The organism is Alistipes sp. AF48-12 (assembly GCF_003477565.1).
Taxonomy (GTDB): Bacteria; Bacteroidota; Bacteroidia; order Bacteroidales; family Rikenellaceae; genus Alistipes_A; species Alistipes_A hominis.
The window spans coordinates 1-115,343 of record NZ_QUDJ01000010.1; the positions used below are offsets into that span (position 1 = coordinate 1).

The 115,343-nt window shown below is 55.8% G+C and carries 89 protein-coding genes, 1 tRNA gene and 8 pseudogenes (1 of these 98 running past the window's edge); 55 read left to right on the forward strand and 43 right to left on the reverse strand.

Annotation, left to right across the window (positions count from 1 at the left end; all coding sequences use genetic code 11):
* Nucleotides 1-48 precede the first annotated feature (48 nt).
* A complete protein-coding gene (locus DW082_RS07465) occupies nucleotides 49-738 on the reverse strand; it encodes a zinc metallopeptidase (protein WP_101573601.1) in 690 nt (229 codons plus the stop codon).
* Nucleotides 739-829: 91 nt separating this feature from the next.
* Nucleotides 830-1,609, reverse strand: coding sequence for an SDR family NAD(P)-dependent oxidoreductase (locus DW082_RS07470; RefSeq protein ID WP_118458070.1), 780 nt, complete (start codon nucleotides 1,607-1,609; stop codon nucleotides 830-832).
* 133 nt (nucleotides 1,610-1,742) lie between these two features.
* Here DW082_RS07470 and DW082_RS07475 point away from each other — a divergent pair, with 133 nt between their 5' ends.
* From DW082_RS07475 to DW082_RS07495, 5 genes are all read left to right on the forward strand, one after another.
* Nucleotides 1,743-2,993 carry an FtsX-like permease family protein gene (locus DW082_RS07475; protein WP_101573605.1) on the forward strand — a complete coding sequence of 417 codons (1,251 nt, stop codon included), beginning with the start codon at nucleotides 1,743-1,745 and terminating at the stop codon, nucleotides 2,991-2,993.
* Nucleotides 2,994-3,002: 9 nt separating this feature from the next.
* On the forward strand, nucleotides 3,003-3,734 hold the full coding sequence (gene ubiE / locus DW082_RS07480; protein WP_101573607.1) for a bifunctional demethylmenaquinone methyltransferase/2-methoxy-6-polyprenyl-1,4-benzoquinol methylase UbiE: 732 nt from the start codon (nucleotides 3,003-3,005) through the stop codon (nucleotides 3,732-3,734).
* 14 nt (nucleotides 3,735-3,748) lie between these two features.
* Complete coding sequence (locus DW082_RS07485; protein WP_118458072.1) at nucleotides 3,749-4,243, forward strand: hypothetical protein; 495 nt, start codon at nucleotides 3,749-3,751, stop codon at nucleotides 4,241-4,243.
* Nucleotides 4,240-4,743: a hypothetical protein gene (locus tag DW082_RS07490; protein ID WP_118458074.1), complete on the forward strand. Its 504-nt coding sequence runs from the start codon at nucleotides 4,240-4,242 to the stop codon at nucleotides 4,741-4,743. The genes DW082_RS07485 and DW082_RS07490 overlap by 4 nt, the downstream gene beginning before the upstream one ends.
* A gap of 201 nt (nucleotides 4,744-4,944) precedes the next feature.
* Entirely contained in the window at nucleotides 4,945-5,145 is a 201-nt protein-coding gene (locus DW082_RS07495; protein WP_101573681.1) for a hypothetical protein, read from the forward strand.
* 166 nt (nucleotides 5,146-5,311) lie between these two features.
* On the opposite strand, the gene DW082_RS07500 is transcribed toward DW082_RS07495, so the two are convergent.
* A complete protein-coding gene (locus DW082_RS07500; RefSeq protein WP_055202994.1) occupies nucleotides 5,312-6,493 on the reverse strand; it encodes an AIR synthase related protein in 1,182 nt (393 codons plus the stop codon).
* Between the two features lie 94 nt (nucleotides 6,494-6,587).
* Between DW082_RS07500 and DW082_RS07505 the strand changes: the two genes are divergently transcribed.
* The 5 genes from DW082_RS07505 (at nucleotide 6,588) to recJ (ending at nucleotide 13,446) form a co-directional block, all read left to right on the forward strand.
* Nucleotides 6,588-8,144: a hypothetical protein gene (locus DW082_RS07505; RefSeq protein ID WP_055202992.1), complete on the forward strand. Its 1,557-nt coding sequence runs from the start codon at nucleotides 6,588-6,590 to the stop codon at nucleotides 8,142-8,144.
* Between the two features lie 312 nt (nucleotides 8,145-8,456).
* The gene (gene gdhA / locus DW082_RS07510) at nucleotides 8,457-9,812 is read left to right on the forward strand and encodes an NADP-specific glutamate dehydrogenase (protein WP_055202990.1); all 1,356 of its coding nucleotides are present in this window, start codon (nucleotides 8,457-8,459) and stop codon (nucleotides 9,810-9,812) included.
* Between the two features lie 208 nt (nucleotides 9,813-10,020).
* Nucleotides 10,021-10,905, forward strand: a complete 885-nt coding sequence (gene lipA, locus DW082_RS07515) for a lipoyl synthase (protein WP_118458076.1) — start codon at nucleotides 10,021-10,023, stop codon at nucleotides 10,903-10,905.
* Nucleotides 10,906-10,912: 7 nt separating this feature from the next.
* Nucleotides 10,913-11,590 (forward strand): lipoyl(octanoyl) transferase LipB, encoded by a 678-nt coding sequence (gene lipB / locus DW082_RS07520; RefSeq protein ID WP_118458078.1) that lies wholly within the window; start codon nucleotides 10,913-10,915, stop codon nucleotides 11,588-11,590.
* Nucleotides 11,591-11,679: 89 nt separating this feature from the next.
* Nucleotides 11,680-13,446 (forward strand): single-stranded-DNA-specific exonuclease RecJ, encoded by a 1,767-nt coding sequence (gene recJ / locus DW082_RS07525; RefSeq protein ID WP_055202984.1) that lies wholly within the window; start codon nucleotides 11,680-11,682, stop codon nucleotides 13,444-13,446.
* An 80-nt stretch (nucleotides 13,447-13,526) separates the two neighbouring features.
* On the opposite strand, the gene DW082_RS07530 is transcribed toward recJ, so the two are convergent.
* From DW082_RS07530 to DW082_RS07540, 3 genes and pseudogenes are all read right to left on the reverse strand, one after another.
* Nucleotides 13,527-13,772 carry a hypothetical protein gene (locus tag DW082_RS07530; RefSeq protein ID WP_118458080.1) on the reverse strand — a complete coding sequence of 82 codons (246 nt, stop codon included), beginning with the start codon at nucleotides 13,770-13,772 and terminating at the stop codon, nucleotides 13,527-13,529.
* A gap of 65 nt (nucleotides 13,773-13,837) precedes the next feature.
* Entirely contained in the window at nucleotides 13,838-15,250 is a 1,413-nt protein-coding gene (gene ahcY, locus DW082_RS07535) for an adenosylhomocysteinase (RefSeq protein WP_118458082.1), read from the reverse strand.
* Nucleotides 15,251-15,359: 109 nt separating this feature from the next.
* Nucleotides 15,360-15,659, reverse strand: a pseudogene (locus DW082_RS07540) (riboflavin kinase); the annotation flags it as partial.
* Between the two features lie 203 nt (nucleotides 15,660-15,862).
* Between DW082_RS07540 and DW082_RS14715 the strand changes: the two are divergent.
* From DW082_RS14715 to DW082_RS14515, 5 genes are all read left to right on the forward strand, one after another.
* Nucleotides 15,863-16,525 carry a MerR family transcriptional regulator gene (locus DW082_RS14715; protein ID WP_409049076.1) on the forward strand — a complete coding sequence of 221 codons (663 nt, stop codon included), beginning with the start codon at nucleotides 15,863-15,865 and terminating at the stop codon, nucleotides 16,523-16,525.
* A 146-nt stretch (nucleotides 16,526-16,671) separates the two neighbouring features.
* Entirely contained in the window at nucleotides 16,672-17,304 is a 633-nt protein-coding gene (locus DW082_RS07550; RefSeq protein WP_310648308.1) for a Nif3-like dinuclear metal center hexameric protein, read from the forward strand.
* 50 nt (nucleotides 17,305-17,354) lie between these two features.
* Nucleotides 17,355-18,131: a zinc ribbon domain-containing protein gene (locus DW082_RS07555; RefSeq protein WP_055202976.1), complete on the forward strand. Its 777-nt coding sequence runs from the start codon at nucleotides 17,355-17,357 to the stop codon at nucleotides 18,129-18,131.
* A 270-nt stretch (nucleotides 18,132-18,401) separates the two neighbouring features.
* Nucleotides 18,402-18,986, forward strand: coding sequence for an RNA polymerase sigma factor (locus tag DW082_RS07560; RefSeq protein WP_055202974.1), 585 nt, complete (start codon nucleotides 18,402-18,404; stop codon nucleotides 18,984-18,986).
* A gap of 62 nt (nucleotides 18,987-19,048) precedes the next feature.
* Complete coding sequence (locus DW082_RS14515) at nucleotides 19,049-19,189, forward strand: hypothetical protein (RefSeq protein WP_153497722.1); 141 nt, start codon at nucleotides 19,049-19,051, stop codon at nucleotides 19,187-19,189.
* 71 nt (nucleotides 19,190-19,260) lie between these two features.
* On the opposite strand, the gene DW082_RS07565 is transcribed toward DW082_RS14515, so the two are convergent.
* The 5 genes from DW082_RS07565 to DW082_RS07580 form a co-directional block, all read right to left on the reverse strand.
* On the reverse strand, nucleotides 19,261-20,391 hold the full coding sequence (locus tag DW082_RS07565; protein ID WP_101573623.1) for an enolase C-terminal domain-like protein: 1,131 nt from the start codon (nucleotides 20,389-20,391) through the stop codon (nucleotides 19,261-19,263).
* A gap of 19 nt (nucleotides 20,392-20,410) precedes the next feature.
* A complete protein-coding gene (locus DW082_RS07570) occupies nucleotides 20,411-21,583 on the reverse strand; it encodes a C40 family peptidase (RefSeq protein ID WP_101573625.1) in 1,173 nt (390 codons plus the stop codon).
* A gap of 1 nt (nucleotide 21,584) precedes the next feature.
* Nucleotides 21,585-21,755, reverse strand: a complete 171-nt coding sequence (locus DW082_RS14300) for a hypothetical protein (protein WP_182424125.1) — start codon at nucleotides 21,753-21,755, stop codon at nucleotides 21,585-21,587.
* On the reverse strand, nucleotides 21,731-22,999 hold the full coding sequence (locus DW082_RS07575; RefSeq protein ID WP_118458084.1) for a transglutaminase domain-containing protein: 1,269 nt from the start codon (nucleotides 22,997-22,999) through the stop codon (nucleotides 21,731-21,733). The genes DW082_RS14300 and DW082_RS07575 overlap by 25 nt, the downstream gene beginning before the upstream one ends.
* 108 nt (nucleotides 23,000-23,107) lie before the next feature.
* Complete coding sequence (locus DW082_RS07580; protein WP_182424126.1) at nucleotides 23,108-24,040, reverse strand: ketopantoate reductase family protein; 933 nt, start codon at nucleotides 24,038-24,040, stop codon at nucleotides 23,108-23,110.
* Between the two features lie 145 nt (nucleotides 24,041-24,185).
* Between DW082_RS07580 and fabD the strand changes: the two genes are divergently transcribed.
* The 3 genes from fabD to DW082_RS07595 all read left to right on the forward strand — a co-directional run bounded on the left by fabD (nucleotide 24,186) and on the right by DW082_RS07595 (nucleotide 27,162).
* Nucleotides 24,186-25,070, forward strand: coding sequence for an ACP S-malonyltransferase (gene fabD, locus DW082_RS07585; protein ID WP_101573631.1), 885 nt, complete (start codon nucleotides 24,186-24,188; stop codon nucleotides 25,068-25,070).
* Between the two features lie 310 nt (nucleotides 25,071-25,380).
* Nucleotides 25,381-26,610, forward strand: a complete 1,230-nt coding sequence (locus DW082_RS07590) for an ROK family transcriptional regulator (RefSeq protein WP_055202962.1) — start codon at nucleotides 25,381-25,383, stop codon at nucleotides 26,608-26,610.
* A 12-nt stretch (nucleotides 26,611-26,622) separates the two neighbouring features.
* On the forward strand, nucleotides 26,623-27,162 hold the full coding sequence (locus DW082_RS07595; RefSeq protein WP_228385734.1) for a GNAT family N-acetyltransferase: 540 nt from the start codon (nucleotides 26,623-26,625) through the stop codon (nucleotides 27,160-27,162).
* Here DW082_RS07595 and DW082_RS07600 read toward each other — a convergent pair.
* A complete protein-coding gene (locus DW082_RS07600) occupies nucleotides 27,142-27,609 on the reverse strand; it encodes a type I restriction enzyme HsdR N-terminal domain-containing protein (RefSeq protein WP_118458088.1) in 468 nt (155 codons plus the stop codon). The two genes, DW082_RS07595 and DW082_RS07600, sit on opposite strands and share 21 nt — an antisense overlap.
* Before the next feature lie 130 nt (nucleotides 27,610-27,739).
* Here DW082_RS07600 and DW082_RS07605 point away from each other — a divergent pair, with 130 nt between their 5' ends.
* The 3 genes from DW082_RS07605 (at nucleotide 27,740) to DW082_RS07615 (ending at nucleotide 33,956) form a co-directional block, all read left to right on the forward strand.
* Entirely contained in the window at nucleotides 27,740-30,019 is a 2,280-nt protein-coding gene (locus DW082_RS07605; RefSeq protein ID WP_118458090.1) for an NADP-dependent malic enzyme, read from the forward strand.
* 115 nt (nucleotides 30,020-30,134) lie between these two features.
* Nucleotides 30,135-31,991 carry a glycoside hydrolase family 2 TIM barrel-domain containing protein gene (locus tag DW082_RS07610; RefSeq protein WP_118458092.1) on the forward strand — a complete coding sequence of 619 codons (1,857 nt, stop codon included), beginning with the start codon at nucleotides 30,135-30,137 and terminating at the stop codon, nucleotides 31,989-31,991.
* Nucleotides 31,992-32,093: 102 nt separating this feature from the next.
* On the forward strand, nucleotides 32,094-33,956 hold the full coding sequence (locus tag DW082_RS07615) for an SLC13 family permease (protein ID WP_118458094.1): 1,863 nt from the start codon (nucleotides 32,094-32,096) through the stop codon (nucleotides 33,954-33,956).
* Between the two features lie 28 nt (nucleotides 33,957-33,984).
* Here the strand turns inward: DW082_RS07615 and DW082_RS14305 are convergent, their stop codons facing one another.
* A complete protein-coding gene (locus tag DW082_RS14305) occupies nucleotides 33,985-34,521 on the reverse strand; it encodes a hypothetical protein (RefSeq protein ID WP_147386989.1) in 537 nt (178 codons plus the stop codon).
* A 359-nt stretch (nucleotides 34,522-34,880) separates the two neighbouring features.
* Between DW082_RS14305 and DW082_RS07625 the strand changes: the two genes are divergently transcribed.
* From DW082_RS07625 to DW082_RS07650, 6 genes and pseudogenes are all read left to right on the forward strand, one after another.
* Nucleotides 34,881-35,555, forward strand: coding sequence for a MarC family protein (locus DW082_RS07625; protein WP_055202951.1), 675 nt, complete (start codon nucleotides 34,881-34,883; stop codon nucleotides 35,553-35,555).
* A gap of 38 nt (nucleotides 35,556-35,593) precedes the next feature.
* A complete protein-coding gene (locus tag DW082_RS07630; RefSeq protein WP_118458096.1) occupies nucleotides 35,594-36,883 on the forward strand; it encodes an amidohydrolase family protein in 1,290 nt (429 codons plus the stop codon).
* Between the two features lie 10 nt (nucleotides 36,884-36,893).
* Nucleotides 36,894-38,369, forward strand: a complete 1,476-nt coding sequence (locus DW082_RS07635; protein ID WP_118458098.1) for a TolC family protein — start codon at nucleotides 36,894-36,896, stop codon at nucleotides 38,367-38,369.
* A 10-nt stretch (nucleotides 38,370-38,379) separates the two neighbouring features.
* The gene (locus tag DW082_RS07640) at nucleotides 38,380-39,372 is read left to right on the forward strand and encodes an HlyD family secretion protein (protein WP_118458155.1); all 993 of its coding nucleotides are present in this window, start codon (nucleotides 38,380-38,382) and stop codon (nucleotides 39,370-39,372) included.
* Nucleotides 39,373-39,379: 7 nt separating this feature from the next.
* Nucleotides 39,380-40,558 carry an ABC transporter permease gene (locus tag DW082_RS07645; RefSeq protein WP_055202945.1) on the forward strand — a complete coding sequence of 393 codons (1,179 nt, stop codon included), beginning with the start codon at nucleotides 39,380-39,382 and terminating at the stop codon, nucleotides 40,556-40,558.
* Nucleotides 40,542-41,836 (forward strand): annotated as a pseudogene (locus DW082_RS07650) (ABC transporter permease). The gene DW082_RS07645 and the pseudogene DW082_RS07650 overlap by 17 nt, the downstream one beginning before the upstream one ends.
* A 12-nt stretch (nucleotides 41,837-41,848) precedes the next feature.
* Here DW082_RS07650 and DW082_RS07655 read toward each other — a convergent pair.
* The 4 genes and pseudogenes from DW082_RS07655 to yihA form a co-directional block, all read right to left on the reverse strand.
* The gene (locus tag DW082_RS07655) at nucleotides 41,849-42,988 is read right to left on the reverse strand and encodes an acyltransferase (RefSeq protein ID WP_101573689.1); all 1,140 of its coding nucleotides are present in this window, start codon (nucleotides 42,986-42,988) and stop codon (nucleotides 41,849-41,851) included.
* Nucleotides 42,989-43,345: 357 nt separating this feature from the next.
* A tRNA-Ser gene (locus DW082_RS07660) sits at nucleotides 43,346-43,434 on the reverse strand.
* Nucleotides 43,435-43,618: 184 nt separating this feature from the next.
* A pseudogene (locus tag DW082_RS07665) lies at nucleotides 43,619-44,561 on the reverse strand (ribose-phosphate diphosphokinase).
* Nucleotides 44,562-44,690: 129 nt separating this feature from the next.
* Nucleotides 44,691-45,299: a ribosome biogenesis GTP-binding protein YihA/YsxC gene (yihA, locus tag DW082_RS07670; protein ID WP_055202942.1), complete on the reverse strand. Its 609-nt coding sequence runs from the start codon at nucleotides 45,297-45,299 to the stop codon at nucleotides 44,691-44,693.
* A 200-nt stretch (nucleotides 45,300-45,499) separates the two neighbouring features.
* Here yihA and DW082_RS07675 point away from each other — a divergent pair, with 200 nt between their 5' ends.
* Nucleotides 45,500-45,910, forward strand: a complete 411-nt coding sequence (locus DW082_RS07675) for an OsmC family protein (protein WP_118458100.1) — start codon at nucleotides 45,500-45,502, stop codon at nucleotides 45,908-45,910.
* 64 nt (nucleotides 45,911-45,974) lie between these two features.
* Nucleotides 45,975-47,408, forward strand: coding sequence for a carbon starvation protein A (locus tag DW082_RS07680; RefSeq protein ID WP_118458102.1), 1,434 nt, complete (start codon nucleotides 45,975-45,977; stop codon nucleotides 47,406-47,408).
* A 106-nt stretch (nucleotides 47,409-47,514) separates the two neighbouring features.
* Here the strand turns inward: DW082_RS07680 and tmk are convergent, their stop codons facing one another.
* The 9 genes and pseudogenes from tmk to gyrA form a co-directional block, all read right to left on the reverse strand.
* Nucleotides 47,515-48,201, reverse strand: a complete 687-nt coding sequence (gene tmk, locus DW082_RS07685; protein WP_055202935.1) for a dTMP kinase — start codon at nucleotides 48,199-48,201, stop codon at nucleotides 47,515-47,517.
* 36 nt (nucleotides 48,202-48,237) lie between these two features.
* Nucleotides 48,238-49,461, reverse strand: coding sequence for an aminotransferase class V-fold PLP-dependent enzyme (locus tag DW082_RS07690; RefSeq protein WP_118458104.1), 1,224 nt, complete (start codon nucleotides 49,459-49,461; stop codon nucleotides 48,238-48,240).
* Nucleotides 49,461-50,768: a Fe-S cluster assembly protein SufD gene (sufD, locus tag DW082_RS07695; protein WP_118458105.1), complete on the reverse strand. Its 1,308-nt coding sequence runs from the start codon at nucleotides 50,766-50,768 to the stop codon at nucleotides 49,461-49,463. The genes DW082_RS07690 and sufD overlap by 1 nt, the downstream gene beginning before the upstream one ends.
* A 3-nt stretch (nucleotides 50,769-50,771) precedes the next feature.
* A complete protein-coding gene (gene sufC / locus DW082_RS07700; protein WP_055202929.1) occupies nucleotides 50,772-51,521 on the reverse strand; it encodes a Fe-S cluster assembly ATPase SufC in 750 nt (249 codons plus the stop codon).
* Nucleotides 51,522-51,583: 62 nt separating this feature from the next.
* Nucleotides 51,584-51,754 carry a hypothetical protein gene (locus tag DW082_RS07705; RefSeq protein WP_259335557.1) on the reverse strand — a complete coding sequence of 57 codons (171 nt, stop codon included), beginning with the start codon at nucleotides 51,752-51,754 and terminating at the stop codon, nucleotides 51,584-51,586.
* Between the two features lie 49 nt (nucleotides 51,755-51,803).
* Nucleotides 51,804-52,754: pseudogene (locus tag DW082_RS07710) on the reverse strand (SPFH domain-containing protein).
* A gap of 85 nt (nucleotides 52,755-52,839) precedes the next feature.
* Nucleotides 52,840-54,284: pseudogene (gene sufB, locus DW082_RS07715) on the reverse strand (Fe-S cluster assembly protein SufB).
* A 417-nt stretch (nucleotides 54,285-54,701) separates the two neighbouring features.
* Complete coding sequence (locus tag DW082_RS07720) at nucleotides 54,702-56,015, reverse strand: lipopolysaccharide assembly protein LapB (protein WP_101572031.1); 1,314 nt, start codon at nucleotides 56,013-56,015, stop codon at nucleotides 54,702-54,704.
* 18 nt (nucleotides 56,016-56,033) lie between these two features.
* Nucleotides 56,034-58,579: pseudogene (gene gyrA / locus DW082_RS07725) on the reverse strand (DNA gyrase subunit A).
* Nucleotides 58,580-58,814: 235 nt separating this feature from the next.
* Here gyrA and DW082_RS07730 point away from each other — a divergent pair.
* Both DW082_RS07730 and ppdK read left to right on the forward strand, forming a co-directional pair.
* The gene (locus tag DW082_RS07730) at nucleotides 58,815-59,822 is read left to right on the forward strand and encodes an endonuclease/exonuclease/phosphatase family protein (protein ID WP_118458109.1); all 1,008 of its coding nucleotides are present in this window, start codon (nucleotides 58,815-58,817) and stop codon (nucleotides 59,820-59,822) included.
* A gap of 141 nt (nucleotides 59,823-59,963) precedes the next feature.
* Nucleotides 59,964-62,699, forward strand: coding sequence for a pyruvate, phosphate dikinase (gene ppdK, locus DW082_RS07735; RefSeq protein WP_055202913.1), 2,736 nt, complete (start codon nucleotides 59,964-59,966; stop codon nucleotides 62,697-62,699).
* Nucleotides 62,700-63,412: 713 nt separating this feature from the next.
* Here the strand turns inward: ppdK and murA are convergent.
* The 3 genes from murA to DW082_RS07750 all read right to left on the reverse strand — a co-directional run bounded on the left by murA (nucleotide 63,413) and on the right by DW082_RS07750 (nucleotide 65,930).
* Nucleotides 63,413-64,720, reverse strand: coding sequence for a UDP-N-acetylglucosamine 1-carboxyvinyltransferase (gene murA / locus DW082_RS07740; protein WP_101572084.1), 1,308 nt, complete (start codon nucleotides 64,718-64,720; stop codon nucleotides 63,413-63,415).
* 110 nt (nucleotides 64,721-64,830) lie between these two features.
* Nucleotides 64,831-65,589: a glycosyltransferase family 2 protein gene (locus tag DW082_RS07745; RefSeq protein WP_101572025.1), complete on the reverse strand. Its 759-nt coding sequence runs from the start codon at nucleotides 65,587-65,589 to the stop codon at nucleotides 64,831-64,833.
* A gap of 83 nt (nucleotides 65,590-65,672) precedes the next feature.
* On the reverse strand, nucleotides 65,673-65,930 hold the full coding sequence (locus DW082_RS07750; protein ID WP_118458111.1) for a hypothetical protein: 258 nt from the start codon (nucleotides 65,928-65,930) through the stop codon (nucleotides 65,673-65,675).
* Between the two features lie 162 nt (nucleotides 65,931-66,092).
* Here DW082_RS07750 and DW082_RS07755 point away from each other — a divergent pair, with 162 nt between their 5' ends.
* The 7 genes and pseudogenes from DW082_RS07755 to DW082_RS07780 all read left to right on the forward strand — a co-directional run bounded on the left by DW082_RS07755 (nucleotide 66,093) and on the right by DW082_RS07780 (nucleotide 75,068).
* Nucleotides 66,093-68,906 carry a sugar-binding domain-containing protein gene (locus DW082_RS07755; protein WP_118458113.1) on the forward strand — a complete coding sequence of 938 codons (2,814 nt, stop codon included), beginning with the start codon at nucleotides 66,093-66,095 and terminating at the stop codon, nucleotides 68,904-68,906.
* 12 nt (nucleotides 68,907-68,918) lie between these two features.
* Nucleotides 68,919-70,260, forward strand: a pseudogene (gene trkA, locus DW082_RS15325) (Trk system potassium transporter TrkA).
* An 81-nt stretch (nucleotides 70,261-70,341) separates the two neighbouring features.
* A complete protein-coding gene (locus DW082_RS07765) occupies nucleotides 70,342-71,847 on the forward strand; it encodes a GH3 auxin-responsive promoter family protein (protein ID WP_101572016.1) in 1,506 nt (501 codons plus the stop codon).
* The gene (locus tag DW082_RS07770; RefSeq protein WP_306345973.1) at nucleotides 71,844-73,022 is read left to right on the forward strand and encodes a glycosyltransferase; all 1,179 of its coding nucleotides are present in this window, start codon (nucleotides 71,844-71,846) and stop codon (nucleotides 73,020-73,022) included. The genes DW082_RS07765 and DW082_RS07770 overlap by 4 nt, the downstream gene beginning before the upstream one ends.
* Nucleotides 73,023-73,094: 72 nt before the next feature.
* A complete protein-coding gene (locus tag DW082_RS07775; RefSeq protein ID WP_055202901.1) occupies nucleotides 73,095-73,709 on the forward strand; it encodes a deoxynucleoside kinase in 615 nt (204 codons plus the stop codon).
* A gap of 94 nt (nucleotides 73,710-73,803) precedes the next feature.
* Complete coding sequence (locus DW082_RS15030; RefSeq protein WP_259335559.1) at nucleotides 73,804-74,109, forward strand: hypothetical protein; 306 nt, start codon at nucleotides 73,804-73,806, stop codon at nucleotides 74,107-74,109.
* Nucleotides 74,031-75,068, forward strand: a complete 1,038-nt coding sequence (locus tag DW082_RS07780) for a methyltransferase RsmF C-terminal domain-like protein (RefSeq protein ID WP_259335552.1) — start codon at nucleotides 74,031-74,033, stop codon at nucleotides 75,066-75,068. The genes DW082_RS15030 and DW082_RS07780 overlap by 79 nt, the downstream gene beginning before the upstream one ends.
* A 91-nt stretch (nucleotides 75,069-75,159) precedes the next feature.
* Here the strand turns inward: DW082_RS07780 and asnA are convergent, their stop codons facing one another.
* The 4 genes from asnA to DW082_RS07800 all read right to left on the reverse strand — a co-directional run bounded on the left by asnA (nucleotide 75,160) and on the right by DW082_RS07800 (nucleotide 80,765).
* Nucleotides 75,160-76,197 carry an aspartate--ammonia ligase gene (gene asnA, locus DW082_RS07785; RefSeq protein WP_101572012.1) on the reverse strand — a complete coding sequence of 346 codons (1,038 nt, stop codon included), beginning with the start codon at nucleotides 76,195-76,197 and terminating at the stop codon, nucleotides 75,160-75,162.
* Between the two features lie 18 nt (nucleotides 76,198-76,215).
* Nucleotides 76,216-77,505, reverse strand: a complete 1,290-nt coding sequence (gene tyrS, locus DW082_RS07790; RefSeq protein ID WP_153497732.1) for a tyrosine--tRNA ligase — start codon at nucleotides 77,503-77,505, stop codon at nucleotides 76,216-76,218.
* A 109-nt stretch (nucleotides 77,506-77,614) separates the two neighbouring features.
* Nucleotides 77,615-79,486, reverse strand: coding sequence for a DNA polymerase III subunit gamma/tau (locus tag DW082_RS07795; protein ID WP_118458114.1), 1,872 nt, complete (start codon nucleotides 79,484-79,486; stop codon nucleotides 77,615-77,617).
* 64 nt (nucleotides 79,487-79,550) lie between these two features.
* Nucleotides 79,551-80,765 (reverse strand): 6-bladed beta-propeller, encoded by a 1,215-nt coding sequence (locus DW082_RS07800; protein WP_101572006.1) that lies wholly within the window; start codon nucleotides 80,763-80,765, stop codon nucleotides 79,551-79,553.
* 368 nt (nucleotides 80,766-81,133) lie between these two features.
* Here DW082_RS07800 and clpB point away from each other — a divergent pair, with 368 nt between their 5' ends.
* From clpB to DW082_RS07830, 7 genes are all read left to right on the forward strand, one after another.
* Nucleotides 81,134-83,725, forward strand: coding sequence for an ATP-dependent chaperone ClpB (gene clpB / locus DW082_RS07805; protein ID WP_118458116.1), 2,592 nt, complete (start codon nucleotides 81,134-81,136; stop codon nucleotides 83,723-83,725).
* A gap of 296 nt (nucleotides 83,726-84,021) precedes the next feature.
* On the forward strand, nucleotides 84,022-84,327 hold the full coding sequence (locus DW082_RS07810) for an NVEALA domain-containing protein (protein ID WP_118458118.1): 306 nt from the start codon (nucleotides 84,022-84,024) through the stop codon (nucleotides 84,325-84,327).
* Between the two features lie 176 nt (nucleotides 84,328-84,503).
* Nucleotides 84,504-85,457, forward strand: coding sequence for a 6-bladed beta-propeller (locus tag DW082_RS07815; RefSeq protein WP_182424127.1), 954 nt, complete (start codon nucleotides 84,504-84,506; stop codon nucleotides 85,455-85,457).
* Between the two features lie 41 nt (nucleotides 85,458-85,498).
* Nucleotides 85,499-86,611 carry a 6-bladed beta-propeller gene (locus tag DW082_RS07820; protein WP_118458122.1) on the forward strand — a complete coding sequence of 371 codons (1,113 nt, stop codon included), beginning with the start codon at nucleotides 85,499-85,501 and terminating at the stop codon, nucleotides 86,609-86,611.
* Nucleotides 86,612-86,965: 354 nt separating this feature from the next.
* Nucleotides 86,966-87,262 (forward strand): NVEALA domain-containing protein, encoded by a 297-nt coding sequence (locus DW082_RS14310; RefSeq protein ID WP_145996523.1) that lies wholly within the window; start codon nucleotides 86,966-86,968, stop codon nucleotides 87,260-87,262.
* A 22-nt stretch (nucleotides 87,263-87,284) separates the two neighbouring features.
* A complete protein-coding gene (locus tag DW082_RS07825) occupies nucleotides 87,285-88,478 on the forward strand; it encodes a 6-bladed beta-propeller (protein WP_118458124.1) in 1,194 nt (397 codons plus the stop codon).
* Nucleotides 88,479-88,486: 8 nt separating this feature from the next.
* Complete coding sequence (locus DW082_RS07830; RefSeq protein ID WP_101571999.1) at nucleotides 88,487-89,017, forward strand: hypothetical protein; 531 nt, start codon at nucleotides 88,487-88,489, stop codon at nucleotides 89,015-89,017.
* Nucleotides 89,018-89,148: 131 nt separating this feature from the next.
* Here DW082_RS07830 and DW082_RS07835 read toward each other — a convergent pair whose 3' ends face one another.
* Nucleotides 89,149-90,678, reverse strand: coding sequence for an ATP-binding protein (locus tag DW082_RS07835; RefSeq protein WP_228385826.1), 1,530 nt, complete (start codon nucleotides 90,676-90,678; stop codon nucleotides 89,149-89,151).
* 202 nt (nucleotides 90,679-90,880) lie between these two features.
* Here DW082_RS07835 and folB point away from each other — a divergent pair, with 202 nt between their 5' ends.
* From folB to DW082_RS07850, 3 genes are all read left to right on the forward strand, one after another.
* On the forward strand, nucleotides 90,881-91,267 hold the full coding sequence (gene folB, locus DW082_RS07840; protein ID WP_118458126.1) for a dihydroneopterin aldolase: 387 nt from the start codon (nucleotides 90,881-90,883) through the stop codon (nucleotides 91,265-91,267).
* Between the two features lie 97 nt (nucleotides 91,268-91,364).
* Nucleotides 91,365-93,947: an adenosylcobalamin-dependent ribonucleoside-diphosphate reductase gene (locus DW082_RS07845; protein ID WP_118458128.1), complete on the forward strand. Its 2,583-nt coding sequence runs from the start codon at nucleotides 91,365-91,367 to the stop codon at nucleotides 93,945-93,947.
* 167 nt (nucleotides 93,948-94,114) lie between these two features.
* Nucleotides 94,115-94,438: a DUF3467 domain-containing protein gene (locus DW082_RS07850; protein ID WP_055203553.1), complete on the forward strand. Its 324-nt coding sequence runs from the start codon at nucleotides 94,115-94,117 to the stop codon at nucleotides 94,436-94,438.
* Nucleotides 94,439-94,460: 22 nt separating this feature from the next.
* Here the strand turns inward: DW082_RS07850 and ruvB are convergent, their stop codons facing one another.
* The 3 genes from ruvB to DW082_RS07865 are packed head-to-tail and all read right to left on the reverse strand — an operon-like array spanning nucleotide 94,461 to nucleotide 96,693.
* A complete protein-coding gene (gene ruvB / locus DW082_RS07855) occupies nucleotides 94,461-95,465 on the reverse strand; it encodes a Holliday junction branch migration DNA helicase RuvB (protein ID WP_055203551.1) in 1,005 nt (334 codons plus the stop codon).
* A 47-nt stretch (nucleotides 95,466-95,512) separates the two neighbouring features.
* Nucleotides 95,513-96,082, reverse strand: a complete 570-nt coding sequence (locus tag DW082_RS07860) for a UbiX family flavin prenyltransferase (RefSeq protein ID WP_118458157.1) — start codon at nucleotides 96,080-96,082, stop codon at nucleotides 95,513-95,515.
* 2 nt (nucleotides 96,083-96,084) lie between these two features.
* Entirely contained in the window at nucleotides 96,085-96,693 is a 609-nt protein-coding gene (locus DW082_RS07865; protein ID WP_055202880.1) for a polysaccharide deacetylase family protein, read from the reverse strand.
* Between the two features lie 318 nt (nucleotides 96,694-97,011).
* On the opposite strand from DW082_RS07865, the pseudogene DW082_RS07870 reads away from it, so the two are divergent.
* A pseudogene (locus DW082_RS07870) lies at nucleotides 97,012-98,405 on the forward strand (aminopeptidase P family protein).
* A gap of 342 nt (nucleotides 98,406-98,747) precedes the next feature.
* On the opposite strand, the gene DW082_RS07880 reads toward DW082_RS07870, so the two are convergent.
* The 3 genes from DW082_RS07880 to DW082_RS07890 form a co-directional block, all read right to left on the reverse strand.
* Nucleotides 98,748-100,784: an alpha-galactosidase gene (locus tag DW082_RS07880; RefSeq protein WP_118458130.1), complete on the reverse strand. Its 2,037-nt coding sequence runs from the start codon at nucleotides 100,782-100,784 to the stop codon at nucleotides 98,748-98,750.
* A gap of 239 nt (nucleotides 100,785-101,023) precedes the next feature.
* Entirely contained in the window at nucleotides 101,024-101,593 is a 570-nt protein-coding gene (gene efp / locus DW082_RS07885) for an elongation factor P (RefSeq protein WP_055202873.1), read from the reverse strand.
* A gap of 87 nt (nucleotides 101,594-101,680) precedes the next feature.
* Entirely contained in the window at nucleotides 101,681-103,996 is a 2,316-nt protein-coding gene (locus tag DW082_RS07890) for a patatin-like phospholipase family protein (protein ID WP_055202871.1), read from the reverse strand.
* Between the two features lie 73 nt (nucleotides 103,997-104,069).
* On the opposite strand from DW082_RS07890, the gene pheS reads away from it, so the two are divergent.
* The 6 genes from pheS to thiC all read left to right on the forward strand — a co-directional run bounded on the left by pheS (nucleotide 104,070) and on the right by thiC (nucleotide 112,039).
* Nucleotides 104,070-105,092 (forward strand): phenylalanine--tRNA ligase subunit alpha, encoded by a 1,023-nt coding sequence (gene pheS, locus DW082_RS07895; RefSeq protein WP_055202869.1) that lies wholly within the window; start codon nucleotides 104,070-104,072, stop codon nucleotides 105,090-105,092.
* Nucleotides 105,093-105,112: 20 nt separating this feature from the next.
* Nucleotides 105,113-106,840, forward strand: a complete 1,728-nt coding sequence (locus tag DW082_RS07900; RefSeq protein ID WP_118458132.1) for a tetratricopeptide repeat protein — start codon at nucleotides 105,113-105,115, stop codon at nucleotides 106,838-106,840.
* Nucleotides 106,841-106,842: 2 nt separating this feature from the next.
* Nucleotides 106,843-108,045, forward strand: a complete 1,203-nt coding sequence (locus DW082_RS07905) for a murein hydrolase activator EnvC (protein WP_055202864.1) — start codon at nucleotides 106,843-106,845, stop codon at nucleotides 108,043-108,045.
* 31 nt (nucleotides 108,046-108,076) lie between these two features.
* Nucleotides 108,077-108,571: an rRNA maturation RNase YbeY gene (gene ybeY / locus DW082_RS07910; protein ID WP_101571987.1), complete on the forward strand. Its 495-nt coding sequence runs from the start codon at nucleotides 108,077-108,079 to the stop codon at nucleotides 108,569-108,571.
* On the forward strand, nucleotides 108,568-110,439 hold the full coding sequence (gene mnmG, locus DW082_RS07915) for a tRNA uridine-5-carboxymethylaminomethyl(34) synthesis enzyme MnmG (RefSeq protein WP_118458133.1): 1,872 nt from the start codon (nucleotides 108,568-108,570) through the stop codon (nucleotides 110,437-110,439). The genes ybeY and mnmG overlap by 4 nt, the downstream gene beginning before the upstream one ends.
* 76 nt (nucleotides 110,440-110,515) lie before the next feature.
* The gene (gene thiC / locus DW082_RS07920; RefSeq protein WP_101571984.1) at nucleotides 110,516-112,039 is read left to right on the forward strand and encodes a phosphomethylpyrimidine synthase ThiC; all 1,524 of its coding nucleotides are present in this window, start codon (nucleotides 110,516-110,518) and stop codon (nucleotides 112,037-112,039) included.
* 147 nt (nucleotides 112,040-112,186) lie between these two features.
* Here thiC and DW082_RS07925 read toward each other — a convergent pair whose 3' ends face one another.
* The 3 genes from DW082_RS07925 to DW082_RS07935 all read right to left on the reverse strand — a co-directional run.
* Nucleotides 112,187-112,849, reverse strand: a complete 663-nt coding sequence (locus DW082_RS07925) for a hypothetical protein (protein WP_118458135.1) — start codon at nucleotides 112,847-112,849, stop codon at nucleotides 112,187-112,189.
* Between the two features lie 49 nt (nucleotides 112,850-112,898).
* The gene (locus tag DW082_RS07930) at nucleotides 112,899-114,587 is read right to left on the reverse strand and encodes a glutamine--tRNA ligase/YqeY domain fusion protein (RefSeq protein ID WP_118458137.1); all 1,689 of its coding nucleotides are present in this window, start codon (nucleotides 114,585-114,587) and stop codon (nucleotides 112,899-112,901) included.
* A gap of 82 nt (nucleotides 114,588-114,669) precedes the next feature.
* Nucleotides 114,670-115,343: the 3' end of a S46 family peptidase gene (locus DW082_RS07935; protein WP_118458139.1), read on the reverse strand. The gene runs 1,465 nt beyond the window's last position; the window shows 674 of its 2,139 coding nt (coding positions 1,466-2,139); its start codon lies off the right edge, out of view; its stop codon occupies nucleotides 114,670-114,672.

The following is a 115,343-nucleotide window of genomic DNA, read 5'->3' on the forward strand; positions in this document are numbered from 1 at the left end:
AAGTTAGGACGTTCAAACGTCCCTTATCGATTCATGCGATCGAAAATCTTACTGCCTTCGGGCGATCCCGATATAGTAGATCAGCGTCACGACCGCCGACAGAGCCGCGACCAAATAGGTGCGCGCCGCCCATGCCAACGCCTCTTTCGCCTGCGCGGCCTGTTCGCCCTTCAACGTGTAGCTGCCGGTCAGCCATTCCATCGCGCGAGCCGAAGCATTGTACTCGACCGGCAGGGTGATGAGACTGAAAACGGCCGATACGGCGATCATACCGATCCCGATCCAAAACAGCGCCGGATAGGTATTCAGCAGCAACATTCCGGCAATAATCACCCACATCGCCCACTGCGACGAAAAACTAACCACCGGCACCAGCGCCGAACGCATTTTCAGCGGAGCGTACTCGCGGGCGTGCTGCACGGCATGGCCGCACTCGTGGGCGGCTACCGCCGCCGCGGCCACACTGTTGCTGCTATAAACCGACTCGCTGAGATTGACGGTCTTCGTGGCCGGATTGTAGTGATCGGTCAGGTGCCCCGGCGTCGAAACCACCTTCACGTCGTAAATCCCGTTGTCGTGCAGCATCCGTTCGGCCACGTCCTTACCGGTCAGACCGCCGGGAAACATCACTTTGGAATACTTTTTAAAAACCGATTGGAGCTTCGCCTGCACGATAAAACCGACGATCGCAATAACGATCAGCAACACCCATTCCGCATTGATTGGTCCTAAATACATTTTTCAACTTTTTTCTTTGTGCACGCTGCAAGACGTGCGGTTTCAACTTATGATCTGTTTTTAAGAATAAAACGTTTTTGCTCGCGCTTTATTACGTTGTTTCGGATTCCTGTTTCCGGAAAGTCATATAGGCATTGGCCTGCTGCGACGGCATTACCTCGATGTCGTTGATATTGACGTGCGGCGGCAGCGAAACGACCCATGCGACGATCCCGGCAATGTCGTCGCCGGTCAGCGGTTCGACGCCGCGGTACACCTCCGCGGCCCGTTTCTTATCCCCGTGGAAACGCACCGTCGAAAATTCGGTATCGACCATACCGGGACGGATCTCGGTCACTTTGATCCCGTGACTCAGGAAATCCATCCGCATCCCCTGTGAAAGCGCGTGCACGGCATGCTTCGAAGCACAGTAAACGGCTCCGTTCTCATAAGCCTGCGTTCCGGCGATCGAACCGAGGTTGACGATATGCCCTCCCTTGCCGCGCCGGATCATCCACCCCGACACGACGCGGGTCACGTACAGCAACCCTTTGACGTTCGTGTCGATCATCCGTTCCCAGTCGTGCGGGTCGCCCTCGTCGAGGTGCTCGAAACCGGACGCCAGTCCCGCATTGTTGACCAGCAGGTCCACTTCCCGGAAACGGTCGGGCAACGCGCTCAGCGCGCCTTCGGTCTGAAAACGGTCCCGGATGTCGAATCCCAGCACATGCACTTTCACGCCGTACTCTCTTTCCAGTTCGTCGTTGAGTTTCTGCAAACGGTCGGTGCGCCTCCCGGTGATTACGAGGTCGTACCCCAGCCGCGCCAGTGCGCGGGCGGTGGCAGTCCCTATTCCCGAGGAAGCGCCGGTAACCAAAGCTGTCTTTTCCATAACGGCATTTTATTAATACGGTAGCGTTTTTTCGCCCGTTCTGCGCGCAGGCGCAAAAACCAACCTCCCGATTATATGCAAAAATACGAAATTTTACGTTACTTTGTAGCTTTTAAACTATTTTACGGCGGATATGGGCAGACTGAACCTCGAATATTTCCTGGCGCGGCGAATCGCGACGCAAACCGGCGGGCGCAAAAACAACGTGATGGTGCGCATCGCCACGCTGAGCGTCGCGATCGGCATCGCCGTAATGATCATATCGCTCAGCGTGATTTTCGGATTCAAGCGAGAGATCGCCGCGAAACTGAGCGGATTCGGCTCCCATGTTCAGATCGTCAACCTCGACGGGAACGTTTCGTACGAAACGGTTCCCATTTCGAAAAACCAGCCGTTCCTGTCGCAAATCCGCAGCGTGCGGAATTTTTCGGGAATGTATCCCTATGCCGTCACGATCGGCATTCCGCGCGGAGAACGCGCGATGCAGGGCGTCGTACTGAAGGGAGTGGACAGCACGTACGACTGGTCGTTTTTCCGACAAAACCTCGTGGAGGGCGAACTGCCCGACGTGCAAAGCGGCGTCCGCACCAAGGATATCGCGGTCTCCCGTTCGCTGGCGGACCTGCTCGAAGTTTCGGTCGGGGATCCGCTGGAAATGCTGTTCATCCAGGATCCGCCGCGGCGCGACCTCTTCCGGGTCGCGGGCATTTACGACACGCAGTTCAGCGAAATAGACCACATGATGGTGCTGACCGACCTACGCAACGTCCAGCGACTCAACGGATGGGATTCGACGCAGATCACCGGGTTCGAAATCGCCACGTCCGATTTCGGACGGCTGGAGCCTTTTACGGACGACGTCTACCAAGTCGTTTTCGACAACCTGACGGGAGACGAACACGACTCGTTGCGCGTCATCAACATCCGGGAGCGTTTCCCGATGATCTTCGACTGGCTCGACGCGCACAACGTCAACGCCGGAGTCATCATTACGGTGATGCTGCTCGTGGCGCTGTTCAACATGATCGCCGCCCTGCTGATCATCCTGCTCGAACGCACGTCGATGATCGGCACGCTGAAAGCGCTCGGCATGGGGAACCGCGCCCTGCAGAAGATGTTCGTGATCCGCTCGTCGTTCGTCATTATAAAAGGAATGTTTTGGGGCAACGTGGTCGGCATCGGCCTGTGTCTCTTACAGCACTGCACCGGATGGATTTCGCTGAGCCAGGAGGGATATTTCCTGACCACCGTACCGATTTTCATCGACTGGGGGTGGCTGGCGCTGCTGAATGCCGCGACCTTCCTGTTCATTGTAGCGCTGCTGGCTTTGCCGACGATGATAATTTCACTAATTTTGCCGGAGAAAACGATCCGCTTCGAATAGTGCCGAACGATGAAACCCTATAACCAGACGGAAAGCAAAAAAGAACAGGTGCGAACGATGTTCGACGGGATCGCCCGCCGGTACGACCTGCTGAACCACTTGTTGTCGCTCGGCATCGACCGGGGATGGCGCCGCCGGGTGGTGCGAATGGTGCGCCTGCACCGGCCCGCCGAAATCCTGGATATGGCGACCGGCACGGGCGACCTGGCCATCATGCTGGCCGAAGCGTGTCCCGCAGCGCAGATCACCGGCATCGACCTCTCCGAACGGATGCTGGCCATCGGCCGCGAAAAGGTGGAACGGAAAGGACTCTCCGGCCGCATCCGGCTGTCGCAGGGAGACGCCGAGACGCCCCGATACGGCGAAGGAAGGTTCGACGCCGCCACCGTAGCGTTCGGCGTCCGCAACTTCGAAGACTTGCCGGGCGGAATGACCGGCCTGTACCGGGCCCTGAAGCCCGGCGGAAGGCTTTACGTGCTGGAATTCGGTATGCCGCAGAACCGGATCTTCAGAGCCTGTTACGGATTCTACTTTCTCCGGGTGCTGCCCCGGATCGGCGGAATGATCTCGAAAGACGGCGCGGCCTACGCCTACTTGCCCGAATCGGTCGGCGAATTTCCCTACGGGAAACGCTTCACCGAAATTCTCCGCGACGCGGGCTTCCGCAACGCGCGTTTCAAAAACCTGTTCGGCGGCGTAGCGCAGATTTACAGCGCCGAAAAGCCCGTTTCATCGACGTAAAAACAATCAAGCCCATGAAAAAACTGATTATCCTGCTGCTGATACTGCCGATCGTTTCGTGCGTACGGGTCGAAGATCTCTCCTACGACGGAATCGAATCCGTACAAGTCCAGTCCGTAGGCACTTCCCAGACGGCCATCGACCTGTTCGTACGCGCGTCGAACGGATCGGGAACGAACCTCACGGTCGCGCGCGCCGAACTGACGCTGAAAAAGGGCGACCGAACGCTGGTTCAGGCCCGGGTGGACGAAAAGGTAAAACTGCCTCGCAAATTCGACGGCACGGTGCGCGTTCCGGTCAACGTGCGTTTCGAAGGCGGTATGCTCGGCGCGATCGGCGTAATGAGCACGCTGTCGCGGGGCGTCCAAGGAACGACCGTCTCCGGCGTCGTCGTAGCCCGGGCCGGCCTGATGCGCAAAAAATACGTAATCGAGGATATGGAGACCGAACGCTTTCTCAGGCAGTTCGGGATCAAGCTTTCCGACATCCTGCAAAATATCGATCTATGAAAAAGTTCATGACGATCCTGCTGCCGCTCGCCGCTGCCGCAGCCACGGTCGCAGCCCAGGGACTGGGCGGGTTTAAAAACCAACTGGCCGTACCGGACGGTTCCTACGGCAGCCGCATACAGATTACCGAGCACGGCACGGCCGCTTCGGCCGTCAGTTCGATGCAGACGAACCAGTCCGGCGTCAAAATACGCGGATATCGGGTACGCATCTTTTCGGACAACAGCCAGAACGCGCGTTCGGCGGGGCAGAATGCGCTCAGCCGCTTTCGGGAGTTATATCCGGGCATACCGGCCGACATGACTTACGACACTCCTTATTTCAAGGTCACCGTCGGCAACTGCCTGACTGCGGAAGAAGCGACCATCCTGTGGGGAAAGATCAAAGACGCTTTCGACCGCGCATTCGTCGCCCGCGAAGAGATTCCGTTGTCGTCTTTCAAGGAGAGCCAGTCGCTTCTCCCCGACAGTTCCGCCGGGAATGCCGCCGCAAAAGAGTAATATTCGGGGCTTTCGATCCCGGCGCCGCTTCGGTTATACGAAAAATATCCGACAAAACCAAATTTTTTACCGGGAAAATTCATTTTTCGGCAAAAATTTCACTGGATAACTGTTCCAATAACCAATCATTTTTATACCTTTGCGCCTGAATAATTCAACCAATTAATTCTTGTCACTATGAAAACTTTTACTAAATCTGTAATGATGCTCGCAGTTGTTGCTGCCTGCGTTTCTTTCGCTTCTTGCGGTAACGCCGGCGCTGAAAAAGCCAAAGCCGACTCGATCGCCGCTGCCAAGGCTGCCGATTCGATCGCTGCCGCCGAAGCTGCTGCTGCCGCCGCTGCCGCTGCTGCTGCCGATACGACCGCTGCCGCTGCCGACACGGCTGCTGCCGCTCAATAATCGCGGGCGTTTTCGGACGCTTACAGATAAAAAGTAAAGGATCTTCCAGGAAGACCCTTTATTTTTTTGCCCCAAAAAAGAAACCGGTGGTTTCCGACCGAAAAGCAAGCCGGCTTCCCCCGATCGGGGGAAGCCGGCTTGCCGTTTTCTTCAAACGGATCCCGTCCTATTTATAATAATCGAACGTCCCGTTCTGATGCGTAATCGTCACCGAAGCCTTATCGGCCGCTTCGACACGACCGACGACCTGCGCATCGACCCCGAAGCTTTTCGAAATCCGGATCAGGTCGTCCGCCACGGCTTCGCTGTCGACGTAAAGCTCCATCCGGTGTCCCATGTTGAACACGCTGTACATTTCGCGCCACGGCGTCTGCGATTCCCGCTGGATAATCCGGAACAGCAACGGCGTTTCGAACAGATTATCCTTGACCACGTGCAACTTGTCGATAAAATGCAGAATTTTGGTTTGTCCGCCGCCGCTGCAATGGATCATGCCGCGGATATCGCCGCGGTGCTCCTGCAACATTGCCCGAACAACCGGAGCGTACGTCCGCGTCGGCGACAGCACCAGTTTGCCAACCGTCAGCGGACATCCCTTTACGGTATCGGTCAAACGGTATTTACCGGTATAAACCAAATCTTTGGGAACCTCCGGATCGAACGTTTCCGGATACTTCTCGCCGACGATCTTCGCAAAAACGTCGTGCCGGGCCGAAGTCAATCCGTTGCTGCCCATCCCTCCGTTGTATTCGTCCTCGTAGGTCGCCTGTCCCGACGAACTGAGTCCGACGATATAACAGCCGCTGCGGATATTCGCATTGTCGATCACGTCGCTGCGCCGGGTACGCGCCGTTACGGTGCTGTCGACGATAATCGTCCGCACCAAGTCGCCCACGTCGGCCGTTTCGCCCCCGGTCGAATAGATCCCGACCCCCAGTTCGCGCAAGTGTTGCAAAAACTCTTCGGTGCCGTTGATCACCGCGGCGATCACCTCGCCGGGGATCAGGTGCTTGTTCCGCCCGATGGTCGACGACAGCAGAATGTTGTCGGTCACGCCGACGCACAGCAGGTCGTCGGTATTCATGACGACCGCGTCCTGCGCGATGCCTTTCCACACCGACAAGTCGCCGGTTTCCCGCCAGTAAGCGTAAGCCAACGCCGATTTGGTGCCGGCTCCGTCGGCATGCATGACGAGACACGACCCGTCGTCGCCCGACAGAAAATCCGGAATGATTTTACAAAACGCCTTGGGGTAAAGCCCCTTGTCGATGCTTTTGATCGCAGCGTGCACGTCCTCTTTCGACGACGAAACCCCGCGTCCCGCGTAACGTGATGATGATTCAGACATAATTTCAGTTCGAATAATGCGTTACAAAGATAGCCATTAAATTTCGGTTTGTCTGTATTTTTTCGTAATTTTGCTTGTTACAAATCCGAAAAAGATGAACATCGTAACTGGAAAACAAGAGTCCGTATACGACCTGATCCGGAGCATGAGCAAGGCGGAGAAGCGCAACTTCAAACTCTACGCCACCCGCCTGTCCGGCAACCAGGAAGCGAAGTTCATTTCGCTTTTCGACTGCATGGACGCGTTGGACGAATACGACGAAACGAAAATCCTCCAGCGCTGCCCGATCAAGAAGGAACAGCTGCCGAACATGAAGGCGCACCTCTACAAACAGATCCTGGTCAGCATCCGGCTGCTCGACGCGCAACGCACGGTTCCGATCCAGCTTCGCGAACAGATCGACTTCGCCCGCATCCTGTACGACAAGGGATTGTTCCGGCAAAGCACCAAGATCCTCGAAAAAGCGAAAGAACAGGCGCTGTTCTACGAACAGTACACACAGGCTATCGAAATCATCGAGTTTCAGAAAAGGCTCGGGACGCTGAGCGTCTCCCGCGGACTGGTCGCCAAAAGCGAAACGGTCAGCCGGCAAGTCGCCGAATTGTGCACGCGGATCAAAAACATCAACGAACTGTCGAACAGCGGGTCGCAGCTCTACGGGCTCTACCTGCAACTGGGATACGCCCGTACGCAGAAAGACCTCGACATGATCGTCCAGGTCTACGGCCCGACGCTGGCGAAATACGACGACGAACGGCAGCTTTCGTTCACCGAAAAAGTATACCTGTACCAGGCGCAGGTCTGGTACAACTACATCCGGCACGATATGCTGACGTGCTACAAATACGTCTGTCGCTGGATACTGCTGTTCGACAGCGCGCCGCACATGAAAGAGCTGATGTACGATCTCTACCTGCGGGGATACTCCCGGCTGCTTGACGGACTCTATCTGCTGCGCAGCTACCGGCGGTTCATCCAGAAATTGGACGACTTCGAAGACGAAGCCGACTCGATCGCCGCCATCAACGACAACGCCCGGATGATCTGGCAGCAGATCATTTACGTCAACCGCATCAACAAGCATTTCTGGGAAGGCACATTCGCGGAAGGCATCCGGACGATCCCGGAAGTGGAGCGGTATATCCGCGACTACGGGACCGAGTTGGATATCCACCACCGGATGGTGCTTTGCTACAAAATCGCCTGCCTCTATTTCGGACACGGCGACTACCGCAAGTGCATGGACTACCTCGGAAGGATCATCAGCACGCGCGATCCGCGCATCCACCGCGATCTGCAATGCTACGCCCGCATCCTGAACCTGATCGCCTCTTACGAAGCGGGCATCGACTACAACCTGGACTACCAGGTGCGCTCGGTGTGCCTGTTCCTGGTCAAGATGAACGACATGCACCAGGTGCAACAGGAGATCATGGCCTTCCTCAAACGGCTCAACTCGATGTACGCCACCAACCTGAAAGAAGAGCTGCGCCAACTGTATGAACGGCTCAAACCGCTCGAGCACCACCCGTTCGAACGCCGGACGTTTTATTACCTCGACATTTTGTCGTGGCTCGAGAGCAAACAAAAGGGGAGTTCGGTCGCCGAGATCATTCGCAGGCGGTTTCTCGAAGAGAACGGCGGGAAATAGCCGGCACGAAAAATGCGGACGGCGTAAAATCCCGTCGCAGCGCGCATGTTAAATTGTAATTTAAAAAAAATAATTTTTTTTTATCCGCTGACAATTTTCGGCCAGATTTCGCAAAAGGCTTATCATTTGAAATCAATACCGGAAATTTAAAAAACATTTAGTAACGAATCGAACCGTTATATTTTTAACACCGGTACGATCCGTCGGCCGAATGCCCGATCGTCGTTTGCCGTTCTGATATTATTCACCTATTTTTACGGTCGCAAACACCGACAGTGCGAAAAAACAAATCTCTATAAAATTCCGAATCCTATGGAAAAACACGTTCAAAAGTATGTCGACGATTTCATGGCCGATATCATCGCCAGAAATCCGGGTGAAAAAGAGTTTCACCAGGCCGTACACGAGGTCGTAGAATCGCTGGCCCCGTACATCCTCGAAAATCCCGTGCTCCAGAAAATGAAAGTTCTGGAACGCATCGCCGAACCCGAACGAATCGTGATGTTCCGCGTTCCGTGGCTCAACGACAAGGGGGAGATCGAGATCAACAAAGGCTACCGCGTCGAAATGAACAGCGCGATCGGCCCCTATAAAGGCGGCATCCGTTTCCACTCGTCGGTAAACCTGAGCATTCTGAAGTTCCTCGCCTTCGAGCAAACCTTCAAAAACAGCCTGACGACGTTGCCGATGGGCGGCGGCAAGGGCGGCTCGGACTTCAACCCGAAAGGCAAGTCCGATAACGAAGTAATGCGCTTTTGCCAGTCGTTCATGACCGAGCTGCAACGTCACATCGGAGCGAACACGGACGTGCCGGCCGGCGACATCGGCGTGGGCGGACGCGAAATCGGCTTCATGTTCGGCCAGTACAAGCGGCTGCGCAACGAATTTACCGGCACGCTGACCGGCAAGGGCCTCGGCTGGGGCGGCAGTCCGCTGCGTCCGGAAGCCACCGGGTACGGCACCTGCTACTTCGCCCAGGAGATGCTGGCTACGCGGGGCGAAAGCTTCAAAGGCAAGACCGTAGCGATTTCCGGATCGGGCAACGTGGCGCAGTACGCCTGCGAAAAGGCGACCCAGCTCGGCGCCAAGGTCGTAACGCTTTCCGATTCGTCGGGATACATCTACGACCCGAAAGGCATCGATGCCGATAAGCTGGCCTATGTAATGGAACTGAAAAACATTTTCCGAGGCCGCATCAAAGAGTACGCTGAAAAATATCCGGAAGCCACCTACTACGAAGGACAGCGTCCGTGGAGCGTAAAATGCGACATCGCGATGCCGTGCGCCACGCAGAACGAACTGAACGGCGACGAGGCCCAAACGCTGATCGCAAACGGCTGTTTCTGCGTTGCCGAAGGCGCCAACATGCCCTCTACGCCCGAAGCGATCAAGGCCTTCCTGGACAACAAACTGCTGTACTCGCCGGGCAAGGCGTCGAACGCCGGCGGCGTAGCCACTTCCGGCCTCGAAATGACGCAGAACTCGATGCGTCTGTCATGGTCTCCGCAGGAAGTCGACCAGAAACTGCACTCGATCATGAAAGACATCCACGCCGCCTGCGTGAAATACGGCACCGGCCCCGACGGATACGTCAACTACGTCAACGGCGCCAACATCGCCGGCTTCATGAAAGTGGCCAACGCCATGCTGGCCCAGGGCTGCGTATAAGATCCTTTACTTTCCTGATATTAAAAACGTTCCCGGAAATCCGGGAACGTTTTTTCGTTTCGCGCGGCAGGAAGCGCCGGCAGCAAAAACAAACGATAAAAAATCATCCCGAATCCGACGTTCCGTCGCAATTTATTATCCCGAAACAGGCTCGATTTTGAAAAAAAACGTTACATTTGTAGCAATTGGAAAGTAAATAAAATTAAAAATGCCTGATTGTCATGATGAGGTAACGCGACATAAAAAACCGGACTGGCTGAAAATCAAGCTCCATAACAGTAGTAATTTCGGCGAAGTGGCTCGCATCGTACAGGAACATGGGCTGCATACGATATGCAGCAGCGGACGATGCCCCAACCAAGCCGAATGCTGGAGCCGCAGAACAGCGACTTTCATGATCCTGGGTGAAATCTGTACCCGTTCGTGCAAGTTCTGTGCGACAGCCACCGGAAAACCGTTACCGCTCGACCCGGATGAGCCGCAGAAACTCGCCCGTTCCGTTCGATTGATGGGATTGAAACATTGTGTCGTCACTTCCGTAACGCGTGACGATCTGCCCGACGGCGGAGCCGAAATATGGGCGGAAGCGGTACGGGCCGTTCGCCGCGAAAATCCGGATACTTCGATCGAATTGCTGATTCCCGACTTCGATGCGCGGGAAGACCTGATCGACACGGTGATCGCCGCCAAACCGGATATTATCGGACACAACGTCGAAACCGTCGCCCGGCTGACTCCGCAGGTGCGCTCGCGCGCCCGTTACGAAGTCAGTCTCAAAACTTTGTCGCATATCGCGCGGTCGGGCTGCCGAACCAAAAGCGGCCTGATGGTCGGTCTCGGCGAAACCGACGACGAAGTGCTCGCTGCGATCGACGACCTGGTCGCCAACGGCGTCCGGATTATGACGATCGGCCAATACCTGCGGCCCACGCTGAAACACCTGCCGGTCGCCGATTACGTAACTCCTGAAAAATTCGCAACTTACAAGGAAGAAGCGCTGCGACGCGGTATGCTTTACGTCGAAAGCGGCCCGATGGTGCGTTCGTCCTACATGGCCGAGAAGGCGATGCAATGTTGCGGAAGCAAAAAATAAACGAAACATGGAAACCGTTACCAGCAAATACGTCGGACGGACGGAATACTCCGCAGCCTGGGAAGAGCAGAAACGCTTCTTCAACGCCCTGCTGGACGCCAAACGAAACGGTGGCGGACAAGCGGAACAGGTACTGCTCTTCGTCGAACACCCGCACGTCTATACGCTCGGCAAAAGTGGACACGCGTCGAACCTGCTGGTCGACGACGGTTTCCTGAAACGGATCGGGGCCACTTATTTCCAGACCGACCGCGGCGGGGACATCACCTACCACGGTCTCGGACAGTTGGTCGGCTATCCGATTCTCGACCTCGAACGGCTCGGCACGAACCTGAAGGATTATATTTGGACGGTCGAGGAGAGCGTGATCCGGACGATCGCCGAATACGGTATCGTCGGCGAACGGCTCGCCGGCGCGACCGGCGTATGGATCGAAGGAGACTCCCCGCGCGCGCGAAAAATCTGCGCGATCGGAGTCAAAGCGTCCCGTTACGTAACGATGCACGGCTTCGCGCTGAACGTAACGACCGACCTGCGCTATTTTTCGTACATCAATCCGTGCGGATTCGTCGACAAAGGAGTCACGTCGATCGAAAAGGAGACCGGGATGCGGCCGACGCTGGAAGAGGTCGCCCGCAAATTCGCCGCGCATTTCGGACAATTGCTCCACTGCGAGGTACGGTGACGGCACGCGGGAAGGGCCGGGGCCCGTCGCCCGGGAAACAGGGACGGATTAAAATTTGATTAATAAGCAATTAATAAATAAAAAACGTTATGTCAGCAGAAAAAAGATGGGTACTCAAGCCCCAAGGGGATGCTGCGAAGGTGGCCGCGCTGGCCGCCGCGCTCGATATCCCGCCGGTGCTTGCCAACCTACTTGTTCAGCGTGGCATCGAAACCGAAGAGGAAGCATGGCAATTCTTTAACCCGAAACTGGAGAACCTGCACGATCCGTTCCTGATGAAGGATATGGACCGCGCCGTCGAACGGATCGACGAAGCCGTCAAACGAAACGAGCCGATCATGGTCTACGGCGATTACGACGTAGACGGAACGACCGCCGTCGCGCTGGTCTATTCGTTCCTGCGCCGGCTGGGACTCTCGTCGCTGCTGTTCTACATTCCCGACCGCTACACCGAAGGCTACGGCATTTCGGTCAAAGCGATCGACTACGCGCAGCGCAAGGGCGTGGGGCTGATCATCGCGCTCGACTGCGGGATCAAAGCGACGGAAAAGGTCGCCTATGCCAAGACCAAAGGAATCGACTTTATCATCTGCGACCATCACCTGCCGGGGGACACCATTCCCGAAGCGGTGGCGGTGCTCGACTCCAAGCGGCCCGACTGCAACTATCCGTTCAAAGAACTGTCGGGATGCGGCGTAGGGTTCAAAATGCTACAGGGGTATTGTCAGTTCAAAGGATTGCCTTTCTCGGAAGTGGAATGCCTGCTCGACCTGGTAGTCGTCAGCATCGCCTCGGACATCGTGCCGCTGGTAGGCGAAAACCGGATTCTGGCCTATTACGGCCTCAAACGCCTGAACGAAAAGCCCGGCAAGGGCCTTTCGTCGATCATTAAAATCTGCGGCCTCGACAAGCATGTCATCACCATCGACGACATCGTATTCAAGATCGGGCCGCGTATCAACGCGGCGGGCCGCATGGAAGTCGATTCCGACGACGAGAACGCCGCTCCGTCGGGCGGACACTCGGCCGTATACCTGATGGTGGCGCGCGACGAAGAGGTCGCCTCCGAATACGGGGCCTTCATCGACACCTGCAATCAGGACCGCAAGAACATCGACCGTTCGATCACACAGGAAGCCCACGAGATCATCGAAAGCCGGCCGGAACTGAAAAACCGCAAAAGCACGGTGATCTATAATCCGAAATGGATGAAGGGGATCGTCGGCATCGTGGCCTCCCGGCTAATCGAGACTTACTATCGGCCGACCGTCGTACTGACGATGAGCAACGGGTACGTCACCGGTTCGGCGCGCAGCGTGCCGGGCTTCGACCTGTACCAGGCCGTCGAATCGTGCGCCGACCTGTTGGAAAATTTCGGAGGACATATCTATGCGGCAGGCCTGACGATGCGGCCCGAAAACGTGGAAGAGTTCACGCGGCGGTTCAACGATTATGTCGAGGAGCACATCGATCCCGAAATGCTGATCCCGCAGGTGGAGATCGACTCGGAATTGCTGTTCAGCGACATCACGCACAAATTCCGGACGACGTTGAACCGTTTCCAACCGTTCGGCCCGGAAAACAACGCGCCGGTATTCGTAACGCGCGGCGTCAGCAACCGCGGCGACGCCCGGTTGGTCGGGGCAGAGCAGGAACACCTGAAAATGGACCTGATCCAGGGACAGAAACCGAACACATCGATCCCGGCCATCGCGTTCCAGCAACCGACCCATTACGAGCATGTGCGTTCGGGCAAATGCATCGACGTCTGCTATTCGGTCGTCGAGAACCACTACCGGGGCACCGTGTCGGCCCAACTGCGAATCAAAGACATCAAAAAAACGCCCGTAAAATAATTTTCCGAAGAAAAACGCAAGAGACTGCCCCGCAATGCGGCGACAGTCTCTTTTTATTGCAAACGGGCACCGTTTCTCCGTTATTTCAGCACCCTGACCCAGACCTCCCGCACTTCGATCTGATCGTCGAGCACTCCCGATATCCGCATCGTATCCCGCTCTACGCCGATTTGATAGACGGCCTGTTTCCCGATAAAACGGACCATCCCCGGCAAGCCGTAATCGATCGTTTCGGTATAGGTATCCCCGTCGAGCCGGTAGGTTCCGCCAACCCCGTTGAAGACCGTTCCCTCGGCTAAAAAAATATTCCTATAATCCAAACACATATACAAAAAAGCGACTCCCCGTCCGAGAAGTCGCTTCCGATAGAGCGATGAAATACCGTTTTATCCTAATACCGGTAGAAATCGGCCTTGTAAGGACCTTCGACCGGCACGCCGATATAATCGGCCTGTTTCTGCGTCAGTTTGGTCAGGTGCACGCCGAGGCTCTCCAGATGCAGCCGAGCCACCTCTTCGTCGAGGTGCTTTGGCAGGCGGTAAACGTTCACCTCCATCTTTTCGGTCCACAGCTCGATCTGCGCCAGCGTCTGGTTCGTAAACGAATTGCTCATCACGAACGACGGATGGCCGGTCGCGCAACCCAGATTGACCAAACGCCCTTCGGCCAGCACGAAAATGGCGTGTCCGTCGGGGAACGTATATTTGTCGACCTGCGGTTTGATCTCGGTGCGCGCGATCCCCGGGTAGGCGTTCAACTTATCCATCTGGATTTCGTTGTCGAAATGCCCGATGTTGCAGACGATTGCCTGATCGCGCATTTTTTCCATGTGTTCGACCCGCAGGATATCGCAGTTGCCGGTCGTCGTGACGTAAATATTGCCTTCGGGCAGGGCGTCTTCGACCGTCTTCACCTCGAATCCTTCCATCGCGGCCTGCAACGCGCAGATCGGGTCGATCTCGGTCACGATCACCCGTGCTCCGTAAGAACGCATACTCGCGGCGCAGCCTTTGCCCACGTCGCCGTAACCGCATACGACCACCACCTTGCCGGCGATCATCACGTCGGTCGCCCGTTTGATCCCGTCGGCCAGCGATTCGCGGCAACCGTACAGGTTGTCGAACTTGCTTTTGGTCACCGAATCGTTCACGTTGATGGCCGGAAACAGCAGCTCGCCGCGGGCCTGCATCTGATACAGCCGGTGCACGCCGGTCGTAGTCTCCTCGGAAACCCCTTTCAACGCCTCCACCGTGCGGCACCATTTGCCGTTGTCCTCGGCCAACAATTTTTTCAGAACGTCGAGAATCACCGCCTCTTCATGGTTGGACGGAGCGTAATCGAGCGTTTTCGGATCGTTCTCGGCCGCATATCCCTTATGAACCAGCAGCGTAGCGTCGCCGCCGTCGTCAACGATCAGATTCGGACCTTTGCCGCCGGGAAAACTCAACGCCATCGCCGTACACCACCAGTATTCTTCGAGCGTTTCGCCCTTCCAGGCGAACACCGGCACGCCGGCCTCGGCGATTGCGGCGGCGGCATGGTCCTGCGTCGAAAAAATGTTGCAACTGGCCCACCGCACGTCGGCTCCCAACTCGACCAGCGTCTCGATCAGCACGGCCGTCTGGATCGTCATGTGCAGCGACCCCATCACGCGGGCCCCCTGCAACGGTTTCTGCGCACTGTACTTCCGGCGGACGGCCATCAGTCCGGGCATCTCTTTCTCGGCGATCTCGATCTCCTTGCGTCCCCAGCCGGCCAACGCGATGTCGGCCACTTTGTAAGGCAAATTCAAATCCAACAACATATTCCGTATTTTTTTTATGATTATCGTTCTTCTTCCCGTTCTTTTCGAAAAACCGGACGATCTGCGCCCGGTCGGCTTCGATCTGCCGCCGAAGCTCTTCGACAGACCCGAATTTCCGTTCGCTGCGAACAAATTCCAACAGGTCGACCGTAACGGTGCGACCGTACAGATCGCCGTCGAACCCGAGCACATGCGCTTCGAGCACCCGATCCAAACCGCTGCCCACCGTCGGCTTACGCCCGAGATTCACCATCGCGGGCCACACCTTCCCGTCCACCGTGAAATGCGCGGCATACACGCCGTTACGCGCCGGCACCGACTCGCCTACGGCAAGATTGGCCGTCGGGAAACCGAGCCGGCGGCCGAGCCGGTTTCCGCCGACCACTTCGCCCGTAATCTGAAAATCCATCCTGAAAAATAAACTCCGCACGCCGCGCACCCCGGACGAAAGCTCCGCCGGAAACGGCAAACAGGCTGCGGATTCTGTTTTATTGCTTACATTTGTGCCTGCAAATGTAGAAAGAATAATCAAGATTTGCGAACGGAATGTCACGCATCCGCTTTCCGCCTGACGGGAAATTCGGAAAAGGCATTGACAAAAAGGTTTGTTTTTTGTACCTTGCTTGGGCTACGAAAGGGTACGCATATTTTGACACGATGGAGCGCAAAAACCGCAAAATATACTACACGATGGGGGAGGTGTCGGAGATGTTCGACGTCAATCCGTCGCTGATCCGTTTCTGGGAACAGAAATTCGACATCCTCAAACCCGACAAGAACAAAAAGGGCAACCGATTGTTCACGCCGAAAGACGTCGAAAACCTGAAATTGATCTATCACCTGGTCAAAGAGAACGGGATGACGCTCGCCGGAGCGGCCAAACGGTTGCGGGACAACCGCGAAGGCGTGGAGCGCAACCTCGAGATCATCGAAAAACTACAGGGTATGCGCGCCCTGCTGCTGGAAGTCCGCGAAGAGCTGAAATCGGGCGGCGACGAAATCTTCATCGACACCTCGGTGCCGGAGACCGCGCCACCGTCGCTGCAAGCCGATGCCGCAGCCGTGCCGGACGCGCCGCCCGCCGCCGAGGAATCCGTCGAAGGACCGGCCGTACCGCGGTTTTTGCAGCGCGAGATCCCGATCCCGCCGCAGCCGGCGACCGCCGCGCCGCGTTTCGACCTGCCGGAAGAGGCCGCCCGCACGGAAGAACCGACCGCAACGCCCGAACCGGAACAGCCCCGACGTCCGGTAATCGTCGAACAATCGCTGTTTTAACCATCCGATAAAACGAACGACATGAAAATACGCGACGTAGCAACCGTCATCGAAGAGTTCGCTCCGCTGCAACTGCAGGAAACCTACGACAACAGCGGCTGAACATCGGATTCCCGGACGCCGAACTGACGGGCGTTCTGATCTGCGTGGACGTCACCGAAACGGTCGTCGACGAAGCGATCGGGCACAGGGCCAACCTGATCGTGTCGCATCACCCGCTGCTGTTCCACCCGTTACGCCGGATCGTCGGGGCCGACGCTTCGCAACGGATCGCCGCGCGCTGCCTGATCGCCGGCATCTCGCTCTATGCCGCGCACACCAATCTGGACAGCGCCGACGGGGGTATGAGTTTCCGGCTCGGGCAATTGCTCGGACTGCAAAATATGCGGACGCTGAAACCGAATCCGGAAACAGTTCCCGAATCGGGGTTCGGCATCGTCGGGGAACTGCCCGGCAGAGCGCGCCCGACGCTGGAGTTTCTGCGAGAGACCAAACGACTGTTAAACTGCGGCGCGATCCGTTACAGCGCCCTGTGCCGCGAAACCGTCTCACGCATAGCGCTGTGCACCGGAGCCGGAGCTTCGATGATCGAAGACGCCGTCGCTGCGGGCGCGGATCTCTACCTGTCGTCGGACTTCAAATACAACGATTTCTACACTCCGGACGGACGGATCGTCGCGGCAGACGTAGGACATTTCGAAAGCGAATATTGCGCAATAGCGCTTTTGCATGATATTATTACAAAAAAAAATAGCTACTTTTGCAGTTCGCAAGAGTGAACATTCGATAAACCCGGTAAATTATTTAGTTTAAGAAATTTCTTACAGATATGGCGACATCCAGCAGAAAAAACAACGAATCGAACGACTATTCCGTAGAGGAAAAGATCATCGCGTTGTACGAGCTCCAGAAAATCGACTCGAAAATCGACGAAATCAACAAGATCAAGGGTGAGTTGCCGCTTGAAGTGCAGGATCTCGAAGACGAAATAGCCGGTCTCGAAACCCGCATTGCCAACATCACGTCCGAGATCGACGGACTGACGGCTTCGACCAAACAGCGCAAGGAAGAGATCGAGCAGGCCAAAACGCTGATCGCCAAATACGAACACCAGCAGGACAACGTCCGCAACAATAGGGAGTTCGATTCCCTGTCCAAGGAGATCGAATACCAGAAGCTGGAGATCGAACTGTGTGAGAAAAAAATCAAGGAATACAGTGCGGACAGCAAGGTCAAGAAAAAAATGATCGAAGACGCTCAGGCGATCGTAGCAGACCGCAAAATCGACCTCGCCGCCAAGAAAGCGGAGCTGGAAAGCATCGACCAGGAGACGGCCAAAGAGATCGAAAGCCTCGCCGTGCAGTCGGAAACCGCCGCCGTGAAAATCGACAGCCGGCTGCTGGCCGCTTACAAACGCATCCGCGAAAACGTGCACAACGGATTGGCAGTCGTTACCGTGAAACGCGACGCCTGCGGCGGCTGTTACAACCGCATCCCGCCCCAGCGCCAGTTGGACATCCGGATGAATAAGAAAATCATCGTTTGCGAATATTGCGGCCGGATTCTGGTATCCAACTTGTTGGACGAAAACAACGCCGAAGAATAGGCCAAAACGCTCCGGGATTTTCCCGATCCGTCTTATCCCGAATCTGCAAATTCCGTATTTCCGGAAATTTTGCAGATTTTTTGATTCCCGCAAATTTCCAGCAGGCTGTTTATCAAATTATGGCACAGCTTTTGTAAAAAGGATCGAAATCATGTTGAGTAGAAAAATTTGCGAATTCAAAAAATTTATGTATATTGCGACGCTAAAGTCTAATTATTTAAAAGAATTGCCTATCGAGAATATCTACTCTAAACTAATAACGAGTAGTATATGAATCTGAAGAAGTTAAGTGACAACGATTTGCTTAATGTCTATCTGTCAGGCAATGAGAATGCTGTAACTGTACTTGTCAACCGGCACCGGCGACGGGTCTTCGATTACATCAACATGATGGTCAAGGACCGGGATCTGGCCGACGATATTTTCCAGGAAACTCTTATCAAAGTAATCCGTTTCGTGAACGACGGACGATACACCGAAAACGGAAAATTTCTTTCGTGGGTACTGCGTATCGCGCACAATCAGGTGATCGACCATTTCCGACAGAAAAAACAGCAAAACCACATCTCCGAAGGCGAAGCCGGATACGACCTGCTGAACAACCGGAAACTCTCCGATTCGACGGTCGAAGACCGGATGATCTCCGATCAGATCGCCGAGGATGTTCGCAAACTGGTGGATTTCCTGCCGGCCGAACAAAAAGAAGTCGTCCTGATGCGCTACTACATGGGGCTTAGTTTCAAGGAGATAGCCGACGAGACCAACGTCAGCATCAACACGGCGCTCGGACGGATGCGCTATGCGCTGATCAACATGCGCAAAATGATCGACGAAAAGCAGTTAATCTTGAGTTAAAGGCAATAATCGCCGGAGCCGGGCGTTATATAGGTACAAACGATCAAAATCAAATTGTGCCTATGGACGAAAGTTACAATGAGTACGGTTTTAATGCCGAAAGGCTGGCTGATGAAGAACTTTTCTCCAAAGAAGTAGTGGGGGAAGACAATGATCTGATTTTAGTCGACTGCCTGCTGAGAGAGGCGTTAAACAAAAAGTAAAAACCAAGGGCGCTCAATTCGGCGCCCTTTATTTTATTTATTATATTCCTTACTCGTACTCTTCAAAAAATCTAAACCGGAACGACCCCGATTCCAGGACGGTCGGGCAGCGTTACCTGCCCATCGACGATCCGGGCCCCGTCAAATCGATCGTTCGAAATCAGCAGATTGCCGTCCAGGTCGGCCCAGTCCATCATCGGCGCCAGTTGGGCCGCCGCCGTTATAGCGCAGGAAGTCTCGGTCATACATCCGATCATCAGTTTCATTCCCAACGCCTTGGCCAACACCGCCATTTTATAGGCTTCACGCAGGCCGGTACTCTTCATCAGCTTGATGTTGATCCCGTCGTACACCCCCTCGGCACGCCGGACGTCCGGCAGCCGTTGTAAAAACTCGTCGGCCATAATCGGCAGCGGGCTTCGCTCCCGAATCCATGCCGTCTCGTCGATCATCTCTTTCGGCAGCGGCTGTTCGACGAACAGCGTATTGCGTTCGCTGAGCCACTCGATCATCTCCAACGCCTTCTCCTTATCCTTCCAACCCTGGTTGGCATCGACGCACAGCGGCTTATCGGTCACCGAACGGATGATTTCGACCAGCTCCTTGTCGTTGTCGAGCCCCATCTTCACCTTAATGACGTTATAGGGCGACGTCTCCTCCACTTTCTTGCGTACGACGTCCGCCGTATCGATCCCGATCGTGAACGACGTGTCGGGAGCTTTCTCCGGCGAGAGTCCCCATATCTTATACCACGGCTGACCGAGCAGCTTTCCGGTCAGATCGTGCAGCGCGATATCGACCGACGCTTTCGCCGCCCGGTTGTCGGGAGCCGCCGAATCGACGTATTCGAGAATTTCGTCCATTCGGAACGGATCGGCGAACTGGCCGAGATCGAGCGATCCGAGGAATTTGCAGACCGATTCCTGCGTCTCGCCGAGGTAAGGCGGCATCGACGCTTCGCCGTAGCCGATCACGCCGTCGTACTCGAGCTGCACCTGTACGTCGGGCGTATGCGTACGCGTATTGACCGCCACGGTAAACGGGTGGATCAACTTCAGATCGTACGGCTCGAACGTCAAATTCAGCTTCCCGCTACGCCCTTTTTTCGGTTTCCCCGCACAAGCGCCCAGCAGCGGCGAAGCGGCCACCCCGGCCGTAACGAGCCCCATCGCCGTGGTCTTCAAAAAGTCTCTTCTGTTCATGGTTATCGGATTGATAGGATTATCGGTTGAAATACCACGGATGGCCGGCCACCCGCGCGATACCGGGCGTTCCGATCCGGCCGACGATCCGGCTGATCGACAGGCACGGATACCCGACGAAGTCCTCCGCTTGCGGGTCGATGCTGTTGACCTTGACGCGCCCCGAAGCATGGATGAATTTTCCGTCGCCGAGATACATCGCCACATGCGTCACGCGGCCGGTCTGCGCGTTGCCGAAAAACAGCAAGTCGCCCTTGCGGCAATCCCGCCACGCTTCGGGCGCGATCTTCTCCCCGGTCAGGGCTTGCTGCGAAGCGTCCCGCGCCAGGATTACGCCATTGGCGAAATAGGCCGTCTTGACCATTCCGGAACAGTCGACCCCTTTGACCGAAGTTCCTCCCCACAGATAAGGCACTCCCATCATGCTGCGCGCCGTGCGTTCCAGGCCGTCCGGCCGCAACTCCCGGGCCGCCCATTCGGTAAAATCCTGCGTTTCGCTGCGTTTCACATAACCGGAGCGTCCGTCCGGCAGCCGGACGGCAATGAACTTCCGGTTCGTCTTACCCGCCGGATCGACCTCCAGCACCGTTCCGAGCACGAGATCGGAAACCCGGGAACCCTCCTCGTCCGGCCCAGCGTAGACGAATCCGATGTATCCGGTGTAGATAAACCGCTGTGACATCCGCCAGGACTCCATCTCACCGGGTGTTTTCAGTGCGATCGCATCGTCGTCCACCCACGAAATATAACCGTCCGGAGTCTGCACCCGATACCAGCCGCCCTGCACGTCGAGCACCCGCAACGGCGTTCCGAGGATCGCCTGGGTCGCAAACTCGGCGGCATGAGCCGGAGCGGTGCGCAGGTTGACCGACGACAGCGTGACGAGCGCCTGCGTCCGGTCGCCGAGCGCACGGGACGGCAGCAGCGTCGTATAATCCTCAAAGGCGACCCCGCCCCGCCTCAACCGCTCGCGGAGCGCACGAACGGCTTCCGGATCGTCGCACTTGCCCTTTAATATATACAGCGTATCGTTGACCTGTTCGGCCTCGATCTCGAAGACCGCCACCCGTTTGTCCGGAGCGTACCGCGCGCGCACCTGTTCCACCAGATCGCCGGCGGATTGCGCTTTCGCGCCCCAAACGGCCAGTGTCAGCGCCGCCGTCCATAAAACCTTTTTCGTTATCCTCTTCATTCTATTCGTATGTAACGTCCATGTGATAATCCCACTCGTCGAAATAGAGATTGCGCTCCGAAGTTTCCGCTTCGCCGCGTTGAAAATCCACCGGCTCGCTACGCATATGCCGTTTCGGAGGATCGAACGGATACCCGTAATCGCTGTTCACGACCAGCCGGTAGCTGTCCATGCCCGTTTTATAGAAATCGCGGACGGCCGGATCGGCGCTCGCAGCCAGTTTGCCGAACGATATATCGAGGGGCACCCACCCGACGCTTCGTAATAAACCGATCCCCAGTCGTGCAGACCGACATGTCCCGGATGCAGCATCCAACCGCTTTCCCACCGCGCCGGAATCCCGACGCTGCGCAACATCGCGATCAGAAGCAGGCTCACCTGTCCGCAGTCGCCGTGTCCGGCATCGAGCACGTACTCGGGAATATTCGGGATCACGCCGTACTCGATCGCCCCCGCCCACGGAATGTCGTCGATCCAATCGTAAATCCGCGAAACGATCCGCACCGGATCGGTCTCGCCGCCGGCCAACTCGCGGGCCTTCCGTTCGATCCGTTCGCTGAAAACGAGGTGCGGCGGACGCTGGGCCGTATATTTGCGATAAACTTCCGAAAGGGTATCGTACGGTTCGACCTGCTTCGACAGCTCCTCCGGATCGAAATACTGCGCACGCGTCGTCACCCGGAACGCGAGCCTGAAAACGGTCGCGCTGTCGCGACGGGCCGGCTGTTCGAAACAAATGCTACGCTGCGGAGTTCCCTTCGGAGCCACGACATACCGCTCAGGCCATGCCGAAATCAGTTCGACACCGGTCTGGCGCGGCAAACCTTCCTGCGGATAGGGCAGCCAGCAACGGATCGTATCGCCCTCCGGCACGGCATCCGGTTCCACGACAAGCGTATAGCGAATCGTCATCGTCACCGGATTCGTACACATTCCCAGCGAATCGGTCGCCGCAATCACCCGCGCGGCGTGCCTTTCCCGAAAACCGATCTCCGACGAGTCGATCCGCCGCAATCCTTCCAGTTCCGGGGCCAGCAGAATCAGGTTGCCTACCGAACGGCTGAAGTAACGCTTCCGGCTGTCGATCCGCCGCATCTCCAACTTCCCGGACTTTTCCCATCGACGGATCTGCTCCGGAGATACCGTATCGGACACCCGCTGCCGGATCCGGGAGAGAATCTGTTCTTCGTTATAACAAAATTCGATACGCAAACGCCGCATGACCTCCCGCAGCGAGTCGATCGCGCGCAGTTCCTGTTCCGACGCGCCGGGTTCCGCTTCTTCCAGCAACGAGTCCAGCTGCGAAAACCGACCTTCTCCGATCAGATTCGACGCGTCTTTCTGCCAATCGGATCGTCCGGCGCAGGAAACCAACGCTCCCAACAGTACCGGGCAAAAAAATTTGAACAGATTCATTCCGAAACAGTCTATATTTTCACAAAACTACGCATTTTACCGGCCAATGGCAACAAAAAACCGCCCGGAAATCGCAACCGGGCGGCCGGAGAGGTATGCGGATCACGATCAAAATACGTTAACGTTGCAGCAATCCGGCATACATCCGGTCGTAAGTCGCGTCGGAACGCCGAGCCGTTTCCCTTCGCGCACGATGTAGCCGGTCAACGACTCCAGTTCGGTGCTGCGGTGCGCCCGGAAATCGCGCTGCATCGAGGTCGTCGTATCGGCCGGAATCCGTTCCATCTGATCGACCACCTGGGCGGCGATCCCGTCGGACAGGACGATTCCTTTGGCCTTCGCCACCGCCTGAAATTCATCGAGCAGCGCCGTGAACTGCGCCCGGTAGTCCGGGTTGCCAAGCACGCCGCCGTAAGGCTCGTCGGTATAGGAAGTCGCCGTGGCCACGGTCGAGATGAACGCAAACTTGTCCCAGACTCGCCGGGTAATATCCGGAACCAACCGGGCGCGGACTTCCGCGCCGGTAAAAATCCGCTCCAGTTCTTCGAGTCGTTCGTCCGGCCCCTGCGCGGAACCGAACAGGTAACGGTAACCGTTGGTATGTTCGGCGATACGGCCCGGCTCGACGATAAACGCAACCACATACACGCACCCGTCCCACACGGCATGTCCGGGCAGCATTCGTTTGATCTTCTCGGCGCTATCCACGCCGTTCAGAAATGGCAGGATCACCGTCCGCGGCCCGATGGCCGGGCGGATCTGCCCGACGGCCCCTTCGATATCATAGGCCTTCGTGCACAGCAGGATGTAATCCATTTCGCCAATCTCGGCGGCCGAATCGGTCGCCGCTTTCGGGCGGGCCGTAAAATTTCCCTGCTGCGACTCGACGATCAATCCCCTGCTTCGGATATTTTCGAGGGCTTGTCCGCGCGAAATAAAATAGATGTCCACTTCCGGGTCGTCCCGGTAACGGCGGGCGAGCAGACCGCCGAGAAATCCGCCGACGCCGCCCGTCCCTACGATGGCTATTTTCGTTTTCATAATCAGTCCGAACGATTTGATTTTCCGCAAAGGTAGCAAAAACCGGAGCATTTCGTTGCGAAATACGCCCCCCGTCGAGAACAGTTGCCGGGTTTCGGCAAAATTACTTATCTTTGCTCTCTGTTAACCAACTAAACGAAAAAATATGCACGCATACGTATTCCCGGGTCAAGGCGCCCAATTCGTCGGAATGGGCAAAGACCTGTACGACAACGTTCCCCTTGCAAAAGAACTGTTCGAAAAAGCCAACGAAATTCTCGGCTTCCCGATCACCGATATCATGTTCGCCGGAACCGACGAACAGCTCAAGCAGACGAAAGTAACCCAGCCGGCAATCTTCCTGCACTCGGTCATCCTGGCCAAATCGCTCGGCGCGGACTTCAAACCCGAAATGACGGCCGGACACTCGCTGGGCGAATTCAGCGCGCTGGTAGCCGCCGGAGCCCTGAGTTTCGAAGACGGCCTGAGCCTGGTTTCGAAACGTGCGATGGCGATGCAGAAAGCCTGCGAACAGAATCCGTCGACGATGGCCGCCATCATCGGCCTGCCCGACGCCACGGTCGAAGAGATATGCAGCGCGATCGACGGCGTAGTCGTTCCGGCCAACTACAACTGTCCGGGACAGTTGGTAATATCGGGCAGCAACGAAGCGATCGACGCCGCCTGCGCCAAACTGACCGAGGCGGGCGCCAAACGCGCGCTGAAGCTGAACGTCGGCGGAGCGTTCCACTCGCCGCTGATGGAACCGGCCCGCGTGGAGCTCGAAGCCGCCATCAAAGCCGCTCCGTTCGCCGAACCGGTCTGCCCGGTCTACCAGAACGTCGACGCCAAACCGTACACCGATCCGGCTAAAATCCAAGCCAACCTGATCGCCCAACTGACCTCTCCGGTGCGCTGGACGCAGATCGTGCAAAACATGATCGCCGACGGAGCCACGCAGTTCACCGAACTCGGCCCCGGCAGCGTATTGCAGGGCCTGATCAAGAAAGTGGACCGCGCCGCCGTTTGCGAATCGAAGCAAACATTGTAATGTCGACCGAAAAAAACGGCTGATACTCATACGATTTTCCCGAACCGCACGTTTTACTAGTGCGGTTTTTTTATGAAATAAGAGGGCGTAAGATTTTAATATTTCGGCTAATTCGGTCGGATATATGAAAAATTTTGCGTTATTTTGCACTCAAAGAAAACCAACGCCACCATTCTAAATTTAGGAAACCGCCGTTTCCCAATTAGATAAGAATGAGTGGCTATCAGCGGACTTCGAGGCCGGCGGACCGGAACTTTCGGAATCCCGACAAAGAAAAACCTAACATCAAACCATAACAGAATTTAACCCCATGAGTTCATTACAGGAATTTTTCAATCAGCCGGAAAACGGCAAGGCCAAAGGAATCGTTCAAAAAAACAACATTCTCAAACGCAATATCATCGCCCGCATGGCGATCGAAGGAGAATGTACGCTGGCGGATCTGGCCAGGGAGCTGCATGTCAGCATCCCGACAGTCACCAAACTGGTCGAGGAACTCCTTTCCGAAAACATCATCGCCGACCGCGGCAAGATCGAAACCAGCGGCGGACGCCGGCCGAACATTTTCGGTCTGACTCATTCGGCCATCTATTTCGCCGGCATCGAAGTGAGTCGCGATCAGATCGTCATGGTGATTACCGACCTGCACAACAACATCATCCAACTGGAACACGAGCAAGATTTTATCCTCGACGACACGGAAGAATGCCTCGACAAAATCGGATCTTCGATCGACCGGTTCATAAACGACAGCAAAATAGACCGTTCGAAGTTGCTCGGCATCGGAATCTGCATTGCCGGGCGCGTGAATCCGAAAACTGGACGCAGCTACAAATATTTCACCTCGCGCGAAGAGTCGCTGAGCGAGATCATGGAAAAACGGCTCGGACACCGGGTGCTGATCGAAAACGACACCCGCGCCCGCTGCTACGGCGAATATACGAAAGGATGCACGGGTTCCGAAAAGAACATCGTTTACTTGAACCTCGCCCGTGGCGTCGCCATCGGAGTCATCATCGACGGCAACCTGTACTACGGGAAATCGGGCTTTGCCGGCGAATTCGGCCATACGCCCTATTTCGATAACGAGATCATCTGCGACTGCGGTAAAAAAGGGTGTTTGGAGACGGAAGTTTCCGGAATCGCCATCGAAAACAAGATGATCCAGCAGATCAAGAACGGACGCACCACGATCCTGATGGATAAATACCAGAAACAACATAAGATCCACATCAACGACATCATTCAGGCAGCCAAAAACGACGACACGCTGTCAATCGAACTGATCGAGGAAGCCGGCGAAAAAATCGGCAAAAGCATCGCTTTTCTGATCAATATTTTCAACCCGGAACAGGTGATCATCGGAGGCAACCTGGCCAACGCCGGCGACTACCTGATGCTGCCGCTGAAATCGGCCGTCAACAAATATTCGCTGCGGCTGGTTTACAACGACACGCTGTTCCGCACGACCAACCTCGACGACAACATCGGTTCGCTCGGCGCGGCAATGCTGATCCGCAACAAGGTGATTTCACTGTAAACGCGGCGTGCCATGACCAATCCGATGGAGAGCGAACTGATCCGCCTGCGGGCGCTCGAGCCGGAAGATGTCAACATCCTGTACAAATGGGAGAACGACACCGAAATCTGGAAAGTGAGCAACACGGTCGCCCCGTTTTCGAAACACATGCTGCGACAGTTTATCGAAAACCAGCAACGCGATATCTACGAAACCCGCCAGTTGCGGCTGATCATCGAATCGAAAGCCGACGGGAAACCCGTCGGCGCCATCGACCTGTTCGACCTCGACCCGTACAACTGCCGGGCGGGGGTCGGCATTCTGATCTACGACCAGCGCGACCAGAGGCAGGGTTACGCCTCTCATGCGGTGTCGATCGTGATCCGATACGGCTTTCAAGTGCTGAACCTCAACCAACTGTACTGCGACATTCCGTCGCAGAACATCCAAAGCCTCGCGCTATTCAAAAGCAAGGGATTTTCGGTGATCGGACTTAAAAAAGAGTGGACGAAAACCACGTCGGACTGGCAGGACGAGTACATGCTACAACTGCTAAACCCGAAAAAATGGTGACAGGTCGGGGAATTCGGCAGTAGGGCAGTAGCGCCCCGATTCCGCATCGCGCCGGCAGCAAACATGCCGCAGCCCGTTCGTAACCAATATGAAAGGAGCCTCCAGCACGCTGTTGTAACGTACCGCCTGGGCGAGCACCCGCTCGTCGAGCGGGACGTGCGGAGCTTTGCATTCCGCGACCAGACAGATCCGGCCGTCCCGACCGGTCACCGTCACATCGGCCCGTTGCCGTGTACCCGCGAGTTCCACCGGACGTTCCTGAGATACGCACGCCGCAAACGCCCCCTTCTCCTCCACCAAAAAACGAATCAAGTGCTGCCGCACCCACTCCTCGGGAGTCAGCACGAGCCACCGTTTGCGGACGCCGTCCCATATCTGCGGCGGCGCGGCATCCACCCGGAGCCTGAAAACGTAACGGGGAAAATTAAGTTGAAAAAGTCGTTCCATCTATCGATAAAAATTCGTACCTTGTACTCGATTTTTTCGAAAAAAAGTCGTCCGGCTCATATTTTCCGGCTTACAAATATAAACAAAGATTTTTCAGAGCACCGAAATCATCTGAATAAACACTTGCGATATGGGAAACAATGCTAAAAGTAAAAAGGAAGAGGCGCTTCTCTACCACTCGGAGGGGCGTCCGGGGAAGATCGAGGTAATCCCAACGAAACCTTACAGCACACAGAAAGACTTGTCGCTGGCCTACTCCCCGGGAGTGGCGGAGCCTTGCCTGGCGATCGAGGACAATCCGGACGACGCGTACAAATATACAGCAAAAGGCAACTTGGTAGCGGTAATCTCGAACGGCACTGCCGTGCTCGGGCTGGGCGATATCGGGGCGATGGCCGGTAAACCGGTCATGGAAGGCAAAGGGCTGCTCTTTAAAACCTTTGCGGATATCGACGTATTCGACATCGAGGTCGATACGAAAGACACCGACCAGTTCATCGAAACCGTCAAAAACATTTCGGTCACGTTCGGCGGGATCAACCTGGAAGACATCAAAGCGCCCGAATGTTTCGAGATCGAAGAACGCCTGAAAGAGGAGCTGTCGATCCCGGTGATGCACGACGACCAGCACGGCACCGCGATCATTTCGTCGGCGGCGCTGCTCAACGCGCTCGAAATCGCAGGCAAGAAGATCGAAGAGGTACAGGTAGTGGTCAACGGGGCCGGCGCGGCCGCCGTATCCTGCGCGAAACTCTACATCGCGCTGGGCGTAAAGCCCAAGAATGTGATCATGTGCGACAGCAAAGGGGTCATTTCGGTACGCCGCCAGAACCTGAACGCGGCGAAAGCCAAATTCGCCACTACGCGCGAGGTCGATACGCTCGAAGAAGCCCTTGTCGGAGCCGACGTATTCCTCGGCTTATCGGTAGCCGACGTGCTGACGCAGGAAATGGTACGCAGCATGGCCGACAACCCGATCGTATTCGCGCTGGCCAATCCGAATCCGGAAATCTCATATGACAACGCGATGGCCGCCCGCGAAGACATCATCTTCGCAACCGGACGCTCGGACTATCCGAACCAGGTCAATAACGTACTCGGATTCCCGTACATTTTCCGCGGAGCGCTCGACGTGCGCGCCACCAAGATCAACGAGGAGATGAAGATCGCCGCCGTGCGGGCGCTGGCCGCATTGACCAAGGAGCCGGTGCCCGACATCGTAGCGGCCGCCTACAACGACAACAATATTTTGTTCGGACGCGAATACCTGATCCCCAAGGCGCTCGACCCGCGGCTGATCTCCACCATCTCGGTCGCCGTGGCCAAAGCGGCTATCGAATCGGGCGTCGCGCGCAAAACGATCACCGACTGGAAAGCGTACGCTACCGAACTGGACAGCCGTATGGGGCGCGACGATAAGCTGATGCGCGCCATCCGCTCGAAAGTAGGCACCGCCGCGCCGCGCCGGATCGTCTTCAGCGAAGGCGACCGCCTGACCACGATCAAGGCCGCCGTTCACCTGGCCAACGAAAACCTCGCTATCCCGCTGCTGGTCGGCGACCGTGCGAAGATCAATACGCTGCTGAAGGACAACCACCTGACGCTCGACCCGAAATGCATCGTCGACTTCCGCAGCGACCGCGAAGAAGCGCGCCGCAGCCGCTACGCAGCGCTGCTGTATAACAAGGTAAGCCGCAAGGGCGTCCGGATGCACGAGGCGATCGAATACATGATGCGCCGCGACTGGTTCACGCTGATGATGGTCGCTTCGGGCGACGCCGATACGTCGATCCTCGGCTATACGCACCGCTACACCGAAGCGCTGAACCCGGTACGCCAGATCTTTACGACGAACAGCAACACGACGCTCGCGGCGATGGAGATCGTTACGACCAAGCGCGGACCGATGTTCTTCGCCGACACGGCCGTCAACCCGAGTCCGACCGTCGAAGACCTGGTCAACATCGTACTGATGGCTGCCCAGACCGTCCGCAATTTCGGTATCGAACCGGTGATGGCAATGCTGTCGCACTCGAATTTCGGAACCGACACCGAACCGCTTGCGGCCAAAATCTCGAAAGCCGTGGAAATCCTGCACTTCCAGTATCCGGAATTGCTGGTCGACGGCGAGATGAAAGCCGACATCGCGTTGAACAAGAAAGCCCGCAACGAAATCTACCCGTTCAACAAGCTGGGCGACCGCGAGATCAACGTGTTGATCTTCCCGAACTTGTCGTCCGCGAACATTTCGTACAAGATGATGGAGATCCTCGGCGGCGCCGAAATCAACGGCCCGATCCTGATGGGACTGAACCAGTCGTGCGTACACCTGATCCCGGAAGTGGCCAGCACCCGATCAATCCGCAACCTGAGCGTCATCGCCGCTGCGGAAACGATCCAGCCGAAATAGCCGGAAAACGCTCGTTTTTAAAAATAGCCGCCGATCATTTTTACCCGGCGGCTATTTTTGTATATTTGCATGTCGGGGTGGCTGCATCTCGATCTTGATTTTATCCGGAAATATTATGAAATACAGCCTCATTATCTCCTTCTCGCTGCTGTGCCTGCTTCGCGCCGGCGGACTGCAGGCGCAAACCGAACTGCAGGACCCGACCCGCACCTCTTCCCGCAGCGAAATGCCGGGCATTCAAATCGGCAGTTACAACAGCCGCGAACTGGCGCTGACCGAAAACGATAAGGAATCGCTCTACATGCAGCGGCTGAACGGAAAATGGCAGGTAAAAACCTATCGTTCGGAAACGGAAATAGACACGACGCTCACCGCGCCGGCGGCGGACGTTTCGGCATGGGAAAGCGTCACGATTCCCGAAAAAGAGGGCAACGGAGCATGGGCGGCCGTCTACCGTACCGAGTTCACGATGCCTTTCAAATGGATCGACCGTGAAATATTCGTCCGGCTCGACGCCGTCAGCCGCGCTTATTACGTCTATGCGAACGGGCATCTGGCCGGTTATCACGCGGATTCGAAAACGCCGGCCTATTTCGATATTACGCCTTACGTCGCGGACGGGAAAAACACGCTGGCCGTGATCGCCTACGCCCATCCGGTTTCGACAACGCTTGAGAATCAGATCAAAACGCCGGGCACCTGCATCGAAGGCGACGTCTCGGTCATCGCGCAGCCCAAAGTCCGCATCCGCGACTTCGTGGCCGACACCCGTTTCGCAACGGACGGCAACGGACTGTTCAGTTTCGGGGCGATCGTAAAATCGCACCTGCTGAATCCCAAAGAGGTGATCGTTTATTACGAACTGATCGCGCCGGACGACAGCACGGTGATCGCGCACGGCAAGCGGGACGCCCGTTTCCACCTGCGGGCCGAAGACACCGTCCGCTTTTTCGCCAACCTACCGGACATCCAGTCGTGGAGCCACGAAAGTCCGAAGCTCTATACCGTCGCACTGAAATTGCAGCACGAAGGCCGCTTTACCGAATATACGAAGGTAAAACTCGGATTCCGCGACGTTTCGTTCGACGAAAAAGGGCTGAAGATCAACGGACGTCCGGTCGAGCTCCGCGCCGTCGATTACGATTGTCCCCCCGATGCGAATGCCTGGCGCAGGGACTTCGCCGCATTCAAAAAGAGGGGCATCAACTGCGTCCGGGTCAAAAATTACCCGCAAAACGACCGGTTTTACGAACTGGCCGACAGCTACGGCCTGTATATCTGCAACCGGGCGAACATCGACGCCCGTCTGAGCGGCAGCTCGCTCGAAACGGGCGGCACGCCGGCCAACGATCCGCTGTGGGAAAACGCCTATGCCGACCGCGTAATGAATATGTACTACACATCGCAGAACCATCCGTCGGTGCTGCTGTTCTCGCTCGGCGAACAGGGAGGGCGCGGTTACAACATGTACGAAGCCTACCGCCGGCTGAAAGCGGTCGAAAAGAAACGCCCGGTGATTTACGAAGGAGCCGGCGCGGAGTGGAACAGCGACCTGGTGGTCGGCAAACCCGGCGGACGCAACGCGTCGGACGACCGTTACACGGTCTTTTTCGCTTCGCCCGAGTCTTTCAACGAAAAACAGTCGCCGCTGGGCGCGACCGCGATCGCGGCCGGAACGGCTCCGGGCAAAGTGGAGATCCGCAACGGCTGTACGATCGCCGACCTGAAAAACTTCCGGGTCGGCTATACGATCGTCGCCGGCACGAAACGAATCGTCAAGGAAGGCGTCTGCAAAGCCGACATCCCGGCCGGGGAAACCGCCCTGGTGGATATTCCGCTCGACGGCGTCAAACCGGGCAAATATACGCTGACCGTCTACGTCGCACATAAAGACAATACGCCACTGGCGCCGGACGGAGAGCGCATCCTCGAACAAACCCTGCCGTTGGAAATTCCGAAAACGGCAAAATGACAAGCAATTCCATCCTGCGGTAAAACGGTAGCGGCATGGTAGTTGAACGGTGGATTCCGTTCCTTCACGTCGGGAGTCATCCTGCATGAAACAACTGAAATTATGTATATCACGCTCGCAATCCTGGTACTGTCGGCCGTCTTTTTTATGAACGGCCGGGTACGTTCCGACCTGGTGGCGCTGTGCGCGCTGCTGGGCCTGCTCGTTTTCCAAATACTGACCCCCGAAGAGGCGCTGGCCGGATTCGCCAACCCGATCGTCATCATGATGATCGGGCTGTTCGTCGTGGGCGGCGCGATTTTCCAGACCGGACTGGCCAAAATGGTCAGCAGCCGCATCCTGGGATTGGCCGGCAACAGCGAACTGAAACTGTTCATCCTTGTCATGCTGGTCACTGCGGCCATCGGCGCCTTTATAAGCAATACGGGAACCGTCGCGCTAATGCTCCCGATCGTGGTGAGTCTCGCAGCCAATGCGAACATGAACGTCAGCCGCGTACTGATGCCGCTGGCATTCGCAAGCAGCATGGGCGGTATGCTGACGCTGATCGGGACTGCCCCGAACCTCGTTATCCAGAACGTACTGACCGACGCGGGCTACCAGCCGCTGACCTTCTTTTCGTTCACTCCGGTCGGCCTGGTATGTATCCTGACCGGAATCATCGTGCTGATCCCGCTGAGCCGATGGTTCCTCGGCCCGAAAAAAGAGAAAAAACAGCAACGGCAGACCGGAAAATCGCTCGGCGAACTGGTCCGCGAATACCAACTCGCCGACAGCCTGTTCCGGGTCAGGGTATCCGCCGGCTCTCCGGCCGGAGGACAAACGGTGCGGGAACTGGGCATCCAACAGCAATACGACCTCAACCTGGTCGAAATCCGCCGAATCCAATCGCCCCAATCGCATTTCCTGAAATCGGTCAGCCAGCAGTTGGCCGACCCCGATACGACGCTCCGCGACGGGGATATCCTCTACTTGATGGGGCTTTTTGAAAACGTGCAACGATTCGCCGCCGACTGCCGGCTCGAACTGATGGACACCCATACGACCGAACAACGCACCGAAGGCAAACCAGGCACGCTCGATTTCTACGACATCGGGATCGCCGAGATCCTGCTGCCGCCGACCTCCCGGCTGGTCAATACGCCGGTCGGCGAATCCGGATTGCGCGAACAGTACGACGTCAACGTACTGGGCATCCGCCGCAAGAACGAATACCTGCTCTCCGGCCTGAAAGACACGAAAATGCACTCCGGGGATATCCTGCTCGTACAGGGCGCATGGCACGACATTTCGCGTCTGGACGGCGAACCGTCGGAATGGGTCGTCCTGGGGCAGCCGCTGGCCGAAGCGTCCCGGGTAACGCTGGATTACAAAGCGCCGCTGGCCGCGGCGATCATGGTGCTGATGATCGCCTGCATGATGTTCGACTTTATCCCGATCGCCCCGGTCACGGCCGTGATGATCGCCGCCGTGCTGATGGTGCTGACCGGCTGCCTGCGCAACGTGGAAGCCGCTTACAAAACGATCAACTGGGAAAGCATCGTACTGATCGCGGCGATGCTGCCGATGTCCGTCGCGCTGGAAAAAACGGGAGCGTCGGAGCTGCTCTCGCGACAGCTCGCCCAGGGACTGGGCAGCTACGGACCGGTCGTTCTGCTCGCAGGCGTCTATTTCACCACCTCGTTGATGACGATGTTCATCAGCAACACGGCTACGGCCGTGCTGCTCGCGCCGGTCGCTCTCCACGCCGCCGTAGAGATCGGGGCGAGCCCCTATCCGTTCCTGTTCGCGGTCGCGGTGGGAGCGAGCATGTGTTTCGCCTCGCCGTTCTCTACGCCGCCCAATGCGCTGGTCATGCAGGCCGGACAATATACGTTCAAAGATTACATCAAAGTCGGCCTGCCGTTGCAGGTCATTATGGGGATCATAATGATCCTAATACTCCCGCTGCTGTTCCCGTTCTGACCGAAATCATAAAAAGCGACCGTCCCTTTTACCGGGACGGTCGTTCGATTTTCCACTCTGACAAAAAAGCACGATTCCGCATAAATCCGGTCGGCCCGTTTCGCGCCGCCGGGCGGCAGTCCGTTAGATCGGCCCCATAGCGATCGTTTCGCCGCTTTCGTGCCATTTGTCGACTTCGAATCCGTTGCCGCCGGAAGGCGGCGACAGGATCCCGCCGATATTCACGTGCAGCGTCAGCATATTGCCGGCAGTCAGCGGCCCGGACAGTCGCGACGTATAAAGTCTTTTCCTCCCCGTTGTCGAGAATCATGCGGATCACGATTTGAGGCGCATCGCCAGACGGAAACACCTCTACGGAATTATAAGCGCTCATGCGGTCCGGCGCAAAGCGCAGCGGAATCAGCACCGTCTTCGTCGAATTGGAAGGTTCGACGGTATACAGGTCGAGGCTTTCGGCGATGGAACCCATCAGCGCGCTCATCGTATCGATAGCGGCGGCAAACGGAACATTATCCTTCGGACGCAGCATAATGCCGATTCCGGCAACCTCGCGCTCCTGCTCCACATCGATGCTGCCGGTTCCGATCTCCTCCTCGGTTGCAAAAACGAAATTGTTAATGCGGTGGTAAACCGTATCGCCGGAGTATTGCCTGAGCGAAAAAAACTGCCGCGACAGATCGGCGCTCAGCGACAGCCGGGAAACACGGACGACCGGACAACCGACCGCCGTATCGACCGGATTTTGGAATAGTTATTGATAACGGATAACAAACGAAATAGCAGGCGCTCCGGGCCGCGCCGTTCCGAACGCGGCCCGGAACCGCCTGCCGGCATCGGAATGTAAAATGGCTCGACGCCCGGAAAAACTTTGCAGCCAACCGGGCGGACACGATCGTCAAACACAATAAAACACGGCATATCAAGATGTTAAAAGAAAGCTTCGTCTTCATGTTCATCTCCTCGTTCATGGCGTTGTTTCCGGTGGCGAATCCCGTGGGCACCGGATTCATCATCAACGGGTTCTTGTCGGGACTGGACCGTTCGGAGAGAAGATCCATCGTCCGGAGGATTGCCGTCAACTACCTGCTGATCGGGATCGGCAGCCTGGCGATCGGGCACTTCGTACTGTCCCTGTTCGGACTGTCGCTGCCTATCGTTCAACTGGGAGGAGGTCTTTTGATCTGTAAAACGGCCCTGCAATGGCTTGGCGATTCGGATGCTTCGACAGGCAGCGCGCCGGACAAGCCCGTCGACCCGATCAGCGTACGCAACCTGGAATCCCGGGTATTTTACCCGATCACCTTTCCGATCAGCATCGGACCCGGCAGCATATCCGTCATTTTCACCCTGATGGCGTCGGTCAATATCAAGGACGGCCTGGGAAAGATCATCATAAACTATGCGGTCATCGCGTTCGTCATCTTCCTGATGTGTCTGATCCTGTACGTCATCCTGTCGCAGGGACAGAAAATCACGAAGAAAGTAGGGGTCACGGGCACGATGATAATCAATAAAATGGTCGCATTCTTCACGTTCTGCGTCGGCATCCAGATCATCGCGGAAGGCGTCGAGAAAATATTCCACCTCAGCCTGTCGTAAACCAACCGGAAAACAACAAACGCTTAAACATAAAAACCATGAATTCGAGCATCCTGATAAACAACGTCGAGATCTTCGACGGAACGAACGAGGCCACCGTCCGGGGAAATGTTCTGGTCAAGAACGGTCTGATCGAAAAAATAACGCAGGAGTCCGTCCCGGTCGACCCGGGCGGCGACACCCTCGTGCTGGACGGAAAAGGACGGTTTCTGATGCCCGGGCTGATCGACGCGCACTGGCACGCCTACCTGTGCTGTAACACGATGATGGGACTGCTGACCGAAGACGTCTCCTTTTCGCACCTGACGGCGGGACAGGAGGCCGGGGCGACCCTGCTACGGGGTTTCACGACCATCCGGGATGCGGGAGGCCCCGTTTTCGGACTCAAACGGGCCATCGACACCGGCGTCCTGCAGGGCCCGAGAATCTATCCCAGCGGCGCCATGATCTCCCAGACATCAGGACACGGCGACTTCCGGATGATCTACGAACACGGTCATGCGGGCTGCGGCTGCGAAATGGCCCACGTCGAGGAGATCGGAGCCTCGCGCATCGTCGACGGTCCCGATGCCGTCACGGCGGCGACGCGCGAAAACCTGAAGCAAGGAGCCTCTCAGATCAAACTGATGACCGGCGGCGGCGCGGCATCGCTCTACGATCCGCTGGACGTAACCGAATTTTTCGAAGAGGAGATCCGCGCGGCGGTGAGGGCGGCCGAAGACTGGGGCACGTACGTAATGGTGCACGTTTACAATCCCCGGGGCATAGCGAGGGCCATCAAAGCCGGGGTCAGAAGCATCGAGCACGGCCACCTGATCGACGAACCTACGATGAAACTGCTGGCCGACAGCGGCGCTTGGCTCAGTATGCAGGCCTTCACCGTCGAAGACAATACGTATCCTTCGCCCGTTCAACAAGCCAAACACCTGCAGATCTGCAACGGGACGGACCGCGCATACGAACTCGCCAAAAAGTACAATGTGAAACTGGCCTGGGGAACGGATCTGCTGTTCAATCCGGCCCATACGAAAAACCAGAATCACGGGATCGTAAAATTACAAAAATGGTTTTCCAACTTCGAAATCCTGAAAATGGTCACTTCCGACAACGCCCGCCTGCTGGCGATGTCCGGAGCCCGAAACCCGTATCCGGGCAAACTCGGCGTCGTCGAAGAGGGCGCGCTGGCCGACCTGCTGCTGGTCGAAGGAAATCCTCTACAGAACGTCGACCTGCTCGGAGATCCCGGGAACAACTTCAGCGTCATCATCAAAAACGGCGTCGTCTATAAAAACAAACTACAAGACGGCCCGGCATCCGGCAACCGTTAAAACTCGATATATGATCAGACAACCTGTACTATACGCCATCCTACTCGTTTTTCCCCTTTTCGGCGCATCCGCTCAGGAACCGGGTCTTCCGGTCAGCTTCGAGCAGGCCGTCGAAATGGTGAACCGGGACAACAAGAGCATCCGGATCGCCGAGCAGGGACTGGACTGGGCCAAAAGCGAACGCCAGCGGCTGAACTCTTTCTGGTATCCGAGAATTTCGGCCAGCGGAGCCTACGTGCACATGGCGAACGACATCGAAGTCAAGGAATCGCTGTCGGCGTTCACCGATCCGGTCAAGGATTTCATCCACTCGATCGACCCCGGCGAACAGATCATCACTTCGCTGCTGAACAACCTCGGCAGCCACTCGTTCAGCGTCCCGCTGGCCCCCCGGAACGTCTCTACGATCGACGCGACAGTCGCGCTTCCGATCTTTACGGGCGGCAAGCGCATCTACGCCGGCAGAATCGGGAAATCCATGGTCGGCGCAGCCGAGGTGAACCGGAAGCAAGTAAGCGCCGATCAACAAGTACTGCTGGTCGAAACTTATTTCGGCGTGCGGCTGGGACAAAAAATCGTCGAAGTCCGCCAGCAGACCTACGACGCCCTCGAACAGCATTTCCAAAATGCCCTGAAGCTCGAGGCCACCGGTATGCTGACCAAAACCGAACGCCTGCTTTTCCAGGTAAACAGGGATGAAGCCAAACGCGAACTGGAAACGGCGGTAAAGGATCTGAGCGTAGCGCAGAACGCGTTCAAAACGCTCGTCCAGATCGAAACGGACGAAAACATCCTGCCGGTTTCGCCGCTGTTCATCAACGAATCCCTGCCTGCGCTCGACTATTTCAAAAGCCTGGTAGGTCGGGACAACTACATCGTCCAGGGCCTGGGCATCCAGCAGGATATCCAGCAAAACCAGATAAAAATAGCGAACTCGGCCTACATGCCCGCGATCGAACTGTTCGGAAAACAGACCCTCTATTCGTCCGGCATCCGGAAAAACCTGGTGCCCCGGTCGCTGATCGGGGTGGGGTTTACCTGGAACCTTTTCGACGGCCTGGGTCGCGAAAAGCAAATCCGCCAGGCGAAGATCAACCACCGCATTCTGACCGTCGAGAAAGAGAAAGCCGCCGACGACCTGACACTGGCGGTCGATAAATTCTACAACCAGACGCAAACCGCGCTGGACAACGTTACCGCCCTGCAAACTACCGTCGAGATGAGCCGGGAGATCGTCCGGGCCCGGCACAAGTCTTTCCAGGAAGGCATGGCCACCCCCACCGAAGTCATCGACGCGGAACTGCTGCTGTCGAAAGTGAGGGTCGCGATCCTGATGGCCTACTACCAGTTCGACACGGGGCTCATCAACCTGTTGGCCGTCTGCGGGATACCGGAGTCGTTCGATCAGTACAGCCGGAACGGAAAAGACGAAACGTCCCTGACGGACCGGCGAACCGACGCTGTAAACGGAACGATAAACAATTAACCATATCATGATGAACAAGAGTAAAAAATACATAGCGATCGCCTTCGTCGTCGTTTTAATCGTCGTCGTGATCGTATCCACGGTCGGCATTCTGTCGCTGAAGAACAAACCCGAGATCCTGCAAGGGCAGGCGGAAGCTACGGAGATCCGGATCTCCGGCAAACTCCCCGGACGCATCGACAAGTTCCTGGTCGAAGAGGGACAGGACGTCCTCAAAGGGGATACCCTGGTGGTAATCAACAGTCCGGAAATCGTGGCGAAATACGACCAGGTCGATGCGATCAAGAACGCGGCGGTCTACGAAAATCAGAAAATCGAAGAAGGCACCCGCAAGCAGATCGTCGAATCGGCCTACCAGCTCTGGATGAAGAGCAAATCCGACCTCGAACTGGCGACGACCACCTACAACCGCATTTCGTCCCTCTACCGGGACAGCGTGGTCACTTCCCAGCGGAAAGACGAAACGGAAGCGATCTACAAAGCGGCCTTGGCCGGCGAACGCGCCGCCTTCCAGCAATACCAGATGGCTCTGGACGGCGCCCGCAAGCAGGATCGGGAGAGTTCCCAGTCTATGGTCGACGCCGCCCGGAGCACGGTGCAGGAAGTGGCCGCGCTGCTACAGGACGCCCGGCTCGTAGCCCCCGAATCCGGCCAGATCGCCGTGATCTACCCCAAGCGGGGCGAACTCGTCGGCCCCGGCACGCCCATCATGTCGCTGGTCGTCCTCGAAGACGCCCACGTGGTGCTGAACGTACGGGAAGACCTGATGCCGCATTTCCGGATGAAAGGAAAATTCAAGGGAGACGTGCCCGCGCTGGCCCGGAAAGGGATCGAATTCGAGATATACTACATCAGCCCGCTGGGCAGCTATTCGACCTGGAAATCGACCAAACAGGTCGGCAGCTACGACATGAGGACGTTCGAGATCAAAGCCCGGCCGACCGCGCCGCTGACGGATCTCCGGCCCGGAATGTCGGTTCTGGTAAACCTCAACGCACAGTAAACGTACAATGAACCGCACTCAGGGAGCATTTTACCGGGTCGTCCGACGCGAGTTGGACCGGATGGTATCCCGAAGGCTTTACTTCGGGGTCTGCATCGCGCTGCCCCTGTTCTGCATCTTGTTTATGACCACGATCTTCGGCAGCGGACAAATGGAAAACATCCCGATCGGTATCGTCGACCTCGACCAGACAGCCACCTCGCGGCAAATTTCGCGTACCATCGCGACAGTTCCGACTTCCCGCGTAACGGCCCGCTACGCAGACGCCAAGGCGGCGCGCGACGCCGTGCAAAAAAAGGAGATATACGCCTACGTAGTGATCCCGCACAACTTCGAATCGGATCTGCTGGGAGGTCGAAACGTCGCGCTGCCCTATTACTACCATTTCGCCTTGCTGAGCGTGGGGATCGAACTCCACAGCGCCTTCGAAACGGTACTGGCGAACCTATCCGTCGCGCCGGTCGCCGCGGCGGGAATCGGGCAGGGCGCGTCGGAACGCCGGATCGAAAGCTTTATCCTGCCCGTCAACCTGCAGGCCCATCCGCTTTTCAATCCGTCGCTGGACTACTCGATCTACCTGACGAACCCTTTTTTCTTCGTTTTGTTCCAGATCGTCATCCTACTGGTGACCATGTACGTTCTGGGCAGCGAAATAAAATTCAAAACGGCCGCCGACTGGCTCGAAACGGCGGATGCGAATATCTTCACCGCCGTCACGGGCAAACTGCTGCCCTACACGGCGATCTTTATCGCGATGGGCATACTGGGCAACTTCGTCATGTTCGGCATCGCGGGCCTCCCGTTGGGCACGGGTTTTCTGCCCGTCAATCTGGCGACCGCCCTGTTCATCGTGGCGACGCAGGCGTTCGGCGTCTTCATATTCTCGCTTTTCCCGGCGCTGAGCATCATCATCAGCATAGCCTCGATGGTCGGATCGCTCGGCGCGACGCTGTCCGGAGTAACGTTCCCGGTACCGTACATGTACGCCCCCATCTACTACCTGTCGTTCCTGTTTCCCGTCAGGCATTTCGTCGAAATCAACCAGAACATCCTGTACGGGGATTACGGTTTCGCCTATACCTGGCAGAACGCGAGCTGCCTGTTCGTCTTCATGTTGGCGGCGCTGCTGATGCTGCCGCACCTGAAAAGAGCCATACTGAGTCGTAAATATGAAAACATCGAATAAAATAAAAGGGGGCCTGACGGTCATCGCGACCTACGTGACCAGGGAGTTCAAAACCATCGCGACAAGCTATTCGATCCTGTTGGTCATGATCGGGGGGATATTCATTTACGGCCTGCTTTACAACTACATGTACGCGCCCAACCTGATCCGCGACGCGCCGGTCGCCGTCGTCGACCGTTCGGGAACCCCGTTGAGCCGGGAGTACGCGCGCCTGCTGAACGCCTCTCCGCAGGTCGAAATATACAGCTACGCGCCGGACATGCTGAGCGCGAAAATCATGATGGAGACGAACCGGGTCGTCGGGATCATCTTCATTCCGGAAGACTTCGAAAGCAGGGTAGGTCGCGGCGAGCAGGCCGTTTTCCTGGCCTACGGCAACACCAGCGCATTCCTGAACTTCGCCTCCGTCGAAGAAGCGGCCGCAGGCGCGATGGAAGAACTGGACTCCAGGCACCGTCCCGACATGGTCGTATTCGTGCCGCCCGCAGCCCTCTACGCGATGTCGCAGACCCAGTCGATCGACATCGTCGGAACGCCGCTCTACAACCCGACCGAAGGTTACGGCAGCTACCTGATCCCGGCCGTACTGATCGTCATCCTCTTCCAGACCCTGATGATGGTCATCGGAATGATCTCGGGTAAGGAGCGCTACACCGGTTCCATCCTGTACTATTCGCGGCACGGACTCGGCTTCGGCCGGATGGCCGGCGTCGTGCTGAGCAAGACCTTTACATACTGCATCCTCTACGCCGTATTCGCCTACTTTTTAATCGGCCTGCTGCCGGAGATATACAGCATTCCCGATATCGGGAACCGCCGGGATATCGTCATGCTGCTGATCCCGTTCTTGCTGGCGACCTGTTTTTTCGGGCTGACCGGATCGCTTTTCTTTGCAGACTCCGAGAGTCCGATCCTGATGATTACCTTCTTCTCGGTCGGCCTGATCTTTCTGTCCGGCATGTCGTACCCGCTGGAACTGATGCGTGGTACTGGCAGGCCGCCCATTTCGTGATTCCGGCCTCCCCCGGCGTTCTGGCGTTCATCAAACTGAACTCCATGGGAGCGGGTATGGCCGATATCGAACGCGAATACGTGACGCTGTGGATTCAGTGCATCGTGTATTTCATTTCGGCCTGCCTGGCGTTCCGGTACAACATCCGCAAAGCGATACGCAACCGGCCGGCCGGCGCGCGCGCTGCTTCTCGGAACGACGTCCCTACGCCGGCTCCGGCAAAAGGCATCGCGGAACCGGCGTCCGTCGAAAATACGGTCGAATAAAATTCGGACGGTTTACCGTTTCTTCGACTTCAAAAAACGGTTGGCCAAATACCTACGGACAGGCTCATCGTACAATTTCAAACAAATATATGCCAGCAGGATGCTTCCGACGACTACGGCCAGGGCTCCGGGCAGCGACTCGCCGAACGTAAGCTCTTCGTTCTTGACCCATCCGTAATAAAGGTAAATAAACGGATAATGCACCATATACAAAGGATAGGATATATCTCCCAGGAACTTACAAACCCGGTTCGTATATCGGTCGGTAATTTTGCCGGAGGCTCCCCAGTAAACGATCAGCGGGAAAAACAGGGCGAAACAAACCGTATCGTACAAACCGTTCATCCACAGGCGATCGGCTCCGCCCAGGCGCGGAACGGCCAGCAGAATAATCACGAGCAGGCTGCACTTCCAAAAGGCCCCCCTGACACGGGCCGGCCTGAAAACGCGGGACAGAAGCAACCCGGCGGAAAAAGCGTACAGCAAACGAAAAAATCCTCCCGTAAACTCCGTCCCGGTCAACGAAAACCCGGCGCAAATATCGCCGTAAGGCCCGAAGATGCTAAAAGCGGCCAGGCCGCATCCGGCCGCGACGACCAATACCGCAAGGGCCTTCGTAGAAAATTTACGGATAATCAAAGCATACAAAATATTGCCGATATATTCGAAAAACAGCGACCAGCTCGGCCCGTTCAGCGGATACATCTCCCCCAGGCCCCGGATTTCGGTGCCGGGCGTAGCCGGGATCAACAGCGCATTGACGAACGTGGCCAGCAACAGGGCCGCGACCGTCACCTTCGTAACGTCCCACACCGGACATCCCTGGAAATAAAACATGACCGCCCCAATCACAGCCCCCATGACGACCATCGGGTGAAGGCGTATGACCCTGCGTTTGATGAAATCCTTCACGGTCATCGTTTTCCAGCGGTCGTCGTAAGCATAGCCAATGACAAAACCGGACAGAATAAAGAAGAAATCGACAGCCAGATAACCGTGGTTGATCTTTTGATCCAGATGACTCGTCGCATAGGCTTCGAATATATGAAACCATACGACCATAATGGCGGCCACGCCGCGCAATCCGTCGAGGATCATGTAATGCGGTTTCGTGTCTCCGAAAGCCGCGGAAGATATCGGTGTTTTCGACATGAATGAATTGTATTCGGATTTCGTATTTATTTCTTTTGTAAATCTCGATGCTTTCCGGTTTTCGCGTCCGTTTACCTTCCGGCCGCACGGGGCTTTCTTTTTCCCGGGCACTCCCCATGTATGCTTCAAATATACAACAAAATAGCCTTACACATAGCTCCGACCGTCTTTTTTTGTTAAAATAGCTTTGGCCGGTCCAATCCGGCTCTTTTCCCGAAAGAAAACTTCGCATCGGCCCGGCAGTCGTTTTAACGGCGTTCTTTCCCTTCCTCCGGATGTTCCCGGCGACAAGCTTACGGGCAATAAAAAACCTACGAATCAATGACTCGTAGGTTTACTTTCATACAACAAATTCAGCGGAGAGGACGGGATTCGAACCCGTGGAGCCAGTTGCCCAGCTCGGCAGTTTAGCAAACTACTGGTTTCAGCCACTCACCCACCTCTCCGTGGCCATAGCCTGAAATAATTACCGTGCAAAAGTATGGTTTACTTTTCAAAAACGCAAATCTTTTTTCGACGCGCGGAAAAATAAATCCCTAAAGTTCCGGACGGTCCCCGGCAGACCGGCTTTTTCGGAACGACTGCCCGTGCGTCACCGCACCCGACTCGCCGGACAAATCGCCCTCCGATCTAAAAAATAAATTTCGAACTGATCTCCCGATAATCGTGCACCCGTTCGATGACGTCGGCAAAAATGTCGGCCACGGTCAGCACGGTAAATTTCGAGGTATCTTCGTCTTTTTTCAGCGGAATCGTATCCGTTACGATCACTTCCGACAGTGCGCTGTTATTGATTCGGTCGTAGGCCGGCCCCGACAGTACCGGATGCGTCACGGCGGCGCGGACGCTCGAAGCGCCGAGCTCCATGAACATATCGGCCGCTTTGGTAATCGTGCCCGCCGTATCGATCATGTCGTCCATGATGATGATATTCCGGTCTTTGACCTCGCCGATCGCCGTAATTTTCCCTACGACGTTGGCCTTTTCGCGCTGCTTGTGGCAAATGATCATCGGCGCGTTCAAGTGCTGCGAATAAGCGTTCGCCCGTTTGGCCCCCCCCCATGTCCGGCGCGGCGATCGACAGGTTTTCGATATTCAGATTTTTAATGTAGGGAACGAATATGCCGCTCGCATAGAGATGATCGACCGGGATATCGAAAAATCCCTGAATCTGGTCGGCATGCAGGTCCATGGTCATGATCCGGTCGACGCCGGCGGCGCGCAACAGATTGGCAACCAATTTGGCTCCGATCGAAACCCGCGGACGGTCCTTGCGATCCTGCCGCGCCCAACCGAAATAGGGCATCACGGCGATCACCCGGTGCGCCGACGCCCGGTGCGCCGCATCGATCATCAGCAACAGTTCCATCAGATTGTCTGCAGGCGGGAAGGTCGACTGCACGATAAAAACGGTGCATCCCCGGATGCTTTCGTCAAACGCGGGCTGGAATTCGCCGTCGCTGAACTCCAAAACCTGGGAATCGCCCAGATCGACCCCGAAATTCGCAGCGATCTTCTCGGCCACGTAACGGGAACCACGGCATGAAAAAATTTTAAGCTTGTGAATTGCCATTATCTGAAGAATTTCATTTGCGCGCAAAGGTACGCCAATTTCGTGGAAAAAGGGGGATTAATTTTAACTTTTTATTCATAAAATATCGGAATCCGGCGCAAAAAGGCTGGGCGACAAATCCGAACGGTTTCATTCCGTATCCCCGACCGTCTCCAAACAATGTCCGATAAAATCGAGTACCTCGTCCCGCCCGGTCTTTTTTTCGGAAGAGGTACGGAACACCGGCGGCAGCTCTTCCCATGTTTCCAGCATTTTCCGGCGAAATTTCGCCATATTGGACGACGTGCGGTCGTCGGACTGTTTGTCGCATTTGGTGAATATCAACCCGAACGGCACGCCGTGTTCGCCGAGCATCCGGATAAAATCGAGGTCGATCTTCTGCGGATCGAGCCGGGAATCGATCAGCACGAACAGGAAAACCATCGCCTCCCGTTTCTGCACGTAATCGGTAATCAGCTTCGAGAACTCCCCGCGCTGGTTTTTCGAAACGCGCGCATAACCGTATCCGGGCAGATCGACCAAGTACCACTTCGCATTGATCTTGAAATGATTGATCAATCGGGTTTTACCGGGAGTAGAGGAAACCTTGGCCAACCCCGGACGATCGGTCAGCATGTTGATCAGCGACGATTTACCGACGTTCGAGCGGCCGATCAGCGCAAATTCCGGCAAACCGTCCGTCGGACATTGGCTCAACTTCTGGCTGCTGACAGTAAAAACGGCGGAAGAGATGTGCATACGGACTGATTTTTTACAAAGGTAACGAAAAATCCGGGTTTCGCACGCCCTGCCCGCCGGAGGCGGAACACCGCTGCGGATTATTTTTTATCTTTGCACGTGACGCGCCGGACCGTTCCCCGGATAAACGGGACGGAGCGGGATATCCGTCCCGGTGCCGGCTATCGTAAAAACGACGAATCATTCAAAAACGCAAAATTATGGCAACTGTAGAAACGATCTATCTGGGCGGTCTCCGTACCGAAGCCACCCATGTCCAGTCCGGAACGAAAATCCTGACCGACGCTCCGACCGACAACCACGGCAAAGGAGAAGCCTTCTCGCCGACCGATCTGGTAGCCACGGCGCTCGGAAGCTGTATGATGACCATCATGGGCATCGCCGCGCAGACGCACGGTATCGACATCGACGGCACGAAACTGCACATCACCAAAATCATGAGCGCATCGCCGCGGCAGATCGGCGAAATCGTCGTCGAAGTGCATTTCCCAAAACCGATTGCCGATCCGAAACAGCGCGAGATTCTCGAACGGGCCGCGGCTACCTGCCCGGTCGCCCAGTCGCTGCACCCGGACTGCAAACAGACCGTCAGCTACCGTTACGGCGAATAACCGCCGATCGACCGGTGCGCGGCGCCGGTTCGTCCGGCCCCGCGCTTTCTAAAAACATTATGCTATGTTCACTTTTACCATTGCATTGCTCGCCCTGATCGCAGGCTATTTTTTCTACGGCAAATTCGTCGAAAAAATATTCGGGGTCGATCCGGCGCATAAAACGCCGGCCTATACGAAACAGGACGGCGTAGACTACATCCCGATGCCGACGTGGAAGATTTTCATGATCCAGTTCCTGAACATCGCCGGATTGGGGCCGATTTTCGGCGCGATCATGGGAGCCAAATTCGGGACGGCGTCTTACCTATGGATCGTGCTGGGCAGCATCTTCGCCGGCGCCGTACACGATTTTCTGGCAGGCATGATCTCGCTGCGCAACGGCGGGGAGAGCCTGCCGGAAACCATCGGCCGCTACCTGGGAGTCAACTTCAAACAATTCATGCGCGGCTTTACGGTGCTGCTGATGGTGCTGGTCGGCGCCGTATTCGTCGCGGGACCGGCCGGGCTGCTGGCCAAGCTGACCCCGGAGAGCCTCGACCTGTCGTTCTGGGCGACGGTCGTATTCGTTTATTATGTGCTGGCTACGCTGCTGCCGATCGACAAGATCATCGGCAAGATCTACCCGATATTTGCCATTGCATTGATATTCATGGCAGCAGGCATTCTTTTTATGATCTTCTGGCATCATCCCGCCCTGCCGGAACTGACCGACGGCATCGCCAATACGCATCCGGACGGCCTGCCGATCTTCCCGATGATGTTCATTTCGATCGCCTGCGGAGCGATTTCGGGATTCCACGCCACGCAGTCGCCGCTGATGGCTCGCTGCATGACCAATGAAAAATACGGCCGGCCGGTATTCTACGGCGCCATGATCACCGAGGGGATCGTCGCCCTGATCTGGGCCGCTGCCGCAACCTACTTTTTCCACACCGAAGAGGGCAGCGCGCTGTTCGCCGCCGGATCGGGGAACGACAACGCCGCCGTCATCGTCGACTCGATCACCAAAGAGTGGCTGGGCGTCGTGGGCGGCTTCCTGGCCATATTGGGCGTCATCGCCGCACCGATCACCTCGGGGGATACGGCTTTCCGCTCGGCCCGGCTGATCGTCGCCGACTTCCTGCGCGTCGACCAGAAACCGATCCTGAAACGGCTGATGATCTCCGTTCCGCTGTTCGTCGCGGGTTACATCATCCTGCACGCCAATTTCTCCGTACTGTGGCGCTACTTTGCCTGGTGCAACCAGACGCTGGCCGTCTTCACGCTATGGGCGCTGACGGTCTATCTGACCCAGAAACGCAAACCGTACGTTATCACGCTGATCCCCGCGCTGTTCATGACGGCCGTTTGCTCGACCTATATCCTGATCGCACGGGAGGGACTGCACCTGCCGCAAGAACTGGCCTACTGGCTCGGCGGAGCCGTTACCCTGTTCATATTCGTCCTGTTCCTCGTGTGGCGCAACAAATACCTGCGGCGGAATCCGACGATTTGACCGGTACGGATTCATCAATCAAACGAAAAGGGATTTTCATGCGGAAAATCCCTTTTCGTTTGATCCCTGCCGCGGCCGTACCGCCGGCGCGAAAACGGTTCGCAAGCTAATTTCCGAAAACCCCGGCCAATGCTGCCCGGATCCGCTCGAAAATCTGCGGCGGCGGCAGCATCGTCCCGTCGTCGCCGGCGCAGTCCACCACCCGGAACCGGTCGTCGCGCTCCGCCTGACCGAGATACACCTCGCGCACCCGTTGCTGCAACGTCAGCGACGCCTCGTGAATATCCTTTTTTCCGTGCAGGTAACCGCGGTCGTCCCCTTCGCGCACCTCTTCGAGTTTACGCCGGGTAAATCCGAACGGAACGTCCAGAAACAGCGAAACGTCCGGCTGCGGAATTTTATGATAATCATACTCCAGATCGACGATCCAGTCCCGCAACCGCTCGCGGGACGCCGCATCTCCGATTTTGGCGCACTGGTACGCCACGTTCGAATAGACGTAACGGTCGAGGATCACGAATTTCCCCTCGTCGAGCCACCGCCGGATCACCGGCGCGGCGTCGGCGCGGTCGCCCGCGTACAACAATGCGACCACATACGGATCGACGGCATCCACTGCTCCCAATTCGCCGCGCAGAAAGCGGGCGATCAACTCGCCGTAAATCGGCGCGTCGAAACGCGGGAAATGCAAGTATTCGTAACGCAGGCCGCGCGAAGCGAGCAACTGCTGCAACAGGTCGATCTGGGTCGATTTTCCGGCTCCGTCGAGCCCTTCGAGAACAATCAGCGACATATTTATTGATTCGGTTTCTATCGTTTACCGCCGGGGCTACGCCCGCAGCATATCCAGCGCACGGATCAGTCCGTCCGCGAAAACATCCACTTCTTCGATCGTATTGTACATCGCCAGCGACGCGCGTATCATCGACGTGATACCGTAGTGCGTCATCACCGGTTCGGCGCAATGCGTTCCGGTGCGTACGGCCACGCCCAGCTTATCGAGAATCATCCCCGCATCGTACGGATGCACTCCTTCGGCGCCGAACGACACGATGCTGCATTTCCCGGGCTGCGTCCCGTAAATCCGCACGCCGGGGATTGCCGAAAGACGCTGCGTTGCATAATCTTTCAGCGCCGTTTCATGGCGGTGCGCCGCCTGCAGGTCGATCCCGTTCAGGTAACGGACCGCCTCGGCCAGTCCGATCGCTCCGATATAGTTCGTGGTTCCGGCTTCGAATTTCAGCGGCAGTTCGGCATAGGTCGTCCCGGAAAACGACACGGTCCCGACCATATCGCCGCCGCCCATAAACGGCGGCATTTCGTCCAGCAGACGCTCTTTCCCGTACAAGACGCCTATTCCGGTCGGCCCGTATAATTTATGCCCCGAAAACGCGTAAAAATCACAATCCAATGCCGCGACGTCGACTCCGCCGTGAACAATTCCCTGACATCCGTCGACCAGCACCGGCACGCCGCGGTCATGCGCCATAGCGATTACGGCAGACAGGTCGGGGCACGTTCCGAGTACGTTGGAAGCCTGCGTGACGCAGACGATCCGCGTGCGGTCGTCGATCAGTCCGGGCAGTTTCTCGATTTCGAGCCGGCCGTCGTCCGCGAACGGCACCACGCGCAGTTCCGCTCCTTTCCTCCCGCAGATCAACTGCCACGGAACGATGTTCGCATGATGCTCCATCTCGGTCGTGACAACATTGTCGCCGGGTCCGATATAACGCTCCCCGAAGCTATACGCCACCGTATTGATCGCCGCCGTAGCTCCAGCCGTAAACACGATCTCGCGCGTCGAACCGGCCCCGATAAACGCCGCGATGTCCCGCCGCGCGGCCTCGTATTCGTCCGTACAGGTTTCGCTCATAAAGTGCAGGCCCCTGTGTACGTTGGCGTTCATCTCGCGGTGCAGGTAATCGACCTTATCGATCACCGCATACGGCTTCTGGGCCGTAGCGCCGTTATCGAAATAGACCAGCGGCTTACCGTAAACCCGGCGGGAAAGCACCGGAAAATCGGCGCGTATTTTCTGAACATCGAATTCCATTACATCCGTTCGATTTTATCCGCGGCCAGCCGTTCGATCCGCTCGGTCAGGCCTTCGACCGGCGTCCGCTCGACCACCTGATTAATAAAACCGGCCATTTGCAGCCGCCGCGCCGTCTGCTCGGGAATCCCGCGCTGGCGCATGTAATAAACAGCCTCTTCGCTCAACTGCCCGACGGTGGCCCCGTGGCTGCATTTGACGTCGTCGGCATAAATTTCCAGTTGCGGTTTCGCATAAATATGCGCTCGGTCGCCGAGCAGCAGGTTGTTGCTTTGCTGGTAAGCCTGCGTTTTCTGGGCGTCCTGCGCCACGTAAATACGGCCGCTGAATACGCCGGTTCCGCCGTCCGAAGCAATCCCCTTGAACACTTCGTAACTGGTGCAATCGCGCGAAATATGCCGGATATCGGTCGTAAAGTCGATATGCTGTCCCGCGCCGCTCAGCATCAACCCGTCGGTATGGTTCTCGGCTCCGCGCCCTTTCAGCGCGACATGCTGATCGCCCCGGATCAGCCGACCCTCCAGTCCCACCGATAGCGTATGCACGCGACTCGACGCCTGCTGCTCGGTGAAGCTGCCGGACACGATCGACGAACGGCCGTTCAGCCGGAACAGTTCGACGATATCGGCACGGGCGTCCTCGGCGGCAAAGACCTCGCGCACCTGGCAGTCGAAATAGGTCTCATCGCTCGCCGAACGGTTTTCGATCACCACCTGCGCCCGGCTTCCGGATTCGAAAACGAACAGGTTGCGGGCAAATCCGGCCAACGACTCGCCCTCGCTGTAATACGAGAACGAAATCACGAACGGACGCTCCGCCCGAACTCCCTGCGGCACGTATACGAACGCGCCGTCCTGCGCGAACACGGTATTGAGCGCCGACACGGCGTCGCCCTGCGACTCGGCAAGTTGGTTATAATAACGCTCCACCAGTTCCGGATAAGCTTTCGCGGCCGCAGCCAGCGACCCGAAAATTACCCCGTTTTCGGATCGTGTCAGCGGTTGTTCCGACGTACAGAACCCGTTCAGCAACGAAAGCCGTTCGCCTTCGGTTTCCGGCATCGCCAAAGCCGCCGACGGATAGGACGGAGTGAAATAACGTTCGTATTCCTGCTGAAAAAGGTTCCGCAGATCGGTATAATGGTAACGGTCGCCGTACCCCGAACCGCGCGGCGGAATACCCAGCAGGTTGAACGTCTCAAGCGCTCCCGCGCGCGGACGGTTCAACGGCACGGGCAATCCCTCGCCGATGATGTCGGCACCCGCCAGGTACAGCTCCACCAGTTGTTTCTCCAATGAGCTTTCCATCGCTTATTTATATTCGTTGATCAGCCAATCGTAACCCTGCTCTTCCAGTTTCAGCGCCAATTCGCGGCCGGCCGAATGGATGATCCGACCGTTGTAGAGCACATGCACCACGTCGGGAACGATGTAATCGAGCAACCGCTGGTAGTGCGTAATGACTACCGTCGCATTGTCGGGCCGCTTGAGCTTGGCCACTCCGGTAGCCACGATCCGCAGCGCGTCAATGTCGAGCCCGCTGTCCGTTTCGTCGAGGATCGCCAGCTTCGGTTCGAGCATCGCCATCTGGAAAATCTCGTTTTTCTTCTTTTCTCCGCCCGAGAAACCTTCGTTGACGGCGCGGCTGGTCAGCTTGCTGTCGATCTCGACCACCTTGGCCTTCTCGCGCATCATCCTCAGGAATTCGGCCGACGATAGCGGCTCCAACCCCTGGTATTTGCGCTTCTCGTTGACCGCATACTTCAAAAAATTGGCCATGCTGACGCCGGGAATTTCGACCGGGTACTGGAATCCGAGAAACAGTCCCGCCCGGGCCCGGTCTTCGACGCTCATATCCAGCAGGTTCATTCCGTCGAACGACACCTCGCCTTCGGTCACTTCGAACCGTTCGTTCCCGGCCAGCACCGAAGCCAGCGTACTTTTGCCCGAGCCGTTCGGCCCCATGATCGCATGCACTTCGCCGGCCCGCACCGACAGGTCGATTCCTCTGAGTATCTCCTTGCCGTCTACTACGGCGTGCAGATTCTTAACCTCCAACATATAAAGTATCTTTTAAGCGGTAGTCCGCACTCCGTATCCCCGGAGCGCGAATGTCCGATCCGTTAATCTCCTCTTTCGTCCGGCGGCGAAATGGCCCCGCCTTCGTTCTGCATCCGGCGGCTTTTTTTCAACGCCTGGTCGATGATGTAGAGCAACTGTCCGTTCACGCTGCGAAACTCGTCGGCGGCCCACTTCTCGATCGCTTCCATCCGCCGGGAATCGATCCGCAGTATGAACGTTTTTTTGTTTTATCTCTTTAGCCATCCGCCTTGTCTCTCTTCGCTACTGGTGCAGCGTTCCGGTATTCACGACCGGCTGCGCCTGTTCGTCGGCACAGAGCACCACCAGCAAATTACTTACCATCGCCGCTTTCTTATCTTCGTCGAGATCGACCACCTTTTCGGCGGCCAGCCTATCGAGCGCCATCTGCACCATCGTCACCGCTCCCTCCACGATCTTTTCGCGGGCCGAAATGATCGCGGCAGCCTGTTGCCGGCGCAGCATCACCGCGGCGATCTCCGGCGCATAGGCCAGGTAATTGATTCGCGCTTCGACCACTTCGATCCCGGAGATCGCCAGCCGCGAATTGAGTTCGTGCTCCAACCGATCGTTGATCTCCTCGCCGCCGGAACGCAGCGTCACTTCGTCGGACGACTCGTTGTTATCGTAGGCGTACTCCCCGGCCAGACTCCTCAGCGCCGCATCGCTCTGCACGCTGACGAAATTCTGGTAAGCGGCCATCCGCGACGCCAGCGTCTCGCGCTGCTACACGGCGACCACGCCGCCTTTCACCGGAACCGCCCTGACGCCGGACGTTTCCTGGCTGTCGATCTCGAACATCGCTTTATAAGTATCCTTCACCCTCCATACCAGCACGAGCCCGATCATCACCGGATTGCCGGCCTTGTCATTCACCTTGATCGGCTCGATGTCGAGGTTGCGGGCCCGGTACGTCATTTTTTTCTTCGCGTAGAAAGGATTCACCCACCAAAAACCGTTGTCGTTCAACGTCCCTTTGTAGACCCCGAAAAAAAGCATTACGCGCGCCTCGTTCGGCTCGATCATCATAAATCCCGGAAGACACAGCACGAACAGTAACAAACACAATCCGCCCCATACGGGCATCGCCTGCGTCAAGAGCCAGACGCCGCCCACGAGCAGCAATAACATGACTGCCAGCATCGAAAAACCGGACATCCGGAACCCGGCAAATTTCTTTTCATTCTTTTCCATAACCGCCCTTTTTAAAAGTAATATCAAAATGATATCACAATAATATGGAAAACGATTTACAAATCCAAATTTTCACCCGCGAAAATCATCCGACACTGCCTTCGAGGCTGATCGACAGCAATTTCTGCGCTTCGACGGCAAACTCCATCGGCAGCTTATTCAGCACTTCGCGGGCATACCCGTTGACGATCAGACCGACAGCGTCTTCGGTCGACAGTCCGCGCTGGTTACAGTAGAACAACTGGTCTTCGCCGATCTTCGACGTCGTCGCCTCGTGCTCCACGACCGCGCTGCGGTTGTTCACCTCTACGTACGGGAACGTATGCGCCCCGCAACGGTCGCCGATCAGCAGCGAATCGCACTGCGAAAAGTTACGCGCGCCTTCGGCCTTCGGCGAGACCCTGACCAATCCCCGATAGCTATTCTGACTGCGGCCGGCGAGATCCCCTTACTGACGATCCGGCTGCGGGTATTCCGCCCGAGATGAATCATCTTGGTTCCGGTGTCGGCCTGCTGGAAATTGTTCGTCACCGCCACCGAATAGAATTCGCCGACCGAATTGTCGCCGGCCAGAATACAGCTCGGATATTTCCACGTCAACGCCGAACCGGTTTCGATCTGCGTCCACGACAGCCGGGCGTTCTCGCCGCGGCACATGCCGCGTTTGGTCACGAAATTATAGATTCCGCCATTGCCGTCCTTATCGCCCGGATACCAGTTCTGCACGGTCGAATACTTAACCTCGGCGTCCTTCATCACAACGATTTCGACGACGGCGGCATGCAATTGGTTTTCGTCGCGCTGCGGCGCGGTACACCCCTCCATATAACTGACGTAAGCTCCTTCGTCGGCCACGATCAGCGTCCGTTCGAACTGGCCGGTTCCGGCCGCGTTGATCCGGAAATAAGTGCTTAGCTCCATCGGGCAGTGCACTCCTTTGGGAACGTAACAAAACGAACCGTCCGAGAAAACGGCCGTATTCAGCGCGGCGAAGAAATTGTCGGTGTACGGAACCACGCTGCACATGTACTTACGCACCAGCTCGGGATAGTCCCGCAGCGCTTCCGAGAACGAACAGAAAATGATTCCTTTTTCGGCCAGCGTTTCGCGGAACGTCGTTTTGACCGACACGGAGTCCATCACCGCGTCGACCGCCACGCCCGCCATCAGCATCTGTTCTTCGAGCGGCACGCCGAGCTTATCGAACGTCGCCTTCAGCTCCGGATCGACTTCGTCCATACTGGACAGTTTCGGTTTCTGCTTCGGCGCAGCATAATAAATAATATCCTGAAAATCGATCTCGGGCAGATCCAGATGCGGCCAGCGCGGCATCGTCATCGTCAACCAGTGCCGGTAAGCCTTCAGCCGGAATTCGGTCATCCACTCCGGCTCGCCTTTTTTGGCCGAGATCATCCGGACGACCTCCTCGCTCAATCCTTTGGGAATGGTTTCGGTATCGATGTCGGTCACAAAACCGTACTTATACTCACCGTTGGTGACTTCGTTCAGTATATCGTCTTTCTCTTCCATCCGACTTAATTTTAAGAATCAATCCGGGAAACAATCCATAATTTCCGCAAAGGTAAACCACAAGAAGCTATCCTGCAAAATTATGTCTTCCTGCGAAATGCCCATGCAGAATTTAAGCCAAAAAACGCGAGCCGCCCCGTTCCCCGGAACAAAACGGTCTCTCTCCTCCGTACCCGCCGCCGACCCGGTATGTTCCGCTTTCTCCGAAAAAACCGTCCTTCACATCGCCAATCCTTCTTCAGGATACAATAGTACTCAATTTTTTACACTTTTGCAGACAAAATCATCCCCGATCCGACTCTTCCCGACGATTCTCCGGCAACGTCCGTTGCGCACGCATAAAAAGGCCCGGCGGAACTCCGTCCGCCGGGCCGAAACCGGAAAGCCTTCCCGGCCCTTATCAGCCATGCTCAGCAACTATTGCTGCGGCATGCTTTTGAACAGTTCGTCGTATTTCTTGAAGTTCTCCATCATCGCGGGAGAAGTATCGCGCAGGCGGAAATAAACGCTCTTCAGCAATTCGACGGTCGTAGGATCGTCCGGCTTGGCCACATGCGCTTTTTCGAGCGGAGCAAGTATATCCACATAAGCCTGATCGACCTCCTTCATCGCCGCATCGCGTTCTTCGCGGCTGGTGAACGATTTTTTGTTGAATTCCTCGGTTTTCAGGTCGGCCTGACGGATCAGCATCAGCGAATAGTTGAAATTATTCGTGAATTCGTCCGGAGCCAATTCGAGCGCCTTGCCGAAAGCCTTCAACGCTTCCGGCGTATTGCCCAGTTTGTCGTAAATAGTACCCAAGCCTGCCCACAACTCGGCATTGTTCGGATCGTTGGCAATACCCTGCTGGATATAAGGAATAATGGTATTGGGATCTTCGCCCGTCTCCGAATACAGCACGATCAGCTGTTCGAGGATCTGGTTGTTTTTAGGATATTTGCCAAGGCCGGTAACCAATGCCTCTTTCGCTTTTTCGAAATCCTTCTGCGCCCGGTAGCAGTGATACAAATAATAGTAAGCCTCCCCGTTGCTTTCGTAACCGTTGGCGATCGCATCGTTCAAGTATTTGACCCCCTTGTCGAATTTGCCGGTGAGCGTATACAGGTAGCCGGCATTGAAACAGCAGACCGTATCGATTTTGTTCAACGGAGCCTGATTCTGCACATCGTAAGCCGCGGCGAACGCATCGGCCGTCGGGTCGAATTCACGCATGACATACAGGTTGTCGGCATCCTGCTTATAAGCGTCCGCAATCTTTTTGAATCCCTCGGCAACCTTTGCCTCCGCATCCTTCGGTTCCAGCTCGTAAGCCTTCTTATAGGCAGCCGCAGCCTTTTCGAGCGCATTGTCGACGATCGTTTTTTTCATTTTCCAGAAATAAACGGCCCCGTCTTTCAGGTAAAGATCGAAATAGGGATACGACCATTTCACATACTCGGTTCCGGCTACATTCTCGGTTCCTTCCTCAGGCTTCGGGAAAAGAACCTGCGCGGTCAGTTGATCCAGTCCCCGATACAGTCCGGTAGCCGCAACCGTCCCGGCTTCCAGGTAAGCATTTCCCAGATCGATCCAGGAACTGGCCCGCGCGCCCCGTTTCGGAGTCTGGCTGTCGAGCTCCAGCTTTTCCACTTTCTTAATAATGGCGGCCTCGTCGAACTTGGCCTCCTGTGCCTGCGCGGTACCCGTAATTCCCAGCGCGGCAACTGCAACGAACAAAAACAGACGTTTCATGATTCAGCTTTTTAATAATTATTCAATATTGTTTTCAGAGGCGTCCGCCGTCGGTTGAGCACCGTTCCCGCCGGACTCTTCTGCGACTCCTGCCTCGGAATCGTTGTCCTCCTCGCTCTTGGGTACCGGAACAACGGAAGCGATCGCATCGTTATTGCGCAGGTTGATCACTTTCACACCCTGGGTGGCGCGGCCGGCCAAACGGATATCCCCGACCGGGATACGGATCGTCAGCCCCGATTTATTAATGATCATCAGATCGTTCTCGTCGGTCACCGACTTGATGGCGATCAGCTTGCCGGTTTTCTCGGTAATCTGCAGCGTCTTGACCCCTTTCCCGCCGCGGTTCGTAATACGGTAGTCGTCCAGGTCGGTGCGTTTGCCGTAACCGTTTTCGGAAACGACCAGAATATCCTCCTTGACATCCTTTTCGACACAAATCATGCCGACCACCTCGTCGTCGTCGTCGATGGTAATCCCCTTGACGCCGGCGCCGGTACGACCGATCGGACGGACGACCTCTTCGTTGAAACGAATCGCTTTGCCGTTCTTCGCAGCGATAATCACTTCGCTGTGCCCGCTGGTCAGCACGGCTTCGAGCAACTGGTCGCCCTCTTTGATCGTGATGGCGTTCACGCCGTTCTGCCGTGGACGCGAATAGGCTTCGAGCAGCGTTTTTTTCACGATACCGGCTTTGGTACACATGATGATATAGTTGCTGTTCACATACTCCTTATCGTCCAGGCGACGGACGTTGATGTAGGCGCGCACCTTGTCGTCCGGCTCGATTTGGATCACGTTCTGGATCGCGCGGCCTTTCGAAGCCCTCGCCCCTTCCGGAATCGCATAAACTTTCAGCCAGTAGCAACGTCCTTTTTCGGTGAAGAACAACATCGTGTTGTGCATCGTGGTCACATAGATGTGCTCGATAAAATCTTCGTCGCGCGTCGCGCTGCCTTTTACGCCGACGCCGCCGCGGTTCTGCGTGCGGTACTCGGTCAGCGGCGTCCGTTTGATATAGCCATATGCGAAATGGTAATCACCATTTCGTCGTCGGCGTAAAAATCTTCCGGATTGAACTCCTCGGCGCTCAGCACGATCTCCGTGCGACGCTCGTCGCCGTATTTTTCCTTGATCTCGATCATCTCGTCGCGGATGATCCGCATCTGCAACGCTACGCTTTCGAGCACCTCTTTATAGTAGGCGATCCGCTTGCAAAGCTCGTCGTACTCCTGTTTCAGCTTATCGCGTTCGAGACCGGTCAACGCCCTCAGACGCATGTCGATGATCGCAGTGGCCTGCACTTCCGACAGCTCGAACCGGTTTATCAATGCGATCTTGGCTTCGTCCGGGCTTTGCGAACTGCGGATGATATGGATCACCTCGTCGATATGATCGACGGCGATCAGCAAACCTTCCAGAATGTGGGCCCGTTTTTCGGCCTGCGCCAGGTCGTAACGCGTACGGCGCACCACCACATCGTGCCGGTGCTCGACAAAATAGCGGATCAAATCGCGCAGGTTCAGCAACATCGGCCGTCCGTCGACCAGCGCGATGTTGTTGACCGGGAACGACGTCTGCAGAGCCGTGTACTTGAACAGGTTGTTCAGCACGACGCTGGCGACCGCATCGTGTTTGAGGATCATCACGATACGCATCCCGTTCCGGTCGCTCTCGTCGTTGATGTAGGCGATTCCCTCGATTTTCTTTTCGTTGATCAGGTCGGCGATCTTGCGGATCATCTCGGCCTTGTTCACCATGTAGGGAATTTCGGTCACTACGATGCACTCGCGGCCGGTAGCCGTATGCTCGATCTCGGTCTTCGCCCGCATCATCACGCGGCCGCGGCCGGTTTCATAAGCCTCCTTCACGCCCTCGTAACCGTAGATAATCCCTCCGGTCGGAAAATCGGGAGCCTTGATATGCTTAATCAGGTCGGCCACTTCGATATTCGGATCGTCGATATAAGCGCAAATCGCGTCGATCGTGTCGGACAGGTTGTGCGGCGGCATGTTGGTCGCCATCCCGACGGCGATCCCCGACGCGCCGTTGACCAGCAGCAATGGGATCTTGGTCGGCAGCACGGTCGGCTCCGGAATCGTCTCGTCGAAATTCGGACGAAACTCGACGGTATCCTTTTCGATATCGGCCATCACCTCGTCGGCGATCTTTTTCATCCGGGCCTCCGTATAACGCATGGCAGCCGGACCGTCGCCGTCGACCGAACCGAAGTTCCCCTGCCCGTCCACCAGCATATAGCGCATGCTCCACTCCTGTGCCATACGCACCATCGCTTCGTAGACCGACAAGTCGCCGTGCGGGTGGAACTTACCGAGCACGTCGCCGACGATTCTCGCCGACTTACGGTGCGGTTTGTCCGAATAGAGATTCAGTTCGTTACTCATGTCGTACAGAATCCGGCGGTGAACGGGTTTCATGCCGTCCCTCACATCCGGAAGCGCACGGGACACGATGACCGACATCGAATAATCGATGTAGGCCGATTTCATCTCCTCTTCGATATTGATTTTGATGATTCTTTCGCTTGTTCCTTCTTCTGCCATGATTTGAGCTTATAGTCCTTTGTTGTGAAGCGATGAGTCGCCTTCGTTTTAGGTCGCTAATTTACGCATTTTTTGGACAAACGCAAAATACGCCCCTAAAAACGCGTTTAACGGGGATTTTTGCCGCGCCTTTTATTGCTTATAACGTAAAAACCCGGGCAAAAGTTCGTCAAACGCGCTAAAAAAGGGCAAAAAACGGATATATTATCCTAAATTTGCATGAAACCCGTATCCCATGAGACCGATCCGCCTGCTGTCCGTCCTGCTGTGCGCCGCCGCATTTTGCTGCGGGACGGCGGCCGGAACGGAACCCGACCGCATCCGGATCGCCTGCTATAACGTCGAATCGCTATTCGACACGGTACCCGATCCGTCGGCTGGCGACGCGGAGTTCACCCCGCACAGCCCCCGACGCTGGAACACCGAGCGGTATCGCATGAAGATCAACCATATATCGCGCGTGATCGACGACCTCGACGCCGACCTGCTGGCGCTCGCGGAGGTCGAAAACGAAGCGGTCGTACGCGACCTGATGTACGCCATGCGGTCGGACTACAATTACATCCACCGCAACAGCGGCGATCCGCGCGGCATGGACGTGGTGTTGCTGTATCGGGGCAGCCGCTTTTTTCCGACGCGCGTCCGGCAGGTTTTCGGCCGAGGGCTGACGCGCAGCCTGCTTACGGTAGACGGGGAATTGCTCGGCGAATCGGTTACGCTGATCCTCTGCCACCTGCCCTCGCAGATGAACGCCGCGCGCTACCGCGCCGAGGCGTTCCGCTCGCTGCGCCGGACGGTCGATTCGCTGCTGACCGGCTCGCCGCAACGGAAATTGGTTGTTCTGGGCGATTTCAACGCCGAACCCGACGCTCGCGAATCCCGTAAAATCCTGCACGTCCGACCCGAAACCGCTCTCCGAAACGCTCCGGCCGACCCGTCCGCGCTCTACACGCCGTTCGTCGGCCTGCGCCGGCAAGGCTACGGCACGCTGGTTTACCGCGACCGCCGGCAGTTGTTCGACTACATTCTGGTCAGCGGGGCTTTCGCTTCCGGAAACGGCCTGCGCTACGGAGGCCGTTGCGGCATTTTCGTCCGGGACTACCTGATCCACCGGTCGGGCCCATGGAAAGGCTATCCGATCCGGACTTTCCAAGCCGGCCGGTACACCGGAGGATACAGCGACCATCTGCCGGTATTTCTGGACTTTGAAAACAAAAAACCCGAATCGCCGGAAGTCCGATAAATTTTTGCAGATATTAAATTAAATCATTACTTTTGCACACCTATTTACCGGCTCGCCGCTTTTTTACCGAAAGCGGTCGTATTTATTTAAAAAATTCAATAACTACAAATAAATTCAAAACGGATTAAACGTAAAAAGAAGATGCCAAACGTAAAAAGAGTTTACACCTTCGGCAACAAGAAGGCCGAGGGTAACGGAAAGATGAGAGAATTGCTCGGAGGAAAAGGAGCTAACCTCGCGGAAATGAACCTGGTCGGTATTCCGGTTCCTCCGGGATTTACCATCACCACCGAGGTCTGCACCGAGTACTATCAGCACGGTAAGGAAGAAGTGATCAAGATGATCAAGCCCGAAGTCGAAGCCGCCATGAAACAGGTCGAGAAGAACATGGGCATGGAGTTTGGCAGCAGCACGAATCCGCTTTTGCTGTCGGTACGTTCGGGCGCGCGCGCTTCGATGCCGGGTATGATGGACACGATCCTGAACCTCGGCCTGAACGACGAAGCCGTCGAAGGCATCGCCAAGAAGACCGGCAACGCGCGTTTCGCATGGGACTCGTACCGCCGTTTCGTACAGATGTACGGCGACGTGGTGATGGACATGAAACCGCAGAGCAAAGAGGACGTCGATCCGTTCGAAGAGATCATCGATGCGATCAAGGAGGAAAAGAAAGTAAAGAACGATACCGAACTGACGACCGACGACCTGAAAGAACTGGTAAAACGTTTCAAGGCCGCCATCCTGAAGAATACCGGCAAAGAGTTCCCGACCAATCCGTGGGAACAGCTCTGGGGCGCCATCTGCGCTGTATTCAGCAGTTGGATGAACGAGCGTGCGATCCTGTACCGCAAGCTGAACAATATTCCGGCCGAATGGGGCACCGCCGTAACCGTTCAGGCGATGGTATTCGGTAATATGGGCGAAACTTCGGCTACCGGCGTGGCCTTTACGCGCGACGCCGCTACCGGCGAAGACATTTTCAACGGCGAATACCTGGTCAACGCACAGGGCGAAGACGTGGTAGCCGGTATCCGCACGCCGCAGGAGATCACCCTCGAAGGTTCGCGCCGCTGGGCCGAATTGCAGGGCATTTCGGAAAGCGAACGCGCGCTGAAATATCCGTCGCTCGAAGAGGTGATGCCCGCCGCGTTCAAAGAACTGAACGAAATCCAGCAGCACCTCGAAAACTATTTCCGCGACATGCAGGATCTGGAATTCACGATCCAAAACGGCAAATTGTGGATGCTGCAAACGCGTAACGGCAAGCGTACCGGCGCAGCCATGGTTCGTATCGCGATGGAAATGCTCAAAGAGGGTCTGATCGACGCTCCGACCGCCGTTCTGCGCGTGGAACCGGCCAAGCTGGACGAACTGCTGCACCCGGTATTCGACAAGAAAGCGCTGAAACAGGCCAACATCATCGCAAAGGGGCTGCCCGCCTCCCCGGGCGCCGCTTCGGGGCAGATCGTATTCTTCGCCGACGACGCCGAAAAATGGGCCGAACAAGGTAAAGAGACGATCCTCGTCCGCATCGAAACCTCTCCGGAAGACCTGAAGGGCATGAACTCCGCAAACGGCATTCTGACCGCGCGCGGCGGTATGACTTCGCACGCGGCCGTCGTTGCGCGCGGCATGGGCAAGTGCTGCGTTTCGGGCGCCGGCGACCTGCAGATCGACTACAAGGCCCGCACGATTACCGTAGGCAACAAAAAATACAAAGAAGGCGACTGGATTTCGCTGGACGGATCGACGGGCATCATCTACGAAGGCAAAGTGAGCACGATCGACGCCGAAGTGAGCGGCGATTTCGCCAAACTGATGGAACTGGCCGACGAATACGCACGCCTGAAGGTGCGCGCGAACGCCGACACGCCGCGCGACGCGCAGACCGCGTTCAAATTCGGAGCTCAGGGTATCGGCCTGTGCCGTACCGAGCACATGTTCTTCGAAGGCGACCGCATCAAGGCCGTACGCGAAATGATCCTGGCCGACGACGAAGCCGGACGCCGCAAGGCGCTGGCCAAGCTGCTGCCGATCCAGCGCGGCGACTTCGAAGGTCTGTTCGAAGCGATGAACGGGCTGCCCGTAACGGTTCGCCTGCTCGATCCGCCTTTGCACGAGTTCGTTCCTCACTTCGAAAAAGAGATGAAGGAACTGGCCGACGACCTGAAAGTTCCGTTCGAAACGATTAAGAACAAGGTCGAATCGCTGGCCGAATCGAACCCGATGCTCGGACACCGCGGTTGCCGTCTGGGAAATACTTATCCCGAAATTACCGAAATGCAGGCTCGCGCCATCATCGAAGCAGCGCTGAACACCCGCAAGAACAAGGGTATCGACGTACACGTGGAGATCATGGTTCCGCTGGTAGGCAACGTGAAAGAGCTGAAATACCAGAAAGACGTTATCAAGGCTACCGCCGAATCGGTATTCGCCGAACGCAACGACCGGATCGACTACATGATCGGTACGATGATCGAGATCCCGCGCGCAGCCGTTACGGCCAACGAGATCGCCGAAGAGGCCGAATTTTTCTCGTTCGGCACGAACGACCTGACGCAGATGACGCTCGGGTTCTCGCGCGACGACGTAGCGAAATTCCTGCCCGTTTACATCGAAAAAGGCATCCTGAAGCACGACCCGTTCCAGGTGCTCGACCAGGACGGCGTCGGCCAACTGGTGCGCGAAGCCGTATTCAAAGGCCGCGGCGTAAAACCGAAACTCAAGTGCGGTATCTGCGGCGAGCACGGCGGCGAACCGAGCTCGGTGGAATTCTGCCATTATGCCGGCCTGAACTACGTTTCGTGTTCTCCGTTCCGCGTGCCCATCGCACGTCTGGCAGCGGCTCACGCAGCGCTGAAACAAGGCGATAAATAATCGAAACGCTCCGGATCTTCCGGAACCCGGAAAGGGGCGGCGTCAATGACGCCGCCCCTTTTGTTTTTACGGCGAAAACGGAAACGATCCCGGAAAAGACGAAATATCAGGCCGGGTACCAACCCCTAATTTTCCGGCGCGCGCCGGAAAAGGACATAAAAATACCGGCGGCCGATACGAACCTCCGCGTGCCGGAGGTCAGGTTCGTATAAACACCCGTTCTTTCGAGGTAAATTCAAAGAGAAAGGGAATCCCGTCGTTAAAAAAAGCCCGGTCCGACTTTCCGACAATACCCTCGCCATGACATTAATCGAAAAACCGAACCGGACCTTTTTCGTCTCAAAACTTCGTTTAATTCACTTTCATAAACACCCCTAATCAAGGGATATGAGCCGGATTACGCAATCCCAGTATGAAATCCGGTCCATATCCCCAAATAAATTATTCGATAAATTCTTATATAATAAAGAATATTATTATTTTATTACGTCAAAAGTATAGTTCCAAAAAGACGGAATCAATAGCATTCCATTCCTTTTTTATACCTTTATCCGGCAGGAAACGAAACAAACGAAAGATTTTGAAAAACAGAAAAAAGTGTCCGCCGACGCCGGAACGAACGTCCGGACAGGAAAATCAGGCGCCGGGGACGGCAGAACGCCCCCTGAAACCGCAGCGCAACGGGACGCTCGCTCCCGGCGCGGCGCGCGGTATTATCCGATCCGGCGGATGCAGGCGCCGAGAGCGTTCAGCCGCCCGTCGATATTCTGATACCCCCGGTCGATTTGCTCGACGTTCTGGATAATGCTACGTCCGTCGGCCGACATCGCGGCGATCAACAGCGCGACCCCGGCCCGGATATCGGGCGAAGTCATCGTCGTGGCGCGCAGCCGGATTTTATGGTCGTGCCCGATGACCGTCGCACGGTGCGGGTCGCACAGGATAATCTGCGCGCCCATATCGATCAGCTTATCGACGAAAAACAGCCGGCTTTCGAACATTTTCTGGTGGATCAGCACCGATCCCTTGGCCTGCGTAGCCACCACCAGGAAGACCGACAGCAGGTCGGGCGTCAAGCCCGGCCACGGCGCATCGGCGATGTTCATGATCGAACCGTCGATAAAACTCTCTATCTCGTAATGCTCGTGCCGGGGAATGTAGATATCGTCGCCGCGCTGCTCGAACTCGATTCCCATCCGCGCGAACTGCGCCGGAATGATCCCGAGGTTTTCGAACGAAACGTCTTTGATCGTGATCCGGCTGCGGGTCATCGCGGCCATGCCGATAAAGCTGCCCACCTCGATCATATCGGGCAGCAGCGTATGCGCGGTCCCGTGCAAACTTTCGACCCCGTCGATCACCAGCAGATTCGACGCGATCCCCGAAATCAGCGCCCCCATGCGGTTCAGCATCCGGCACAATTGCTGCACGTACGGCTCGCAGGCCGCATTGTAGATCGTCGTCCGGCCCTTCGCCAGCACGGCCGCCATGACGATGTTGGCGGTACCGGTCACCGAAGCCTCGTCGAGCAGCATGTAACATCCCTTCAGGTTTTTGCCCGAAACGGAAAAAAAGTTCGTGCCGGTATCGAAATCGAATTCGGCCCCGAGCTTCTGAAAACCGATGAAATGCGTGTCCAGCCGCCGACGTCCGATTTTGTCGCCGCCCGGCTTCGGGATGTAACCGACTCCGTAGCGCGCCAGCAGCGGCCCGATAATCATCACCGAACCGCGCAACCGGGCCGCCCGGTCGCGGTAGTCGTCGCTCTGCAGGTAATCGAAATCGATCTCCTTCGCCTCGAACGAGTAAGAGCCCTCGCCGAGCCGGTGGACGATCACCCCCATCTTTTCGAACAATTCGATCAGTTGCAGCACGTCGACGATGGCGGGAATGTTATGGATAATGACCTTCTCCGGCGTCAGCAACGTGGCGCACAATACCTGCAACGCCTCGTTCTTGGCCCCCTGCGGACGGATCTCGCCTTCGAGCGGCGTTCCTCCCTTCACTTCAAATGTTGCCATAAACAGTTTTCCGTATAACGATTGTCCCTGCATACGGGACGAATTTCAGTCAAATGTAACAATAAGCCGCAAATATTCCAAAAACGGCCGGCGCACCGCAAGCGCCCCTCTTAATCCTCGGAAGACTGACGCTCCCAGATTTTGGCGATCGTCGCGAACTTGTAACAAGCGTTCAGCACGGCATAGGTAAAACCAGCCTTCCCGTCGCGGAAACCGCCCTTGACGACATAGAACCGCAGGAACCGCCAGGAACACTTCGAGAAAGCCTTCCAGACCGAAAAACGCTGGTCGGCGCGGCGCAACAGCTCCTTATCGGAGTAGAGGTCGATCTTGGCGATCCGCGACGAGACGCTTTCGTTGGCCAAGTGCTCGACCGCCAATTCCCGCCGACGGCTCGGAATGGCGAATATCCCGCCGTCGATCACCGGACGGGCATGGATCGTTTCCGGCCAGTAGGTCTTCGACTTGCGGATCAGCCGGATGATGTAATCGGGATAGTCCCCGTGCATGAAACGCCCGAGAAAATAGTTTTTACGCGCCATTTTCAGCGCGGCGTAGCCCCGCTGCTCGGCCGTTTCGGCGAACCGGTACAGGTATTCCCGCAGCGCGTCCGGAACCACCTCGTCCGAATCGAGCACGAGCACCCACTCGTTTTCGGCCTGCGCAATCGCATAATTGCGGGCCGGCTCGACGATGCCCGTGCGCTCGTGGTAAACGATCCGGCAGCCGTATTTCTCGGCAATGGCGATCGTGCCGTCGGTGCTGTGCATATCGCACAGTACGATTTCGTCGAACTTTTCGACCGAGCGCAGGCACTGGTCCAGAAAGCGGTCCGAATTGAACGTATTGATAACCACGGAAATCTTCATAGCATTCGGTTTTTTAGCAGTTTTTTTTCGAAAACGGGACGCGGACGGCCGATCATTTTCCGGGCTTTTTGTCCGGAACTCCCTTACAGTCCGCCGCCGTGCAAGAAGCGCAGCCCGTCCCGGCGCACCCGTCGTCCGACGCGCACTCCCCGCGCAGGTTCTCCTCTTCGGCCCGCATCTGCTGCGCGGCGCACCGGATCCCCCCGTTTTTTCATGTGTCGGTTCTCGCCAATCTCGGAATCCATATAGTGTCCCTTGAAAATAATCGTCAGCGACAACCCGATTACGAAAAAGGCGACCGCACCCGCGGCGATCAAGAAAATCAACAATCCGGACGACATAACTCTGTTTTTTGATTACTCCGATTCAAATCTTTACAAAGTTCGTACAAACGCCGCTAAAAACCAACAATATTTCGTCCGCCGGATAGAAAAAAGAGATTTTGTCCGGAAAGTTATATCTTTGTATATCGTAATCATTTGATAAACTCAACGTCGGAAACTATGAACAACCCGATCCGAATACTGCTGACGGCCGCGCTGTGCTTATTGACCGTCCATACGAGCTTCGCCCAGCAGGCCATACAGTCGCTCGCCGGAACATGGCGTTTCGCGCTCGATCCCGAAAACCGGGGAACCGACGGTTGCTGGTTCAATACGCGGTTGGCCGAATCCGTAACGCTTCCCGGCTCGTGCGAACAGAACGGTTTCGGCGTCAGAGCCGTTGAGCCGACCGTCGGGAAGCTGACCCGCGTCGTACGATACGAAGGGAAAGCGTGGTATCAGCGAGATTTCGACGTTCCGCAGAAGTGGGCCGGCAAACGAATCGAACTGTTGCTCGAACGCTGCCACTGGGAGTCGAACGTCTGGATCGACGGCAAGTCTGTCGGCACGCAAAACAGCCTGTCGGCGCCGCACCTGTACGACCTGGGCGCACTGTCGCCCGGCCGGCACACGCTGACCGTCTGCATCGACAACACGTATAAAATCCCGATCGGAACCTGGGCGCACGCGATCACCGAAGACACGCAGGGGAACTGGAACGGGATCGTCGGCCGCATCGAACTGCGGGCCACCGACCCGGTTTGGATTCGCGACGTGCAGGTTTTCGAAGACCATTTGCAGGTCAAATTAGGGAACAATACCGGGAAACCGGTATCCGCGACCGTGCAAGGTTCCTCCTGCTCCATTCCGGCCGGCGGAACCTCGGTAAAGCTGCCGTTCGCGCCGAACGCAAAAGCGTGGGACGAATTTTCGCCGGCGTTGCACGAACTGGATGTCGTGCTGAAAGCCGGGAAATACGGCGACCGCAAAACCGTTACGTACGGATTGCGGAAACTCGGCACGAAAAACAAACAGTTCACGGTCAACGGCAGGCCGACGCTGATGCGCGGCCCGGTCGACGAATGCGTCTACCCGCTGACCGGTTATCCGCCGATGGACAAAGCGGCATGGATGCGGGTGCTGTCGATCTGTAAATCATACGGGTTCAATTACATGCGTTTCCACTCGTGGTGTCCGCCGGAAGCGGCGTTCGCTGCAGCCGACGAATTGGGCTTCTTTTTCCAGGTCGAAATCCCGCTGTGGACGATGGACGCCCCGCATTTCGGACAGCATCCCGAACGCGACCGGTTCATCGTCGACGAACTGGATCGCATTCTGGAAGCCTATGGCAATCACCCGTCCTTCGCGCTGATGGCAATGGGTAACGAATCGGCCGGAACGCTCGGCGAACTGGTGCAGAAAGGACGTTCCGCCGATCCGCGGCGGCTCTACCGCTGTGAAAACGGCGACACGGAACAGGACGGCGATTTCTTCGAAACCGGACAACGCGGCATCGCAGGCCCGCGTACCGACTGGGACCGCTGGTCTGCCGGGGGATGGATCGCGGGCGGTGAGAACGACGGCGTGAACCGTACGACCGGCGCTCCCGTTCCGACGCTATCGCACGAAGTGGGCCAATGGGCCATGTACCCCGATTTCGACGAGATCGACAAATATACCGGCACGCTGCGCGCATACAATTACGAAGGATATCGCCGTTCGCTGGCCGAACGCGGAATGCTCGACCAGAACAAGGATTTCGCCCGGGCCAGCGGCCTGTTCAGCGTGCTGCTCTACAAGGACGAAATCGAAGCCAGCCTTCGCACCTATCCGCACGGAGGATTTCAGATTCTCGAAGCCCGCGACTACCCGGGGCAGGGCACGGCCATCGTCGGATGGCTCGACGCGTTCTGGGATTCCAAAGGACTGATCGAACCGAAAGAGTTCCGCCGTTTTTGCGGCCCGACGGTAGCTCTGCTGCAAATGCCGAAACGGGTTTACACCTGCGACGAAACGTTCAAGGCCGTTGCCGAAATCTCAAATTACGGCCCGAAAAACCTACCTATCAAACCGGAATGGACGCTCGCCGACGAGAGCGGCCGGACGATAGCCGGCGGCTCGTTGCCGGCGACCGTCGCCGAGACGGGAAAAGTCTCCGGACTCGGAGAAATCTCCGCCCCGCTGCGAACGGTCGGTGAGGCGGCACGCCTGACGCTGACGCTGAAAGCCGGCGGCACGTCGAACAGTTGGAACATCTGGGTCTATCCGGCCCGGCAGCCGGAAACGCCGGCCGGAGTACGGATCGCCTACGAATACGATCGGACGACCCGCGACGCACTGGCGCGCGGCGAGCGCGTACTGCTGTTTTCCGACCCGACCAAAGGACTTTACAAAATCGACCGAGTGATGCTCGGGCCGGATGAAATCCGCCTGTTCGAAGTAAAACCGGGGCAGAACGCACTGGAGGGAACCTTCATGCCGGCATTCTGGAATATGCGGCTGTTCAATCAGGTAGGAACGCTCGGCATCCTATGCGATCCGGCGCATCCGGCGTTCGACGGATTCCCGACCGAGGCGCACAGCGACTGGCAGTGGGCCGACCTGCTCGGACGGTTCTCGGCCGCCGAATCGTTCCGGACGGCCGGAGCTCCGCCGTCCTATTGCGACGAACGCGAAAAAACATGGGGCGACGTGCGTAATCGGTCGAAGGCGATCGTGCTGAACGGCACGCCGGACGATTACCGTCCGATCGTACAGGTGATCGACAACTACGAACGCAACTACAAACTGGGTTCGATTTTTGAAACACGCGTAGGGCCGGGCAAACTGCTTGTCTGCGCGATGGATCTGGATACCGACGCGGCGAACCGGCCGGCGGCCCGGCAGTTGAAAAGCAGCCTACTGAATTACGCGGCCGGCGACCGGTTCGACCCACAGTTCGAACTGCCGGAAGAACTGCTGGAACGGGTACTTACTTTCGAAGACGAAAAATAAAACGAACGGAATATGAAAATCGTAATCGCCGGAGTCGGCGAAGTGGGCAGCCACCTGGCCAAAATGCTGGGCAGCGAATACCACGAAATAACGGTCGTCGACAACGACCCGAAACGGCTCGAGTCGATCGCCGGAATGGTAGACGTCATCGTCGTCGAAGGGGATTGCACGACTTTTGCGACCCTGAAAAAAGCGGCCGTCCGCAAAGCCGACCTGTATATCGCCGTACTGCCCGAAGAGACTTCGAACGTCGTGTCGGCGATGCTGGCCAAACAGCTCGGCGCCCGTAAAACGATCGCGCGGATCGACAACAACGAATACCTCGAACCGAACAACAAGGAGATGTTCATCAACATGGGCATCGACTACCTTTTCTATCCGGAGAAAGCCGCGGCGCAGGAGGTCATCAACCTGCTGGGGCATACCAGCACGACCGAATACGTCGACTTCTCGGGCGGCAAACTCTCGCTGGTAGTCTTCAAGATCGACGCCGCGTCGCCGCTGATCGACAAGTCGCTGATCGAGATCACCGGCGACCGCGACAGCCTGCCTTACCGCACGGTCGCCATTTCGCGCGACGGCGAAACGATCATCCCGCGCGGCAACGACCGGTTCCAGGAGGGCGACAACATCTATGTGATCGCGAACCAGAGCGCGGAAAAAGAGGTCGTCGCTTTCTCGGGCAAGACCGACATCGACATCAAGAACATGATGATCCTCGGCGGCAGCAAAATCGGGGTGCAAGTAGCCTCCGAACTGCAGGACGAAGTGAACATCAAACTGGTCGACTACACGCCCGAAAAAGCCTACAAACTGGCCGAACAGCTCGAAAGGACGCTAATCATCAACGAGGACGGACGCAATACCGACGCCATGATCGAAGAGGGCCTCAGCAACATGGACGCTTTCCTGGCCGTCACCGGGCGCGCCGAAACCAATATCCTGGCGGCAATGCTGGCCAAACGCCTCGGCGTAAAAAAAAGTGATCGCCGAAGTGGAAAACCTCAACTACATCAACCTGGCCGAGAATATGGGTATCGACACGATCATCAACAAAAAACTGATCATGGCCAGCAACATCTTCCGGTTCACGATGAGCACCGACGTGCAGGCGATCAAGTGCCTGACCGGATGCGACGCCGAAGTGCTGGAATTCATCGTCAAACCGAATTCGCCGGCCACCAAGGGAAAAATCAAAGACCTCGATTTCCCGCACGACGCGATCATCGGCGGGATCGTCCGCGGCGACAAAACGTTCATCGCCGTCGGCAATATGGAGATCAACGCCTACGACCGCGTGGTGGTCTTTTCGCTGCCGTCGGCCATCTCGCGGATCGGCAAGTTCTTTAACTGACGATCCGTTTTTTGATTATTTTGCACCCCCGTATTCCCGTCGAACGGAATACGATCCTGTAAAACAACGACTTTACCAATTATGCCTCTGCTCACACAGCTCGTACGCCTGTTTTTCCTACGCCGCCTACGGGAAATCGACCGCTTCCGGTCGCACCCTGCGGAAGTACAGCAACTACAACTGCAAAAACTGCTGCGACAGGCATCCGCAACCGCTTTCGGAAAGGAATACCGTTTCGACGAGATCCGCGACGGACGTCAATTCGGCGAACGGATTCCCGTGACGGACTACGCAGCGTTCGGCAGCTACATCGACCGTATCCGCCGCGGCGAGAACAACGTCACGTGGCCCACGGACATCCGCTGGTTCGCCAAATCGTCCGGAACGACCGCATCGAAAAGCAAATTCATCCCGGTCAGCCGCGAAGGTTTGCGGAATTGCCATTTGCGGGGTCCGATGGACATCGTCTGCATGGTCGCCGACCGCTATCCGGAAAGCCGCGTATTTTCGGGCAAAACGCTGACGCTCGGCGGCAGCCACCGGCTCGAAAATACCGGAGGGACGGCCCAGGAAGGCGACCTGTCGGCCATCCTGATCGAGAATACCCCGCGATTCGGCCTCCGGATGCGGGTTCCGAAACCCGAGACGGCGCTGATCGCCGATTTCGAACGGAAAGTCGAAGCGATCTGCCGGGAAACCGTCTCGCAGAACGTCACCTCGTTCGCCGGCGTCCCGTCGTGGAATCTCGTGATGCTGAAAAAAATACTCGAATATACCGGCAAGAACAACATCCTGGAGGTATGGCCGAACATGGAACTGTTCGCCCACGGCGGTATGAACTTCAAACCCTACCGCGAGCAGTACCGCCAGATCATCCCGTCCGACCGGATGAAATACATCGAAACTTACAACGCCTCGGAAGGCTTTTTCGCCATCCAAGACGATCCGGCGACCGACGACATGCTGCTGATGCTCGACTACGGGGTCTACTACGAATTCCTGCCGATGCAGCACCTGAACGATCCGTCGCGCGCAGTCCCGCTGGAAGGGGTCGAACGCGGCGTGAACTACGCCCTGATCATCTCGACCTGCAACGGCTTGTGGCGGTACATGATCGGAGACACGGTCGAGTTCACCTCGCTCGCCCCGTACAAGATCAAAATTACCGGCCGCACCCGCCATTTCATCAACGCCTTCGGCGAAGAGGTGATCGTCGACAACGCCGAAACGGCGCTGCAGGCCGCGTGCGAAGCCACCGGCGCCCGGATCGCCGAATATACGGCCGGCCCGGTCTACATGACCGGCCAATCCAAAGGATCGCACCAGTGGATCGTCGAGTTCAGCGTGCCGCCCGCCGACACGGAACGCTTTGCCGACGAACTGGACCGCGCGTTGCAGCAGGTCAACTCCGACTACGAAGCCAAACGTTTCAAAGATACCACGCTGCTGCGCCCCACGCTGACCGTCGCGCCGGAAGGCACTTTCTACCGCTGGATGAAAGAGCGAGGCAAAGTCGGCGGCCAAAACAAAGTCCCCAGACTCTACAACGACCGCACTTATATCGACCAATTAATCCGCCTGCTATGAACGAAATGAAATCCGCCGTTATCGTCGGGACGGCCTATCCGTACCGCGGAGGGCTGGCCGGAATCAACCAGACGCTGGCCCGCACGTTCATCCGTTGCGGCATTCGCTGCCGGATTTTCACATTCACGGTGCAATATCCTTCTTTTTTATTCCCAGGTAAGAGCCAGTATGCGGACGGCCCGGCGCCGGAAGGACTCGACATTACGCGGATGCTGAATTCGGTCAATCCGTTGAGTTGGATCCGCACCGGTCTGAAAGTACGGCGCGAACGGCCCGACGCGGTGATCGTTCGCTATTGGATTCCGCAAATGGCCCCGGCCCTGGGCACCGTATGCCGGATCGCGCGGCGAAAAGGGATCAAAACCATCGCGCTGCTCGACAACGTCGTTCCGCACGAAAAACGGCCGATGGACACGCTGCTGACCCGTTACTTCCTCGGATCGATCGACGGGTTCGTCTACATGTCCGAACAAGTGCACAGCGACCTGCAGTCGTTCCGACCGGACAAACCGGCCGTCTTCTCGCCGCATCCGATGTACACGAACTACGGCGAAAAAATCGAACGGGAAGAGGCCTGCCGCCTGCTGCGGCTCGACCCCGGACTGCGCTATACGATGTTTTTCGGTTTCATACGAGACTACAAAGGACTCGACCTGTTGCTCGACGCATGGGCCCTGCTCAGCGAACAGGGCAAAACAGCCGGACACCGGCTGATCATCGCCGGCGAATATTACAGCGGCAAGGAAACTTACATGAACCAGATCGAACGGCTCGGGATCGGGGACGAGATGATTCTGTTCGACTACTTCGTGGCCGACGAAGAGGTGGCCCGTTTCTTCTCGGTCAGCGACCTGGTCGTACAACCGTACCGTAGCGCCACGCAAAGCGGCGTAACGCAGGTGGCTTACTTTTTCGACGTCCCGATGGTCGTGACCGGCGTGGGCGGACTGCGCGAGATCGTCCCGGACGGAGAGGTCGGTTTCGTGGTCGACCCGAAACCGCAGGCCATCGCCCGGGCGATCGACCGTTACTACTCCGAAAACCTGTCCGAAAAATTCAGGGAGAACATCCGCAACTACAAAGTCCGATTCACCTGGGAACGGATGGCCGAAAATTTTCAAAAGCTTTACCGGACGATCTGCGAAAACGCGAAAAAAACCGAGAAAGCCGGATAAACCGGATAAAAATAATAAATTTGCAAAAATGTGTTTCCCGGAAAAAGATCCGGGCACCTCGAAAAATTTGAAATGTATATCGCCATTGCCGGAAATATCGGGTGCGGAAAGACCTCGCTGACCAAGATCCTCTCCGAAAGAACGGGCGCCAAAGCCTATTTCGAGGAGAGCGACAACCCGTATATCGGCGATTTCTACGACGACATGAACCGCTGGTCGTTCAACCTGCAGATCTACTTCCTGGGACAGCGCATCCGGCAAGCCAAAGAGATCTTGGCTACCGGCAGCGACCTGATCCAGGACCGTACGATCTACGAAGACGCGTATATTTTCGCCGCCAACCTGCACGAAAGCGGGCTGATGACCACGCGGGATTACAATACTTACCTGAAAATCTTTGACCTCGCAACGGGACTGATCGCCCGGCCCGATCTGCTGATCTACCTGAAAGCGAGCGTACCGACGCTGATCCACCAGATCCGCAAACGCGGCCGCGCCTACGAGATGAGCATACAGGAAGAGTACCTCGAACGGCTGAACCGGAAATACGAAGAGTGGATCGGCCGCAACTACGACGGAGAAATTCTGACGATCGACGTGGACCACACCGACTTTATCGCCGATCCGTCGTCGCTGGACGACCTCGTGTTACGGATCGGATCGTTCAAAAATACCGAAAAGGAATGACCCTGCCGCTGCCCGAACTTTTTCGCAGCCGGACGACGGAGTCGCTCGGGACTTCCGAAGCGGAACGATTGTTCGCCGCGCTGGACAACGGCGAATCGCCGGTCAGCATCCGTTTCAACCCCTACAAAATCGGTCGCAACCCGAAGGCAGGCAGGTTCCGTGGTGCCGTTACGGCTACTACCTCGACGAACGCCCGCAATTCACGCTCGACCCGGCGTTCCACGGCGGCGCCTATTACGTCCAGGAAGCCAGTTCGATGTTCCTCGAAGCAATTTTCAGGCAGATTTTCGAGCCGGACGCCGCTCCCAGGATACTCGACCTGTGCGCGGCCCCCGGCGGCAAGACGACGCTTCTTTCGACCCTGGCCGGAGCCGAAGGCTGGTCGTCGCCAACGAGGTGATCCGCCAACGGGCTTCGGTATTGGCCGCAAATGCGGTCAAATGGGGGATCGGAAACATCGTGGTGACCAACAACGACCCGGCGCATTTCGCCCCGTTCGAACACTATTTCGACCTGATCGCCGTGGACGCTCCGTGCTCGGGCGAAGGCATGTTCCGCAAAGATCCGGCGGCGCGCACCGAGTGGAGCGAACAGGGCGTCAAACTCTGCGCGGCACGCCAGCGACGCATCCTCAGCGACATCTGGGGTTCGCTGCGTCCCGGCGGAATCCTGATATACAGCACCTGTACGTTCAACGCCGCAGAAAACGAAGAAAACATCGCCTGGCTGTGCGGCGAATACGACTGCGAACCGGTCGAAATCGCCGTCGATCCTTCATGGGGCGTCGTAAAAGGAGAAACGGACGGGATCAATACGTTCCGGTTTTATCCGCACCGGGTGAAGGGAGAAGGCTTTTTCGCAGCCGTAATCCGCAAAAGCGACGGACGGCGGCGGGAACGTACGCCGAAGCCGCGCAAAGCGATCTTTTCGGCGCTCAATCGCCCCGAAACCGACATCCTGTCGCAATGGGTGGCCCAACCCGAATACATGCGCTTCGCGAAGGTCAACGGCACCGCCTACGCCTACTACCGGGAAGCGTTCGGAGCCGTCCGGCAGATTTCCGAGAGTCTGACGGTCATCCATTCGGGCATTCCCGCCGGACAGCTCTTCGGCGCGAAATTCAAACCCGAACATGCGTTGGCCCTGTTCCACGACGTATCGCGCGAAACGGTTCCGCAGGCCGAGTTCGACCTGCCGCAGACTCTCGATTACCTGCGTAAAAACGAAATCGACCCCTCCCTGTTGCAGGAAGGCATCAACATGGTCTGCTACAACGGCCTGCCGCTCGGATGGATCAAACGGATCGGCGGACGGTGCAACAACCTCTATCCGAAAGAATCCCGGATCGCCGCGCTTTAAAAACCACCCGGTAAACGGCAGACGCAAAAAAACCGCGCGGATCCCTTCCGGAACCCGCACGGCGGCATTTATAAACAATTATTCCTAAGAATCAAACCAACTCGATACCCGCTTCGGAACATTCGCGGCGCATCGATTCCGGCCAGATACTGCTCTGTATCTCGCCGATGTGGGCTTTGCGCAGCAGGTACATGCACAACCGCGACTGCCCGATCCCGCCGCCGATCGTGCAGGGCAACTCCCCGGCCAGCAGCTTTTTATGAAAATAGAGATCGCGTTTGGCCTGTTGCCCGCGTATTTCGAGCTGCCGCGCCAGCGACGTCTCGTCCACGCGAATCCCCATGCTCGACACCTCGAAAGCGTTTCCGAGCACCGGATTCCACAGCAGCAGGTCGCCGTTCAGCCCGTTGTAACCCTCTTCGTTCGGCGTACTCCAGTCGTCGTAATCCGCGGCGCGGCCGTCATGCGGCTCGCCGTCCGAAAGGGCCGCGCCGATCCCGATCACGAATACGGCGCCGTATCGCCGTACGATCTCGTTCTCGCGCTCTTTCGGTTTTTTGCCGGGATACAGGTCGAGCAACTGCTGCGCATGGATGAAATGGATCTCCTCGGGCAGCGACGGAACCAACTGCGGAAACTCGACGTACAATTTGTTTTCGGTCACTTTGATCGCCTCGTAGATACGGCGCACCGTTTGTTTCAGGAAAGCGATGTTGCGCTGTTCGCGCGTGATCACCTTCTCCCAATCCCACTGGTCGACGTACAGCGAATGGATATTGTCCAGCTCTTCGTCCGGACGCAGCGCGTTCATATCGGTATAAATCCCGCGGCCGGGAGCCACTTTCATTTCGCCTAACTTCAGTCTTTTCCATTTGGCCAGCGAATGCACCACTTCGGCGCGTTGCTCGTTCATATCGCGGATCGGAAACGAAACGGGACGTTCCACGCTGTTCAGGTCGTCGTTGATCCCCGTTCCGGTCAGTACGACCATCGGGGCCGTCACCCGCAGCAGGGCGAGCTGTGCGGACAGGTTCTCCTGAAACATATCCTTTACATGCTTGATCGCCTTTTCGGTGTTCTCGACGTTTTCGAGCAGGTTGCGGTATCCGGAAGGTTTTATCAATGTCATCTTATCGGGCGTTTACGGTTATTTGACAACGATCAGGAAATAGTTCTTTTTTCCCTTTTGCACGAGCAGGTATTTACCGGAGATCAGGTCGGAGGCCGAAACGATCGCATCGACCGCGGTAACCTTCTCTTTGTTGAGCGATATGCCGCCTCCCTGGATCAGCTTGCGGGCTTCGCCTTTCGACGGGAAAACCGACGCATGTTCGGTGCACAGAGCGATGAAATTCACTCCGCCGGCAAGCGTCGAAGCCGGCACTTCGAACTGCGGAACTCCGTCGAAAACCTGTAGGAACGTCCGCTCGTCGATCCGGCGCAACGCATCGGCCGTCGCATTTCCGAATAGGATACCCGAAGCCTCGACCGCCTTGCGGTACTCCTCCTCGGAATGAATCATGCAGGTAATCTCGCGGGCCAGCGTCTTCTGCAACTCGCGCAAATGGGGCGCCTCCCGGTGCGCGGCGATCAGCGCATCGATCGTTTGCCGATCGAGCATCGTGAATATCTTAATATAACGTTCGGCATCTTCGTCGCTGACGTTCAGCCAGAATTGGTAGAACTGGTACGGCGACGTATAACGCGCATCGAGCCATACGTTCCCGGCCTCGGTTTTGCCGAATTTCGTCCCGTCCGCCTTCTTGATCAGCGGGCAGGTCAGCCCGAACGCTTCGCCGCCTGTTTTGCGGCGGATCAACTCGGTTCCGGTGGTGATATTTCCCCATTGGTCGGAACCGCCCATTTGCAATTTGCAGTTCTTATGCTGATAAAGATGCAAAAAATCGGTTCCTTGCACCAGTTGGTACGTAAATTCGGTGAACGACATGCCGTCGCCCTCGCCGCTGAAGCGCTTCTTGACAGAGTCTTTGGCCATCATGTAGTTGACCGTAATGCATTTGCCGATGTCGCGAATAAATTCCAGGAACGTGAAATTCTTCATCCAGTCGTAGTTGTTGACCAGTTCGGCCGCATTCGGAGCGTCGGACTCGAAGTCGATCAGGTGACTGAGCTGCCTTCTGATCCCCTCCTGGTTGCGACGCAGGGTCTCCTCGTCGAGCAGGTTGCGCTCAAGCGACTTGCCCGACGGGTCGCCGATCATGCCGGTAGCCCCGCCCACCAGGAAAATGGGCTTATGCCCGCACCGCTGGAAGTGTTTCAGGATCATAATGCTGACAAGGTGCCCGATATGCAGCGAATCCGCCGTCGGGTCGATTCCGACGTAAGCCGTCGTCATCTCCTTGTTCAATTGCTCCTCGGTTCCCGGCATGATATCGTGCACCATGCCCCTCCATTTGAGTTCCTCTACAAAATTCATCGGTTTTATGTGCTTTTAGCAGATTTTTAGTGGATCGTTCGCGGCCGGCCGCCGCGATCCGTGCAAAGGTAGTCAAATTCCGCGAAACACAACAATTTCGGGAAAGCCGCTATTCGATATCGAGGTCGAGGTCGCGACGGAGTTTGGCGACCAGCGGATTTTTTTCGGTCAGGTAACGCAGCCGGTCTTCGACTTTGATCGGTTTCAGGCCGGTCTTGTTTTCGCTGATCTCGACCTGAAATTCAATCGTCGAGCGGACATCGCCCAAGTCGCAAAGCCGTTTGCGGATATCGGTCAGGTGATTGGTCACCTCGTCGTACAGCGATTCGTTCGGCACTTTCAGAAGAATCCGGTTCCCGCGTATGCTGACATCCTGGAACGCGATCCCCAGCCGGGGCCGCTCCGCAAGCAATTCGCGGGTCAGCAATTCGCATCCCTGTTGCAAACGGGATTCGACATCCTCTTCGACCGCTTCATCCGCATCGGGCAGGTTCTCCGGATTTTCCGCCGGATCGGCATCCCCCGAAACGGGCGCGGCGGGGCGGCTCGTATTCAGCAACGACAGGATCGAACGGCCGGACAGCGAAACGCCCCCCGTCGTCGGCGCGGGACGGGACGGCCCCGGTTCGGCTTTTCCGGCGGGGCGGGACTGCGAAACGGCCGACGCAGGCGGCGAAGCAACAGGCACAGGGGAAACCGGCTTACGGGTTTCGCGGCCGGGATCCGGTTTTTCCGCAGCAGTCCCGGCAAGTGCCGACGACGGTTGTCCGTCCCGCGGCGGGACTACGGTCGCTGCGGCCGGCGCAGGCTGTCGTGCGGAACCGTCCGGAACGTTCCGGGAACCGCCCAGATCGGGCAGCGACGGCGTCAGGGCTTCGTCATTTTTTTTTTGACCGAGTCCGCAAAGTTTCATCAGACCCAGTTCGACATGCAATCGTTGGTTGGTAGCCGTCCGCAGCGACGCGTCGACCGCCGTCAGCAGGTTGATCCCCTCGAACAGCAGCGGCACCGGACATTGTGCGGCCTGCGTCCGGTAACGTTCGGCCACGCTGCCCGTCACCTCAAGCAGCGGCAACGTCTGCGGATTCTTGCACATCAGCAGGTCGCGGAAATGGCTGTTCAGCCCCGCCACGAAAGTCTGTCCGGAAAAACCCTTGCGCAACACCTCGTCGAAAAGCAGCAAAGCGTTCGTATAGTCTCCGGCCAGGATCTGTTCGGCGATCGTAAAATAGGTATCGTAATCGAGCACGTTGAGCGTCGCGGCCACCTGGGCGACCGTCAGATTCTGCCCGCAGAACGAAACCACCTTGTCGAACATCGACAGCGCGTCGCGCATTCCGCCGTCGGCCTTGCGGGCGATCAGGTGCAGCGACTCGTCGTCGTAGGTCACTCCTTCCTGCGAAGCGATGTATTTGAGGTACTCCACGCCGTCCTCGACGCGAATCCGGTTGAAATCGTAAATCTGACAGCGCGACAGGATCGTCGGAATGATCTTGTGCTTTTCGGTCGTAGCCAAGATAAACACGGCATGTGCGGGCGGCTCTTCGAGCGTTTTCAGAAACGCGTTGAACGCCTGCACCGACAGCATGTGCACCTCGTCGATGATATAGACGCTGTAACGACCGATCTGCGGCGGAATACGCACCTGGTCGGTCAGGTTGCGGATATCGTCCACCGAGTTGTTCGACGCGGCGTCCAGTTCGTGGATATTGAACGACCGGCCCTCGTTGAACGCACGGCACGATTCGCACTCGTTGCAGGCTTCGGCGTCGGGCCCCGGATTCAGGCAGTTGATCGCTTTGGCGAAGATCCGCGCGCAAGTCGTCTTGCCGACGCCGCGCGGCCCGCAGAACAGGTACGCATGCGCCAACTGGCGACGGCTGATCGCATTCTTCAGCGTCGAGGTAATATGCGACTGTCCGACGACCGATGCGAAGGTCGCCGGACGGTATTTCCGGGCCGATACGATGAAATTATCCATAATTTTCCTTTCCGGAAACAAAGATACGAAATTCGACCGGAATCGACAAGGCGGGTCGCTTTTTCTATTTCAGACGGGCGTATATGACTACGTTGTTATCCTCGTCGTCGAGTTCGGCATCCAGTCGCCGGATCTTTTCGACCGCCTGCGGATCGGCGTCGTATCCCGCGTCGAGAATCCCTCGCAAAGACTTTTTGAGCGTAATGGCCGGAACGTTCCAAAGAAAATAGCCGTCCTGCAAATGACCGGGCCAGACGGCGATATCGGCCAGTTCATCCAGTTTCAGTTTGAAATAAGCTCCGGTAAGGTCGTTTTTATCGACCAGAAAGAATACGGGAGCCGACGAAGTAAAAGAGTGCGCCCCGGTTTGTTCCATGGTCTGGCTAAACGACGCCCAGAAATAATCGCCCGTCTCGGCGTACTTCGGATAGATCGGCTTCCGTTCGGCAAGATGCCGAACGGCAAATACGGGCACCAGGCGGTTGGCCTGCGGATCGTAATAACGCAACGAATCGGGCCGGTGACCGTCGGAATACATCAGAACGGGTTCGAAACGGGTTGCGCTTCCGGACGCCATTTCATTCCCGAAATCCGCCTTGATCCGGAAGGGGGCCGCATCGATCCGGGCGACCACGTTTCCCTGCATATCTTGGTTCCAGACGAAACTTTCGATTCCCGCGTTTTCGAACGGCAGGACGCTTACCGAAACCGTCGAGTCGGGGTTCGCCCGGAAAATCCCTTTCGGAGACCTGCAAGGCAACGGTATCGACGGCAGCGACGACCCGTCGAGCCCGAAGACCAAAATCCGGTCGCTTTGCCACGGCAGGATAAACACGCGGCCGGAGCCCTCGTCGATCTGAGCCCAGTAAATGTTGCGGTATTCGTTGGGACCGCGCCCCTGCGTCCCGATATCGTTCAGGAATTTCCCATTCCCGTCGAACAGTTTGAAAGAGGCCGGTTCGTAGCCTACGACCCCGATGTAATTTTCGGAAACGAACGTTTTGGACGGCTTGAAAAATGCCTCGGGACGGGTTTCCAGTTTTACGATCCTCAGTTTTTCGGCGGTCAGTTCGCTCAGCGGGAGGTCGATCGTATCGCGGATCTTGTTCAGGTCGCAGACGACCACGGTATCCGCACCGATCACCACCCGCTCGGCCACGCCGTCGGAAACGGCAGCCGGCCGGCCGCAGCCAGCCGAAAAAGCCGAAAACGCCGCAACGGCGAACCAACGGACGACGACGCGTCCGGCATGCTCCGAATGAAAAAACGCATTTGCCATAATCTGAAGTTTTTAGGTTATTAGAACCCGGACAATCCGGACCCGTTTATCGTTTTTCTCCTTTCCCGTTCGACGCGAGTAATTCATTATTTATCAGCGTGATAATTCAATAACGTAAATATAACTATTATATTTTGGACAAACGATCGAAAATAGTTTAGAAAACAAATCCGTAGCATTCCGGAAAACAGGAAGGACCGTCCTGTCATTTAGGCAGGATTTATGCCACGGATATGTCTTCCGGACAGTTCGTTCTGTCATTTTTGTCCGGTATTCTGCGTCATTTTTTCACAAACCGTTCTCTGGCAGCCATTTTGCTGCTTTCCTGAAAAAACGGATAAAACACGAAAATAAAAGGAGAATAAGATATGAACATCAACAGTTTGACAATCAAAGCGCAGGAAGTCCTGCAAAGCGCCATGAACCTCGCGTCGGGCAACGGCAACCAAGCCGTCGAACCGATGCACATTCTGAGCGCCATTGTCGCCGAGGACGACAGCCTGGGCGTATTTCTGCTACAAAAACTCGGCGTAAACGTCGGGGCGCTGCGAAGCGTACTGAAACAACAAATCGACCGGCTGCCGAAAGTCGAAGGCGGCGACCCCTATTTTTCGCGCGAAAGTTCCGCGGTCATTCAGAAAGCCTCGGATTTCACGAAAACGTTCGGCGACAAATACGCCTCGGTCGAACACCTGCTGCTCGGTATCATCGCCGAAAAAGGGGAGGCCGGACGGCTGCTGAAAGACGCCGGCGCGACCGAAAAAGAACTGATCGCGGCGATCAAAGAGCTGCGCAAAGGTTCGACCGTCGACAGCCAGACCAGCGAGCAGGAGTACGACGCGCTCGGCAAATACGCGATCAACCTGAACGAACAGGCCCGCAAAGGCAAACTCGACCCGGTGATCGGCCGGGACGAGGAGATCCGGCGGGTACTGCAAATCCTGTCGCGGCGAACCAAAAACAACCCGATCCTGGTCGGCGAACCGGGCGTCGGCAAAACGGCCATCGCCGAAGGAATCGCGCACCGGATCGTCGACGGCGACGTCCCGGAGAATCTGCGAAGCAAACAGGTTTATTCGCTGGATATGGGCGCGCTGATCGCCGGAGCGAAGTACAAGGGCGAGTTCGAAGAGCGGCTGAAAGCCGTGGTCAAAGAAGTAATTTCGGCCGAAGGCGAGATCCTGCTGTTCATCGACGAAATCCATACGCTGGTCGGAGCCGGCAAAGGCGACGGCGCGATGGATGCGGCCAACATCCTGAAACCGGCGCTGGCGCGGGGCGAGTTGCGCGCGATCGGCGCCACGACGCTGGACGAGTTCCAGAAATATTTCGAACAGGACAAAGCGCTCGAACGGCGTTTCCAGAAGGTAATGGTCGACGAACCGACGACCGTGGACGCCATTTCGATTTTGCGGGGCCTGAAAGAGCGTTACGAAAACCACCATAAGGTGCGGATCAAAGACGAGGCGATCATCGCGTCGGTCGAACTGTCGCACCGGTACATCACGTCGCGCTTCCTGCCCGACAAGGCGATCGACCTGATCGACGAAGCGGCGGCCAAGCTGCGGCTCGAAATGAACTCCGTGCCCGAAGAGATCGACGAACTCGACCGGAAGGTACGCCAATTGGAGATCGAGCGCGAAGCGATTCGCCGCGAGAAGGACAAGGGTCGGATCGAAGAGCTGACGCGCGAGATCGACGAACTGAACGCCAAACGCACGACCCTGCGCGCCAAATGGCAGAGCGAACGGGATATTTTAGAGAAGATACAGAAGAACAAACAAATGCTCGACGATCTGAAGGTTCAGGCCGCCGAAGCCGAACGCAACGGCGACTACGGCCGCGTGGCCGAGATCCGTTACGGCAAAATGCGCGAGACGGAGACCGAGATTCAGAAACTGCAGGCCGAAGTGAACAAAAACGCCGAGGCCGGGGCGATGATCAAAGAGGAGGTCGATGCGGAGGACATCGCCGAAGTGGTCGCCCGCTGGACGGGCATTCCGGTCAGCCGGATGCTGCAGAGCGAACGTGAGAAGTTGCTGAAGATGGAGAGCGAGCTGCACGACCGGGTAATCGGACAGGATCAGGCGATCGCGGCCGTTTCGGACGCCGTGCGGCGTTCGCGGGCCGGGTTGCAAGATCCGCGCCGGCCGATCGGATCGTTCATCTTTCTGGGCACGACCGGCGTCGGCAAGACCGAGTTGGCCAAAGCGCTGGCCGAATACCTGTTCAACGACGACACGATGATGACGCGTATCGACATGAGCGAGTATCAGGAGCGGCACAGCGTATCGCGGCTGATCGGAGCGCCTCCGGGATACGTCGGTTACGACGAAGGCGGTCAACTGACCGAAGCCGTGCGGCGGAAGCCCTACTCGGTCGTACTGCTCGACGAGATCGAGAAAGCGCATCCGGACGTGTTCAACATCCTGCTGCAAGTGCTCGACGACGGCCGACTGACCGACAACAAAGGCCGCACGGTCGATTTCCGCAACACGATCATCATCATGACGTCGAACATCGGTTCGCACATCATCATGGACCGACTGTCGAAATACACCAACGATACGCCGCCCGAAAGCGTGCTCGAAGAGACTAAAAAAGAGGTTTTCGACCTGATGAAACAGACGATCCGGCCGGAGTTCCTGAACCGTATCGACGAGATCGTGATGTTCACGCCGCTGACCCGCGACGACGTACGCCAGATCGTCGTGCTGCAAATTCGCCAAATCAACGAAATGCTGGCCCAGAACAGCATCGCACTGCAGGTGACCGACAAAGCGATCGACTGGCTCGCTGCAGAAGGGTACGACCCGATGTTCGGCGCACGTCCGGTCAAACGGACGCTGCAACGGTACCTGGTCAACGAACTCTCGAAAGAGATCCTGGCCGGCCAGGTAGACCGCAACAGCACGATCACCGTCGACGCCGACGCCAAAGGATTGGTTTTCAAAAACTGATCATCCGGCGTTGCCGCGCGACCGCCCGCCCGGCGCAAGGGCTATCCATAGGTTAATTTCATAAAAACACTCCGAAAAGTTTTTTTCGGAGTGTTTTTTATTCGTTCCAATTCAGATATTCATTCCGGCAGGCAACGCAAAACGCAACACTATAATCGTTGTCCGTCCCTAAAAATCTTATCTAAAAACAGATTTTCCCGCTTATATTTCTTAATTCAATTTTGATATATCAAAATTTTAATTTATTTTCGTATTCAAAATGACTTCGTTATATTATTAATTAAATTTAAATAATTATGAAAATTTTATCTATTTTAGCCCTTGCAACGCTGGTTGTAGCCGTATCCACCATGAACTACACAAGTTTTACGAGATTGAATGAAACTGATCTTTTGCAAGCCAATATCGAAGCGTTAGCCCGGGGTGAATCTGAAACAGGAGTAGCGGAAGCGATGATTTCTGTCACGAGAGGATCAGAAACCATCGAGAATGACAAAGGGGAAAAAGTTACTCTCGCATACACTAGATATACCACTACTGCTTGTATTGGCAAAGGCGAAGTATATTGTGTATCAGGACAAACGGTAACAGTTTACGACTAGCAGGCATCCTAGCTCATGAAGCGAATCCTTTTTTCTTTTTTTTTCTATCCTGTTGTATTCGTGCACGTCTTCTCCTTTGGCGACGATGTCAATACCCGTCGTTGAACACAAACCGATCGACGATTCCGTATTATTCGATGCAAAGCGGATCGTTTTTTTTGTCGTCCGATTCCTGCATGATAGGAAGCATCTCACGAATCGTCCTGTGTGACGACAGGATTTATTTATTAGACACTCAAACCGATGCGGTATGGATATACGACATGCAAGGGAATCATATCGGGCATATTCGGGCAGTCGGACGGGCTGCAAACGAATACATTAACCTAATGGACTTTTTCGTGGACAGGGAATCGAAACAAATCGTCCTATATGCGGACCCTTCTAAATTTTTGTTTTACGATTACAACCTGAAACCCACCCGAGTCATGAAAGCTCCGGCTTTATTTTACGAAACCGTGAATTCCGGAGAACAAATTGTCTGTTTCAATGCGCGAACTGCCGATCCGGAGTGCTGCATTTCAGTACTTGCCGAAAAAAATGGCGACCCGCTAAAAATAAAAACTTCCGTCCCCCTGGCACAGCAAGATTACAGCGACGTATTCGTGTCCGGTCGCCAGCTTACCAAAAGCAAACGCATCAATTTTTCGAAACGGTTCGACAATTCCATTTACAGCGTGGAAAACGGAAGCGTAACCTTGCGATACACGATTGATTTCGGAAAAGCGAATCTTCCGGACGGTTTGTTACAGAAAAAACTCCAATTGCAAGAATTTATCGACAAGGTTGCATCGAAAGGATATATTTATTCGATCGTCAATTTGAAGGAAAACGACTCGCACATTTATTTCAACACTTCTTCACCCGGATTATACCGACTTTCTAAAACGGCTTTCACCGTTCAACACATCCCGGAGATCACAGACAGCGAATCCGGCATCCGACACTCCATGATGATCGCTACCGAAGATAAAAATAACGAATGGATCTGTTTCTGCAAAAACATGATGGAATTGAAAAACGAAGTGGATCTCGATAAAGGTCAGCAAAAAAATAACCCGTTCGTACAAAAAGTAAATTCTTGCAATGAGTCAGACAATCCCGTTCTTTTTTTCTATCATTTGAAATAATCCGACAAATCAAGGAACTGCCAATCTCTTAAATTTGACTTATGAGATATTATTTCCTCTTTTTTCTATTGCTTGTATCGTATTCCTGTTCCCGGGAAGATCAAAATCCCGATTCGATCCGGATCGACCTGTCGCGCAGCTACGGCAATGAACAACTGGAAAACATCGTAGACGATATCCGTTTGGTTCCTCTGGAAACGAACGACAGTTGCATCGTCGGGCAGTACGACCGGGTAATCGTAAAAGGCCGGTCGATTTTCATTCTGGACAAAATGCAAAACACCGTTTTTTGTTTCGATACAACCGGCAAATTCCGACAGAAAATCAACCGACAGGGACGTTCAGGCCAGGAATATATCACGGCAGACGATTTTATCGTACAGGACAATACGCTTATTGTTTTCGACAACAACAAATCGCAATTACAATTTTACGACTTTCAGGGAAACTATGTAAAAACAATACCCGTTTGCCAGGGAGATCAAATCGCGGTTAATCCGGCAGGCGGCTACATCGTTTATTCATCCGTCGCGGACAAATACCATGTCCACACATTCAACGACAAGGGAGAAAAAACCGGCGAATACCTACCCGTCGAATCAAAAATAATCAACCTCCCGAGCGCATTTTGCAATAACAGATCCATCCTCTCCTATAATGACGAAACATTCATTCTCAATTTTTTCGACTACAATGTTTACTCATTGAAAAACAACGAGCTAAAAATCAAATACCGTTATGACTTCGGGGTGAAAAATATGCCCGACGACCTACTCGAAGTATCCGATCCGGCTTCATTCATGCAAAAAATAGCAAAAGACAAGAGCGTTCAACAAATTGAAAACTTTACCGAAACACGAAATTGGATAACATTCGATGCGCGCTATCCTGTCTATTACAACAAAAATGCACAAGTCTATTATGTATTCAACGAGTTGAAATTTCCTTACAGTCTTTTCTTTTGGCAAGCTCCTTTGGCAATAAACGACGACAATGAATATTTCTCGATCGTTTCCATCAACCAAATCCAGGCTTTGGTCCCGGCTGTGAAAAAATATACCGGACAATACCCTTTCATCGAAACCGTCGCAAGTGCGTCGATTAATGATAACGACAATAATTGGGTCCTGTTTTTCCGGCTGAAAAACAATTAATAATAAACAAATCAACCTTATAAATCCCCGAAAAGAGATCTCGGCCGGCAAGGTGGCCGCAACAGCACGATCACCGTCGACGCCGACGGCAAGGAGGGATTGGTTTTCAAAAACTGATCGCGCGGCGTCGCCGCGCGACCGCCCGCCCGGCGCGAGGGCAGTCTTTAGGCTAGTTATAAAAAAACATTCCGACCTATTTCGGAGTGTTTTTTTATAATCCATTTAGCCTTTCTATACTATATTTAGACCTGAATAAACAAATAACGCTGATATATTCTTCTTATATTTATTGATATATTTTATATCGGAATCAAAAATTTAGACAATAACCTTATTTAACAAACTAACATAATCATGAAAAAAAGAACTATTAAATTGTTTTGTGTCGGGATCGCCGGAGCTTTAGCGGTTTCAGCTTATATCCAAAAATTTCACAAATCTGAAACCGATTTACTGTTTTCCAACATTGAAGCATTGGCCGACCCTGAACAGTCGACAAATAAGTTTGATTGGGTTCCTCCCACAATAAATTGTTCAGTCTATGTTGCAAATAAACAAAATCCCACGCAAGAAGGAACCTATATTCCAGGGACAAAAGATACCTGTATTTCAGGATCACAACACTCAGGATGCCCCGACTGTTCAATATAATTGGCAAAACATCATACCATAAATGAAACTTTGGAAATCAATTCTACCTGTTATTGGTATTGCAGGATTATTTTCCTGCAATACCAATAACTCCAAATATAAAGTGGCGACATCGGACTCAATCACGATATTGCATGTACACGATATCGACCCGGACTTATCCATTGAAAACCTGATAGATTCGGTCGGGTATATTCAATTGGAAACGACCCCCGAATCCCTGTTTGCAGACATGCGAGGGTTGGAAATCTTGAATGACAAATTTTATATCCTCGATTTTAAAGGAACGACTATTCTGTCTTTCGACAAAAATGGAAAATTTCTCAGAAAAATTTCAGCCCAAGGAAGAGGACCAAATGAGTATATCATGCTGGACTGGATGCGTACGGATCCTTACACCAATAAGGTTCTGGCCGTCGATGGATTTTCGAATAAAATACTCATTTATGATGAAAACCTGAAGTTGGAAAAAATCGTGCATACCGATTTCCGTCCCCGAATCGTCATTGCGTTCCGCGACCAAAAACTAATCCATTACAATTATGTAAACAAGGAGCAAGAACCTCCCGGTCTACTTAAAGAGTTTGATCTGCATATTATCGACATGACGGGAAAAACGACGGGAGGTTATATCAAAAACCGGACTCCTGAACACAATATCTTAGGTACTCATGCAACCTCTTCACATGCAGACGGTAGTATCTCTTTTTTGCCCATATTCGGCGATACTGTCTATAACATATCGGCCGACGGAACCATAAAGCCATCCTACATATTGGAGATGGAAGGCAAACATATCAAAGGATTATCGGAACGACAACGAAACGAAATCGAATCGGACGAAAATAACCCGTCCCACCGTTACGATTCCTGGGAAGAAAAGGGTTATCTCCTTCCTTTTGAAATATTCGATAACGGAACCCCGATCTCAATTACGTTCAATTCCAGAGAAAGCCTTCGTTACCTCTATTCACCGCAAAGCGGAAAATCATATTTATACAACCCGATGAAAATAGAGGGTAACAGTACGCTGAAATTTTTAACGCAGTCCGCCATGGCCCAACAAGGAGAATGGTTTTATCAGCCGCACAATGCGATCACAATGCAAAACCTGAGCGACTATTACAAATTCTCCGGCAAATACCTCGATATGATCAACGGAATGGAACCCGATGCCAACCCTGTGATTATCTATTACAGATTCAAACCGTTCTGAGCCGACGTATGAAAATTTCGCACCTTTTGTTGTGGGCGATCGTGTTGACGGCGCCGACCGGTTGCCAAAGGCGGATCGCCGAAAAGGATAAGTACATCGTAGAATTTCTGTCCCGCCCGGTTCGTTTCGACCATACGTATTCACCGGATCGGGCGGCCGATTCCCTCCTGTTCGGAACAAAACCGAAACTAATCCATTACGTCGACTCTTCGGGATGCATCAGTTGCAAATTCAGCGATCTGAAATTATGGTCGGTAGTCCATAAGCACTTCCGGATTCCGGTCGTATTGGTATGCGAAACACAAGACATCCCGTCGACACGATACAGACTGCAAAGCATAAACTGGCGGTTCCCGGTAGTGTACGATACGGCCGGCCTGTTTCGTACGAACAACCGGATCAGTACTCCGGTACTCCAAACGTTTTTACTGGACAGCGGCAATCATCCGCTGATCGTAGGAAATCCGATCGGAAATACGCAACTCTGGAATCTTTATGAAAAAGAGATCGCCCGGTTGACGGACATCCGGGAACGGTAAGAAGCAAATCACAATATCGTTACGGTCGAACTATTCCCGCGCCCCTCTTCATTTGATTACAAAGTCCTCATTATTAAACTGTTTACTTGTCGGCAAATAGCGATGAACGAATCCCGATCTCCGGTCGGAAATCACGATTCGCCGTCCAGCGGCAGCGTCACCGCAAAGCGGGAACCCTCCCCGAACCGGGATACGAACGACACCGTTCCGCCGAGCCGCTCGGTGATCGTCCTGCAAATCGGCAGGCCCAGCCCGGCACCCTGCACGAAGCTGTCCACTTTGAAAAAGCGTTTGAAAATGTCTCGCTGCTTATCTTCAGGAATTCCGCAACCGGTATCTTCGACGAACAGCTCCACGGTACGTACGTCCGCAGCGATCGCATAACCGAGGCCGATGTGCCCGGCAAAGGTGAATTTCGCCGCATTCGACAGCAAGTGGTCGAGCACCTGCCGCAACCGCACGGCGTCGGTCGTAATTTTCATATCCTCATCCGGAAGCATCAGATCGAACCGTACGTCCGGACGCATATCCAGCAAATAATTGTGATAAATATCGGACAACAACCGGCCGAGCCCGCATTCGGCGAAATTGTATTCCATCGTCCCGGACTCGATTTTCGACAGATCGAGCACGTCCGAAATCAAAGCCAGCAACTGGTTGCTGTTGGTATTGATCAGACTGACGAATTCCTGCCCCTCGGAACTGTCGATAGCAATATCTCCGTGTGTCAACAGATTTGAAAAACCGACGATGGCATTCAGCGGAGTACGGATCTCATGGCTTATATTGGTCAGAAACGCCGACTTGAGCCGGTCGCTCTCCTGCGCCCGATCGCGCGCGGCAATCAGGTTCTGCTCGACGATCTTATGATTCTGGATGCTCTGACAAACTCCCACGATCCGGTACGGAGCGCCCTCCGTCCGACCCAGGTAAACGGATTTCTCCTGGAACCATTCCCAGGTTCCGTCGGCGCGCTGCAAACGGTAGGTGAAAAGATCCGTATTCAATTTCCCGGCTATCTGGGACATCAGCGCTTCGATCAGGCCGTCCCGTTCCTCGGGATGCACCCTGGCGGCAAATTCGTCGGCCGTCAGCGTACAGTCTCCCACCGGAATACCCAGATGAGTGAACCAGCGGGCGTCGATGATCATTTTGTTTTGTTCGATATCGAAAAACCAGGGAAAAATCTTCGCATCGGTCAACGCCATTTCCAGAACGTATTCCCGGGTCAGTTCTTCCTCGATATTCCGGAACAGGAAAAATATCCGGATTAGTCGTCTGCCGTCATATTCTCCGATGAATTGACCTTTGACATAGAATTTATCTTCCGACCCCAACTTACGAACGTATGTATTCACAGGCAACTCAATGGATTGCTCTCCGCTGACAATACGCTCCATCAACTCGGAAAGAATATTGCGCCCGTCGTGGAAAATTCCGAAGAACTCCTGCATCTCCCGACCGGACACCTCGTATCGGTCCAACTTCAAATCACTCAGCGCCTGGGTATTGATCCTTCGTATTTTTCCGGATGCGTCGACGGCCAAAAGTCCCACGGACAATGTACTGAGCATATTGTCCTGCTGCATCTGCGAAACGCTCTGCGATCCGGAAGCACCGGACGAACGCCTGTTTTTTTTAAAGAACCGCATCCGACTCATCACTCGTAGCTTTGTTTGCCGGTACTAAGTTATACTAAAAAAATCGAATTGACCTGAGAATCTGAATAAAATATTGTATCGGCAACGATATCCGGCTCTTTCCGGGAGTCCGCTGCCGACAAAATGTCAATAAGTTCACACGCCGAAACCGGAAAGACCGGACAATTATACATTCCTTTGTATGCATAAAAACCGAAACGCAATGTCATTGACTGTTATCGAACTGGAAAACATGGAATTCCAGGCATTTCACGGCTGCTACCCGCTCGAACAAGTAGTGGGAAACCGTTTCCTGGTGAACGTTACGATCGAAGCCGACCTGTCGCTGGCCGCCGAAAGCGACGACGTGGCCGACACGATCAACTACCTGCACGTCTACGAAACCGTCCGCGAACAGATGGCCGTCAAATCGCACATCCTCGAACACGTCGCCCGGCGCATCATCGACGCGATCTACCGCAGATTCCCGCCGACACGACGGGTGCGGGTCAAAGTCTCGAAAATGGCGCCGCCGCTGGGCGGAAAAATCGAACGCGTTTCGGTAAGCTTGAGAAATAGGGCATTCCGGAAAGTGTTGATAAAATATTGATAAGATTCGCCACCGGCGCTTCCGGAAAAAACAAAGAGTTCGTAATCTTGTAACGCCGAACCCTGACGAACACGGGACGTTAACCGAGTTATTGATCATGTCTGAGAAAACACAAAACAACAGCAAGACCGACGCAATGAAGACGTACAACTATGCCGACGCCGTAGAGGTCGCCAAACGATATTTCAAGGGCGACGACCTGGCCGCAACGGTATGGGTGAGCAAGTATGCGCTGAAAGATTCGATGGGAAATCTTTACGAAGAGTCTCCGGAGCAGATGCACCGCCGGATCGCCGACGAAATCGAACGGATCGAACGGCGCTATCCGAATCCGATGACCGCCGCACAGGTGTACGACCTGCTGAAAGAGTTCCGCTACCTGATTCCGCAGGGGGGGCCGATGACCGGCATCGGCAACAACCTGCAGATCGCGTCGCTATCGAACTGTTTTGTGATCGGACACCGCCATCCGGCCGACTCGTACGGCGGCATCATCCGCATCGACGAAGAACAGGTGCAGCTGATGAAACGCCGCGGAGGCGTCGGGCACGACCTGTCGCACATCCGGCCCACCGGCAGCCCGGTGCTGAACAGCGCGTTGACCTCGACGGGGATCGTGCCGTTCATGGAGCGATATTCGAACTCGACGCGCGAAGTGGCGCAGGACGGACGGCGCGGCGCGCTGATGTTGTCGCTGTCGGTAAAACACCCGGACGCAGAAAACTTCATCGACGCCAAAGTCGAAACCGGCAAAGTAACCGGAGCGAACGTTTCGATCAAGATCGACGACGAATTCATGCACGCCGTAATCGACGGCAAAAAATACCACCAACAGTTCCCGATCGATTCCGACAAGCCGATGTACGAGAAAGACATCGACGCGCGCGCATTGTGGAACAAAATCGTCTTCAACGCATGGAAGTCCGCCGAACCGGGCGTGCTGTTCTGGGACACCATCCTGCGCGAATCGGTGCCGGACTGCTACGCCGACCTCGGATTCCGCACCGTTTCGACGAACCCGTGCGGCGAAATTCCGCTGTGCCCGTACGACAGTTGCCGCCTGCTGGCGATCAACCTGTACAGCTACGTCGACAAGCCGTTCACGAAGGAGGCTTCGTTCAACTTCGATAAATTCAGGCGGCACGTCGCCGCAGCCATGCGGATGATGGACGATATCATCGACCTCGAACTCGAAAAGGTCGAAGCGATCCTCGAAAAAATCTCGAAAGATCCCGAAGACGAGGATATCCGCCAGGTGGAAGTGAAACTGTGGGAGAAAATCCGCGAAAAAGCGCTTCAGGGACGCCGTACGGGCCTGGGCATCACGGCCGAAGGCGATATGCTGGCAGCCTTGGGCCTGCGCTACGGAACCGACGAAGCGACCGATTTCGCCGTCGAAATACAAAAAACGCTGGCAGTGGAAGCCTACCGCACATCGGTCAAGATGGCGCAGGAGCGCGGTAAATTCCCGATATACGACGCCGGGCGCGAAGAGGGCAACCCGATGATCGAACGCATCAAAGAGGCGGACCCGGCCCTTTACGAAGAAATGGTGAAACACGGCCGCCGCAACATTGCGATGCTGACGATCGCCCCGACCGGAACGACCAGTCTGATGTCGCAGACCACCTCGGGCATCGAACCGGTATTCCGTCCGGTCTATACGCGCCGGCGCAAAGTGAATCCGGGCGATCAGGACGTCAAGGTGACTTTCGTGGACGAAGTGGGGGATTCCTGGGAAGAATACAACGTATTCCACCACAAATTCCTCGTCTGGCTCGAAGTGAACGGATACGACATCGAAGAGGTCAAAAACATGCCGATGACCGAAATCGACAAACTGGTGGCCCTGTCGCCCTATTACAAAGCGACGGCGAACGACATCGACTGGGTCAGCAAGGTCAAGATGCAGGGCGCCATTCAGAAATGGGTCGACCACTCGATCTCGGTAACGGTCAACCTGCCGAACGAAGTGACCAAAGAACTGGTCGCCAAAGTATACCTGACGGCCTGGGAGTACGGCTGCAAGGGCGTCACCGTTTACCGCGACGGATCGCGCGCCGGCGTGCTGGTCGACAAGAAGAAGAAAAAGGGAGCCAAGACGGAGGAAGCTCCGGTCAATCCGGACGGATACCGGCCGCCGCTCAAACGCCCGCTCGAATTGTCCGCCGACATCGTTCGCTTCAAGAACGGCGAGGAGGACTGGATCTCGTTCGTCGGCATTTACAACGACCGTCCCTACGAGATTTTCACCGGAAAGATCGAGGAGGATGCGATGTTCATCCCGCAGAAAATCAAAAAAGGCGTGATCATCAAGGTCAAGGACGCCGAAGGCAACAAACGCTACGACTTCCAGTACAAGGACAAATACGGGTACACGAACACGATCGGCGGCATCTCGCGCCTGTTCGACGAAGAGTTCTGGAACTACGCGAAACTGATTTCGGGCGTGCTGCGCAACGGTATGCCGATTCTGGACGTGGTGACTTTGATCGAATCGCTGCACCTGAACAGCGAGAGCATCAATACGTGGAAAAACGGCGTGGCACGTGCGCTGAAACAATACATTGCCAATGGAACCAAAGCCAAAGAGAAGTGTCCGAACTGCGGACAGGAAACCTTGGTTTATCAGAACAGCTGTCCGGTTTGCATGAGCTGCGGTTACTCCAAATGCGGATAACCGGCTCCCGGGAAACCGGGTTCGTCACAGCCGGCGAGTCGCGGACGGTTGATTCCCCGCGGGTCTTGGAACGGGCGTTTGTCGGGAGGCATCCCGAAACGGCGCCCTTTCCCGGACTAACGGGAAAAAACGGGAACCAACACACCCACACCTATAAAACGCGAAACATGATCGAACATAAATTTCCGGAAAGCCGGGAACTGGATATCGAACTGAACGACGAAATCGCCGAAGGCGAATACTCCAACCTCGTCATCATCTCGCATTCCACGTCGGAATTCGTACTGGACTTCGTCCGGATGATGCCCGGCGTATCGAAAGCGCGGATCAAAAGCCGGATCGTCCTGGCTCCGGAACACGCCAAACGGCTGCTGCTGTCGCTGCAAGAGAACATCGAACGCTACGAAGCGGTCGTAGGCACCATTAACCTGCCCAAAATGCCGTCCGAAGAGACCAGCATGGCCATGAGCTTCATCGGGGGCGAAGCCTGAAAAAACGGACGTTTAAAACGGGTTAAAACAGGGTATCCTGCCGGGTCGGCGGAATGATTCCGAGATGCGCGTAAGCCAGCTCGGTCGCTTCGCGTCCGCGGGGGGTGCGCTTCAGAAAACCTTCCTTGATCAGGAACGGTTCGTAAACTTCTTCGATCGTGCCGGTATCTTCGCTGACAGCCGTGGCGATCGTGCCGAGGCCGACCGGGCCGCCGCCGAACTTGTCGATGATCGTCGTGAGGATCTTGTTGTCCATCCGGTCGAGTCCCCGCGCGTCGATATTCAGCGCATTCAGCGCATAGCGCGTAATTTCCAGATCGATATGCCCGCCGCCCTTGACCATTGCGAAATCGCGCACCCGGCGCAGCAGAGCGTTGGCGATCCGCGGCGTACCGCGGCTGCGTAGCGCCACTTCCCGGGCCGCCTGATCGTCGATCGGGATGTTCAGGATACCGGCCGAACGGCGGACGATCCCGCTCAAAACACGGCTATCGTAATATTCCAGGTGACACTGTATCCCGAACCGGGCCCGCAACGGACTCGTCAGCAATCCGCTGCGAGTCGTAGCGCCGATCAGCGTGAACGGGTTCAACTCGATCTGGATCGAACGGGCGCTCGGCCCCTTGTCCAGCATGATGTCGATCTTGTAGTCCTCCATCGCCGAATACAGGTACTCCTCGACGATCGGGCTGAGCCGGTGTATTTCGTCGATGAAAAGCACGTCGCCGGCATTGAGATTCGTCAGCAAACCGGCCAGATCCCCTGGTTTGTCGAGCACCGGCCCGGAGGTCATCTTGAGGGTCGCCCCCATTTCGTTGCAAATGATATTCGCGAGCGTCGTCTTGCCGAGTCCCGGAGGCCCGTGCAGCAACACGTGGTCGAGCGATTCGCCGCGCATCAGCGCCGCCTGGATGAACACCGTCAGGTTGTCGACGATCTTGTCCTGTCCGCTGAACGTTTTGAGTTCCTGCGGGCGGATCTTGTTCTCGAAATCGAGGTCGGTCTCTATGTTCCGGATATCTTTCATCGGTTCGGCTTGACACTGCAAAGATAACGATTATTTGCCGAAATACGCTACCGCTCGGCTCCCCATTCGTAATGCGGGGCATCGACGCCGAGCAGCGACAAGACGCGTTCGACGATCGTTCCGCACAGTTGTTCGACAGTCGCCGGCTTCGAATAGAACGACGGCGACGCCGGACAGACGATCGCGCCGGCCTCGGTCAGCCGCAAGAGGTTGTGCAAATGGATCGCGCTGAGCGGAGCCTCGCGCGTGACGAGAATCAGCCGCCGCCGCTCCTTCAGCATCACGTCGGCCGCCCGACACACCAGGTTATCCGAAACGCCCGAAGCGATCCGTCCGACCGTACCCATCGAACAGGGAATCACCGCCATCGCATCGTACGAAGCCGAACCGGAAGCCGGCGCGGCGAACAGGTCGTCGTCGTCGTAACGGGTAAAACGGCTGTCGGACAGCCATTCGTCGCCGTCCTCGAACGCAGCGACGCGGCGGCCGTTCCCGGTGACGATCAGCGCGATCTCGCCCAATTCCGCGACGCGGGAAAGCGCTTCGCACAGCAGGCGGGCATAGACGGAACCGCTGGCTCCGGTCACCGCTACGATGATTTTTCGTCGTCCGTCCATCTTCATAATTCGATTACGGAACATTCGAGCCCCTGTTTTTGCAAATACTGTAAGGTGCGCGGCAACGCGTAACGCAGGTTGCGGAACGACTTGACCGAATCGTGGAATACGACGATCGAACCGCCGCGCACGTGTCTGGTAACGTTGTGCAGACACTGCCGCGGCGAGATCAGCCGGCTGTAATCGCGGCTCAGCACGTCCCACATCACGATGTTGTAACGTTCGCTGATGCGGTGCGCCTGCGACGGCTTGATCCGCGCATAGGGCGGACGGAACAGGTCGGTATGCAGGATATCGTTCGCGAAATCGACGTCTTCGAGGTAACGTTCGAGACTCATGCCCCAACCTTTCTGGTGACTGTAGGTATGGTTGCCGATGGCGTGTCCGGCGTCCACGATCATGCGGTACAGGTGCGGGTACTGCTCGGCGTTTTTGCCGAGGCAGAAAAACGTAGCTTTGGCGTCGTACTCGGCCAGCTGGTCGAGGATCCACTCGGTAACGCCGGGCGTGGGGCCGTCGTCGAACGTCAGATAAACCCGGTCGCTTTCGGGCATCGACCAGATCAGCGAAGGAAACAGGCGTCGTATGAATTTAGGCGGTCGTATGTACATGGTCCGTTATATCCGGATAAAGCGTACCGGCGGATACGCGATACCGTAAAAAAGCGTTATTTTATACTGCACGGAGCAGGCCGGAACCTCCGGAAAATTTTCGCAAAGTAAGCTTTTTTGCTTCAATTGTCAAAACAACGCGATTTTTGCACGTTTTGTTGTTCCGCCGTCCGCAACCGCGCGCCCGAAGCGACGGCCGCCTATCGAAAAAATGAAGGTTCCCCGTTCCGATTCCGACAAAAAAAGCCTACTTTTGAAAACATGCCGCCGCCGTCCGGCACACCGGCGGCGCGGCGTAAAACCTCAACCGAAAAAGCCATGTTCGACAAACAAACCTATATCGCCCGCCGCAAGGCGCTGCACGCCAAATTGTCCGGCGGCCTCGTGCTGCTACCGGGCAACGACGAATCTCCGGCCAACTATCCGGGCAATACGTTCCGATTCCGGCAGGACAGCACGTTCCTGTATTTTTTCGGACTGAACCGCCCGGGCTGCTCCGGCCTGCTCGATCTGGATTCCGGCGAAGACGTCCTGTTCGGCGACGACCCGACCCTCGAAGACATTATCTGGACGGGCCCCAGCCTTCCCTGGCCGAACTGGCCGGCGAAGTCGGCGTCGAAAAAACACAGTCGGCCGCCCACCTGCAGAAGCGGATCGAAGCGGCCGTCGCCAAAGGCCGCCGCATCCTCTTCCTGCCGCCGTATCGCGGCGAAACCCGTTCGACGATGAGCCGACTGCTCGGCATCCGCGCCGACCGGCTGGCGTCCTACGCTTCGGCGGAATTGGCGCGCGCCGTCGTCGCGTTGCGCGAGGTAAAAGAGCCTGCGGAGATCGAAGAGATCGAACGGGCCTGCGAGACCGCCGGCAAAATGCACCGCCTGGCGATGCGCATGTGCCGTCCGGGGATTACCGAACGCGAAATCGCCGGGGCGATCGAAGGCGTCGCCCTGCAACACGGAGCCGGAGTATCGTTCCCGGCGATCGTAACGCAGCACGGCGAAACGCTGCATAACCACGATTACGACCATGTCCTGCAAAGCGGCCGGCTGATGCTGATCGATGCCGGCGCAGAGACGGCGATGAACTATTGCAGCGACTTCACGCGGACATTCCCGGTCAACGGACGTTTCACCGGCAGGCAAAAAGACGTTTACGACATCGTGCTGGCGGCCAACGACCGCACGTTCGAACTGGCCGGGCCGGACACGTTCTACTACCGGATGCACAACGAAGCGTCGATGGTGATCGCCGAGGGACTCAAATCGCTCGGCCTGATGCGCGGCAACATGCAGGACGCGGTCGGGGTGGGGGCGCAGGCGCTGTTCATGCCGCACGGGTTGGGACACCAGATGGGGCTCGACGTGCACGACATGGAGAATATCGGCGAAAAATACGTCGGCTACGACGAAGAGACGCTGCGCAGCTCGACGCCGGGGCTTTCGTCGCTCAGAATGGGCAAACGGCTGAAAGAAGGCTTCGTCATCACGGTCGAGCCGGGCATTTACTTTATTCCGGCGCTGATCGCCAAATGGGAACGGGAAGGACTCGGCGGCGGGTTCATCGACTTCGAAAAAGTGCGGGAATACCTCGATTTCGGCGGTATTCGGATCGAGGACGACATGCTGATTACTTATTACGGCAACCGGATGCTCGGCGGTAACCGCCCCCCGGTAACGACCGCCGGGATCGAAGCGTACATGAACGGCGGATAACGGCTCCGCCCGCCTGCCGCGGAGCGCAAAAAGCGGTTCCGTTTTTCCCGTCGATTTTCATTCGATAGAGCAGCGGGGACAAGAATGTTTCGCCCGGGGTACGGAACCGCTTTCAGGCAAAAGTAAATAAAATTCCGTGCATTCCGTCCGGCCCCGAAATTTTTCCGAGACGGCACCGTTCGGAAAATCCTCGCCGCCGGAACGGGGCGGAGCGTCGGAAACCTTGCGAACGGAGCAACCGTCCCGGCAACCCGTACGGGACCCCGAATAAAAAAGATTCCGCCCGGCGGGGCGGAATCTTTTCCGTTTTCGTTTTCGGGAGCGCTCCTTCCGGCCGACGCATTACGGCCGGTCGACTTCGGAGATCCGGATCAATTTCGACTCCGGAGCCTGCGTAAAAGTGAACCGCAGCCCCTGGCCGAGCAGCTCCTCGCCGCCAAACAATACGCTTTGCTGCGTATCCATATCGGTAACCCGGTACCGTTTCTGCGGATCGAGCCCTTTCAACCGGCATACGCCCGAATCGTAGATCGACCCGGCCCGGTTGAACATCTGCACGAAGCCCGTACCCGTCTCGGGACGGAAGAACATCCAGCCGATCCACACGTCGTCCTGCAAGCTGTACGCAGTCAGCGGATAGAAGTCGCCGCGGTAGTCGCCGCGCACCTCCTCCCACTGCGCCAGCAATCTGCGCAGCAACGGGTAATCGGCGTCCTTGACCCGCGAATCGAGATTCAGCACGATCGACGGGCTCATATTGCTGCGGAAATCGTAAGCCGTGATCCGGTTGACCCCGGCGCCGGAGAACGGAATCCAGGCCGAAAGTCCGTAAGTCTGTCCCTGCACGCCGACCGGTTCGAACGCGTAGTCGCTGCGCCACAGCGGTACGGCGCGCCGCAGGTTTTCGAGTTCGAGCCGCTTGCCGCCGGCGGCGCAGATGTCGATCAGCATCCCCGGATGGCGGCGTTGCAGCTCGTCCATGTATTTCAGGTAACCGATTACGTGCTTGATTTCGGCGATCCCCTGCCGGTCGGGATTTTTGCGGTCTTCCTCGTTCCAGTAATCGGACGACATGACGGCGAAATCCTGACGGTACAGGTCGATATCCTCGCTTTTGAGCAGACTGTCCACATGATCGGTCATCCAAGCCAGCGCTTCGGGATTTCCGTAGTTGAAAAAGCGGGTAGTGCCGTCGCCGAGCGTCCACTCCGGATGGTTTTCATAAATCCAACTGCCGGCCGTCACGCGCTCCGGCTCGAACCAAAGCAACGACCTGACCCCTTTCGCATGGGCGTGGTCGCTGATCGCCCGCAGTCCGTTCGGGTAACGTTTCGGGTCGGGATACCACGTTCCGAGCAGATCTTGCCACGAACCTCCCCGGTTCGGATACCAGCCGGCGTCCATCCACCAGTAATCCAACTTCACACCCTCTTCGAGGTAACGGTCGATAAACTCCATCTGGTCTTTATCCGTAGCATGGAACATCTCGGCGAAATAGGCCGAACTGGCCGCTTCGAGGATCGGTTCGGGCAAACGGCCTCCCGGACGCGGCAGGTTATGGTCGTACATCCAGCCGCGCCACATGTTTTGCGCCGCGTCGCGCGTCCCGTTCCAGAACATCACTACGACCAGCGGCGTGCGAATCTCCTCGCCCGGTTCAAGGTACAAGCGCGTTTTAATCTGTCCGATGCGAACGTTCAGCGTCGTGTCGGCCTTCCTGTCGAACGAAGCTTTCCACTGCGCAGGCCAACCTACGGCGGTCATCACGCCCCGGGTTCCGCCGTTCCACTCCGCATTGAAGAACGGCAGGTTCTCGGCCGTCGGGAAACCGTACCAGAAAGCGCCGACCTCTTTGGCCTCCTGCCGGCCGAGCTTCATCCGGTTCGGCTGGAAATCCTTCGCTCCAGAGTGCCCTCCCTCGTTGTAGTTCAGGTAAACGTCGTCTTTCCCGTCCAATCCGAACGGAACGTCCAAAGGCAACAGGTTTTCGAGGATTCCGGTTTTCGTCCTGCCGTTATTTTTGAAATAGACGACCCACTCCACGGCCGGGTAATCGGCATAACGAACGATCTCGCAGCGCACCTCCAGGCCGGAAGCGGGATCGGTATAAGTCCGCGCCTCCCGTTCGCGGGCGGCATCCGCCGAACCGGTTTTCACTTTCAATTTGCAGCCGCTTAAAAATTCGCCGGAAGATTTCCCGTCGTAAACGAAACTGAACGGCAGCGGTCCGCCGACGGCAAACTGCCGATCGACCCATGCGCGGCAAGCATCGATCTGTGACTGCGGAACGGCAACAGACGCTTCCGCCTTTTTCGCGGAAAGCGAAACGGCCAGACCGCACGATGCGAGTAAAATAAGAAAAACGCGTTTTCTGAACATAAATCTATTTTATTGAACGTTAAAAAAGAATCCGTACCGCACGGAAAATTTCCATAAACGACGCATACCTCCGTCCGCGGTGACAAAACGGGCGACGGCAACCCATACACGTTCCAAAAAACGGCCCTCTTATCCGAAACAATCGCCGTGCACGTTTTCAAAGATACCGAAATTATTCCGAAACGGCACAAAAAAGCCGCATTTTTACAAATGCGGCTTGCCAATCGTAAGTTCGAGACCTATTCTTTGATCCGTTCGTTGTACTCGCGGGTACGGGTATCCACGCGGATTTTGTCGCCGGTATTGATAAACAACGGCACCTTCACAGTAGCTCCCGTATCGACCGTAGCCGGCTTCAGCGAATTGGTCGAAGCGGTGTCGCCTTTCACGCCGGGTTCGGTGTAAGTCACTTCCATGTCCACTACCGGAGGAAGTTCGGCCGAAAGGACGGTTTCCTTTTCGGTATGGAACATCACCTCCACGACCTGTCCTTCGCGCATCAGGTCGGAATTATTGATCAGATTGCGGTCGATATGGATCTGCTCGAACGTTTCGGTATGCATGAAATTGCAGCCCAAATCGTCTTCGTAAAGGTACTGGTAGGGACGGCGTTCCACACGAACCGGTTCGATCTTCTCGCCGGCCGAGAACGTTTTGTCGAGCACGCGCCCGTTTTCGAGGTTTCTCAGTTTGGTGCGGACGAAGGCCGGGCCTTTGCCGGGTTTTACGTGCAGGAATTCGACGATCGAAAACGTTTTACCGTCCAGTTCGATGCACATTCCGTTTTTGATATCTGCTGTCGTTGCCATTGCATTGAATTGTTTTAGGTTGCAAAAGTAGTTTTTTTTTCCGAAAAATGAAAACCGAAGATCCATCGCCCACTACAACACTGAAAATCAATAAAATAATCCATTACGATTGAAAATCGTGAACCCGAAATTGAACGTCAGGAACCAGTTGTTTTTGTTGGTGACGTCGTATTTCGACAGGGTCAAGCTGACCGGGCCGAAAGCCGTCTGATAGACCAGCGACGAATTGAACATGTAGCGCACGCGCTTGTGGATATTCTCTTTCACCTTGTTGTTGTCGCCGGGCAGGAAGGCGTAGGCGCTGTTTTTCAGGTAGAACTTCGGGGCGAACTCGAACGTCGGCATAATGCCGAGTCCGATGAACGAATTGCTGCGGAACTCCTTGATATACACGAACCGGCTGTGCGGAGTCGGCGTGAAAGCCGGCGAAGAGATGTTGGTCGCGTACTCGTTTGTGAACGAAGGATGATTCGTCACGACCAACTGCGCCAGGTATCCGACCGAGAACCATTTGCACACCGGATAATAGTGCTCGCGGACGAACTGCGCCCCGAACCAGTGCCGCGAATCGCCGCTGCGCCTCGGAACCTGATCGGGCGACCGGGTTCCGGGAGCGTACATTTCGTTGCCGGTAACGAAAATGGCCGATATCGTCTGGCGGATACCCCGCGTCGGGTAGAGCAGGTAGTTCAGGCCGTTGCGGTCGAGTTCCAGCTTCAGGCCGAAGAACGGGAACTGCGTCCGGTCCATCACGTCGTCGTCCGTATAGTCGGTCGTCTGGAAATAACTGTAACGGTCGTAACCTCCGTTCATGCGCAGCGACAGCACCGAATAACGATCGACCGGTACGGTCAGCGCGGCCGTCGCATACGTGTCGATATACTTCGAGTAGGTCAGGTCGGTCTTTTTGGCGATCCCGCCGAAATTGCTTTTAAAATAGTTGTAATAGTTGAAGTTATACCCGTAATCGAGCGAAAACAGCGCCTTCATGAAAAAATCGGTACGTCCCCGCAGCGACAACGACGAGTAGAGCGGACTGAAATAACCGTCGAAATTGTAGGTCTGCGAACTGAGGCCGATCCGCCGGTATTCGAGTCCGACGTAGGCCTGGTTCATCGACGTCGACGACACGTTGCCGCCGAACATCACTTTGAAGCTCGGTTTGGTCTTCATCTCGATGTCGAGCTTGAAAAATTTCGAGGAATCGTCGTAGGTCACGTCCGGATAATTTCCTTCGATATCCCCGTCCGACAAAATCTTGAAATAACCGGAACGGAATTTTTCGAGGTCGAATGCTCGGTCCTTCTTCTTTTTAGCGTTTTTCGGCCCGTCCAGTTGCAGCAACTCCTTAACATACATCGTCTGGTTATCGTTCAGCCCGGAAATCTCGTACTTGTCGAAAAACAGGTTCGGCAACGAAGCCCGGTAAGCCTTCCGAGCCGCCGACAGCGAATCGGGGTCCACGCGGCGGGTAATGCGCTCCTTGATCAGCGGCATCGCGTCGATGGCGTCGCTGTAACCGCGGTTGATCACATACTCCACCTTGCCGAAATCGAGCGTCGACACATCCTCGAAAGCGTGTTCGATCAGAATGTCGCTGTCCGACGGCAATTTGTAGTCGGTATGCATCATCGTCAGCGCCAGGATCTGGTCCACCACGTTGTCCTCGCTGGGCTTGGTATTGCCGGCCGTGCACTTGCTTCCGATCAGCACCTCCGGACCGAAATCCTCTTTCAGCACCTGCCATGGGAAATTATTGTACATGCCGCCGTCGTAGAGCAGCGTCGAATCCTGTTTCAGCGGTTTGAAAACGAGCGGAATGGTCATCGAAGCCCGGATCGCCTTACCCAGGTCTCCGTTGCGGTACACCACCTCCTTCTGCGCGGCCGCATCGGTTGCCACGCAACGAAACGGGACGAAAAGCTTATCGAAATCGCCTCCGCACTGCGCGTTCGGCGCTGCGAAGAACTCCACGAACGACATGTCGATCTGGTCGGACGGGATCAAGTTGGTGGGCAACTGGGCCACCATCTTTTTGTTGCGGTTACGCAGATCGAGCCGCAACGACACCATCGCCGCATTGGGTTGTTTCTGCCGGAAATAATAGATATACTGCGGCTTGATCTTGCCGCTCATCCAGTATTTGATCTGATCCGATTTGAAAACTTCGGCCATTTCGTCGGGCGTGTACCCGATCGCGTAAAGCCCCGCGATAATCGATCCCATCGACGTGCCCGAAACGTAGTCGACCGGAATCCCGTTCTCTTCCAAAGCCTTCATTACTCCGATGTGGTACAATCCCTTAGCCCCGCCTCCGCTCATCACCACACCCACTTTTTGCGCTGACGCCGATATTGCGATCCATACCGACAAACCGGTAATTATGCTTTTTATGCGCGTCATTTACAAAATATTCTTAACTTTGTTCGTTAAATCTATCGGGTAAAAATAGCGATAAAAACATAAACCACCAACGATGATCGACAAAATAAACGATTTGCTGAAGCGGGTCGAAGCGTTCAAACCGCAGGCCGCCGCCGAGGTCGAAGAGTTCCGGGTGCGAATGCTCGGACGCAAAGGGGAAATGAACGACGTGTTCGAAGAGTTCAAGAAAGTGGCGCCGGAGTTGAAAAAAGAGCTCGGCCAGAAGATCAACGCGCTGAAAACACGCATCAACGACAAAATCGCGGAGATGAAATCCGCTCTGGAAAATACCGAAACCGACTCGGACGCGGCCATCGACATGACTCGTCCGGGATCGAACGACCCGATCGGCAGCCGGCATCCGATCTCGCTGGTAAGGAACGAAATCGTCGACATCTTCGCGCGGCTCGGCTATACGGTCGCCGAAGGGCCCGAAATCGAAGACGACTGGCACGTATTCTCGGCGCTGAATTTTCCGCCGGAGCATCCGGCCCGCGATATGCAGGACACGTTTTTCATCCGCAAAAACCCGGATATCCTGCTGCGGACGCACACCAGTTCGATCCAGGTGCGCACGATGGAGCGTCAGAAACCGCCGATCCGCGTGGTTTGCCCGGGGAGGGTATTCCGCAACGAGGCCATTTCGTACCGGGCGCACTGCATTTTTCACCAGGTCGAAGGACTTTATATCGACGAAAACGTATCGTTCGCCGACCTGAAACAGAGCATTCTGTATTTCGCCAAGGAGATGTTCGGCGAAAAGGCGCAGATCCGGATGCGCCCGTCGTACTTCCCGTTCACCGAGCCGTCGGCCGAAGTGGACGTGTCGTGCAACTTGTGCGGAGGCAAAGGATGCAACGTATGCAAACATACCGGCTGGCTCGAAATCATGGGCTGCGGGATGGTCGATCCGAACGTGCTCGAAGCGTCGGGCATCGACCCGCAACGGTATTCGGGCTTCGCATTCGGCATGGGAGTTGAACGGATCGCCATGTTGAAATACGGCGTCAAGGATCTGAGGCTCTACTTCGAAAACGACGCGCGTTTCTTGCGCCAGTTCGATTCTGTTTTCTAAAAAACCCGGAGGGGCTGTTTATGACGAAACTGACAAAATCTCTTTGCGTGGGTGCCGCCGCTGCGGCGCTGCTGTTTTGCGGCCCGTCCCGTCCGGCCTATGCTTCGAAACCGGAAGCGCGGACAGACCGGGGATATTCGCCGGAGCAGACGGCTTCTTATTATTACACCGAAGGGATCAAGAACAACATCATGAACGGCGATCCGCAACAGTCGGTAGACCTTTTCAAAAAGGTGCTGGAGATCGATTCGACGCATGCGCCGACCCTTTTCGAGTTGGCCACGCTCACGATGTCCGAGCCCGAAACCGCCCTCCGGTACAGTCTGCGGGCCAATGCCGCCGACACGGGCAACATCTGGTACCGAACCCAGCTCGGACGGCTGCTGATCGCCACGCAGCGCTACGACTCGGCGATGACGGTTTACAATTCGCTGCTGAAGGCCGCTCCGAACAATCCGGACAACTACCGGCTGATCGCCATGCTGTACGAACAGAAAGGCGATCCCGAGAAAGCGCTGATCATCCTCGATTCGGCCGAACGCCAACTCGGCGCCGTCGAAATGCTGGCGGGGTATAAGCGGCAACTGCTGCTGAACATGAAACAGTACGACCGGGCCTTGGTCGAGGCGAAAGCCATGGTGGAAAATTTCCCTTACGACGAAGACAACTACGTCGAACTGGCGGAACTCTACACCACGCTCGGACAGCTCGCGCAGGCGCAGGAAGCTTATCGGAAAGCGCAGGAGATCAATCCCAACAGTCTGCGCGTCATCGCGTCGCTGAATGATTTTTACAAGCGCACGAACGACAATGTCCGCTTCCTGTCGACGGCTGCGCAACTTTTCCGGTCGAAAGAATTTCCGCTCGAAACGAAACTGAAATTTTTCGAAGAACTCACCCAAACGCCGAATTATTACCGCGACTATTACGTCCAACTCGGAGAACTGGCTTCGTCGCTGGCGATCACTTATCCCGAAGACTACCGGACGGTCGAACTGTACGCCAAACACCTGATCGCCGGAGGATTTCTGGAAGACGCGCTCAGTCTGTACAAATCCTACCTGAACGATTCGACCGACCGCAAAGAGCCGTTCAACACCGTCATCGAGATCGAAGCATATCAGAAACGGCCCGATTCGGTGGCCAAATACACGGCAATGGCCTTACAGCGCTTCCCGTCCGACCCGGAGCTCTACCTGCGCAAGGGATCTATTTCGGCCTACATGCTGAACAACCCGAAAGAAGCCGAACCGGCCTACCGCGAAGCGCTCAAATACGCTAAAACCGACTCGCTGCGCAGTGTGATCTACGGCGTGCTGGGAGACAATTACCAAACGCTCGGCGACTACAAAAACTGCTTCAAATCGTATGAAAAAGGCATGAAGCTCGATACGACCAATGCGGTCATATACAACAACTACGCTTATTTCCTGAGCCTGCGCAACGAGCGGCTCGACAAGGCGCTCGCGATGACGGAAAAGGCGATCCGGCTGTCGCCGAACAACCCGACCTACCTGGATACCTACGCATGGGTGCTCTACCAGTTGGGCCGGTACGAAGAAGCACGGACGCCGATGCGGCAGGCCGTATCGCTCGATCGTACCGGCAACAAGGAACTGTTCCTGCACTACGGCGACATCCTCTATAAACTGAAAGACAACTTCATGGCTTCGATTTACTGGAAAAAGGCGCTGGAAAGCGGTTACGATCCGGAGCAGATCGAACAACGGCTTAAACAAATCGAATAACGATGACCCGGACAAGACTGTTGCTGACCCTTTTGTTTGCCCTTGCGACGCTGAGCGTGCCGGCCCAGCAGTTGGAATCGTTGCGCGAAGAGATCCGGCAAGCCGAAGAGGAGATCAAAATGACCAACCAGTTGCTGTCGAAAACGCAGAAAAACCAGCAAACGACCGACCGGCAGCTAAACCTGATCCGCAATAAGATCCGCAACCGGAAGAACATCATCTCGAACCTCGAAAAACAGTCGGGATTGATCGAAAACAACATCGGTGCGAAAAACACGACGATCCGGTCGCTGGAACAGGATCTGAATCGGCTGCGGCAGGAATACGCCGCGATGGTTTACGATTCCTATAAGAATTACAAGCTGAACAACTTCATGCTCTTTCTGTTCGCATCGCGGGATTTCAACGACGCTACGCTGCGGATCGCCTATATGCACCGCTACAACCGGATGCGGGAACAGAAAGCCGCCGAAATCGATTCGGTATCGGCCTCGGTCGGACGCGAAATATCCAGCCTGCAAAGTCAGAAGGAGGAACTCGACAAAGTGCGCCGCAGCCGCAACGAAGAGCTGACCTCGCTGGACAAGGACGAAACGCAGTACCGCACCTCGTCGCAGAAACTGCAGCAGGAAGCGGGCAAACTGAACTCGATCATCAAGGCGAACAGGAAGCGGATCGAACAGATGCAGAAACAGATACGGCAGATCATCGCCGAAGAATCGCGCAAAAACAAAGCGAAACCGCAAACGTCCGAACAACGGGAATTCGACGTCAAGCTCTCCGGACAATTCGAACAGAATACCGGCAAGTTGCCCTACCCGGTGCGGGGAGTCATCGTAAATAACTACGGACTCCACTCGCACACTGCGATCAAAGGCGTCGTCGAAAAGAACCAGGGCGTCGACATCGCAGCCGAACCGGGAGCCGAAGTGCGCGCCGTGTTCGAGGGAGAAGTCAGCCAGGTGCTGCTGAACCAATGGACGAACAAGGTCGTCCTGCTGCGTCACGGAAACTACCTGACCCTTTACAGCAACCTCGCTTCGGTCAACGTCAAGGTGGGCGACCGGGTCACGCTGAACCAGCCGATCGGGCGGATCGCTTCGTCCGAAGACAGTAACGATTGCACGCTGCATTTCGAAGTGTGGAAACTCGACGCGCAGAACAATCCCGTCAACCTGAATCCGGAAAAATGGCTGAGACGGTAACCCGAAAACGAATTAAACTACGATACGAACAATGCCGGTAAATTACTGCACCGAAGCGTGCGACTTCATATTCAGGGGCAAAAGAAAAACCTCCGCATGGATCAGGCGAACGGCCCGGACGGAGGGGTGGGACACGGGAGCCGTATCGGTCGTCTTCTGTTCGGACGAACGGCTGCTGGAAGTAAATAACAAATACCTGAACCACAACTACTTTACGGATATTATTACGTTCGATTACAGCGATCCGGAGAAGAAAAAGATCGCCGGAGACCTGATGATCGGAATCGGTACCGTGCGCGATAACGCGGCCGCTTTCGGAACGACGTTCGAAAACGAACTGCAGCGCGTGATCATTCACGGTATTCTGCATTTGTGCGGCTACGGCGACAAAACGCCCGAAGAAGCCGCACGGATGAAAAGTCTGGAAAACAAATACCTGGACCTGTTTTACAACGAAATCCCCGGGTCCGCGCCGCGTCGGGTAGACAAGAAGCGGAAAGGGGAGCCGGAAAAACAAAAAAAATGAAATTCGAATACGATATCATCGTCGTCGGAGGAGGACATGCCGGATGCGAAGCGGCGGCGGCGGCGGCCAATATGGGCTGCCGGACGCTGTTAATCACAATGGACATGGGCAAATTCGCCCAGATGTCGTGCAATCCGGCCGTCGGGGGCGTGGCCAAAGGACAGATCGTCCGGGAGATCGATGCGATGGGCGGTTATACGGGCATCGTCACCGACCGTACGACGCTGCAATTCCGTATGCTGAACCGTTCGAAAGGGCCGGCGATGTGGAGTCCGCGCGCGCAGTGCGACAAGGCGCGCTTCTCGCTGCTGTGGCGCGAAATGCTCGAAAACACGCAAAATCTCTACCTGTGGCAAGACGCCGTAACCGCCCTTCAGATCGAACAAAATACGGTCGCCGGGGTTACGACTCGGATGGGAGTGCAATTCCGCTCGAAAGCCGTTATTTTGACCGCAGGAACCTTCCTCGAAGGGTTGATGCACATCGGCCGGACGCATGTTCCGGGCGGTCGCGCCGGCGATCCCGCTTCGCACGGGCTGAGCGCCCAACTGGCCGGACTCGGTTTCGAAGTCGGACGCATGAAAACCGGCACTCCGGCCCGGCTCGACGCCCGTTCGATCGACTTCAGCCGACTCGAAGAGCAACAAGGAGACGAAACACCCGGTAAATTTTCATATTCTACTGATACAGAGTGTATTAAAAAACAAATTCCTTGTTATCTCGTTTACACATCGAAAGAAGTGCACGATATTTTGAGGAGCGGATTCGCCGATTCGCCGTTGTTCAACGGCACTATCAAGGGGATCGGACCACGCTACTGTCCGAGTATCGAAGATAAGTTGCGGACTTTCGCCGGCAAGGATTCCCATCAACTTTTTCTCGAACCCGAAGGAGCCGACACCCACGAATACTACCTGAACGGTTTTTCGTCGTCGTTGCCATGGGATATTCAGGTGGCGGCGCTGCAAAAAATCAAAGGATTCGAAAATGTACAACTTTACCGGCCCGGTTATGCGATCGAATACGACTATTTTCCGCCGACCCAGCTCTACCATTCGCTGGAGACGAAACTGATCGGCGGATTGTTTTTTGCCGGTCAGGTGAACGGAACGACAGGATACGAAGAAGCCGCTGCACAGGGACTGATGGCCGGAATCAACGCCGTACTGAAACTGCGGGACGACGAACCGCTCGTACTGCGGCGCGACGAATCGTACATCGGGGTATTGATCGACGACCTGGTCACCAAAGGCGTCGACGAACCTTATCGGATGTTCACCAGCCGCGCCGAATACCGGATTTTGCTCCGGCAGGACAATGCGGATATCCGGCTTACGCCGATTTCGTATAAAATAGGGCTTGCGGATGAAAAAAGGTATCGAAAAACGATGCAAAAAAAATCGTCCGTAGAATCGCTTATTTCATTCGTTCGTCAACTGAGTGTCACTCCGGCCGATTTGGAGGAGTATTTAAAATCGATCGAATCGACGCCGCTGACCCAGGGACGAAAACTTTACGATATCATTTTACGCAACAAAATCACGTTGAACGGACTGGCGGAATACCTGCCCGAACTGGCCGATTTCATTTTTGAAAACGGGTGTTCGCAGGAAGTGATCGAAGAAGCCGAAATCCAGATCAAATATCACGGATACATCGAGCGCGAAAGGCACATCGCCGACAAAATGACGCGACTCGAAAATATCCGGATCCGACCGGATTTCAATTACAGCGAACTGACTTCGCTTTCGATCGAATCCCGACAGAAACTGACGAGAATCCGCCCGTCTACCATCGGACAGGCTTCGCGGATACCGGGAGTCAGCCCGGCCGACATCAACGTACTGTTGGTTTATTTCGGACGTTAATTGTTCCACGTGGAACAAATCTTTATTTAAAACATCCATCGTGGAGAATGTTCCACGTGGAACAAATTTAAAAGAAATGAAAAACATTTTCGACCTATCAAAAAACGGAGCTAAAAAGATTTATATAGACGGGACGCTACATCCGATCAAAGTCGGTATGCGGGAAATATCGCTGCAAAACGGGAAAAAAGTCTGCGTTTACGATACGACCGGCGCCTATACCGACGACAATTATCAAATCGACATCCGGAAGGGAATGCCGAAAGTCAGGGAACCGTGGATCAAGGAGAGGGAGAAAGAGGGAGAATTCCATACCCAGTTGTGGTATGCCCGGCACGGGATCATCACGCCCGAAATGGAATACGTCGCCATCCGGGAGAATCAGAACAACGAACGGGAAGACCGCATCACACCCGAAATGGTACGGGAAGAGATTGCCGAAGGACGCGCCGTACTGCCGTCCAATTACCGGCATCCGGAAGCGGAACCGATGATTATCGGCAGTAAATTCTTGGTCAAAATCAACGCCAACATCGGTAATTCGGCGCTGGGCTCGTCGATCGAGGAAGAGGTCGAAAAAGCCATGTGGGCCGTCAAATGGGGAGCCGACACCGTGATGGATCTGTCAACGGGCAAGGAGATCCACCAAACCCGCGAAGCTATCCTGCGCAACGTTCCCGTACCGATCGGCACCGTACCGATGTACCAGGCGTTGGAAAAAGTAGGCGGCGAAATTGCCGATCTGACCTGGGAAGTGTATTACGATACGCTGGTCGAACAGTGCGAACAAGGGGTGGATTACTTCACCATCCATGCCGGTATCTTACAGCGCCACCTGCCCGCCGCACTGAAACGCGTGACCGGAATCGTTTCGCGCGGCGGGTCGATTCTTGCAAAATGGATGAGCATCAACAAACAGGAAAACTTTTTGTATACCCATTTCGAAGACATTTGCAAACTGCTTAAAAAATACGACATCGCTTTCTCGCTCGGCGATGGATTGCGTCCGGGAAGCATTGCCGATGCAAACGACGCAGCCCAGTTCGGAGAGCTGGAAGTACTCGGAGAACTGGCTAAAATCGCATGGAAACACGACGTACAGGTCATTATCGAAGGGCCGGGACACGTTCCGATGCAAAAAATCCGTGAAAATATGGACAAGCAAATCAAATACTGCCACGGAGCCCCGTTCTACACGTTGGGACCGCTGGTCAGCGACATCGGAGCCGGATACGACCACATTACCTCCGCGATCGGCGCGGCGATGATCGGATGGATGGGGACCGCCATGCTGTGCTACGTAACCACCAAGGAGCACCTGGCCCTGCCGAACAAGGACGATGTCCGCGAAGGCGTCGTAACTTACAAACTGGCCGCCCATGCGGCGGACATCGCGAAAGGACATCCCGGAGCGGCCGAACGCGACCTGCAAATGAGCCATGCCCGGTATGAAATGCGCTGGAACGACCAGTTCAACCTGTCGCTCGACCCGGAACGGGCCCGCCGGATGCACTTCGAAATGATTCGCGAAGGATCCGACCACTGCTCGATGTGCGGGCCGCACTTCTGCGCCATGAAAATTACGAAGTCTATTTTATAAAACATTAATAATCAATTATATAAAAAAGAGAGACGATCTGTCTCTCTTTTTTTACGCCTTCGGAATCCGCAGTATGTTCCGCTTTCGATCCGAAATAACGTTATTTATAAAAATTTCTACCGGTTGTCCGCGCAAAAAAGCGATCGGTCAATTTTCGTCTATTACGAACCGAATCTGGGCTACCGTCCTGAAAGGCACTCCGTTACGTTTAGCCGGATTCCATCCGCGCACCGCAATATCGTAAATCTTATCGATAAACACCTGCGAATACTGCTTCAACGCCCCGCCCAGCTCCACGATCCGGTGCACGATCCCGTCTTCGTCGATATCGACTTCGAGTAAAAACACGTCCGGCCTGTCCGGATCGAGCAGGCTGCGGTCGTCAATCAGCTTTTCGATCTGCGGCCGCCAAAGCTCCGGTAATTTCAGCAGCGATACGCCATTAAAAGAGGGCGCCTCGTACTTGGCCTCGGTTTGCTCGATATAATTAAATCCCATGCCTTTAAACAGCCTTCTATTGCGGTCGTACTGCAGACGCACGACCGGCGCATCCGGCGATACGGCAAAACTGTATTCCCGCTGGCCGATCCGCAGCTTCACCAGCGAACAGCCGTCTCCTTTCGGCTCTTCGGTCACCGAAGCGTCGGCCACCTTGAAATCACAGGCCATCTGTTTGGCGAATTCCCGATCCGAATAGCGGTAAATCGACGTATAACCGGGCGTAGTAATGATGATGCGGCAACTATCCGCCTGTGCGAAGCAAACGGCGGAAATCCCCGCAAAAACCAGTAATAAAAGCAACTTTTTCAACTTACACAAGTCTTCAATTATTATGGAAACGGAAAACGGAGACCGTCTCTTATTTGGCAGCCATTTTAGCCCAACTGTCTTTCAACGTAACGGTACGGTTGAATACTTTCCCAGCCGCCGTGGAATCTCTGTCCACGCAGAAATAACCCAACCGTTCGAACTGGAAAGTATCTCCTTCCGCAGCTTCGTTCAGCGAAGGTTCGAGATATCCGGTTACGGTCTTCAGCGAATCGGGATTCAGGTAATCCTCGAACGTCTTCCCCTCCTCGATGTCGTTCATATCCTCTTTGACGAACAAGCGGTCGAACAGTCGCACTTCGGCCGGAACCGCATGCCGCGCCGAAACCCAGTGGATCACCCCCTTCACCTTACGCCCGTCGGAAGAGCGTCCCCCCTTGGACATCGGATCGTACGTACAACGCAGTTCGACCACCTTGCCGTCGGCATCCTTGATCACTTCGTCGCACCGGATCAAATAGGCGTACCTGAGCCGCACCTCACCGCCCGGAGAGAGACGGTAATATTTCTTGGGAGGATTTTCCATAAAATCGTCGCGCTCAATATAGATCTCCCGCCCGAACGGAACTTCCCGTTTCCCGGCCGTTTCGTCCTCCGGATTATTGATACAATCGACCGTTTCGGTTTTCTCTTCCGGATAATTGGTAATCACCACGCGGATCGGGTCCAACACGGCCATGCGCCGTCGAGCCCGTTTATTCAAGTCTTCCCGGACGCAGAATTCGAGCAGTCCGAGGTCGATCACGTTATCCCGCTTAGCCACGCCCACCTTATCGGCGAACATTCGCACGCTCTCCGGCGTATAACCCCGACGCCGCAGCGCGCAGATCGTCGGCATACGCGGATCGTCCCAACCCATCACGGTGCCCTGCTGCACCAACTGCAACAGTTTCCGCTTGCTCATCATCGTATAGGTCAGGTTCAAACGCGCAAACTCGTACTGATGGCTCGGATAGATATCCAACTTCTCGATAAACCAGTCGTACAGCGGCCGGTGCACGTCGAATTCGAGCGTACAGATCGAATGCGTAACCTTCTCGATCGAATCGCTCTGCCCGTGCGCATAATCGTACATCGGATAGATGCACCATTTGTTGCCGGTGCGATGATGCTCGGCATGCAGGATCCGGTACATGATCGGGTCGCGCAGCAGCATATTCGGATGAGCCATATCGATTTTCGCACGCAGCACCTTTTCGCCGTCTCCGAACTCGCCGTTTTTCATCCGTTCGAACAGGTCGAGGTTCTCTTCCGCCGACCGGTTGCGCCACGGGCTCTCCTTGCCCGGCACGGTCACCGTACCCCGGCTCTGACGAATCTCCTCCTGCGACTGATCGTCCACATAAGCCAGCCCTTTGCGGATCAATTCGACGGCCCAAGCGTACAACTGGTCGAAATAATCGGACGCATAGTGCACGCCGGCCCACTCGAAACCGAGCCAGCGAACGTCCTGCTGGATCGAATCGACGTACTCGACATCCTCCTTGACCGGGTTCGTATCGTCGAAACGCAAGTTACACTTTCCTCCGTATTTGCGGGCTAAACCGAAATTCAGGCAAATGCTTTTCGCATGCCCGATATGCAGATAACCGTTCGGTTCGGGCGGAAACCGGGTCTGCACCCGTTTCTCGCCCCCGGCGATGCTTTCCTCTACAATTTCTTCCAGAAAATTCAAGGATTTTCCTTCAACCGATGCTGATTCTTCGTGCAAATCGCTCATAAAATACCAATTTTGCACAAAATTAATTCTATTTTGATAATATCTGCAAATTTTACAGACATTATAATATCCGGGACGGCCGTCACCGGACGATCGTCATCTCGTCGATCAACCGGGTGTCGCCCGCAAACCGGTCGATAATAAACAACACGTAACGGATATCCACGCAGATGGTCCGCTGCAGCCGGGGTTCGAAAACGGTATCCCCGCTCATCGCCTCCCAGTTCCCGTCGAACGCCAGCCCGATCAACTCTCCTTTACGGTTCATCACCGGACTGCCCGAATTTCCGCCGGTAATATCGTTCGTCGTGATGAAATTTACGGGCAGCACTCCCTTTTCGGCGTAAGGCCCGTAATCGCGTTCGCGGTAAAGTTCTTTCAGTTTGTCAGGCACGGCAAATTCGTAAGCGTTCTGCGGATCCTCCTTGGCGATCACTCCGTCCAGCGTCGTAAAGTAATCGTAATAAACGGCATCCTGCGGTTCGTACGGCAATACCTGACCGTACGAAAGCCGCATCGTAAAGTTCGCATCCGGGTAGTACTTCTTGTCCGGATTCATCGCCATCAGGCCCGCCACGTACAGCCGATGCCCCCGGTAAAATACCGAATCGAACGCCCGAATCGAATCCACCAGCGCGTTATAGGTTTTCACCACCTCCCGCCGCATTTTATACGCCGGATCGTTCAGAAACGCATTCGCATCCGGACGCCGTAGGAATTCCTCGGCCTTTTCGGGCGATGCGAACAGCGAATTGT

Excerpts from the sequence above, each read along its gene's own strand:
- DW082_RS07605 (WP_118458090.1), top strand. The coding sequence starts at position 27,740 with ATGGGAAACAATGCTAAAAGTAAAAAGGAAGAGGCGCTTCTCTACCAC.
- DW082_RS07495 (WP_101573681.1), top strand. The coding sequence starts at position 4,945 with ATGATGCTCGCAGTTGTTGCTGCCTGCGTTTCTTTCGCTTCTTGCGGT.
- DW082_RS14310 (WP_145996523.1), top strand. The coding sequence starts at position 86,966 with ATGAAAAAAAGAACTATTAAATTGTTTTGTGTCGGGATCGCCGGAGCT.
- DW082_RS07730 (WP_118458109.1), top strand. The coding sequence starts at position 58,815 with ATGAGACCGATCCGCCTGCTGTCCGTCCTGCTGTGCGCCGCCGCATTT.
- DW082_RS07820 (WP_118458122.1), top strand. The coding sequence starts at position 85,499 with ATGAGATATTATTTCCTCTTTTTTCTATTGCTTGTATCGTATTCCTGT.
- DW082_RS07755 (WP_118458113.1), top strand. The coding sequence starts at position 66,093 with ATGAACAACCCGATCCGAATACTGCTGACGGCCGCGCTGTGCTTATTG.
- ahcY (WP_118458082.1), bottom strand. The coding sequence starts at position 15,250 with ATGTTGTTGGATTTGAATTTGCCTTACAAAGTGGCCGACATCGCGTTG.
- DW082_RS07815 (WP_182424127.1), top strand. The coding sequence starts at position 84,504 with ATGATAGGAAGCATCTCACGAATCGTCCTGTGTGACGACAGGATTTAT.
- DW082_RS07825 (WP_118458124.1), top strand. The coding sequence starts at position 87,285 with ATGAAACTTTGGAAATCAATTCTACCTGTTATTGGTATTGCAGGATTA.
- DW082_RS07610 (WP_118458092.1), top strand. The coding sequence starts at position 30,135 with ATGAAATACAGCCTCATTATCTCCTTCTCGCTGCTGTGCCTGCTTCGC.
- DW082_RS07635 (WP_118458098.1), top strand. The coding sequence starts at position 36,894 with ATGATCAGACAACCTGTACTATACGCCATCCTACTCGTTTTTCCCCTT.
- DW082_RS07630 (WP_118458096.1), top strand. The coding sequence starts at position 35,594 with ATGAATTCGAGCATCCTGATAAACAACGTCGAGATCTTCGACGGAACG.
- mnmG (WP_118458133.1), top strand. The coding sequence starts at position 108,568 with ATGAAATTCGAATACGATATCATCGTCGTCGGAGGAGGACATGCCGGA.
- DW082_RS07645 (WP_055202945.1), top strand. The coding sequence starts at position 39,380 with ATGAACCGCACTCAGGGAGCATTTTACCGGGTCGTCCGACGCGAGTTG.
- gdhA (WP_055202990.1), top strand. The coding sequence starts at position 8,457 with ATGGAAAAACACGTTCAAAAGTATGTCGACGATTTCATGGCCGATATC.
- DW082_RS14515 (WP_153497722.1), top strand. The coding sequence starts at position 19,049 with ATGGACGAAAGTTACAATGAGTACGGTTTTAATGCCGAAAGGCTGGCT.
- DW082_RS07500 (WP_055202994.1), bottom strand. The coding sequence starts at position 6,493 with ATGTCTGAATCATCATCACGTTACGCGGGACGCGGGGTTTCGTCGTCG.
- sufC (WP_055202929.1), bottom strand. The coding sequence starts at position 51,521 with ATGTTGGAGGTTAAGAATCTGCACGCCGTAGTAGACGGCAAGGAGATA.
- ruvB (WP_055203551.1), bottom strand. The coding sequence starts at position 95,465 with ATGAAAGATATCCGGAACATAGAGACCGACCTCGATTTCGAGAACAAG.
- DW082_RS07470 (WP_118458070.1), bottom strand. The coding sequence starts at position 1,609 with ATGGAAAAGACAGCTTTGGTTACCGGCGCTTCCTCGGGAATAGGGACT.
- DW082_RS07485 (WP_118458072.1), top strand. The coding sequence starts at position 3,749 with ATGAAAAAACTGATTATCCTGCTGCTGATACTGCCGATCGTTTCGTGC.
- DW082_RS07505 (WP_055202992.1), top strand. The coding sequence starts at position 6,588 with ATGAACATCGTAACTGGAAAACAAGAGTCCGTATACGACCTGATCCGG.
- DW082_RS07770 (WP_306345973.1), top strand. The coding sequence starts at position 71,844 with ATGAACGAAATGAAATCCGCCGTTATCGTCGGGACGGCCTATCCGTAC.
- lipA (WP_118458076.1), top strand. The coding sequence starts at position 10,021 with ATGCCTGATTGTCATGATGAGGTAACGCGACATAAAAAACCGGACTGG.
- DW082_RS07890 (WP_055202871.1), bottom strand. The coding sequence starts at position 103,996 with ATGACGCGCATAAAAAGCATAATTACCGGTTTGTCGGTATGGATCGCA.
- DW082_RS07905 (WP_055202864.1), top strand. The coding sequence starts at position 106,843 with ATGACCCGGACAAGACTGTTGCTGACCCTTTTGTTTGCCCTTGCGACG.
- DW082_RS07565 (WP_101573623.1), bottom strand. The coding sequence starts at position 20,391 with ATGAACAGAAGAGACTTTTTGAAGACCACGGCGATGGGGCTCGTTACG.
- DW082_RS07690 (WP_118458104.1), bottom strand. The coding sequence starts at position 49,461 with ATGGAATTCGATGTTCAGAAAATACGCGCCGATTTTCCGGTGCTTTCC.
- DW082_RS07745 (WP_101572025.1), bottom strand. The coding sequence starts at position 65,589 with ATGAAGATTTCCGTGGTTATCAATACGTTCAATTCGGACCGCTTTCTG.
- DW082_RS07530 (WP_118458080.1), bottom strand. The coding sequence starts at position 13,772 with ATGTGTTTGGATTATAGGAATATTTTTTTAGCCGAGGGAACGGTCTTC.
- lipB (WP_118458078.1), top strand. The coding sequence starts at position 10,913 with ATGGAAACCGTTACCAGCAAATACGTCGGACGGACGGAATACTCCGCA.
- DW082_RS14300 (WP_182424125.1), bottom strand. The coding sequence starts at position 21,755 with ATGGACAGCTACCGGCTGGTCGTGAACAGCGATTACGGGTATCCGTTC.
- DW082_RS07850 (WP_055203553.1), top strand. The coding sequence starts at position 94,115 with ATGATCGAACATAAATTTCCGGAAAGCCGGGAACTGGATATCGAACTG.
- DW082_RS07680 (WP_118458102.1), top strand. The coding sequence starts at position 45,975 with ATGTTCACTTTTACCATTGCATTGCTCGCCCTGATCGCAGGCTATTTT.
- ppdK (WP_055202913.1), top strand. The coding sequence starts at position 59,964 with ATGCCAAACGTAAAAAGAGTTTACACCTTCGGCAACAAGAAGGCCGAG.
- DW082_RS07845 (WP_118458128.1), top strand. The coding sequence starts at position 91,365 with ATGTCTGAGAAAACACAAAACAACAGCAAGACCGACGCAATGAAGACG.
- asnA (WP_101572012.1), bottom strand. The coding sequence starts at position 76,197 with ATGACATTGATAAAACCTTCCGGATACCGCAACCTGCTCGAAAACGTC.
- DW082_RS07655 (WP_101573689.1), bottom strand. The coding sequence starts at position 42,988 with ATGTCGAAAACACCGATATCTTCCGCGGCTTTCGGAGACACGAAACCG.
- DW082_RS07555 (WP_055202976.1), top strand. The coding sequence starts at position 17,355 with ATGGCGACATCCAGCAGAAAAAACAACGAATCGAACGACTATTCCGTA.
- tmk (WP_055202935.1), bottom strand. The coding sequence starts at position 48,201 with ATGTCGCTGATTGTTCTCGAAGGGCTCGACGGAGCCGGAAAATCGACC.
- DW082_RS07765 (WP_101572016.1), top strand. The coding sequence starts at position 70,342 with ATGCCTCTGCTCACACAGCTCGTACGCCTGTTTTTCCTACGCCGCCTA.
- DW082_RS07615 (WP_118458094.1), top strand. The coding sequence starts at position 32,094 with ATGTATATCACGCTCGCAATCCTGGTACTGTCGGCCGTCTTTTTTATG.
- DW082_RS07570 (WP_101573625.1), bottom strand. The coding sequence starts at position 21,583 with ATGAAGAGGATAACGAAAAAGGTTTTATGGACGGCGGCGCTGACACTG.
- yihA (WP_055202942.1), bottom strand. The coding sequence starts at position 45,299 with ATGCACATCTCTTCCGCCGTTTTTACTGTCAGCAGCCAGAAGTTGAGC.
- DW082_RS07775 (WP_055202901.1), top strand. The coding sequence starts at position 73,095 with ATGTATATCGCCATTGCCGGAAATATCGGGTGCGGAAAGACCTCGCTG.
- ubiE (WP_101573607.1), top strand. The coding sequence starts at position 3,003 with ATGAAACCCTATAACCAGACGGAAAGCAAAAAAGAACAGGTGCGAACG.
- DW082_RS07795 (WP_118458114.1), bottom strand. The coding sequence starts at position 79,486 with ATGGATAATTTCATCGTATCGGCCCGGAAATACCGTCCGGCGACCTTC.
- DW082_RS07580 (WP_182424126.1), bottom strand. The coding sequence starts at position 24,040 with ATGAAAACGAAAATAGCCATCGTAGGGACGGGCGGCGTCGGCGGATTT.
- DW082_RS07810 (WP_118458118.1), top strand. The coding sequence starts at position 84,022 with ATGAAAATTTTATCTATTTTAGCCCTTGCAACGCTGGTTGTAGCCGTA.
- DW082_RS07800 (WP_101572006.1), bottom strand. The coding sequence starts at position 80,765 with ATGGCAAATGCGTTTTTTCATTCGGAGCATGCCGGACGCGTCGTCGTC.
- DW082_RS07930 (WP_118458137.1), bottom strand. The coding sequence starts at position 114,587 with ATGAGCGATTTGCACGAAGAATCAGCATCGGTTGAAGGAAAATCCTTG.
- pheS (WP_055202869.1), top strand. The coding sequence starts at position 104,070 with ATGATCGACAAAATAAACGATTTGCTGAAGCGGGTCGAAGCGTTCAAA.
- DW082_RS07860 (WP_118458157.1), bottom strand. The coding sequence starts at position 96,082 with ATGGACGGACGACGAAAAATCATCGTAGCGGTGACCGGAGCCAGCGGT.
- clpB (WP_118458116.1), top strand. The coding sequence starts at position 81,134 with ATGAACATCAACAGTTTGACAATCAAAGCGCAGGAAGTCCTGCAAAGC.
- DW082_RS07575 (WP_118458084.1), bottom strand. The coding sequence starts at position 22,999 with ATGAATCTGTTCAAATTTTTTTGCCCGGTACTGTTGGGAGCGTTGGTT.
- DW082_RS07600 (WP_118458088.1), bottom strand. The coding sequence starts at position 27,609 with ATGGAACGACTTTTTCAACTTAATTTTCCCCGTTACGTTTTCAGGCTC.
- DW082_RS07750 (WP_118458111.1), bottom strand. The coding sequence starts at position 65,930 with ATGTCGTCCGGATTGTTGATTTTCTTGATCGCCGCGGGTGCGGTCGCC.
- DW082_RS07475 (WP_101573605.1), top strand. The coding sequence starts at position 1,743 with ATGGGCAGACTGAACCTCGAATATTTCCTGGCGCGGCGAATCGCGACG.
- DW082_RS07595 (WP_228385734.1), top strand. The coding sequence starts at position 26,623 with ATGACCAATCCGATGGAGAGCGAACTGATCCGCCTGCGGGCGCTCGAG.
- DW082_RS07830 (WP_101571999.1), top strand. The coding sequence starts at position 88,487 with ATGAAAATTTCGCACCTTTTGTTGTGGGCGATCGTGTTGACGGCGCCG.
- DW082_RS07835 (WP_228385826.1), bottom strand. The coding sequence starts at position 90,678 with ATGAGTCGGATGCGGTTCTTTAAAAAAAACAGGCGTTCGTCCGGTGCT.
- ybeY (WP_101571987.1), top strand. The coding sequence starts at position 108,077 with ATGCCGGTAAATTACTGCACCGAAGCGTGCGACTTCATATTCAGGGGC.
- DW082_RS07720 (WP_101572031.1), bottom strand. The coding sequence starts at position 56,015 with ATGAAACGTCTGTTTTTGTTCGTTGCAGTTGCCGCGCTGGGAATTACG.
- murA (WP_101572084.1), bottom strand. The coding sequence starts at position 64,720 with ATGGCAACATTTGAAGTGAAGGGAGGAACGCCGCTCGAAGGCGAGATC.
- folB (WP_118458126.1), top strand. The coding sequence starts at position 90,881 with ATGTCATTGACTGTTATCGAACTGGAAAACATGGAATTCCAGGCATTT.
- efp (WP_055202873.1), bottom strand. The coding sequence starts at position 101,593 with ATGGCAACGACAGCAGATATCAAAAACGGAATGTGCATCGAACTGGAC.
- fabD (WP_101573631.1), top strand. The coding sequence starts at position 24,186 with ATGCACGCATACGTATTCCCGGGTCAAGGCGCCCAATTCGTCGGAATG.
- DW082_RS07490 (WP_118458074.1), top strand. The coding sequence starts at position 4,240 with ATGAAAAAGTTCATGACGATCCTGCTGCCGCTCGCCGCTGCCGCAGCC.
- DW082_RS07465 (WP_101573601.1), bottom strand. The coding sequence starts at position 738 with ATGTATTTAGGACCAATCAATGCGGAATGGGTGTTGCTGATCGTTATT.
- DW082_RS07640 (WP_118458155.1), top strand. The coding sequence starts at position 38,380 with ATGAACAAGAGTAAAAAATACATAGCGATCGCCTTCGTCGTCGTTTTA.
- DW082_RS07865 (WP_055202880.1), bottom strand. The coding sequence starts at position 96,693 with ATGTACATACGACCGCCTAAATTCATACGACGCCTGTTTCCTTCGCTG.
- DW082_RS07560 (WP_055202974.1), top strand. The coding sequence starts at position 18,402 with ATGAATCTGAAGAAGTTAAGTGACAACGATTTGCTTAATGTCTATCTG.
- tyrS (WP_153497732.1), bottom strand. The coding sequence starts at position 77,505 with ATGAATTTTGTAGAGGAACTCAAATGGAGGGGCATGGTGCACGATATC.
- recJ (WP_055202984.1), top strand. The coding sequence starts at position 11,680 with ATGTCAGCAGAAAAAAGATGGGTACTCAAGCCCCAAGGGGATGCTGCG.
- DW082_RS07675 (WP_118458100.1), top strand. The coding sequence starts at position 45,500 with ATGGCAACTGTAGAAACGATCTATCTGGGCGGTCTCCGTACCGAAGCC.
- DW082_RS07880 (WP_118458130.1), bottom strand. The coding sequence starts at position 100,784 with ATGTTCAGAAAACGCGTTTTTCTTATTTTACTCGCATCGTGCGGTCTG.
- DW082_RS07900 (WP_118458132.1), top strand. The coding sequence starts at position 105,113 with ATGACGAAACTGACAAAATCTCTTTGCGTGGGTGCCGCCGCTGCGGCG.
- DW082_RS07625 (WP_055202951.1), top strand. The coding sequence starts at position 34,881 with ATGTTAAAAGAAAGCTTCGTCTTCATGTTCATCTCCTCGTTCATGGCG.
- DW082_RS07590 (WP_055202962.1), top strand. The coding sequence starts at position 25,381 with ATGAGTTCATTACAGGAATTTTTCAATCAGCCGGAAAACGGCAAGGCC.
- thiC (WP_101571984.1), top strand. The coding sequence starts at position 110,516 with ATGAAAAACATTTTCGACCTATCAAAAAACGGAGCTAAAAAGATTTAT.
- sufD (WP_118458105.1), bottom strand. The coding sequence starts at position 50,768 with ATGGAAAGCTCATTGGAGAAACAACTGGTGGAGCTGTACCTGGCGGGT.